The sequence below is a fragment of the Paenibacillus tabacirhizosphaerae genome (assembly GCF_040812395.1).
In the GTDB taxonomy this organism is placed as follows: domain Bacteria; phylum Bacillota; class Bacilli; order Paenibacillales; family NBRC-103111; genus Paenibacillus_E.
The window spans coordinates 1-115,343 of record NZ_JBFNXH010000004.1; the positions used below are offsets into that span (position 1 = coordinate 1).

At 48.4% G+C, this 115,343-nt stretch carries 103 protein-coding genes, 1 rRNA gene, 1 other RNA gene, 1 pseudogene and 3 riboswitches (1 of these 109 running past the window's edge); of the genes and pseudogenes, 29 read left to right on the top strand and 77 right to left on the bottom strand.

Annotated features, from left to right (window positions below; all coding sequences use genetic code 11):
- From ABRS97_RS08500 to rpoE, 17 genes are all read right to left on the bottom strand, one after another.
- Positions 1-179 (bottom strand): 16S ribosomal RNA (locus tag ABRS97_RS08500); the annotation flags it as partial.
- 296 nt (positions 180-475) lie between these two features.
- Positions 476-745: a pro-sigmaK processing inhibitor BofA family protein gene (locus ABRS97_RS08505; protein ID WP_367812899.1), complete on the bottom strand. Its 270-nt coding sequence runs from the start codon at positions 743-745 to the stop codon at positions 476-478.
- Between the two features lie 2 nt (positions 746-747).
- On the bottom strand, positions 748-1,038 hold the full coding sequence (locus tag ABRS97_RS08510; RefSeq protein ID WP_367812901.1) for a DUF2508 family protein: 291 nt from the start codon (positions 1,036-1,038) through the stop codon (positions 748-750).
- 139 nt (positions 1,039-1,177) lie between these two features.
- Positions 1,178-1,774 carry a recombination mediator RecR gene (recR, locus tag ABRS97_RS08515; RefSeq protein WP_367812902.1) on the bottom strand — a complete coding sequence of 199 codons (597 nt, stop codon included), beginning with the start codon at positions 1,772-1,774 and terminating at the stop codon, positions 1,178-1,180.
- Between the two features lie 42 nt (positions 1,775-1,816).
- Positions 1,817-2,128: a YbaB/EbfC family nucleoid-associated protein gene (locus ABRS97_RS08520; RefSeq protein ID WP_367812903.1), complete on the bottom strand. Its 312-nt coding sequence runs from the start codon at positions 2,126-2,128 to the stop codon at positions 1,817-1,819.
- Between the two features lie 20 nt (positions 2,129-2,148).
- The gene (dnaX, locus tag ABRS97_RS08525) at positions 2,149-3,894 is read right to left on the bottom strand and encodes a DNA polymerase III subunit gamma/tau (RefSeq protein WP_367812905.1); all 1,746 of its coding nucleotides are present in this window, start codon (positions 3,892-3,894) and stop codon (positions 2,149-2,151) included.
- 77 nt (positions 3,895-3,971) lie between these two features.
- Positions 3,972-5,408 (bottom strand): ATP-binding protein, encoded by a 1,437-nt coding sequence (locus ABRS97_RS08530; RefSeq protein ID WP_483312431.1) that lies wholly within the window; start codon positions 5,406-5,408, stop codon positions 3,972-3,974.
- 167 nt (positions 5,409-5,575) lie between these two features.
- Positions 5,576-5,839, bottom strand: an RNA gene (gene ffs / locus ABRS97_RS08540) — signal recognition particle sRNA large type.
- Positions 5,840-5,915: 76 nt separating this feature from the next.
- Positions 5,916-6,320: a hypothetical protein gene (locus ABRS97_RS08545; protein ID WP_367812907.1), complete on the bottom strand. Its 405-nt coding sequence runs from the start codon at positions 6,318-6,320 to the stop codon at positions 5,916-5,918.
- Positions 6,321-6,411: 91 nt separating this feature from the next.
- Positions 6,412-6,609 (bottom strand): 50S ribosomal protein L31, encoded by a 198-nt coding sequence (rpmE, locus tag ABRS97_RS08550; RefSeq protein WP_188175736.1) that lies wholly within the window; start codon positions 6,607-6,609, stop codon positions 6,412-6,414.
- Between the two features lie 120 nt (positions 6,610-6,729).
- Positions 6,730-8,004, bottom strand: a complete 1,275-nt coding sequence (locus ABRS97_RS08555) for a radical SAM family protein (protein ID WP_367812909.1) — start codon at positions 8,002-8,004, stop codon at positions 6,730-6,732.
- A 59-nt stretch (positions 8,005-8,063) separates the two neighbouring features.
- A complete protein-coding gene (gene rho, locus ABRS97_RS08560; protein WP_367812911.1) occupies positions 8,064-9,371 on the bottom strand; it encodes a transcription termination factor Rho in 1,308 nt (435 codons plus the stop codon).
- A 65-nt stretch (positions 9,372-9,436) separates the two neighbouring features.
- Positions 9,437-10,696, bottom strand: a complete 1,260-nt coding sequence (locus tag ABRS97_RS08565; protein WP_367813602.1) for a UDP-N-acetylglucosamine 1-carboxyvinyltransferase — start codon at positions 10,694-10,696, stop codon at positions 9,437-9,439.
- A gap of 170 nt (positions 10,697-10,866) precedes the next feature.
- Positions 10,867-11,721, bottom strand: coding sequence for a class II fructose-1,6-bisphosphate aldolase (fba, locus tag ABRS97_RS08570; protein ID WP_367812913.1), 855 nt, complete (start codon positions 11,719-11,721; stop codon positions 10,867-10,869).
- A 128-nt stretch (positions 11,722-11,849) separates the two neighbouring features.
- Positions 11,850-12,242 carry a response regulator gene (locus ABRS97_RS08575; protein ID WP_367812914.1) on the bottom strand — a complete coding sequence of 131 codons (393 nt, stop codon included), beginning with the start codon at positions 12,240-12,242 and terminating at the stop codon, positions 11,850-11,852.
- 164 nt (positions 12,243-12,406) lie between these two features.
- A complete protein-coding gene (locus ABRS97_RS08580; protein WP_367812916.1) occupies positions 12,407-14,002 on the bottom strand; it encodes a CTP synthase in 1,596 nt (531 codons plus the stop codon).
- 557 nt (positions 14,003-14,559) lie between these two features.
- The gene (gene rpoE / locus ABRS97_RS08585; protein ID WP_367812918.1) at positions 14,560-15,123 is read right to left on the bottom strand and encodes a DNA-directed RNA polymerase subunit delta; all 564 of its coding nucleotides are present in this window, start codon (positions 15,121-15,123) and stop codon (positions 14,560-14,562) included.
- 408 nt (positions 15,124-15,531) lie between these two features.
- Here rpoE and ABRS97_RS08590 point away from each other — a divergent pair, with 408 nt between their 5' ends.
- The gene (locus ABRS97_RS08590) at positions 15,532-16,689 is read left to right on the top strand and encodes a S8 family peptidase (protein WP_367812920.1); all 1,158 of its coding nucleotides are present in this window, start codon (positions 15,532-15,534) and stop codon (positions 16,687-16,689) included.
- A 930-nt stretch (positions 16,690-17,619) separates the two neighbouring features.
- Here the strand turns inward: ABRS97_RS08590 and argS are convergent.
- The 6 genes from argS to speE form a co-directional block, all read right to left on the bottom strand.
- Positions 17,620-19,293 carry an arginine--tRNA ligase gene (argS, locus tag ABRS97_RS08595; RefSeq protein ID WP_367812922.1) on the bottom strand — a complete coding sequence of 558 codons (1,674 nt, stop codon included), beginning with the start codon at positions 19,291-19,293 and terminating at the stop codon, positions 17,620-17,622.
- 5 nt (positions 19,294-19,298) lie between these two features.
- Positions 19,299-19,709 (bottom strand): YwiB family protein, encoded by a 411-nt coding sequence (locus ABRS97_RS08600; RefSeq protein ID WP_367812924.1) that lies wholly within the window; start codon positions 19,707-19,709, stop codon positions 19,299-19,301.
- A 142-nt stretch (positions 19,710-19,851) separates the two neighbouring features.
- Complete coding sequence (locus ABRS97_RS08605; RefSeq protein ID WP_367812925.1) at positions 19,852-20,457, bottom strand: hypothetical protein; 606 nt, start codon at positions 20,455-20,457, stop codon at positions 19,852-19,854.
- A gap of 30 nt (positions 20,458-20,487) precedes the next feature.
- Positions 20,488-21,438 (bottom strand): TIGR03943 family putative permease subunit, encoded by a 951-nt coding sequence (locus ABRS97_RS08610; RefSeq protein WP_367812927.1) that lies wholly within the window; start codon positions 21,436-21,438, stop codon positions 20,488-20,490.
- A gap of 28 nt (positions 21,439-21,466) precedes the next feature.
- Positions 21,467-22,516, bottom strand: a complete 1,050-nt coding sequence (locus ABRS97_RS08615; RefSeq protein ID WP_367812929.1) for a permease — start codon at positions 22,514-22,516, stop codon at positions 21,467-21,469.
- Positions 22,517-22,762: 246 nt separating this feature from the next.
- Entirely contained in the window at positions 22,763-23,590 is an 828-nt protein-coding gene (gene speE, locus ABRS97_RS08620; protein ID WP_367812931.1) for a polyamine aminopropyltransferase, read from the bottom strand.
- Between the two features lie 305 nt (positions 23,591-23,895).
- Here speE and ABRS97_RS08625 point away from each other — a divergent pair, with 305 nt between their 5' ends.
- Positions 23,896-25,983, top strand: a complete 2,088-nt coding sequence (locus tag ABRS97_RS08625; protein ID WP_367812933.1) for a transglycosylase domain-containing protein — start codon at positions 23,896-23,898, stop codon at positions 25,981-25,983.
- 174 nt (positions 25,984-26,157) lie between these two features.
- On the opposite strand, the gene ABRS97_RS08630 is transcribed toward ABRS97_RS08625, so the two are convergent.
- The 4 genes from ABRS97_RS08630 to ABRS97_RS08645 all read right to left on the bottom strand — a co-directional run bounded on the left by ABRS97_RS08630 (position 26,158) and on the right by ABRS97_RS08645 (position 28,011).
- Positions 26,158-26,649 (bottom strand): YwhD family protein, encoded by a 492-nt coding sequence (locus tag ABRS97_RS08630; protein WP_367812935.1) that lies wholly within the window; start codon positions 26,647-26,649, stop codon positions 26,158-26,160.
- Positions 26,650-26,732: 83 nt separating this feature from the next.
- On the bottom strand, positions 26,733-27,047 hold the full coding sequence (locus ABRS97_RS08635) for a DMT family transporter (protein ID WP_367812937.1): 315 nt from the start codon (positions 27,045-27,047) through the stop codon (positions 26,733-26,735).
- A gap of 28 nt (positions 27,048-27,075) precedes the next feature.
- On the bottom strand, positions 27,076-27,420 hold the full coding sequence (locus ABRS97_RS08640) for a DMT family transporter (RefSeq protein ID WP_367812939.1): 345 nt from the start codon (positions 27,418-27,420) through the stop codon (positions 27,076-27,078).
- Between the two features lie 15 nt (positions 27,421-27,435).
- Positions 27,436-28,011, bottom strand: a complete 576-nt coding sequence (locus ABRS97_RS08645; protein WP_367812941.1) for a TetR/AcrR family transcriptional regulator — start codon at positions 28,009-28,011, stop codon at positions 27,436-27,438.
- Positions 28,012-28,142: 131 nt separating this feature from the next.
- Here ABRS97_RS08645 and ABRS97_RS08650 point away from each other — a divergent pair, with 131 nt between their 5' ends.
- From ABRS97_RS08650 to ABRS97_RS08670, 5 genes are all read left to right on the top strand, one after another.
- Positions 28,143-30,140 (top strand): M1 family metallopeptidase, encoded by a 1,998-nt coding sequence (locus ABRS97_RS08650; RefSeq protein ID WP_367812942.1) that lies wholly within the window; start codon positions 28,143-28,145, stop codon positions 30,138-30,140.
- 71 nt (positions 30,141-30,211) lie between these two features.
- On the top strand, positions 30,212-31,030 hold the full coding sequence (locus tag ABRS97_RS08655; protein WP_367812944.1) for a hypothetical protein: 819 nt from the start codon (positions 30,212-30,214) through the stop codon (positions 31,028-31,030).
- 167 nt (positions 31,031-31,197) lie between these two features.
- Positions 31,198-31,336: riboswitch (cyclic di-AMP (ydaO/yuaA leader) on the top strand.
- Between the two features lie 3 nt (positions 31,337-31,339).
- Positions 31,340-31,816, top strand: a complete 477-nt coding sequence (locus ABRS97_RS08660; protein WP_367812946.1) for a C40 family peptidase — start codon at positions 31,340-31,342, stop codon at positions 31,814-31,816.
- A 183-nt stretch (positions 31,817-31,999) separates the two neighbouring features.
- On the top strand, positions 32,000-32,326 hold the full coding sequence (locus ABRS97_RS08665) for a DUF4190 domain-containing protein (RefSeq protein WP_367812948.1): 327 nt from the start codon (positions 32,000-32,002) through the stop codon (positions 32,324-32,326).
- A 26-nt stretch (positions 32,327-32,352) separates the two neighbouring features.
- Positions 32,353-32,459, top strand: a riboswitch (guanidine-I (ykkC/yxkD leader).
- A 146-nt stretch (positions 32,460-32,605) separates the two neighbouring features.
- Positions 32,606-32,743, top strand: a complete 138-nt coding sequence (locus ABRS97_RS08670; RefSeq protein WP_483312432.1) for an SMR family transporter — start codon at positions 32,606-32,608, stop codon at positions 32,741-32,743.
- Positions 32,744-33,241: 498 nt separating this feature from the next.
- Here the strand turns inward: ABRS97_RS08670 and ABRS97_RS08675 are convergent, their stop codons facing one another.
- The 6 genes from ABRS97_RS08675 to ABRS97_RS08700 form a co-directional block, all read right to left on the bottom strand.
- Complete coding sequence (locus ABRS97_RS08675) at positions 33,242-34,963, bottom strand: ABC transporter ATP-binding protein (RefSeq protein WP_367812950.1); 1,722 nt, start codon at positions 34,961-34,963, stop codon at positions 33,242-33,244.
- Positions 34,964-35,034: 71 nt separating this feature from the next.
- Positions 35,035-36,597, bottom strand: coding sequence for a response regulator transcription factor (locus ABRS97_RS08680; RefSeq protein ID WP_367812952.1), 1,563 nt, complete (start codon positions 36,595-36,597; stop codon positions 35,035-35,037).
- The gene (locus ABRS97_RS08685; RefSeq protein ID WP_367812954.1) at positions 36,575-38,488 is read right to left on the bottom strand and encodes a cache domain-containing sensor histidine kinase; all 1,914 of its coding nucleotides are present in this window, start codon (positions 38,486-38,488) and stop codon (positions 36,575-36,577) included. The genes ABRS97_RS08680 and ABRS97_RS08685 overlap by 23 nt, the downstream gene beginning before the upstream one ends.
- A gap of 124 nt (positions 38,489-38,612) precedes the next feature.
- Entirely contained in the window at positions 38,613-40,310 is a 1,698-nt protein-coding gene (locus tag ABRS97_RS08690; protein WP_367812956.1) for a type 2 periplasmic-binding domain-containing protein, read from the bottom strand.
- A gap of 89 nt (positions 40,311-40,399) precedes the next feature.
- A complete protein-coding gene (locus tag ABRS97_RS08695; protein WP_367812958.1) occupies positions 40,400-41,287 on the bottom strand; it encodes a carbohydrate ABC transporter permease in 888 nt (295 codons plus the stop codon).
- 37 nt (positions 41,288-41,324) lie between these two features.
- A complete protein-coding gene (locus tag ABRS97_RS08700; RefSeq protein ID WP_367813604.1) occupies positions 41,325-42,275 on the bottom strand; it encodes an ABC transporter permease in 951 nt (316 codons plus the stop codon).
- Between the two features lie 211 nt (positions 42,276-42,486).
- Here ABRS97_RS08700 and ABRS97_RS08705 point away from each other — a divergent pair, with 211 nt between their 5' ends.
- The gene (locus ABRS97_RS08705) at positions 42,487-43,263 is read left to right on the top strand and encodes a lipase family protein (protein ID WP_367812959.1); all 777 of its coding nucleotides are present in this window, start codon (positions 42,487-42,489) and stop codon (positions 43,261-43,263) included.
- 109 nt (positions 43,264-43,372) lie between these two features.
- On the opposite strand, the gene ABRS97_RS28185 is transcribed toward ABRS97_RS08705, so the two are convergent.
- Positions 43,373-43,837: a collagen-like protein gene (locus ABRS97_RS28185; RefSeq protein WP_483312440.1), complete on the bottom strand. Its 465-nt coding sequence runs from the start codon at positions 43,835-43,837 to the stop codon at positions 43,373-43,375.
- 529 nt (positions 43,838-44,366) lie between these two features.
- Here ABRS97_RS28185 and ABRS97_RS08715 point away from each other — a divergent pair.
- Complete coding sequence (locus tag ABRS97_RS08715; protein WP_367812963.1) at positions 44,367-45,899, top strand: MDR family MFS transporter; 1,533 nt, start codon at positions 44,367-44,369, stop codon at positions 45,897-45,899.
- Positions 45,900-45,963: 64 nt separating this feature from the next.
- On the opposite strand, the gene ABRS97_RS08720 is transcribed toward ABRS97_RS08715, so the two are convergent.
- The 4 genes from ABRS97_RS08720 to ABRS97_RS08735 form a co-directional block, all read right to left on the bottom strand.
- Positions 45,964-47,787 (bottom strand): right-handed parallel beta-helix repeat-containing protein, encoded by a 1,824-nt coding sequence (locus ABRS97_RS08720; RefSeq protein WP_367813606.1) that lies wholly within the window; start codon positions 47,785-47,787, stop codon positions 45,964-45,966.
- Between the two features lie 200 nt (positions 47,788-47,987).
- Positions 47,988-48,476 carry a DinB family protein gene (locus ABRS97_RS08725; protein ID WP_367812964.1) on the bottom strand — a complete coding sequence of 163 codons (489 nt, stop codon included), beginning with the start codon at positions 48,474-48,476 and terminating at the stop codon, positions 47,988-47,990.
- Positions 48,467-49,516: a hypothetical protein gene (locus ABRS97_RS08730; RefSeq protein ID WP_367812965.1), complete on the bottom strand. Its 1,050-nt coding sequence runs from the start codon at positions 49,514-49,516 to the stop codon at positions 48,467-48,469. The genes ABRS97_RS08725 and ABRS97_RS08730 overlap by 10 nt, the downstream gene beginning before the upstream one ends.
- Before the next feature lie 156 nt (positions 49,517-49,672).
- Entirely contained in the window at positions 49,673-50,122 is a 450-nt protein-coding gene (locus ABRS97_RS08735; protein ID WP_367812967.1) for an SRPBCC family protein, read from the bottom strand.
- Positions 50,123-50,261: 139 nt separating this feature from the next.
- Here ABRS97_RS08735 and ABRS97_RS08740 point away from each other — a divergent pair, with 139 nt between their 5' ends.
- From ABRS97_RS08740 to ABRS97_RS08750, 3 genes are all read left to right on the top strand, one after another.
- Complete coding sequence (locus ABRS97_RS08740; RefSeq protein ID WP_367812969.1) at positions 50,262-51,083, top strand: DUF6597 domain-containing transcriptional factor; 822 nt, start codon at positions 50,262-50,264, stop codon at positions 51,081-51,083.
- Positions 51,084-51,195: 112 nt separating this feature from the next.
- A complete protein-coding gene (locus tag ABRS97_RS08745) occupies positions 51,196-52,500 on the top strand; it encodes a beta propeller repeat protein (RefSeq protein WP_367812971.1) in 1,305 nt (434 codons plus the stop codon).
- Between the two features lie 120 nt (positions 52,501-52,620).
- Positions 52,621-52,752: a winged helix-turn-helix transcriptional regulator gene (locus ABRS97_RS08750; RefSeq protein ID WP_367812973.1), complete on the top strand. Its 132-nt coding sequence runs from the start codon at positions 52,621-52,623 to the stop codon at positions 52,750-52,752.
- Between the two features lie 1,016 nt (positions 52,753-53,768).
- Here ABRS97_RS08750 and ABRS97_RS08755 read toward each other — a convergent pair.
- Positions 53,769-54,692, bottom strand: coding sequence for a hypothetical protein (locus ABRS97_RS08755; RefSeq protein WP_367812975.1), 924 nt, complete (start codon positions 54,690-54,692; stop codon positions 53,769-53,771).
- A 581-nt stretch (positions 54,693-55,273) separates the two neighbouring features.
- Positions 55,274-55,726: a hypothetical protein gene (locus tag ABRS97_RS08760; protein WP_367812977.1), complete on the bottom strand. Its 453-nt coding sequence runs from the start codon at positions 55,724-55,726 to the stop codon at positions 55,274-55,276.
- Positions 55,727-56,115: 389 nt separating this feature from the next.
- On the opposite strand from ABRS97_RS08760, the gene ABRS97_RS08765 reads away from it, so the two are divergent.
- Together ABRS97_RS08765 and ABRS97_RS08770 are read left to right on the top strand one after the other, a co-directional pair.
- The gene (locus ABRS97_RS08765) at positions 56,116-57,081 is read left to right on the top strand and encodes an NAD(P)-dependent alcohol dehydrogenase (protein WP_367812979.1); all 966 of its coding nucleotides are present in this window, start codon (positions 56,116-56,118) and stop codon (positions 57,079-57,081) included.
- A 287-nt stretch (positions 57,082-57,368) separates the two neighbouring features.
- Positions 57,369-57,815, top strand: coding sequence for a nuclear transport factor 2 family protein (locus ABRS97_RS08770; protein ID WP_367812981.1), 447 nt, complete (start codon positions 57,369-57,371; stop codon positions 57,813-57,815).
- Between the two features lie 294 nt (positions 57,816-58,109).
- Here ABRS97_RS08770 and ABRS97_RS08775 read toward each other — a convergent pair whose 3' ends face one another.
- Complete coding sequence (locus ABRS97_RS08775) at positions 58,110-58,961, bottom strand: SDR family NAD(P)-dependent oxidoreductase (RefSeq protein ID WP_367812983.1); 852 nt, start codon at positions 58,959-58,961, stop codon at positions 58,110-58,112.
- A 132-nt stretch (positions 58,962-59,093) separates the two neighbouring features.
- Positions 59,094-59,675 (bottom strand): TetR/AcrR family transcriptional regulator, encoded by a 582-nt coding sequence (locus tag ABRS97_RS08780; RefSeq protein WP_367812985.1) that lies wholly within the window; start codon positions 59,673-59,675, stop codon positions 59,094-59,096.
- Between the two features lie 206 nt (positions 59,676-59,881).
- Here ABRS97_RS08780 and ABRS97_RS08785 point away from each other — a divergent pair, with 206 nt between their 5' ends.
- Together ABRS97_RS08785 and ABRS97_RS08790 are read left to right on the top strand one after the other, a co-directional pair.
- Entirely contained in the window at positions 59,882-60,847 is a 966-nt protein-coding gene (locus ABRS97_RS08785) for an SDR family oxidoreductase (protein ID WP_367812987.1), read from the top strand.
- A 1-nt stretch (position 60,848) separates the two neighbouring features.
- Complete coding sequence (locus ABRS97_RS08790; RefSeq protein WP_367812989.1) at positions 60,849-61,847, top strand: hypothetical protein; 999 nt, start codon at positions 60,849-60,851, stop codon at positions 61,845-61,847.
- Between the two features lie 34 nt (positions 61,848-61,881).
- Here ABRS97_RS08790 and ABRS97_RS08795 read toward each other — a convergent pair whose 3' ends face one another.
- On the bottom strand, positions 61,882-62,241 hold the full coding sequence (locus ABRS97_RS08795; protein ID WP_367812991.1) for a winged helix-turn-helix transcriptional regulator: 360 nt from the start codon (positions 62,239-62,241) through the stop codon (positions 61,882-61,884).
- A gap of 124 nt (positions 62,242-62,365) precedes the next feature.
- Here ABRS97_RS08795 and ABRS97_RS08800 point away from each other — a divergent pair, with 124 nt between their 5' ends.
- Both ABRS97_RS08800 and ABRS97_RS08805 read left to right on the top strand, forming a co-directional pair.
- Complete coding sequence (locus tag ABRS97_RS08800; RefSeq protein ID WP_367812993.1) at positions 62,366-63,004, top strand: NADPH-dependent F420 reductase; 639 nt, start codon at positions 62,366-62,368, stop codon at positions 63,002-63,004.
- A 27-nt stretch (positions 63,005-63,031) separates the two neighbouring features.
- A complete protein-coding gene (locus ABRS97_RS08805) occupies positions 63,032-63,304 on the top strand; it encodes a hypothetical protein (RefSeq protein WP_367812995.1) in 273 nt (90 codons plus the stop codon).
- 19 nt (positions 63,305-63,323) lie between these two features.
- Here ABRS97_RS08805 and ABRS97_RS08810 read toward each other — a convergent pair whose 3' ends face one another.
- The 3 genes from ABRS97_RS08810 to ABRS97_RS08820 form a co-directional block, all read right to left on the bottom strand.
- On the bottom strand, positions 63,324-64,022 hold the full coding sequence (locus ABRS97_RS08810) for a CTP synthase C-terminal region-related (seleno)protein (RefSeq protein ID WP_367812997.1): 699 nt from the start codon (positions 64,020-64,022) through the stop codon (positions 63,324-63,326).
- A gap of 373 nt (positions 64,023-64,395) precedes the next feature.
- A complete protein-coding gene (locus ABRS97_RS08815; protein WP_367813608.1) occupies positions 64,396-65,193 on the bottom strand; it encodes an SDR family NAD(P)-dependent oxidoreductase in 798 nt (265 codons plus the stop codon).
- Between the two features lie 57 nt (positions 65,194-65,250).
- Positions 65,251-66,039 (bottom strand): helix-turn-helix transcriptional regulator, encoded by a 789-nt coding sequence (locus ABRS97_RS08820; protein WP_367812999.1) that lies wholly within the window; start codon positions 66,037-66,039, stop codon positions 65,251-65,253.
- Positions 66,040-66,490: 451 nt separating this feature from the next.
- Here ABRS97_RS08820 and ABRS97_RS08825 point away from each other — a divergent pair, with 451 nt between their 5' ends.
- Positions 66,491-67,381 (top strand): AraC family transcriptional regulator, encoded by an 891-nt coding sequence (locus tag ABRS97_RS08825; protein WP_367813001.1) that lies wholly within the window; start codon positions 66,491-66,493, stop codon positions 67,379-67,381.
- Positions 67,382-68,046: 665 nt separating this feature from the next.
- Here ABRS97_RS08825 and lepB read toward each other — a convergent pair.
- From lepB to ABRS97_RS08855, 6 genes and pseudogenes are all read right to left on the bottom strand, one after another.
- The gene (gene lepB / locus ABRS97_RS08830) at positions 68,047-68,595 is read right to left on the bottom strand and encodes a signal peptidase I (protein WP_367813003.1); all 549 of its coding nucleotides are present in this window, start codon (positions 68,593-68,595) and stop codon (positions 68,047-68,049) included.
- A gap of 221 nt (positions 68,596-68,816) precedes the next feature.
- Positions 68,817-69,275, bottom strand: coding sequence for a hypothetical protein (locus tag ABRS97_RS08835; RefSeq protein ID WP_367813005.1), 459 nt, complete (start codon positions 69,273-69,275; stop codon positions 68,817-68,819).
- 23 nt (positions 69,276-69,298) lie between these two features.
- The gene (locus tag ABRS97_RS08840; protein ID WP_367813007.1) at positions 69,299-70,057 is read right to left on the bottom strand and encodes an SDR family NAD(P)-dependent oxidoreductase; all 759 of its coding nucleotides are present in this window, start codon (positions 70,055-70,057) and stop codon (positions 69,299-69,301) included.
- 133 nt (positions 70,058-70,190) lie between these two features.
- Complete coding sequence (locus tag ABRS97_RS08845) at positions 70,191-70,616, bottom strand: MarR family winged helix-turn-helix transcriptional regulator (protein ID WP_367813009.1); 426 nt, start codon at positions 70,614-70,616, stop codon at positions 70,191-70,193.
- An 836-nt stretch (positions 70,617-71,452) separates the two neighbouring features.
- Entirely contained in the window at positions 71,453-72,076 is a 624-nt protein-coding gene (locus tag ABRS97_RS08850; protein ID WP_367813011.1) for a YdeI/OmpD-associated family protein, read from the bottom strand.
- A 178-nt stretch (positions 72,077-72,254) separates the two neighbouring features.
- Positions 72,255-72,512: pseudogene (locus ABRS97_RS08855) on the bottom strand (hypothetical protein).
- A 151-nt stretch (positions 72,513-72,663) separates the two neighbouring features.
- On the opposite strand from ABRS97_RS08855, the gene ABRS97_RS08860 reads away from it, so the two are divergent.
- On the top strand, positions 72,664-72,840 hold the full coding sequence (locus tag ABRS97_RS08860; protein WP_367813013.1) for a hypothetical protein: 177 nt from the start codon (positions 72,664-72,666) through the stop codon (positions 72,838-72,840).
- A gap of 191 nt (positions 72,841-73,031) precedes the next feature.
- Here the strand turns inward: ABRS97_RS08860 and ABRS97_RS08865 are convergent, their stop codons facing one another.
- The 3 genes from ABRS97_RS08865 to ABRS97_RS08875 all read right to left on the bottom strand — a co-directional run bounded on the left by ABRS97_RS08865 (position 73,032) and on the right by ABRS97_RS08875 (position 75,140).
- Entirely contained in the window at positions 73,032-73,877 is an 846-nt protein-coding gene (locus ABRS97_RS08865; RefSeq protein WP_367813015.1) for a sulfurtransferase, read from the bottom strand.
- A 26-nt stretch (positions 73,878-73,903) separates the two neighbouring features.
- Positions 73,904-74,377 carry a GNAT family N-acetyltransferase gene (locus ABRS97_RS08870; RefSeq protein ID WP_367813017.1) on the bottom strand — a complete coding sequence of 158 codons (474 nt, stop codon included), beginning with the start codon at positions 74,375-74,377 and terminating at the stop codon, positions 73,904-73,906.
- 109 nt (positions 74,378-74,486) lie between these two features.
- Positions 74,487-75,140, bottom strand: a complete 654-nt coding sequence (locus ABRS97_RS08875) for a hypothetical protein (RefSeq protein WP_367813018.1) — start codon at positions 75,138-75,140, stop codon at positions 74,487-74,489.
- A gap of 39 nt (positions 75,141-75,179) precedes the next feature.
- Between ABRS97_RS08875 and ABRS97_RS08880 the strand changes: the two genes are divergently transcribed.
- Positions 75,180-75,668: a GNAT family N-acetyltransferase gene (locus ABRS97_RS08880; protein ID WP_367813019.1), complete on the top strand. Its 489-nt coding sequence runs from the start codon at positions 75,180-75,182 to the stop codon at positions 75,666-75,668.
- A 19-nt stretch (positions 75,669-75,687) separates the two neighbouring features.
- On the opposite strand, the gene ABRS97_RS08885 is transcribed toward ABRS97_RS08880, so the two are convergent.
- The 3 genes from ABRS97_RS08885 to ABRS97_RS08895 all read right to left on the bottom strand — a co-directional run bounded on the left by ABRS97_RS08885 (position 75,688) and on the right by ABRS97_RS08895 (position 78,420).
- A complete protein-coding gene (locus ABRS97_RS08885; RefSeq protein ID WP_483312433.1) occupies positions 75,688-75,993 on the bottom strand; it encodes a 4a-hydroxytetrahydrobiopterin dehydratase in 306 nt (101 codons plus the stop codon).
- Positions 75,994-76,013: 20 nt separating this feature from the next.
- On the bottom strand, positions 76,014-77,822 hold the full coding sequence (gene recQ / locus ABRS97_RS08890) for a DNA helicase RecQ (protein ID WP_367813021.1): 1,809 nt from the start codon (positions 77,820-77,822) through the stop codon (positions 76,014-76,016).
- 304 nt (positions 77,823-78,126) lie between these two features.
- Positions 78,127-78,420 (bottom strand): hypothetical protein, encoded by a 294-nt coding sequence (locus tag ABRS97_RS08895; protein ID WP_367813023.1) that lies wholly within the window; start codon positions 78,418-78,420, stop codon positions 78,127-78,129.
- A gap of 218 nt (positions 78,421-78,638) precedes the next feature.
- Between ABRS97_RS08895 and ABRS97_RS08900 the strand changes: the two genes are divergently transcribed.
- Both ABRS97_RS08900 and ABRS97_RS08905 read left to right on the top strand, forming a co-directional pair.
- Entirely contained in the window at positions 78,639-80,228 is a 1,590-nt protein-coding gene (locus ABRS97_RS08900; RefSeq protein WP_367813025.1) for an SWIM zinc finger family protein, read from the top strand.
- A complete protein-coding gene (locus ABRS97_RS08905) occupies positions 80,216-83,122 on the top strand; it encodes a DEAD/DEAH box helicase (RefSeq protein WP_367813027.1) in 2,907 nt (968 codons plus the stop codon). The genes ABRS97_RS08900 and ABRS97_RS08905 overlap by 13 nt, the downstream gene beginning before the upstream one ends.
- A gap of 887 nt (positions 83,123-84,009) precedes the next feature.
- Here ABRS97_RS08905 and ABRS97_RS08915 read toward each other — a convergent pair.
- Entirely contained in the window at positions 84,010-84,171 is a 162-nt protein-coding gene (locus ABRS97_RS08915; protein ID WP_367813028.1) for an RNA polymerase sigma factor, read from the bottom strand.
- A 476-nt stretch (positions 84,172-84,647) separates the two neighbouring features.
- Between ABRS97_RS08915 and ABRS97_RS08920 the strand changes: the two genes are divergently transcribed.
- Both ABRS97_RS08920 and pyrH read left to right on the top strand, forming a co-directional pair.
- Positions 84,648-85,964 (top strand): MFS transporter, encoded by a 1,317-nt coding sequence (locus ABRS97_RS08920; RefSeq protein ID WP_367813030.1) that lies wholly within the window; start codon positions 84,648-84,650, stop codon positions 85,962-85,964.
- A gap of 225 nt (positions 85,965-86,189) precedes the next feature.
- The gene (gene pyrH, locus ABRS97_RS08925; RefSeq protein ID WP_483312441.1) at positions 86,190-86,927 is read left to right on the top strand and encodes a UMP kinase; all 738 of its coding nucleotides are present in this window, start codon (positions 86,190-86,192) and stop codon (positions 86,925-86,927) included.
- 69 nt (positions 86,928-86,996) lie between these two features.
- On the opposite strand, the gene ABRS97_RS08930 is transcribed toward pyrH, so the two are convergent.
- From ABRS97_RS08930 to ABRS97_RS08965, 8 genes are all read right to left on the bottom strand, one after another.
- Positions 86,997-87,890, bottom strand: coding sequence for a GNAT family N-acetyltransferase (locus ABRS97_RS08930; RefSeq protein ID WP_367813033.1), 894 nt, complete (start codon positions 87,888-87,890; stop codon positions 86,997-86,999).
- A 135-nt stretch (positions 87,891-88,025) separates the two neighbouring features.
- The gene (locus tag ABRS97_RS08935) at positions 88,026-88,697 is read right to left on the bottom strand and encodes a GNAT family N-acetyltransferase (RefSeq protein WP_367813035.1); all 672 of its coding nucleotides are present in this window, start codon (positions 88,695-88,697) and stop codon (positions 88,026-88,028) included.
- 24 nt (positions 88,698-88,721) lie between these two features.
- Positions 88,722-89,402 carry a GNAT family N-acetyltransferase gene (locus tag ABRS97_RS08940; protein WP_367813037.1) on the bottom strand — a complete coding sequence of 227 codons (681 nt, stop codon included), beginning with the start codon at positions 89,400-89,402 and terminating at the stop codon, positions 88,722-88,724.
- Positions 89,403-89,432: 30 nt separating this feature from the next.
- The gene (locus tag ABRS97_RS08945; RefSeq protein WP_367813039.1) at positions 89,433-90,290 is read right to left on the bottom strand and encodes a carbon-nitrogen hydrolase family protein; all 858 of its coding nucleotides are present in this window, start codon (positions 90,288-90,290) and stop codon (positions 89,433-89,435) included.
- Positions 90,291-90,293: 3 nt separating this feature from the next.
- Positions 90,294-91,316, bottom strand: coding sequence for an acrylyl-CoA reductase family protein (locus tag ABRS97_RS08950; protein ID WP_367813041.1), 1,023 nt, complete (start codon positions 91,314-91,316; stop codon positions 90,294-90,296).
- A gap of 721 nt (positions 91,317-92,037) precedes the next feature.
- The gene (locus tag ABRS97_RS08955) at positions 92,038-93,615 is read right to left on the bottom strand and encodes a UDP-glucose--hexose-1-phosphate uridylyltransferase (RefSeq protein ID WP_367813043.1); all 1,578 of its coding nucleotides are present in this window, start codon (positions 93,613-93,615) and stop codon (positions 92,038-92,040) included.
- A gap of 36 nt (positions 93,616-93,651) precedes the next feature.
- A complete protein-coding gene (galE, locus tag ABRS97_RS08960) occupies positions 93,652-94,638 on the bottom strand; it encodes a UDP-glucose 4-epimerase GalE (RefSeq protein WP_367813045.1) in 987 nt (328 codons plus the stop codon).
- Between the two features lies 1 nt (position 94,639).
- Positions 94,640-95,821, bottom strand: a complete 1,182-nt coding sequence (locus tag ABRS97_RS08965; protein WP_367813047.1) for a galactokinase — start codon at positions 95,819-95,821, stop codon at positions 94,640-94,642.
- A gap of 194 nt (positions 95,822-96,015) precedes the next feature.
- Between ABRS97_RS08965 and ABRS97_RS08970 the strand changes: the two genes are divergently transcribed.
- Together ABRS97_RS08970 and ABRS97_RS08975 are read left to right on the top strand one after the other, a co-directional pair.
- A complete protein-coding gene (locus ABRS97_RS08970) occupies positions 96,016-96,870 on the top strand; it encodes an AraC family transcriptional regulator (RefSeq protein WP_367813049.1) in 855 nt (284 codons plus the stop codon).
- A gap of 169 nt (positions 96,871-97,039) precedes the next feature.
- Positions 97,040-98,185, top strand: coding sequence for a hypothetical protein (locus tag ABRS97_RS08975; protein WP_367813051.1), 1,146 nt, complete (start codon positions 97,040-97,042; stop codon positions 98,183-98,185).
- 64 nt (positions 98,186-98,249) lie between these two features.
- Here the strand turns inward: ABRS97_RS08975 and ABRS97_RS08980 are convergent, their stop codons facing one another.
- From ABRS97_RS08980 to rluF, 9 genes are all read right to left on the bottom strand, one after another.
- Positions 98,250-99,233: an ABC transporter permease gene (locus tag ABRS97_RS08980; RefSeq protein WP_367813053.1), complete on the bottom strand. Its 984-nt coding sequence runs from the start codon at positions 99,231-99,233 to the stop codon at positions 98,250-98,252.
- Position 99,234: 1 nt separating this feature from the next.
- A complete protein-coding gene (locus ABRS97_RS08985) occupies positions 99,235-100,314 on the bottom strand; it encodes an ABC transporter permease (protein WP_367813054.1) in 1,080 nt (359 codons plus the stop codon).
- Entirely contained in the window at positions 100,307-101,848 is a 1,542-nt protein-coding gene (locus tag ABRS97_RS08990; RefSeq protein ID WP_367813056.1) for an ABC transporter ATP-binding protein, read from the bottom strand. Before ABRS97_RS08990 ends, ABRS97_RS08985 begins: the two co-directional genes overlap by 8 nt.
- A gap of 155 nt (positions 101,849-102,003) precedes the next feature.
- Complete coding sequence (locus tag ABRS97_RS08995; RefSeq protein WP_367813058.1) at positions 102,004-103,077, bottom strand: BMP family lipoprotein; 1,074 nt, start codon at positions 103,075-103,077, stop codon at positions 102,004-102,006.
- A gap of 261 nt (positions 103,078-103,338) precedes the next feature.
- Positions 103,339-104,874, bottom strand: coding sequence for a putative bifunctional diguanylate cyclase/phosphodiesterase (locus ABRS97_RS09000; protein WP_367813060.1), 1,536 nt, complete (start codon positions 104,872-104,874; stop codon positions 103,339-103,341).
- An 87-nt stretch (positions 104,875-104,961) separates the two neighbouring features.
- Positions 104,962-105,049, bottom strand: a riboswitch (cyclic di-GMP riboswitch).
- Between the two features lie 70 nt (positions 105,050-105,119).
- Entirely contained in the window at positions 105,120-106,376 is a 1,257-nt protein-coding gene (ilvA, locus tag ABRS97_RS09005) for a threonine ammonia-lyase IlvA (RefSeq protein WP_367813061.1), read from the bottom strand.
- A 129-nt stretch (positions 106,377-106,505) separates the two neighbouring features.
- Positions 106,506-108,869: an S-layer homology domain-containing protein gene (locus tag ABRS97_RS09010; protein WP_367813612.1), complete on the bottom strand. Its 2,364-nt coding sequence runs from the start codon at positions 108,867-108,869 to the stop codon at positions 106,506-106,508.
- A 279-nt stretch (positions 108,870-109,148) separates the two neighbouring features.
- On the bottom strand, positions 109,149-110,543 hold the full coding sequence (locus ABRS97_RS09015; protein WP_367813063.1) for an MATE family efflux transporter: 1,395 nt from the start codon (positions 110,541-110,543) through the stop codon (positions 109,149-109,151).
- A 54-nt stretch (positions 110,544-110,597) separates the two neighbouring features.
- A complete protein-coding gene (gene rluF, locus ABRS97_RS09020) occupies positions 110,598-111,317 on the bottom strand; it encodes a 23S rRNA pseudouridine(2604) synthase RluF (RefSeq protein ID WP_367813065.1) in 720 nt (239 codons plus the stop codon).
- A gap of 202 nt (positions 111,318-111,519) precedes the next feature.
- On the opposite strand from rluF, the gene ABRS97_RS09025 reads away from it, so the two are divergent.
- Both ABRS97_RS09025 and ABRS97_RS09030 read left to right on the top strand, forming a co-directional pair.
- Complete coding sequence (locus ABRS97_RS09025) at positions 111,520-111,867, top strand: hypothetical protein (protein ID WP_367813067.1); 348 nt, start codon at positions 111,520-111,522, stop codon at positions 111,865-111,867.
- A gap of 111 nt (positions 111,868-111,978) precedes the next feature.
- On the top strand, positions 111,979-112,602 hold the full coding sequence (locus ABRS97_RS09030; protein ID WP_367813068.1) for an NAD(P)-dependent oxidoreductase: 624 nt from the start codon (positions 111,979-111,981) through the stop codon (positions 112,600-112,602).
- 67 nt (positions 112,603-112,669) lie between these two features.
- On the opposite strand, the gene ABRS97_RS09035 is transcribed toward ABRS97_RS09030, so the two are convergent.
- Positions 112,670-115,343 carry the 3' portion of an S-layer homology domain-containing protein gene (locus tag ABRS97_RS09035; protein WP_367813614.1) on the bottom strand. It continues 197 nt past the right edge of the window, so 2,674 of the gene's 2,871 nt are visible here — the last part of the coding sequence; the start codon falls outside the window, past its right edge — the gene reads right to left on this strand; it ends in the stop codon at positions 112,670-112,672.

Genomic DNA, 115,343 nt, shown 5'->3' on the forward strand with positions numbered 1-115,343 from the left:
AACCAGTTATCCGGTCTTAGCTATCGTTTCCGATAGTTATCCCGATCTTACAGGCAGGTTGCCTACGTGTTACTCACCCGTCCGCCGCTAACTTGTCCCGAAGGACAAATCCGCTCGACTTGCATGTATTAGGCACGCCGCCAGCGTTCGTCCTGAGCCAGGATCAAACTCTCCAAAAAGGTAAACCTTTATTGAAAGCTCAATAGCTCAATTGACTTGCTAGCGAGATTTGCATCTCATTTTTGAACGATTGCTCGTTCGTGCTTCTTCACTCGTTGTTCAGTTTTCAAAGAACAATTTCTACTGATGTTCCCGCCCTCTTTCGAAAGCCGGAAGACCAATATACCATGCTAACATTTCTTTTGCAACTTGTTTTTCTCAAGTTACTTTCGCCTGCTTCTCAGCGGCAACTTTTATAAGATACCACAGATAGCGTAGGCGAGTCAACCCAAAATCCGAATGTATTTTTCTCCCACTAGAGTACCGTTAATTTCAAACATATGAGCATGAGGACGCCAGGCACCCCCAGTACAGTTACTGTTGCTAATGTTGCAGTATTAATCGGCAATTCCACATTCGTGTAAGCACTAAGCAAGCTCATTACATATAGAATGAAAGCAGCAAAAGCAATATTCAGTCCAATTGCGGACAACCATCTGCCTGCACGGCGATTTCTAAACAAGATGATCACAAGCATTAAAGAGGAGAGCGCCAGCAATCCCCACATCACATATTTGAGATACACGGTCACACCTCCATTAACCGATCATTGTCTATCAAATTAATTTTCTGCTTTTTCGCCTGCTTAATTAACATTTCAAATCGTTTCTCCGCGGCCTCTAATGCATATATAGCATAATCCACTTGATCTTTATCCAAAGCAAATTCGAAATGCGCCTGTGCCGCTACCCAGCTCTGATGAGCAGTACGTATTTCTTGAATAAGCATCTGCTTGTCCTTCTTAATTGCTTCCTGTTCATGCTTTGTTGATGGATTCCTTTTCCATGGCTTCCCGGTTCCTTGCAGCATTGATTTCATGATCTCGTTCCTCCATTCTAGCATTCATAAGTTATTACTTAATAAATACTGAAGGCAGAACAAGATTAGAACTCTAGCTCCACTTTTCTAAACAGCAAAAAGAGAGCTTCTCAGCTCCCTGGTCATACAACGTGTTGATTTATAATTCCCTACGGCCTTCCATGGCTTTCGTCAGCGTAACTTCATCCGCGTATTCCAAATCGCCTCCGACTGGCAGCCCATGTGCGATGCGAGTGACACGAAGTCCAAAAGACTTTACTAATCTCGACAGATACATCGCTGTCGCTTCTCCCTCGATATTCGGGTTGGTGGCAAGAATTAATTCTTGCACGGTCTCATCGCCTAGTCGTTTGAGAAGCTCTGCGATATGAATCTGATCAGGCCCTATCCCTTCCATCGGGGAAATTGCGCCATGCAGCACGTGATAGTAGCCTTCAAATTCTTTGGTTCGCTCCAATGCTACCAAATCTTTGGGCTCTTGCACGACACAGATGACGGAACCATCCCTGCTTTTATCTTGACAGATGCGGCAGGGGTCGATGTCCGTAATGTTACAGCAAACTGAGCAATAGTGAAGGTTACGTTTCACGTTGACTAGCGCCTTGGCGAAGTCGGTCACATCCTCTTCCTTCATACGAAGGACGTGAAAGGCTAGACGACCCGCCGTTTTGGGACCAACCCCCGGCAAGCGTGAGAAGGCATCGATTAACTTGGCTATCGGTTCGGGGTAATACAACGGAAGTTCTCCTTCATCAAACAGAATCTTGCTCTGGCTGCCCTAGAATAATCCTGGGATGTTCATACCGCCAGTAAATTTGCCCATATCTTTGTTCGCTAGTTCTTCCGCTTTGGTCATCGCGTCATTAACAGCAGTAAGCACGAGGTCTTGCAGCATTTCCACGTCATCTGGATCTACAGCTTCCGGTTTAATCGTAATGCTTTGCACTTTCTTATGACCGTTCACGATGACAGTAACGACGCCACCGCCAGCTGTTCCTTCAATTGACTTCGTTCCTAGTTCTTCTTGCGCTTTCATCATTTGTTCTTGCATTTTTTTCACTTGTTTCATCATTTGGTTCATGTTATTCATTGTAGGTAGCTCCCTCGTTATTAATCTTCTTTTATGGTGACTAAATCTTCACCAAACAGCTGAATAGCTTCAGAAATCCATTCTTCTTTGGCGACGGTACCAGTACCGTCCTCTGCCTCAAGCTCCATAATCTCTGGAGGTGAGGCTGCAGCCTCATTCTGAGCATCATCCCATTCCTTGCGCATGATGGTGAGCAAGCGATACGGCTTCCCAAGCACGGAGGTCAAGACCTGCTCAATGAGTAGCTTGTTTTCAGGTTTTTCTGTGGTGTTACGGTGCATTTCATTTTTGAACGCGACTAGAACCGCATCCTCTAACGTAGAAACGAGATCGCCGTTAACAAACCATGCATGAACTGTAATTTTCTTTTCTTTGACCTGGCCAAGCACTTGGCTCCACTTCATCAGCGCTGCCTTCGTCTCAGGCGAATCAACTGCTTTTAGATAACCGTCCAGCTTGAGTCCGGATTTTTTCGTTGGAACAGGCGCCAGCGTAGGTCTCTGCGGTTGCGACGATTTGGCAAGTGCGTCTGGCGAAGCCGTTATCCCCGATTTTACCAGTCCTGCTATCTGTTCTTCAAGTTGTTGCAGCTTTTTGGTCATTTGTGCCAGGACATCACCCTGCGGCAATCCGCCTGTACTAGCGGCACTCACGGCATTCAGAGAGCCGCTTAAAGCTTCATTGTGGCCACCGGAAATTTTCATAATTGAAATCTCCAACAGCGTCTGGGGTTGTACCGAATACTTCATTTCACTTTGATAATGATTCAACGTTTCGATGTTGGCCATCATTTCAGCTGGAGTGAAGCGGTTCGCAACTTCTCGCAGTTCTCCCATATCAAAAACACGTTCTGTAATTACCGGTGAATTGGGCACCATACGAACCATGAGCAAATCCCGGAAATAATCGATAAGGTTCTCGATGCATTTATCCGCGCTTTTGCCCTCTTGCATAAACGTGTCAACCAGTTCTAGCGCAGCGCCAAGATCCTTATCTTTGATGGCAAGCACCAGCTTCTTAAATTGATCTGAGGCCACACCGCCAGTGATGGATAAAATGTCTGAGAGCTGCACTTCACCCGTAGCGAAAGATGCAGCCTGATCAAGCAAGCTAAGTGCATCCCGCATCCCTCCATCGGATAGCCGTGCTATATAATGGATCGCTTCTTCGCTAATAGCGATATGCTCCTGATCACATACGTATTGCAAGCGCTGAACCTGCTCATCCATAGAAACCCGCCTGAAATCAAAACGTTGACAGCGTGAAATAATGGTCGCCGGGATTTTATGCGGTTCCGTGGTCGCAAGTATAAACATGACATGAGCCGGAGGCTCCTCCAATGTTTTCAACAAGGCATTAAAAGCCTCGGTCGTGAGCATATGCACTTCATCGATGATGTATACCTTCTGACGCACTTCGGTCGGTGCATATTTGACTTTGTCGCGGATGTCACGAATCTCTTCAACGCCACGATTAGAGGCTGCATCGATTTCAACGACATCCATGACGGCTCCTTCCGTAATTCGCTGACAGGCAGAGCATTCGTTGCACGGTTCCTCAGCAGGCCCTTTTTCACAGTTGACTGCTTTAGCTAATATTTTGGCTGTACTCGTTTTACCGGTTCCACGTGGTCCATTGAACAAGTAAGCGTGTGTTAGGCGATTTTCTCTCAGGGAATTTTGCAGCGTCTGCGTAATATGCTTCTGTCCTACGACTTCACGAAACGTCTGGGATCTCCAAGTTCGGTATAGAGCAATATGTGCCATAAAGTTCCTCTCCAATAATCCTGCATAGAACTATTGAACTTATTATACTATAACCATTTCAGGGATGAAATAGAGGATCAGGCATACGGGATGCTGATCGTGAATGTTGTCCCGTAACCTTTGGATGAAACGCGAATGCTTCCGCCCATATCATGGATGATCCGTTGGCACACAGAGAGCCCCAATCCGGTCCCTGTATCTTTGGTCGTGAAAAACGGATCAAAAATTTTATCAATGACAAACATAGGAATCCCCGTACCCGTGTCATGAATGTCGATACAGACATTGCGTTCGGCCGTGTCTACTTTCTCTGTGATCGTCAATATCCCTCCATCCGACATGGCTTCGATGCCATTTTTGCACACATTCAAAAACACCTGCTTCAACAGTTCCTGGTCCGCAATAACTTCCGGAAGATGATAGGAGGCCTCATACTGCAAATGAACATCATAGAGAATGGCTTCGTTATTAATAATGGGTAAAATGCCGCGCAACACCTCAGCAACGTCAATGCGCTCATAGGAAACATGCTTCGGCTTGCTTAGCAGCAGAAACTCATTCACTAGCTCGTTAATCCGATCGATCTCAGACAGCATAACCTCGGTGTAGCTTTTCTCCTTGCTCATCCCCTGCACGTCGAGCGTGCGGCGAAGCACCTGAAGGAACCCTTTGATCGAAGTCAGCGGATTCCGGATCTCATGCGCGGTCCCCGCGGCTATTTGCCCGATCATCGCAAGACGATCGCTTCTTTGAACCATTTCCTCCAGGGAGCGCATATTGGTTACATCTTTGAAAATAATATATGCCCCCACCATATTCCCTTGATTATCTTTGAGCACACTAGAATCAAGCAGAAGCTCGTAGCGCTCATGATTATTCGTCCAAGAAACCGCGTGATTGCGAACTACCATGCCATTCAAAATCGTACGCTCCACCAAGCGATGCTCCGGAGGGACTGTGGCGAACACGTCATCCAAAGACATATTCAAAATGTTCTCGCGATCCATGCCAAGAATACGGCAAGCCATATCGCTGATATCAACTAGAGTGAAGTTCATGCTGATTAACAAGACGCCCAAATTAACATCCTTCAAAAAGGCATCGGAAAACCGCTGAAGTAAATTCAACTGAGCGCCCTCCGTCTGATTCCTCAAGAACATCACGAACATGAGCTTTTCGTTGTGCACAAGTTTAATTATCGAAAATTGATACCCGATTAACTCACCGTTCTTGTTTACAAGGTACCCGTGCGGCCATTCTGCCTGACCTGACTCATCACCGAAATAAACGTCGTACACCTCACGCAGAGGCGCCCTTATTTTAAACAACTGGCTTAAGGGCATGTTCGTAATTTCTTCTGCTGAAAATCCTGTGAATTTCAATAATTGGTATGTTGCCTGCACCACTTTTTCCTCTTCATCCACAATGAGCAAAGAGCTTTGAACACTGTGGTTCAGCAGTTTTCGAACTTTTTCCATGGATATCATGTAATGTTGAGCGTCATCCATTGACAATTCAGCAGCCCCCTTCTCTATCATCGATTATGCAAGCGTTTACAAAAAATTACAATGCTATATTCTTTCTCTTTTCATACAAATTTTTCCTTCACAACCAAAAAAGAAAACGCCAATTTCTTGGCGTCTTGTTGTTTTTCGTATGAGAATGCATCAAAAAAGTAAAACCGTGCACCTGTTATTGATAAAGGGATACGAGCGTACTCTTATCGTTAGCTCAAGTCAGGCAACCCTTCGGCACATGAAACATCTTGCTTACGGCTGCTTCCTTCCAGACCTGACCGGGTTCACAAGCATTCATTGCGAAGGACCTGACTCTCAACACCACGTGTAAAAGCCAGACCACACATCACAGTACCTCTAACAGGAATTCAACCCCGCTACAGCGGATTGCGAGTTACAGGGCACCGCTACCTCCCCGTCTAGCACGGTAAAATAAGTATAGCTGATTCGATAGTAAATAGCAACCGAAGGGAAAACCTACCGAAAAATATGGAATGCCTGCCCTTACCGAACGATTTTCACTTTCACATTATAGCGCGGCATGTTTGTATCTAAAGCCATTTGCGCCTGAGAGCGCAGCTCGTCTACTTGGGCTTCTGTCAAACCGTTCTTTGGTGTTATTTTCACACGAGCTACCGGTCCATTGAACGTTATGCTCGCCTTATCAATCCCCGGAAGCTGAGCGAGAACTGCCTTCATCAGGTTGGTGTCATCATCATAATGATGAAAGGTCGGATTTAAAGGGTCGTTAGGATTCACACTTGTAAGCCCCAAGTAACCGTCGTTCTTATATGACTGCGCCTTGTATGAACCATCTTGCCCAGCTCGGCTGCCGCTGTTTGCGCCACAACCGACAAGTCCCAGCATCAGCAAGGCCGATGCCGCCAGCTTTCCTATGCCAGTGAACACAAAAACACCTCCCTATGGACTCTAAGCCTAAGCTTAGGATGACCAAGGGAGGTTGTCTTATGCTGATTGACGATCAAGTAATTGATGCCAATTAGATGCCGTATTTCTTTTTGAATTTGTCGACACGACCGCCTGCATCGATAAACTTTTGTTTACCTGTGTAGAACGGATGGCAGTTCGAGCAAATCTCAACGCGAAGATTTTGCTTGATGGAGCCAGTCTCGAACACATTACCACATGCGCAAGTCACTGTGGTTACATGATAAGTAGGATGAATCGCTGCTTTCATGTTAGGTTCACCTCTTTCTGCCCTGAATCATTTGCTGAAACAGAGTTAATTAACATACAGTCAGCATTATATCATGCCGGTAAGTCCACATGCAATAACAATCCATAAGGAAAGCGGTGGTTACAGCTTGGCCAAAAGCGACCTTTCCCTCGTATAAAACTCAGGGGTATGGGTGTAAGAGCCTATAACCACATCGGGCAATTCTTCTTCGAAAATTTCCAGCATTGTCTTCATTCCGAGCAATTCACCCTGCGCCTTGGGAATAATGCCGAGATAACTCTCGGGATCAATGTTTAAGTTGCGCATTTGAATCAGTTTTAATCCCGTTCTGCGGACAAAATCAATCATCGCTTCAACTTCTTCTTCCCGGTCTGTGACACCTGGGAATACGAGATAATTGATAGAGGTGATAACTCCTTTGTCCGTTGCATATCGCAGGGACTTCTCCACGTTCTTGAGCGTGTAAGCTCTAGGCTTGTAATAGGCATTATAGTGGTCGTCCAACGCACTGATCGTGCTGACCCGCATCAGATCAAGCCCTGCATCGACGATGCCGCGGATGTGATCCGTAAGGCCGGCATTGGTGTTGATGTTGATGTAGCCCATCTTCGTTTGCTCGCGCACCAGCTTCATCGCTGGGATGATAATCGCAGCTTGTGTGCTTGGCTCGCCTTCGCAGCCTTGTCCGAAGGAGATGATGCTCTCGGGCGTTCGCAAATGCTCGAGCATGATCTGCACAATTTCCTCTACCTCCGGTTTGAAATTCATCCGTGTTTGGGGAGCTGGGAAGCCGCTGTCGTCCGGTTGTTCAGAAATGCAGCCGAAACAGCCTGCGTTGCAGGAATACGAGACGGGGACCGCACCTTCCCAGCGTTGCAGGAAGGTGTTCGAGGCCGTTAAGCACTCATACCCTAATGCGCAGTTGGAAAGATGCTTGTACAATCTGTTCTCCGGATACTTCGCAACTAGGCGATTGACTTCAACTTCCAGTTCGCCCTGATCACAGTGAACCGGATTCCAGTAGTACGGATTATCGCTCTGGCGAGCGGCTACATAAAAGCCGTCTTCTTTCCAGACAACCGCTGTATAGCCGAACAACGGAAGAACTTTGGTCTTGTCCGATTTGACGTAACCTGGAAGCAACAGTCGTGTGAAACCTTGAGGCAGGAGAGCGCCCACCGCGTGGTAATCTCCTTCAACTAGCTTCATATCCCCCGTCTCAGCATCTATGCCGACCGGGCGGGTAAATGGAAGACTCACCAGCGTTGCCCCTTCCGGGAGCGGAATGAGCTCTTCTTCCAAAATCTCCGTAATCATCTCTGCATTTCGACCGAGTGCCAAATAATCCGGATGGTCGAATACATTGCCTTGTGGATCTGAATAAACCAAATTCATAGCGGGTACTCCTTCGAGCTTTCGTAAGAGAGCTTTCTTCACAACGTATGCTTTTAAACTTATGATGCGGAGTTCTTGACTTTGCTTTCTTTAGCTTTGCTGCTTCCTGCGGATGAACCGGCGGAAGGTGAAGCCAATGAGTCCAAGAACTCTTGATTGGTTTTGGTATCACCCAATTTTTTGATGAAAGCCTCTGTGTATTCATGCGAGTCGTTCATACCTTTGCGCAGCGCCCATATCTTCTCAAGCTCATCCTTGCCAAGCAGCGCTTCTTCACGGCGCGTTCCAGATCTGCGAATATCGATAGCCGGGAAAATACGGCGTTCCGCCATTTTACGGTCGAGATGGATTTCATGATTTCCTGTACCTTTAAATTCTTCATAAATCACATCATCCATACGCGATCCTGTTTCTACCAATGCTGTAGCCAAAATGGTCAGACTGCCGCCTTCCTCAATGTTGCGGGCCGCTCCGAAAAACCGTTTCGGCCGATGGAAAGCACCAGGATCAATACCACCCGACAGCGTTCTGCCAGTTGGCGGCACAACGAGGTTATAGGCTCTAGCCAACCGCGTGATGCTATCGAGAAGGATGACGACATCTTTCTTATGTTCAACTAATCGCATAGCGCGTTCAAGCACAAGTTCCGCCACTTTGATGTGATTCTCAGGAAGCTCGTCAAACGTGGAGGCAACCACTTCCCCTTTGACAGAGCGCTGCATATCGGTAACTTCCTCCGGCCGCTCGTCAATTAGCAATACAAAAAGTTCAATTTCCGGGTAATTGGTGGAAATACTGTTGGCAATTTCTTTGAGAAGCAACGTTTTCCCTGCTTTTGGGGGGGCTACGATCAAACCGCGCTGGCCAAGGCCAACTGGTGCCAGTAAATCCATAATACGCGTGGAAAGCTTGTTAGGGGCCGTTTCGAGTGTCACTCGGATTTGCGGGTAAAGTGGTGTTAACGCTGGGAAATGGAGACGCTCCGCAGCCGTTTCCGGCTTTTCGCCGTTGACCGCTTCTACTTGTAGAAGGCCAAAGTACCGTTCATTTTCCTTTGGAGGCCGACATTTGCCTGACACGATGTCTCCGGACCTCAAATCGAATTTCCGGATCTGAGATGCCGAAATATATATGTCCTCTGAACTCGGAAGGTAGTTAATCGGTCGTAAGAAACCGAAGCCCTCCTGAAGAATTTCAAGGACACCTTGCATAAACATCAGACCGCTCTCAGCAGCTTGCGCTCGCAAAATAGCAAAAATAAGTTCTTTTTTCTTAAGCTGCCCATAATAAGGAATCTGGTGCTTTTTGGCCAGCTTATATAAATCGGTAAGCTTGAGGACTTCAAGCTCAGCAAGTTGCATGCTCATTCCTTTTCAACCACCAAACTATTAAATTTTCAATTGGATTCTAGCATTGCCTGACTCTTGGAACTTTATTCCTCGCTTTCACGCCAAACCTCTGCTCCCAGCGAAGACAGATTAAAGACTAAATTCTCGTAGCCTCGATCAATGAACTCCACACCGGAAACTTCGGTGATGCCGCCACTGCGAACACTGAGGCCCGCAATTACAAGCGCAGCGCCTGCGCGCAAGTCAGTTGCCCTTACTTTGGCCGAGCTAAGCTGAGAACCTTCGATGATCGCAGATCGACCCTCAACCTTCATCTTTGCTCCCATACGCACTAATTCAGGAATATGCTTGAATCGATTGCTGTAGACATGATCCGTTAATATGCTGACTCCGCGGGCCTGCGTAAGCAAAGTAGCCATTGGAGATTGTAAATCCGTTGCGAATCCAGGGTAAACGAGTGCTTTTACGTCCACACTCTCATATTCAGGCTGTCCTACGACACGAATAGATTCATCCATTTCATAAATGTGGACTCCCATTTCCTGCAATTTAGCGGTAAGAGCTTCCATATGCTTAGGGATGACGTTGTCCACCGTCACATCTCCGCGAGTAGCCGCCGCGGCTATCATATACGTTCCCGCTTGAATGCGATCAGGGATGATCGAATGGCGGCAACCATGCATTTCTGTAACGCCTTCGATGCGGATTGTTTCCGTCCCCGCACCCTTAATCTTGGCTCCCATTGAGTTTAACAAGGTAGCCACATCTATAATTTCAGGCTCTTTGGCCGCATTTTCAATTAAGGTAGAGCCTTTGGCACGAGATGCCGCAAGCATAATATTAATCGTGGCGCCTACACTCGCCATGTCCAGATATATCTTCGCCCCGCGCAATTCCTTGGCGCGAATTCGTAATGCGCCATTTTCATTGCTGACTTCGGCGCCTAAAGCCTCAAAGCCTTTAATATGCAGATCTATCGGACGAGGTTCAAAATTGCAACCGCCGGGCAGCCCAATTGTCGCCTCTCCGAATCTACCAAGCAGCGCCCCCATCAAATAATAGGATGCTCTCAGCTTCTTCACCTTGCCGTTAGGCATTGGCAGAGATTTCATTGCACTCGGATCAATCGTCATCCGATCCTCGTTCCAATCAATCATTGCGCCTAAATCCGTTAAAATTTCTGTATATGTAGCCACATCGCTAAGATGCGGCAGATTATCCAATGTCACCGACGTTTCCGCAAGAATCGCAGCCGGAATCAACGCGATCGCGCTGTTCTTAGCTCCGCTAATTTGAATCGTTCCCCGTAGTGGACGGCCTCCGACCACCATCAATTTCTCCAACATGATTCTCCCCCTACATCAGGTGCCTGCTGTCTGTGAAATAGGACAGAACTGTCCCTTGAAAAAAACAGAAGAGGGAAACGCAATAACATGACTCAAACGGACGACAATAGTCGTTCGTCGTCCGTTTGAGTATGCATGCATTTCCCACAATATCTATACAATTGGAATTAAGCTTGATTGCTGCTTCCGAACAATTGAATTTTGGATTTTACTACGTCTAACATGGCTTTGCGACCTGGGATAAGATACTTGCGAGGATCGTATACTTTCGCATCTTTGTTCAGCACTTCACGAATTGTTTCTGTGAGGGCTACTTGGTTCTCTGTGTTCACGTTGATTTTACCAACGCCAGCTGCGATGGATTTACGAATCATTTCGTCTGGCACGCCGGATCCGCCGTGCAATACAACAGGAACTGGAATCGCTTTGGAAACTGCTTCGATAATATCGAAATGAATGTTTGGCTCGCCAGCGTACATACCGTGTGCTGTACCTACAGCGATCGCCAAGCAGTCAACGCCTGTTTCTTCATAGAAACGGATTGCTTCTTCTGGTTTCGCAAGGTTTGCATGCTCTTCGTCAACGCTGATGTCATCCTCAACGCCGCCGATTGTTCCAAGCTCACCCTCAACGGATACGCCCATTGCACGAGCAGCTTTAACAACTTCTTTAGTCAAGCGAATGTTTTCTTCGAAAGAGTAGTGGGAACCATCAAACATTACGGAGCTGAATCCTGCACGGATACATTTCATAGCCACTTCAAAAGAACTGCCATGATCCAAGTGCAGAGCAATCGGCAAACCGGATTTTTTAGCTGCTGCCTCGGCAATAGCTACCGTATACTCAATACCCATATATTTCAGTGCGCCTTCGCTAACACCATAGATGAATGGGGATTGAAGTTCGATCGCTGCGTCAACAATCGCTTGAGCAAATTCGAGGTTGTTCATATTGAACTGGCCCACCGCAAATTTATTCGCTTTTGCTTTAGGTAAAAACTCATTCATTGAAACCAATGCCATGTTTCTCTTCCTCCTAGAACCTGTAGTAGATGCGTAAACCGCTCTTTGTCATACCTGAGTATTATAGCACATAAATTTTCAAATGATAACCAAGCCCATACGAAATACAAACAAAAAAGACCCTAAAATTAGGATCCCACTGCAAAACCACTGCTTGATTCATTATTCAATTGCTTGTTTACGGCCATACGCAGTTCATCGATATCAAAAGGCTTCGTGAAATGCATGATCGCTCCAAGGTCCGTCGCTTCTTTGATCATATCAAGCTCTCCGTAGGCCGTCATCATGATGACTTTGATGGATGGGTCAATTTGCTTAACATGTTTTAAAATATCCAGACCATCCATACCAGGAATCTTCATATCCAGTAAAACAATGTCGGGCGAGGAGTTCTTAACAATCTCTAAAGCCAGCTTACCGTTCGATGCTTGATAGGTATCGTATCCTTCGTTGCTGAACACTTCCATAAGCAATACGCGAATTCCGTTTTGATCATCGACAATCAGTACTTTCTTTTTCATAAGCTCGGTTCCCTCCCGAAAACGAATAACGACTCCCTACTTCTATGTGAATGTATGATATTCGCTATCCGTCTTCGTTTTCCTTCTCGGAAACCTATTTTATTGAAAACTTTTACAAATAAGATATTTTTCAGGAAACCTGATAAGCAGACGATTAATTAGCGCTAGAGCTGCATGGAAGCTTTCACAAACTCACGGAATAACGGCTGCGGTCGGTTAGGACGCGATGTAAATTCCGGATGGAATTGAACCGCCAGGAACCAAGGATGGTCTGGAACTTCGATCATTTCCACTAATCGGCCATCCGGCGATGTGCCGGAGATACGCAGGCCCGCCTTTTCAATCAACTCGCGGTATTCATTGTTAAACTCGTACCGGTGGCGATGTCTTTCATAGACAAGCTCGTCATTATAGGAAGCGGCAGCCAGCGAGCCGGGAACGAGCTTGCAAGGATATAGACCAAGGCGCATCGTGCCGCCCAAATTCTCGATATCCTTCTGCTCCGGCAACAAATCGATAACCGGATAAGCGGTCGTCGGGTTAATCTCGGAGCTATTCGCGCCCTCAAGCCCAACAACGGAACGCGCATACTCAATTACGGCAACCTGCATCCCAAGGCAAATGCCGAAGAAAGGAATCTTCTGCTCCCGCGCATAGCGAATGGCAGATACTTTACCTTCAATTCCACGGTCACCGAATCCGCCAGGCACAAGGATACCTTGCACACCGCCGAGAAGCTCATCCACGTTATGATCATACAGTTCCTCAGCATTCACCCAACGAATGTTAATCTCTGATTCATTGTCAATTCCCGCATGACCCAGCGCTTCCACAATACTGAGGTAAGCGTCATGAAGAGCGACATATTTGCCGACAATCGCGATCTCTGTTTTCTTAGTAAGGGATTTGACCTTGCGCACAAGACTTTCCCATTCGCTCATGTCAGGTTCGTTCGTTTTGAGTTTCAGATGATTGACGACATAATCGTCAAGCCCTTGCTCTCTTAGCATCATAGGCACTTCATATAAGGTCTCTGCATCCTTACATTCAATGACAGCTGCCGGGTCAATGTCGCAGAACAACGCCAGCTTGCGCTTCATTTCCTCTGTAAGGGAATGCTCGGTACGGCAAACGATGACATGAGGCTGGATGCCCAGTCCGCGCAGTTCTTTTACACTATGCTGTGTCGGCTTCGTCTTCACTTCGCCTGCAGCTTTAATATAGGGGATCAACGTAACATGAATGTACATCACATTCTCGCGTCCGATGTCATTTTTCATCTGGCGAATGGCTTCAAGGAACGGTAAACTTTCGATATCACCCACGGTACCGCCGATCTCCGTGATGACAACGTCGGATTGCGCTTCACGACCTGCGCGCAGGACGCGATCTTTAATCTCATTCGTAATATGCGGGATCACCTGAACGGTTCCACCCAAGTACTCGCCTCTGCGCTCCTTGGTAATAACCGAAGAGTATACTTTCCCGGATGTTACGTTGGAGCTTTTGGAGAGATTAATATCAATAAAACGTTCATAATGGCCTAAATCCAGATCCGTCTCTGCGCCGTCATCGGTTACGAATACTTCTCCGTGTTGATAAGGACTCATCGTCCCTGGGTCCACGTTAATGTATGGATCAAACTTTTGAATCGTAACTTTCAGACCTCTGTTCTTCAGCAGTCTGCCTAAGGAAGCTGCCGTAATTCCTTTGCCAAGGGAAGAAACTACGCCTCCCGTAACGAAAATATATTTTGTCACTATGTACGCCTCCTAAGATTTTAGTGTGTGCAAACACTTACTTTATTAAGTAGGAGTTTAAAAAGTTCGCTTTCAGAACCGAGAAGGTTGGACGATGTCCGGAGAAGAAGGAACGGAGCGTAGTGATTTGCTACGTGAGTACCGGACTTCCTGGATTCGTCCAAGATTCGATGCCGAGTTGCTTCCTGAATGACTTCGTTATGAGATAAACCTATATCGAAGTCACTCGAAGAGGAGCGACCGCGTTCAGATGTAGGTTTATTCGCCAATCAGAAGATCGTCTGATGTGGACAAAGTGAACTTTTTAAACAACCTCTGTAAGTATTTGCTAAGGTTAATGCCAGACATCTGGCTTTGTACGCAAAGTTATGACTGTTATTTAGTGTCTGCAAAAAAAAGGGTTTCATGTTAAAACCATCAAGAAACTCCTACAAAAAAACAAAAAAAGTGACACCCGTAGTGACGGGGCACTTTTCGAACGCTGTCGCGATTTGTTAAGATTCTTTTAAAGCCCATGCAATAGTTTACTCTGAACGGACATGGACTGTCAAGACAAGTTATTTGTCGTCTTCATCCTCATCGTCGAAGTCTTCTTCCTCTTCCTCTTCCTCTTCGAGTTCCTCATCGGTTTCTTCGATGCCGGAATCGCCGAGATCTTCTTCCTCGATCTCTTCGTCCTCGAAGAATTCAGAATCCTCTTCGGCTTCTTCTTCATTTTCGGTACCGAAAGCATCGTACTCTTCTTCTTCCGCGTAGGTATCTTCTTCTTCCTCCGCGTAGATGTCCTCATCCAAATCATCATCTTCGTCGTTAATGATTCTAGGACGCTTCGCGTTACCTACAGCATCGTCGGACTTCTCAACCGGGTACCAACGTTTAAGCCCCCACAGGTTAGAGCCTACGCAAGCGAACCGACCATCAATGTTGATTTCTGTATATAATTGGGCAATTACTTGCATGACGTGATCGTCAGAGAGCCCTTTAATTTTTGCAATTTCTGCCATCAGGTCACGGTAGTAAAATGGCGTATTCGCCGACTTCAGCAATTCAAAAGCCAAATCAACCATTGGCATTTCGCGCGCCTGTTCTGCGTTGATTTTAAGTGTATATTCGCTAGCCATCTAAGGCACATCCCTTCGAACGTCATCTTCAAGATTCTATCATATCCATTATCTTCATTAAGTAAAACCTATTTTTTCTAAAATTGCAACTATCCACTTGTAAGAAAGCCAAGCAGGAACCTCCATGAAGGATCCCCGATTATGCAGGCAAAATAAAACAAGCGAAGGTCCCCCTCCGCTTGCGACTGTATCCTCAGGAATCGGTGCGCCAGGGGGCGCATCCGTTTCCACCACCTGAGAAAGAGACACTCCTGCCGCGCCTCTCTATTCATCCTATGTAAAACCTACGCATCTGACACGGCTTCGAACCCATTTATTTCACAAAAAGGCGATGACACGGTCAGGCATAATGACCTGTACATAAGATAGGGGAGATTCGAATCTACGCTGTCACGGGGGGATGGCACTATGGATACAGCCACCTTTCTTCATATGCTTCATGAGGAAATCGGCCTCACCAAGCACTCTGGCAAAAAGCACATTATCCATTTCGTGGCGGCGAAGGATTACTACGCTTGCAGCTCACAACTGAAGCGAATGAAGTCCACCCTCGTCCACCTCTCCAAAGTCCGCGACCTCCGTATCATTCATGCTTTTTCTTGCACGCTGCGCACTGACACTAAACTGAAGTCTATCTCCGGCGCCCATATTATCGAAGAGGACACTAAGGTTACTGTTCATCAAATCATTAGCAAGAAATCGGCCGTAAAACGCGGAAACATCTATGCCGGTTCTCAAATCATCCCTTGGGGCGTCAATCAGGTCGGCGCGCCCGAAGCATGGAGCAAATCATCAGGCCAGCGCGTGCGAATTGGGGTGATTGATACGGGAATCGACTATAATCATCCTGATTTACGGAATTCCATTTCGCACGGCATCAATTTATTAAACCGCAACATGCTGCCCTTTGACGATAACGGGCACGGCACACATATTGCGGGGACAATCGCTGCCGCAAGCCGGAATTCGGGCATCGTCGGCGTCGCTCCGAAGTCAATCGTCCATCCGGTCAAAGCGTTTGACTACAACGGAAGCGCTTATGTGTCCGACATTATCGCAGGTATCGATTGGTGTGTTCAAAACGACCTCGATGTAATTAACATGAGTTTCGGCATGAAAACCTATAATCGTTCTTTGGAGCATGCCGTCATTAATGCTTTTTATCAGGGTAAAATCATTGTGGCCTCTTCGGGCAATGATGGGAAACGCAAAACGGTGGACTACCCTGCCCGGTTCCCACAGGTTGTTTCTGTAGGTGCGACGACCCGCCTTGGCAAAATCGCTCCCTTCAGCAATCGCGGAAAACAAATTGATGTGTACGCACCAGGGGAGCGCATCTATTCTTCCTGGCTCCATGGCAAATACCATGAACTCAGCGGCACCTCGATGGCCACCGCCCATGTCAGCGGCGTTATCGCCTTGATGTTATCCATCAAGCCTAGCCTTGGGCCGATGCAGATCAAAAGCATTGTGAGGCGCTGCGCGAACAGCCTGAGCAAGCGTGAAAGCACGCGCTGGCGGCCCGGGCAGATCAATGCCCGGCGCGCGCTCAGCGCGCTGAAATAGAGATGGCGAATGCCAAGCTCCGGTAGGGGGCGAGCGGAGTTCCAGCGAAGTTCCGGTGGAGCTTATGTAGCGCCCTTTTGGGGCGTTACAGCTGGCGAAATCTCGCGCAGGCCTGGAATTCAGCTGTGTAGCGCCCTTTTGGGGCGTTAGAGGAGTGCGAACATCCAGTGGAGCTTATGTAGCGCCCTTTTGGGGCGTTAGAGGAGTGCGAACATCCAGCGGAGCTTATGTAGCGCCCTTTTGGGGCGTTAGAGGAGTGCGAACATCCGAGTGTGCTTCTGTAGCGCCCTTTTGGGGCGTTAGAGGAGTGCGAACATCCGGCGGAGCTTATGTAGCGCCCTTTTGGGGCGTTACAGGAGTGCGAACATCCGGGTTTGCTTCTGTAGCGCCCTTTTGGGGCGTTACAGGAGTGCGAACATCCAGGTGAGCCCTCTGTAGCGCCTTTTTGGGGCCTTACAGGAGTGCGAATACCCGGTTGAGCTTCTGTAACGCCCTTTTGGGGCGTTACAGCTGAGCGAACATCCGAGTGTGCTTCTGTAGCGCCCTTTTGGGACGTTAGAGCTGAGCGAACATCCGGTGGAGCTTCTGTAGCGCCCTTTTGGGGCGTTAGAGCTGAGCGAACATCCGGTGGAGCTTCTGTAGCGCCCTTTTGGGGCGTTACCAGCTGGCGAATATCCGGTTGAGCTTCTGTAACGCCCTTTTGGGGCGTTACAGCTGGCGAAATCTCGCGCAGGCTTGGAATTCAGCTGTGTAGCGCCCTTTTAGGGCGTTACACGAGTGCGAACATCCGGTTGAGCTTCTGTAGCGCCCTTTTGAGGCGTTAGAGCTGGCGAAATCTCGCGCAGGCTTCGCCGCGCAAAAAAAGGATGAAAGAGAGCTCTCGCTCTCCTTCATCCTTTTTATTTTGCGAGCATAGGCTGGAAGCGGATGTTACATCCGCTCCGGCGCTGACACGCCAACCGCGCGAAGCGTGTTGGCAAGGGTCGTGCGCAGCGCGCCGAGCAGCGCGAGGCGCGCTTGCGTCAAGGCCGCGTCATCCGTGATGACGTAGTGGCCTCTATAGTAGCTATGGAACTGGCTCGCCAGTTCATAGACATAGCGGATAAGCCGGTGCGGCGCATACTGCTCAGCCGCAATGGCGACTTCCTCCGGAAGCTCGCCAATCTTGCGCAGCAAGTCGAACTCCGCTTCGGACGTAAGCGGAGACAGGTCCACCTGCTCCAGCGGAAGCACTTGGATGTTCTGCTCATCCGCTTGGCGGAAGATGCTGCAGATCCGAGCGTGCGCGTATTGCACGTAGAACACCGGGTTCTCGTTAGACTGAGAAACCGCGAGGTCCATATCAAAATCCAGATGCGAATCCATGCTGCGCATCGTGAAGAAATAGCGGATCGGGTCGACGCCGACCTCGTCCATGAGATCCTCCATCGTCACGGCTTTGCCGGTACGCTTGGACATTTTCACCTTTTCCCCAGCTTGGAAAAGGCTAACCATCTGCGCAATCAGCACAACGAGCCGATCGGATTCAAAGCCCAGCGCCGTCATGGCAGCCTTCATCCGCGGGATGTAACCATGGTGATCGGCGCCCCAAATATTGATCAAGCGCTCGTAGCCGCGCTGAAATTTGTTGCGATGGTAAGCGATATCCGGCGTCAAGTAGGTGAAGGAGCCATCGTTTTTGATGAGAACGCGGTTCTTATCGTCACCCAGCGGCGTCGTGTTCAGCCAAGTTGCGCCTTCTTCCTCATACACGTGCCCGTTGTCGCGCAGCTCCTGCAGCACGCCAGGAATGAGGTTATTTTCATAGATCGACGTTTCGGAGAACCAATTGTCGAATTGTACGCCGAAACGGCCAAGGTCGCGCTTGATTTTATCCAATTCCTTCGTGAGTCCGTAAGTGCGGAAATACGCACGGCGTTCCTCTTCGGGCAAGCCTAGCAGGCGATCGCCTTCTTGGGCAGCAAGTTCAGCGGCAAAGCCTTTGATATCTTCACCAAAGTAACCATCCTCCGGCATTTCGGCAGCTTGCCCTAGCGCTTGCAAGTAACGGGCTTCAATGGATTTGGCCAGATTCACAACCTGGTTTCCTGCATCATTGATATAGTACTCTCGGGACACGTCATATCCAGCGAGATCAAGCACATTACACAGCGCATCGCCTACCGCTGCTCCTCGGGCATGTCCTAAGTGAAGGGACCCTGTCGGGTTCGCGCTCACGAACTCAACTTGAACCTTAAGGCCCTGTCCGACATTGGTGGACCCGTAGCGTTCGCCTTGGCTCTGCACCTCTCCGATGACCGGATAAAGATAAACTTTGTTCATTTTAAAATTAATGAATCCTGGCCCTGCGATTTCCGCCTCTGAGATATTCGCTTTTTCTTTATTCAAATTGGCGATAATTTGCTCAGCAATTTGTCTGGGATTCTGCTTCGCGATGCGGGTAAGCTGCATGGCGACATTCGTCGCGAAGTCTCCGTGCGCCTTTTCCTTAGGCACCTCCAATATGATCTCAGGCATTTGCTCCGCCTGAACAATACCTGCGGCCAAGACAGCCTCAGTAATCGCTTGTTTGACGGTCGTTTTCACTTCGTTTAATACATTCATTCGTGTTACTCCTCCTGAATCAACAGCTTGATCCGATAATGTCCTGCATGCGTGCCTGATGCATATAAATCATAGCTCCACCTCGTAATGCCGATGCCCTGCACAGCCTCCGATGTCAGCTCGTGAGTCTCAATTTCAAGTTCCAATCTTCCTTGAGGCGTTTGATAAAAGCCGATCCGCTTCTCTCCTGGCACAAACGGTTGCTCCGCTTGCACATCGCCCTGCCGGATGATCCGTATTTGATTCTCTTCCAGTTTGATGAGCGTCACAGTTCGTCCAAGCTCATTCGGCTCTTCTTCGTAGCGGATGTAGATATGCTCGCCTTTGATATAGAGCTCGCCCTTCGCCTTCTGCACTGTTGTTTCGCTTCCGCTTCGACTCTCGATCCGGATCCGTACACGCTTCTTAGCCGTCATCGTCCGACATTCTCCTGTTCCTATGGACTTCCTAGCGCCTTATGTCAAGATAAGGCAAGTTAGGTATTAGTGTATAATATAAGGTCTGCGAATTCAATGTGTTCCTATGAATCGAACTGGCAAATCGAAGTAGAGGCTGAATTTAACGAGTTCCGTTAAAAGAAGCCGTAAAAATCGTACCGACCACATCATTTTCGATCACCGAATAGGCAACTCCATTTTGCTCCAAATCCGTTTGTAATTCATTTGATGAAGCATTGGCTGAAATATGTAATTGCTGGATTACCTTGGTCCGTTCTTCTGATGAGAGGCTCGGGTCGATTGCTTCTATGACCGGATCGAGCATGGTCTGTGAAGTTGTATCTACCGCGTCCGCAATTCGCCCGATCACACTGATTGTTTGGATCCTGGACTCTTTCTTGCCAATCACAGCCACCATGGTTGTATTGGCGTCCAACGCATATTCAAAAGCTTTATGGTCCCCTAAATCTTCAATATTGGCGCCTTGAATGGTCCACGCTATGCCTCTCTCCTTGGTCGCTTCATTAAATTTGGCAATGAATTGATCCGTAGTGGGAGAATTGCTGGTTGCCTGATCATTTTTCTCCACCTTACTGTTGTCGATAACGGGGGGGACGAGGGTGGGCGCTACTCTAAGCCCCAGTTTGTTGGGCGCTTCAAACATTCTCACACAGATGATAATAACAATGATCCCAATAATGGCAAACACAACCTGTTTAGCTTTCACCCTATCTTCCTCCTAAAAGTCAATAACTCATCACTGATTGATATAAAATCCGCTATCCCGATACACGTAGAAGCCTTTCGTTGGCATAGATATACGCGTAATGTTCGTGGTTTTGATCATGAGAACGTTTTGGTTTTTATACGTTGTTTTCGAGATAGTCCCCTTAATTGTAAGCCATTCATCATTAGCATACTCATTGGCATTCGCATCTTCGACCACGACTCCGACTGGATTCGCATCTGCCGCGCAGCAACTTACGCCCAGCCTTCCAAGCACGAACTTATTCTTGTCCAGCGTTCCCAAACGAAATACAGAACCGGATATTTGTATCTCTTTGCCAACGTAATTATCCAAGTATAAATTAAGTGTTGCCAGTGTCTCCATGTACCGCCCGTCCCTTACTTCAATGACCGGTTGCTGGTAGAGCATGATACCGAACTTGGAGAACACTTCCATTAACCGAATTGGAAACATTCGCTGCAAGTCTTTTTCCTCAATTATCGTTTCGCCGCTCTCTTTTTCAGAGATGGAAGCGTCTATTGGCGTCTTCGCCGACGTTTCACCGTAGGAGACCCCCAACAAAACGTTATCACCAGCAAGGCTTATGCCTTTTTGAGCAACAATCGCGCTTCCGAGCTCCGTGTCCGGCATGAGAAATCCTGCAGCTAACGGGAGCAAAAACACTGCAAAAACCAGGACCTGTTTAAGCGAAAACGAAGTTTCAGAGTGATCGTGGTCATGTCCGCATTCACAAGAAGCAGGCTTGGATTCACCGAAAAACAAAGACAGTGTAGCATACAATTGAACTAGCGCGACGATGAAAAGTACGATGACGGCCCATTTTTCATAACGAACCATGCTTGGTGCCAAATAATATTCGATATGGGTCGTTCTTACAAGGTCTGAAATATAATAGGCGAACAAAAATAAAATCAGTGTTCGAATGCAAGCATACAATTTTGCTGCGCGATGGGTTTGCATTTTGCGTCTCCCTTTCCAAAAATAAAATTTATACGATTAGACCTAAATAATGCACGGCCAGTGTCCCTGCATAAACTAGCCCGGCAACTAACGCGATCAGCAGCAGGACAAAACGTGTTTTGAACATAGAATGGAGCATCAATGTTACTTTCAAATCAATCATAGGTCCGAAAAGAAGGAAGGCAAGCAGCGAAGATTTGCTGAACGTCGTTGCAAAAGAGGAAGCGACAAAGGCGTCTGACGTGGAGCATAACGACAATATATACGCGTAGCCCATCATAAAGAAGGAGCTAACGAAAGATTGAGAACCGATTCCGATGAGATCGTCTCTGGACAAGGAAGTCTGAACCAAAGCGGTGAGGATCGAGCCAATGATCAAATAAGTGCCCATCTGAAATAATTCCACAGAAGCGTGTTTGAATATCGCAATCAGCTTAGCTCCAAGCTGCTCGTAACTACGAAGCGGATGAGCAAGCTTGTGATGGCCGTCTTGTTGGTGACTGCTGTGTGCTGTATGGTTCACAGAGAGGCTAAGACGCAGAGGATTTTTTTTGACTAGAAAATGAATGAGGAGTCCCAGTACAATCGCCACCGCGAAAGCGAGTCCCATCCTGGCGTAAGCCATGGCAGGGTATGTCTGAAAGGCCATACGTGTAGAAATGTAAACAACAGGGTTCAGGACGGGGCCAACAAGGATGAAGACAACGCCAACTGTTATCGGCATCCCTTTATGTATCAGCCGCTTAACAACAGGAATCATGCCGCATTCACAGAGTGGAAAGCATATGCCCAACAAGCAGGCAAATAAGATACCTAAAAATGGATTCTTCGGCGTCCAGCGCCTCACGGTTTCTTCTGTAACGAAAATTTGCAGCACAGAAGATACAAATACACCTAATAGAACAAAGGGTAATGCTTCTAAAATGATGCTCATAAAGATTATCTTGATATTTTGCAGTTGGCTTAAGGAAAGCGTTATATAACCCTGCTTTATGCTTATAAATCCGGCAGATGCAAGAAATAAAGCCATGAATGCTGCCACGACCCCGGATGTTCTTTGCTTCAAGATAATTCGCATATCTCATACCTCCAACAGATTCAAGTTTAGGCAAACGTTTGCAAATTGATGCCCACGAGTCCGATATGAAGGTTACAACGCAAAGAGATTGGTAATCCTTCCATGTTTTTCTATTATATCATTTGAAATAAGAGTTTTGATAGAGTGAACTTGTTGTACAAAATGAACAGATAAAACGGAAATAAGCGCGTCCTCTTTACATTCCATAAAGAGGACGCGCTTTATTTTACATTGAATGGTTTGGAATTATTTCACAAGATCTTCTACGAATTTCGGCAGCACGAATGCCGCTTTGTGCAAACGCGGTGTATAGTATTTCGTTGGGAACTCAGGAATCGAAGCTTCCTCTACTTGTAGCGGATCATGCTTTTTGCTGCCCAGTGTGAATGTCCACAAACCGCTTGGGTAGGTAGGAATGTTCGCGCCGTATACGCGCACGATCGGGAAAATTTCTTTCACGTCACGGTTCACGGTTTGGATCAAATCCGCTTTAAACCAAGGGTTGTCGGTTTGTGCAACGAAGATGCCGTCTTCTTTCAAAGCGTCGAAAATCCCTTGATAGAAGCCTTTGGAGAACAGCTCTACAGCAGGACCAACCGGTTCTGTGGAGTCGACCATAATGACGTCATAGGTGTTTTTGTGATCATGAATGTGCATGTAGCCATCGTTTACGATCACTTCAACGCGCGGATTATCAAGCTCGGCCGCTATCGTCGGCAGGTACTTTTTGGAGTATTCGATGACTTTGCCATCGATATCAACCAGAACCGCTTTTTTCACTTTCGGGTGCTTCATAATTTCACGGATAACGCCGCCGTCGCCGCCGCCTACAACAAGCACGTACTCTGGATTCGGATGTGTAACGAGCGCAGGATGCGCCACCATTTCATGGTAAACGAACTCGTCTCTTACAGTTGTCATGACCATGCCGTCGAGTGTCAGCATCGTGCCCCATTCTTCCGTTTCGATCATCGCCAGATCTTGAAAATCCGTTTGTTCTCTGACGTAGGATTCTTTGACTTTCGCTGTAATGCCGAAGCTATCCGTTTGTTTCTCTGTGTACCACAAGTCCATGTTTATGCCTTCTTTCGCTTCTATATTGGATGAATAAATCCTGAAATTCCATCTCTTACAGTGTTCCACCGAGTGGACATGTCATGCAAAAAGATACGCCGCATTTCGTCCAGCCGCCTCCGTGCAAGGAGCAGACTTTTGAGCCACTCATTATTATAGTTCATCCCCCTCAAAATGCAATATTTTACTAGGCCTTTTACATATTTCACAAAAATATTTTTACAATTCCTTGAATATCGTTTGCCATGCTTTTCCATACTGAGTAGTAATGACTTATGAAGGATTCATGAAAGGAGGAGGCATATATGTCCGATAACAAACGCCCCTCGCCTGCCAAATCGCCCGAAACGGCGAAGGAGCTGCCTTCCCGACGCTGGATGCGCCGTATAAAAAAAACATTCTCGTTCTTGTTCTCCTCTTTCATAATTCTGCTCATCGCCACGGCTGTTTTCCTTGTGTATTTACGCTCTCAAACATTGCCGGCTACGAAAATGCTCCAGACTTCCCAAATGTACGACGCACACGGCGAACTCATCGATACTTTCTATTCAGGCCAAAATCGCCAAGTCGTAGCGCTTAAGGATATTTCACCCTACCTTATTCATGCAACGCTTGCTGTAGAGGATCAGCATTTCTATGATCACTTTGGGGTAGATGTGAAAGCCGTGGCCCGGGCGGCCGTGGTGAATATCCAGGCGATGGCCAAAGTACAAGGCGCAGGCACGATTACGCAGCAGTTAGCCAGGAATTTATATTTAAATCATGACCGGACGTGGTCGCGCAAAATTAAAGAAACGGTTTATGCCATTCAAATGGAAATGCAGCTTAGCAAAGATGAAATTCTCGCGGATTATTTGAATCAGATCTACTACGGCCATTCGACCTATGGTATAGAAACTGCCTCTGAACTGTTCTTCGGCAAGCATGCGAGCGAGCTATCGCTGGCGGAAAGCGCTATGATCGCCGGCGTTCCTAAGGGGCCTCGCTATTACTCGCCTTACTATGATCTCAACAACGCGATGGACCGGCAAAAAATTGTGCTGCAAACCATGGTGCGAAGTGGCTTCATTACACAGGCCGCAGCAGACGCGGCAGCCAAGGAGAAGCTGACGATTCAACCCTTAATGAAGAAAAAGCCGGCTTCCGCCCCCTACTTCCGGGATTACATTCGCATGCTCGCGACGGATAAGCTTGGCATCCCTGAAGATCAGTTGGATGAAGGCGGCATCAAAATATTCACAACGCTGGATATGAATGCGCAAAAAGTTGCTGAAGATGTGATTACCAAGCAATTAGTAGACAAGCCAGATATTCAAGCCGCACTCGTCGCTATCGACCCTAGAACGGGAGCCATTAAAGCGATGGTCGGCGGACGTGATTATGCGGACAATCAGTTTAATCGCGCGCTCTCCAATACAAGACAGCCCGGATCTTCGTTTAAACCGCTCGTCTATATGGTCGCTTTGCAGAATGGCTATACCCCTGCGACTTTAGTCAAGAGCGAGCCTACGGTTTTCACCTATGATCAAGGCCGCCAGACGTATACACCGCGCAACTTTAATGATCAATATGTGAACGCCAATATCGATATGCGTCAGGCCATTTCAAAATCGGATAATATCTATGCTGTCCATACGATTCTCGATGTGGGGCCCGAGAAGGTCATCGACTTGGCGCGCAAGCTAGGAATCGCATCGCCCATGAAGCCACTTCCGTCGCTGGCGCTTGGTTCTTTTCCCGTGAGTCCGCTCGAAATGGCCTCGGCCTTCGGCACGATTGCCAATCAAGGCGTGCACAATGAGACGACTGCGATAGAACGAATCGAGGACGCGAACGGCAAGATTTTATATGAAGCGAAAGTGAACGCCGAGAAAGTTATCACTCCGGCTGTCGCCTACGTCATGACGAATTTAATGGAAAGCGTGTTCGAAGAGGGCGGAACCGGCAACCGCGTTGCAAGCACAATCAAACGGCCGATTGCCGGGAAAACGGGAACCACCGACACCGATGCTTGGCTTGTCGGCTTTACGCCGGAGCTGGCCACCGCAGTGTGGGTTGGCTATGACAAAGACCGCGATATCAGCAACGTGGAGTCGCACTTGGCTTCGCCGATCTTTGCAGAATTTACCGAGACGACCCTGGATGCGATTCCGCCCAAGCTGTTCCCCATTCCAGAGGGCGTAGCCAGCGTGTACATCGATCCGATCAGCGGGAAGCTTTCGAATGAAGATTGCCCCAGCTCTCGCATGGAGACTTTCCTGGCAGGTACAGAACCGACGACGTATTGCACGAGCAAACCTGCCAAGGAACCGCCGAATGGCGACAAAAAAGGAACGCCGAAAGGGCAAAACGGCTCTTGGTGGAACGATCTGAAACGCTGGTGGAACGAGTAGCAAACAGGGTTTCCGGACAACACAAAAAGGCAGAACTAAGCGCGTCTTAGTCTGCCTTTTTGCTGTCCTAGTATATGAGGTAACATACACTAGGGTCTAGTATACTCGGTTACCCCTACCGTCACAATGGATGACACATAATGTTCATATTTTCTGAATAGGCAGGATAAATGCTTATGAAAGCGCATCCTTGAGGCTTTGATCCGAGCGGTTCCACCATTCTTCGTTGTGCGCAACCAGCTGGTTTTTGAGCGCCGCGCGCTCCTTCCCATCCAAGCCGTCAAGGATGAATTTGCGTTTCATCGCCGCATCCATTTTGTTAACGTGATCGGCAAGGATTTTCCAGCCTTTGCGCGCTTCGGTATCCACGAGCATCTCGCAAGCGCTAAGTCCAGCGTAGTAGGCGCCTTCTTCCGTACGATCAACCGCAACCCAAACGATCCAAGCTTTACGGCCGTTCGGCACATCTTCTTTGTTCATCGAGAATTTGATGCCCTTCTCGATTTTACTTTTAGCATGAAGCGCTCCCTCATCCAGATAAGCCTCTTCGCCATCGATAATGATGCTGGATACACTACTCAAGTCGATCGCACCTGCGCCGAAGCCCTTGTGATTCACTTTGGAGCTTACTATATTTAAAGCCAGCTTCTTTTTATCCGCTTCCATCCGAAACACCGTCCTGCTCTTCATTATAAAATGCACTATCATTTTATTGTAGCCAAAGTAACTCCGGAGAACAAGAGCAACGACTACGACACCAGCTTTAACCCAATCGTTGAAGCCATGATGATACCGATATACAGCAGCCTTCGCACGTCCCGGGATTCTCCGTACAAGAGCATGCCTGTCAAGGTAACACCGATCGTCCCGATTCCTGTCCATATGCCATATGCGGTTCCCATCGGAATGGTCTGCAAAGCGATGGACAATAAATAGAAGCTAAGCGATAAGCCCCCTATCATGAACAAGAGCCCCTTGAGGCTAAACCCTTTGCTCAGCTTATTTAAGCCGTAAACACTAAAAATCTCTCCAAATCCAGACACGACTAACCATACCCACGCCATGCTGCCCGACACCTCTATTCCCTGATGATTATCCTGATGCTTCTGTGTGTTGTTTCGATTCAGCGGTAACTCTTTTAAGTCCGATAATGCCTACCAATAAAAGAAGAATCATCGCAATTTTCGCCAAATGGAATGGCTCCTTGAACACGATCATTTCCGTGAGCACGGTTCCGATTGTTCCAATTCCGGCAAATACAGCGTAAACGGTCCCTGTTGGCAGCGCGGCGCAAGCCTTCAGCAGCAAAACAAAGCTTAACGATATCGAGGCTATGACAACAAGCCATCCCCAGTAAGATGCTGCATATTTTAAGCCAGCCACCCAGAACATCTCCGTGATTCCCGAAAGGATGACATACATCCAGTATTTATTCATCTTCTTCACTCCCTGCTACTTCCGCAAGCCCGCCATAAAAAAATCCCAAACCTGCGCTTTTCTTACTTGAAATTCGGCTTCTTCATACAATTGGTATTCCATAAAAAGGCCATCCACCGCGCAATAAAACGCAGCTACGAACGAAGCCGCCTCCATCTGGCGGAATTGGCCCGCTTCAGCGCCAGCCTCATATATCCGGGTCAAACTGACCGTCATTTCTTCCTCCCCTTGCAAAAAGGACGCAAGGAGCTTCTCTTTCAACGCCTCCGGCGGGAAAAAGATAAATCGCTTATAGAACAAGTGATAATAATCCTGTTTAAACGTACCTGTCACTTGGTGAAAATACAACGCGATCTGCTTCTCTGGATCTGCACTCCTTTCCTTCCCATACTGATCCCGCATAATATACACGGCCTTGGTGATAACCTCGTCGGTCGCCGCTAAAAATAAATCCTCTTTAGACGCATAATGCGCATAAATAGAAGGCGTCTTAATTCCTACTTGGCGCGCGATATCGCCGAGCGTTGTTTTCTCATAGCCCATCTTGGCAAAAAGCTCAATTGCCGCTTCACGTATCCGATTGGCACTCATCCCACCACAACCTAACTAATATTAGTTAGGTAAATTATACGCGATCTGCAGCAATTAATCAAATTGCAGAAATATTCCCCAGGTTGTCTACATATATATGGCTGTAGATGCTTGTCAACGGGGTGAAAATCATGAGTGTTTTGTTCAAAAGCCGCAAGGTGCAATGGTTTGTCGTCATGCTCCTTGCAGCAGGCGCTGTCCTGCTGTCTGAATCTTTGCTCCCATCTTCTTTCCATCCCACTATAGCCGTCTCCCGGGAAGAACCGTCTGCGCCCGCGCCGGACATGCAGCAGCCTGACTCTGCCAAACCGCTTGATACCGGGGCCGCGAAGCCGCTCAGCTATCGGATTACCGAGTATCATATGAATGTTGCCTATTTGGCAGATACCAAGCAATTAAAGGGACAACAAACGTTAACGTGGGAAAATCCAGGGTCAGCTCCTGTACAAGAACTGTACATGCATCTGTACCCGAATGCTTTTGCATCCAAGAAGACCACCTTCATGCGCGAGTCGGGAGGCAAGCTCAGGCAGGATGAAGCCAAAGCAGGAAGTGTCGGCAACATCGATCTGCAGTCGGTGAAGGCGGATGATGGCACTGATCTCACGAAACGCATGGAATTTGTTCAGCCCGATGACGGCAACAAGGATGATCATACCCTATTAAAAATCCCTCTCCCCAAAGCAGTCGGGGCCGGAGAGCGTGTGACCCTCACAACGGAATTCCTAGTCAAGCTACCCGTCGCTTTCGCAAGAATGGGCTATGTCGACGACTTCGTCATGGCAGGCCAGTGGTTCCCTAAAGTCGCCGCTTATGAAACCGTGGGCAGCCGCGGCCGCACGACCGAAGGATGGAATCTGCACCAATATCATGGGAATTCCGAGTTTTATTCGGATTTCGGCATGTATGATGTGAAAATTCAAGTTCCTTCGAACTATACCGTCGCCGCCACCGGCTTCCCGGTCAAGCCAGCCGTAACCGAGAATGACAAAAAAACCTATCAATTTTATGCCGAGGATGTCCATGATTTTGCTTGGTCCGCTTCGCCCAATTTCGTCTATGCGGAAGAGCCGTTCTCCTCGCCCCAAGTTCCCGGCGTCAAAATTAAGCTGTATCTCGATCCGAATCATAAAGACTTGAAAGACCGCTATATGTTTGCCGCAAAAAAAGCGCTGGCCCGCTACAGCCAGTGGTACGGTACGTACCCGTACTCCACGCTTTCCATCGTCGTCCCGCCTCCAGAAGGCAACGGCGCGGGCGGCATGGAGTATCCGACACTGGTCACCGCTTGGGGAGCGAGCGACAAAAATCCCGATCTCGAGCTGGAACGCGTCGTCGTCCACGAAATCGGACATCAATTCTTCTATGGACTCGTTGCCACGAACGAATTCGAAGAGGCATGGCTGGACGAAGGCTTTACCTCCTACGCAGAAGACAAAGTCATGGAAACCGAATATGGCGTTTCCGCCAATTTGCCTGTAGAGGCCAGCTATATCACGTCGCCTAATGCGCTCCAATTGAATGCATGGGAATACAAAGGCCACGATGAATATGCCGACAACGTCTACACACGGGCCAAGCTGGTTTTGAGGGAGATTGAAAAGCAGGTCGGCACCAAAACCATGGACCGCATTATGACCACCTACTTTCAGCGGTGGGAGTTTAAACATCCTTCCACGAGAGACTTCCAGAAGGTTGTTGAGGATGTGACCAAAACGAAATGGGATGACTTCTTCGACCAATACGTATACGGCAGCATGATGATGGATTATGCGGTCGAAAGCATTCGCGTCAAGCCTATCGCAGCGAAAGGCACGGAATCCTACGAAAGTACGATTCTTATTGTCAAGCGCGGCGGCGACTCCCCAGCGGTGCCCATCCAGTTCCATTTCACCGACGGGACCTCGCTGGATAAAACATGGGATGGCGCCGATGGCCGTATCGAATATACCTTAACCCACGGCAGCCCCATCGATTGGGTGCGCATCGATCCTAACTATTCATTGGTGCTTGAAAACAAACACATCAACAATTTCATGCAAACGAATGTCGATGCCAAATGGAAAATCCGCTGGAATCTTGGCATTATCCAACTCTTACAAACCGTATTCAGTTGGGTCGCTTGGTGAAATTAAAGGAAAGCTCAGATCATGCTTTCGATGCCAGTTTTCCTAAAGGAAAACTCTTAGGAGGGGTCCCCGTGAAAAGTTATATGAAGATCGGCTTTCTGACGGCGCTCAAGCAGCCCTTTGCTGTCATTGTGCTATTCCTTTACCAAATGAGCTGGGGGGTGCTGCTGTATAAGCTGATCCAGTCCGTACTTGTTCCGCTTATGCATCGCTTCCCCGGCGGCCAGCAGCCTAAGCAGGCACTGCAGCTGTTTCTGGCCGAGGGCCAGTTCCAGCTGCTCAAAACCGATCTCAGCCACTCTTATTTCTGGTGGCTGGCCTTGCTGCTGAGCGCTCGCATGCTGCTTACGCCAATGCTCAACGCCGGCGTCTACTATTCGCTCGCACATCGTCACCAGAATGCCGGCTACCGCTTTTTCAAAGGCATAAAGGAGCTGACCCTCCCTTTCCTGCTCAGCTATTTCATCCGCATAGCGCTGTCCTCGCTGCCACTCATCTGGCTCATCTCAAAAGTGCAGCACATCTTTACGCACACAACCTCCTATGAGGATGTCGTCCTCGGGCTGCTCCCTTGGCTGCTGGGCTTGCTTGGTTACGGTTTTCTCTTGCATCTAGTATTTATGCACATTCAATTCGCAATAGCTACAAGAATCGGCATCCTTGCCACATTAATCACTTTTATTCGCCATTCGCTTCCGATCATAGGGCTGGCACTTCTTCTCCTGCTCCTATCAGGACTATTGGCGGGGGTAACCGCGGCAACGACCTATATCTGGGCAGGTCTGGCAGCACTGCTCATCTATCAGCTGTTTCCGCTATTCAACATGTTTTTGCACATGTGGGCGATTACCTCGCAATATCAGCTCTGGTCTGCCAAAATTAACAACTAAAATAGGCGAATGTTGCCCAAATTTCATGTAATCTGCGCTTCCCCTTGAAAAAGGGGCTTTTTTTTGTCTATTTCCAGAACTATTTCACATATTTTTATAGAATAGCGCATAGAGAAGGAGGAATTTCGATGTTTATGGCGAATTATTCAGATTAGAACACAAAAACCAAATATTTCATGCCGAATTCCCAATTTTTGTGGGAAACGGGGGAACCACTCCGGGTGAATTGATCTTGCTAGACAGGGATCATAGGGAACCTTCAACCGAACCCTCCAGCTAACCTCGTAGGCACCGGAAGGAGACAAGCAGTTGAAAAAGGTTGTTGCTCTCGTTTTCAGTCTTGTTTTGTTTTTGAGCATTGGTGCAGGAAGCGTTTTCGCAGCACAGTCACAGTTGGATGAAACGGTAGATAGCTTAGTTGGAACCCCGTATCAATACGCAGGAACCACAACCAAAGGCTTTGATTGCTCCGGCTTCACCTCGTATGTGTTCGATCAATTCGGTATCGATCTTCCCCACAGCTCCAAATCACAAGACCAAGAAGGCTACTGGGTTGACAAATCCGACCTTCGAAAAGGCGATCTCGTTTTTTTCAACACCGATGGTAAAGGCATTTCTCACGTAGGCATCTACCTGGGAGACGGTGAATTCATTCACTCCGCTACCAACAATGGCGTTGTAAAAAACAAGCTGAGCGAATCTTATTACGCGAAGCGGTATGTATCGGCCAGACGTGTGCTCTGGGATGATATTTACAATCAATTGACTGCTGTCCAATCCAAGTAATTTTATCGTAATACCTATGAATAAAGCCTTGAAAGTGCCGCTTGGAAGAGCCGCTTTCAGGGCTTTTATTCATTCCCGCCGCAGCAGCCCCTGCCGCAATACGTAAAAGAAGTTATTTTCCTCTAGAATGATAGGCAAGATATGGTTATAATGGGTCATATATCATCTTGAGGAGGTTCCTACATGGATCCACATCTGAATCAAACACCTAATTATCAACCTTCAACGTTTACACCACCCACAAATGGCAAATCAATCGCCGCGATGGTGCTCGGCATTTTGTCGATCATTATTCCGTACATTGGTTTTATTCTGGGAATCATTGCAATCGTTTTCTCACGAATCGCGGCAAAAGAGATCAAGCAGCGCGGTGAGCAAGGCAAGGGTTATGCTACCACAGGCCTGGTCTGCGGCATCGTCGGAACGGCTTTATACGCAATCATCATTGTCGTTCTCGTCATTATCTTTGCATTCGCCGTAAATAGTCCTGATTTCCCTACTACGTTCTAACCATACAACGCAATTTATAATAACCATATATTGTTTTCTAGGTTTCCGTGGGTGGCGTTACGCGCCAGACGGGTCCGCGAGAAAACGCACCGTGCATACACTGTGGGCACGGAGGGGAAAAAGCCCGGGAGTCCTATCGCTAAGCGATACGGCTTCCAGGCTTTTTCTTTTTTGTTGTGACAAGCATGACGATAGGAACCGAGTGAAGTGATGTGCTGCGTGAGTACGGACTTCCTGGTAAACCTAGTCCACGTCATTCGAGAAGGGCGACAGAAGAAGATGAGCAGGTTGGCTTGGTTGTATTTGGTCATTGCGGGTGTTTTTGAAGTGGTGTGGGCGGTTTTGTTGAAATTTTCGAACGGAGCAACCTATCTTCATCCAGTCAAGTTTTTGTGGCAAGGGGATGGCGCTTGGTGATCAGGGGACGTAGTCACGGGGAATTGGCGCGCGGTGATCAGGGGACGAAGCCACGGGGCGGTGGCGCGCGGTGATGCGAGACGAAGACACGGGGCGACGAAGCCACGGGGAATTGGCGCACGGTGATCAGGGGGACGTAGTCACGGGGGGGGGGGGGGGAGGTTGGCGCGAGGAAGGGTCGAAGGATCGCGGCATCCATCTAAACGGAACGTCATTCCCTTATTTTTCTCATTTGCCACCTATTCTAAGGTGTAAGGGATCGTGGTTCCTCTATTTCGGTTTTTCTCAGCGGAAAATCAAGCAAAACGCAGAAATAAGATACTCCTGTTCCGCGAAACCAAATTGTAAACGCTAACAATTTAAAATAGAGGATCTGTGTTCCACAAACGATTCGTTCCATACCCCTGCTGCAACATCAACCCAGGACACTCCCTCCTGCCATCTCTATGCAAAAAAGAATACTGCCAGTCAGCCTAAGCTAACTGGCAGTATTCTATGTTAAGCGCGATACTGTGCTTGATGCAGCCGGCTGTAAATGCCTCCGACCGCAAGGAGCTCATCGTGCCCGCCCTGCTCTGTGATGCCTTGCTCCGTCACGACGACGATGCGGTCGGCATTCTTGATCGTCGCGAGCCGATGCGCGATAACCAGCGTCGTGCGGCCCTGAGACAGCTCGGCCAGCGATTGCTGGATCGCAGCCTCCGTCTCGGTGTCGAGCGCCGATGTCGCCTCATCGAGGATGAGGATCTGCGGATTTTTCAGGAACATGCGCGCAATCGCGAGGCGCTGCTTCTGGCCGCCGGAGAGCTTCACGCCACGCTCGCCGATAACCGTCTCCAGTCCCAGCGGCTGGGACTGGATGAAATCCTCCAGCCGCGCCCGGCGGGCGGCTTGCCAGATCTCCTCTTCCGTCGCGCCCAGCTTGCCGTAAGCGATGTTCTCGCGCATCGTGCCGGCGAAGAGAAACACGTCCTGCTGGACGATGCCGATTTGGCGGCGCAGCGATTCCAGCCGGATGCTGCGAATGTCCATGCCGTCGATGGAGATGCTGCCTTCACTTACATCGTAGAATCGGGGCAGCAGGCTGCATATCGTCGTCTTCCCAGCGCCGGATGGACCAACGAAGGCTACGGTCTCTCCGGCGCGGATCATTAAATCGATGTTATTCAGCACCTTCGCTCCCCCGACATCACCATAGCCGAAGGACACATCTTTGAAAGCAATATCCCCAACGAAATGGCTCACAGACTTCGCGTCAGGGCGATCCGCCACCTCGGGCTCAGTATCCATCACTTCCACATACCGCTTAAAACCGGCGATCCCTTTGGGATAACTTTCAATCACATTATTAATTTTCTGAATAGGCCCGAGAAACACGTTCGTTAACAGCACGAAAGCAATAAACTCCCCATAGGTAATCTGTTTGTCAATCACAAACCAGGTTCCGCAGATCAGGACAAAGACCGTCACGAGACGCATCAGAATATAGCTGAGCGATACATTCCAGGCCATAATCTTGTAGGAAAGCAGCTTGGTCAACCGGAAGCGTCCATTGTTGGTCTCGAACAGCTTCTTCTCGTAGGACTCATTGGCGAACGCCTGCACCACGCGAATCCCACCGATGTTATCCTCTACTCTAGCGTTAATATCGGCCAAATCCCCCATCATACGGCGGAATGTCTTCGTCATCTTTTGATTAAAGTAAACCGCGATCCACAGCAGAAACGGCACGATGATGAACGTCAGCAAAGCCAACTTCACGTTAATCATTAACATCAGTGCAAGTGCGCCAAACAAGGTCATGACCGCGATGAATAAGTCCTCCGGGCCGTGATGCGCGACCTCTCCGATCTCCAGCAGGTCGTTGGACATACGCGACATCAATTGCCCCGTCTTGTTGTTGTCGTAGAAACGGAACGAGAGCTTCTGCAAGTGGTCGAACATTTTTTTGCGCATATCCGTTTCGATATTAATGCCTAGCATGTGACCCCAGTAGGTGACAACGAAGTTAAGCAGCGTATTCAACCCGTACACAGCCAGCAACCCGACACATGCCCAGACAATCCATGCCCAATTCCCCGCTGGCAGCAGTTTATCCACCACTTGATTAACAGCAAGTGGAAATCCAAGTTCCAATAACCCCGCTACGACTGCGCAGGTAAAATCCAAAATAAATAAATGCTTATAAGGTCGATAATACGAAAAAAACCGTCGCAACATAAATATGCCCCACCTTCCTCCGCCCATTATAACCGATAGTAAGAACTGTGGGGAGCCTCCCTATTATTCGCTTATCGCATAACCTCTTGCTGGTCGCGATATTCCTGCGGACTTACGCCCTCCATCTCTTTGAACACACGGCTGAAATGCTTCGTATTCTCAAAGCCCGCCTGCTCGCTGATTTCGTATACCTTGTAATCCGTCGTTGCGAGCAGCTCGCGCGCCCGGCTAATACGCAGTCTTTTCAAATAATTCACGAAACTTTCCCCGGTGTATTCTTTAAAAGCTTGACTGAAATAGGAATAGTTCAAAGACACATGATTCGAAACGATTGCCATGTTCAAATCCTTTTGATAGTTCGCCTGCATATATTGCACGGCTTTCTTCATTTCCTTGTGATCGATATGCAGCGTCTTCATCGTTCTGACATAGTCGTTCAGCCGACTCAGCAAACTTTCGACCGTATGGAAATAATCGTGGAAGTAATGAAAATTCGAAATATCTCCGACCATTTTGAAATGCCGCAGAATTTCCACCGATTCGCCTCCGTACACATGAAAAACTTTATCGAACACAAGCTCGTTCAAAGCTTTGTTGACCGCATTCAGATAAGAGATATCGTAATAGGCAACGGTTTTCATATCCAGCACTTCCAGCAGCAAGGCCATCATTTCCTTGTCACGGCCCGAGCCGAGCATGTTGGTTATCTTTTTGATTGTTTCTACAGGCACAATGAAATCCGTGTTTTTGTGACGAATGCTATCATAGTGAACAGTGCCTGGCATAGACTGCAGAAACGTATATTGCAATGCCTTCTGGGCACTTAAATAAGCACTCTGCAATTGCAATCCGCTGCGCGTGCAGTCACTCAATCCCATGCTGTACGTGAAATAACCCGCTCCGGCGATTCGCTCCGCCAAATAGTGAAACAGTTCCCCGTGCTCCGCAATCAGCACCAATTGATTCTCCTTATCCCAAACATGCGCACGCCGCTTGCGGTAATGCTCCGGCGCATTGCTTATCTCCGCTTGGATTCGCGTCACAAACTCAGCATGCTTCATTCCTCCAACCGCGCCTCTATACTGCAAGATGCCTAATTGGAAGCCTTCTTCGATCCACTCCATGCCAATCTGCTTCAGCATACTGCTCAGCGCTTCCCCATCCATATGAGGGTGCCTGAGCATGTAGCTTAGTTGGCTTTCCTGAAAGGCTTCCCGCTGCTGCAGCGAGTGGGTCAACTGCTCCGTTATTTGCATTTTCAGGCTGATTTCTTTCTCGATGCGAGTCAACGTGCGGGATAGTTCGTCACGGACAATTGGCTTCAGAAGGTATTCCTTCACTTCACAGCGAATCGCTTCCTTCGCATATTGGAAATCATCATGCCCGCTCAAAATCACGATAGCAGGCTTCGAATTCATTTCCTGAATCCGGTTAATGAGCGTTATGCCATCCATGACGGGCATGCGTATGTCCGTAATAACAATGTCGATGGGCAAGCTCTCCAAGAGCCGCAAAGCTTCCGCCCCATCCTCAGCGAAGTCGAATTCATAGGCGTCTGGAAACTCACGCACAATCATTGCCTTCAAACCGAGCCGGATATTTTTCTCATCGTCAACGATAAGCATTTTTCTCATCAGCAGACATTCCTCCGGTTAAAATTAAATAAGGCAGCCGCATCAGCACCTTGGTCAGCACTCCCTCTATACTCACCACATGAATCCCGTACTCGTACCCGTAATACATCCTGATCCGCTGTGTCACATTGCGCAGACCGATGCCGCTGCCATCCTGTTCTCCCTTAAAATGATAACCGTATTTGTGGCGGAACTGATCGTCCTCCATGTTGATTTTGGCGTGCAGCTCTTCAAGCCTATTAGCCGTCATTCCTGCTCCATTATCCGCGATCTCGAGCAGCATGCCTTCCTCCGTCTGGCTTGCCCGAATGGAGATGGCTATCCCGTCTTTCCTCGCTTTCTCGCTATTCATACCATGCTTAACAGCATTCTCGACAAGCGGCTGCAGAGACATCTTCAGCACATCCTGATCCAGGTAAGCTTCCGGGATCCCAAGCTTCAGCTCCAGCTTATTGTCATATCGAATGTTCATAATGGCGATGTAATTCTGTATATGCTGAATTTCGTCCCGCAGCCGGACATGTTCGCCCGACCATTTCAAGCTGTAGCGCATCATCGCGCCAAGAGACGTTAGTGAGTCGGAGATGACGTACTGGGCTTCCACTTCCGCCATCATTTTCAAGTTTTCTAATGTATTGTAGAGGAAATGGGCATCAATTTGATTCTTAAGCGCATTCAGTTCTGCTTCCTTCGTGGCTGCTTGCTTGTTCACGGCTTCAACGATCAGCTCATTCACCTTCTTGAGTATTTGCCGGAAATGGTGCGCCAGCTCGCCAACTTCTCCGCCGGCATCCATATCAATATGCACATTAAAGTCGCCTCTGCGCACCTTTTTCATCGAATCTCGCAAAATGTGCAGCTTTTTCAATATCAAAGCCTGCAGGAAATACGTAATAACAGACAACACCGCAATCAGTACGACAGCCGCAGCGATAAATAAGTTTCGGGTGCGCTGAATTTGCGTTAACGGTTCTTTTAGGGACACCACATTCAGTAAGAATGCTCCTAGATTATCAATGGGCGCGGTTAAGATTAGATAAGGCGTATCCTTGACGTTAAAAATGAAATTCGATCCATCGAGGTGCGGATAGGCCTCCCACGCTTCACGAAGCTGCCCCAAATCCACTCCCTTGAAAAAAGCATCGCCGCTTCCGGTAAACATCCCGCCCGACCGGTCAACGACCAGCATATGCGATTGCCCGTCCTGTATGGGACTGAACGTCTTTTGGAAAAACTTATCGATCAGCATATCGACTTCAAGAATAGCGACATGCGTATCTGTCGGATATTTAATTTCCTTGAGCAGTGATACATACGTCGAGCTGGTATCATTGTCTGTGTTGGAACGATTCATAATATCTTTCTCGTTCTCCAGGATCCTCCACTGGGTCTCGCCTTTGCCCCCTAGCACATCCTTGTACCAAGCTCTATTCGCAATACGGCTCTCATTAAAAATAACCGGCCAAATCTCCTTCGTGTTCGGATTGTCGGTAAACAGGCGGACATTGGCAATATTCGGGTTGTTAAACAGGAGCCGTTGAAAGTTTGTATTCGTATTCATATTAAAATCAACTAAATCGGCCACTTCCGGTTCGCTGGCATTATACAAATAATTAAAGACTTCTCGATCAGAAAGTGAAAGCTGTGCCGCACGCCCCATCATTTCAATGTTGCCAAGAATACTGACCTTCTCGTTCTCTAACGCATATTGATTCTTCTTCACCGTATCTTGAATCGTATTCTGATAAAATCCGTTAAATAAATACCAGGAGACCAAAATAATTGGAATTAAAATAATAACAATATAAGCGCCGATTAGTTTCGTCTGAATCGAAATGCGGTTCGTTATCTGTACGAAACGCATTCTCCATCTTCGGAGTAAAGATCTCATGGCCCCACACCCCGTCTGTCTATTCCTAGCCTTAGTTTAATATAAAATGCGCCGGATGCGGGAACGAATTGCAGCGAAAAACCCGAAAACCCGCATACATCGGGTTCCCGGGCTTTCCTATGGATTACTTCGTAAACTGAGCAATCTTCTTGTTGTTCGCTTCGAATTGTTTCTGTTCGTAGGCTTGAACTTTATCCAGTCCCGCCGCTTTCCGGTCTTTCTGATACTTGTCGAACAACTGATCAAACTCCGCGTCGGATTTGGCTAGCAGCAGTTTCGGCAACGTTTTGCCCCAATTTTGCGCAATTTTCGTATTGGCGATACCTTCTTCCGATGTCCCCGTAGGCACGATGCTTTCATACTGCGAGAAGCTCCTTGACTTGCCTTTCGTCCATTCCTCCGGCTGTTTGATCGGTTCCACGCTTGGCGGAGCCCATTGCAGGTTCATGTTCGTATCCATCAGCATCCAGAAGGTGTAGGAGGAACCGTACTTTTTATCAAACGTTGCGCGGTCTTTGTTCATGAGCTCTAACACCTCCGGCTTAAACTGGTCCTTGCCGTCGATGACATCGTAGCTGACGCCTTTCTCGCCCAAGTACATGTCTTTGTTGCCTTCTTCGCTAATGAGGTAGCTCAGGAATTTAATAGCTCTTGCTTTATCTTTCACGTCTTTGGAAATCAGCGTAACCGTCCAGCCTGAAATCCCAGGGCCTGGCAATATGGGCGCGTCTTTTTGCGCGTTGGCTGGGCCATCCACCGCAATATAGGCTTTGTTCGGATCTTTTTGGTACAGAGAAATATTTTGCTGCGTCAAATCAGTGCGTTGATACATCATGGCAAAGTAACGGCCTTGTGCAATTTTTTCCTCCATTTGCGGGCGTTTATCGATAAAGATATCCTTCGCGAGTAAACCCATCTCGTTGGCTTTACGGAACGTTTTGAGCCAGCCTACAAATTCCGGATCGGTTGAGCGGTCATAGAGCTTGCCGTCTTTTTCATAAGGAATCGCCAGGAAGTTTTGCAGCGTGGAGCCATTCTTGCCGACATCCAGCAGCGAAGGATTTCCTAATTCGTGAAATTCATGCAAACCGAGCGGGATCAGCGGTTGGCCGTTCACCTCAGGGAACTTCTCTTTTGCTGCCTTCAGCGCGTTCAGGAACCCTTCCTGCGTTCTCATATCGGGCTTGCCGATCGCTTCATAGATATCCTTACGAACCATGAACGTTTCGTTGGAGACGAATTTCTGCCCGTACTTCTTGTAGTCCTCTGGTGAGGAAGACGCGTTCGGATAGCCGTAGAAATTGCCGTCTTTCTGTGTGTACCATGCGGTTTTGGCCGGATCGGCCACCTTGAAGAAATAAGGATCGTATTGCTTGGCAAGCTCACCCAGCGGAAGCACCATATTGCCTTCAATGATCTTCTTCACGGCATCATCGTACCAACCGAGCGTAATGAAATCAGGCAGCCTACCTGATGCGATCATCGTGTTCAGCTTCTCGTTTTCGTTGCCTGCAGGCACGATGAAATTGATGTTCACGCCGGTCTTTTTCGTAATGTACTGAGAGGTTGGGTCAACGCCCCATTTGTTCGGGAACCAGGAAAAGTTCAGGTACCAATCGAATGTAATCGGCTTCGTATCGGATTTCCAACCGGGCTCATTGCTAGTTGCCGCCGGAGCTGCGGATTGGGCCGCTGCCTCGCCTGGTTTAGTCGGCTGCGCACTGCTCGTGCTGCTTGTCCCTTTGTCCGTGGAGCAGGCCGTGATCGACACGGCTGTAAACAAAGCAAGCAAGGTGGCTACTGTTTTGCGTGGTTTATTCATCTGCGTTTCCCCTTTTCTGCATCATAATGGTATGTACAATCTCTGTCAAAAGACAGAGCTGGTCACCTATAAATGGGTCTACATCCAGGTTAGCCTTTTACCGAACCGATCATGAAACCCTTTACAAAATACTTCTGTAAGAACGGATACACAATCACAATCGGCAGGGTCGTCACCACCATCGTCGCCAGCTTGATCGACTGGGAGGACACGGTTTTGGCCACACTCCCTGTCGTCGCAGCCGCCATTTGGTTCGAGCTGGATTGGGCGACAACGCGGTACAAATACGTCTGAATCGGCTGGAGGTCGCTTTTGTTCATGTAAATCATTCCCGTAAAGTAATCGTTCCATTGATACACGCCATGGAAGAGGGCGATCGTCGCAACCACGGGCATGGAAACCGGGAGAATAATCTGGTAAAAGATTTTGAAATCATTGGCGCCGTCAATCTTCGCCGCTTCCTCCAGCGCATCGGGAATTTCCCGGAAGAAGGACAGGAAAATGATGAGGTCGAAAAAGCTGAACATCGCAGGGATAATGTATACCCAGAAGCTGTCGAGCATGCCCAGGTCGCGAATCAGCAGGTAGTACGGAATCAACCCCCCGCTGAAAAACATCGTAATGGTGCCGATAAGCATGTAGACAGGGCGGCCGATGAGCTCTCTGCGAGAGAAGGAGTAGGCTACCATGGCTGTAAAAAGCACATGAATCACTGTGCCTGCCAGCGTTTTCGCGACAGTAATCCCCATGGCCAGCATGATGCCGTCATTGGCAAAGACAGCCTTGTAGCTATCCAGGCTGAAGATGCGCGGCCACCAATAGATGCCGCCTCGCATGGCGTCCGTTCCTTCATTGAAGGAATTAACGAGCACATACCAGATCGGGTATAGGGTGATGAAGCATATGCCTAGCATCAATAGAACGTTCGCGTAATCGAATACAAACTCTTTGGACGTTCTGCGGTTCAGGGAGAGCATGGTTATTGTCGCCTCCTGGCATTTCGGATTTCAAGCATCAGAATAAAGAGGTGTTGTTGAGGCGTTTCGTAATAAAGTTCGCCGATAGCAGCAGCGCAAGTGAAATGAGCGACTTGATCAGCCCTACCGCTGTCGCGTAAGAAAACCGGCTTTGATTGATGCCTACTTGGTACACATAGACATCGATCACGTTGCTGGCGCTCTCATTCAGCTGGTTTTTGAGTACGAGAATTTGATCGAAGTTGGCGTTCAGAATACCACTCACGGCAAGAATGAACAGAATCGTGATGGTCCCTTTAATCGATGGCAGCGTCACGAAAAACATTTTCTGAAAGCGGCCTGCGCCATCAATCGTCGCCGCTTCATACATCTCAGGCGATACGGCGGACATCGCAGCCAGATAGATGATCGCGGACCACCCGAGCTCCTTCCAAATATCCGAGGTGATCACAATGCTCCAGAAATAAGAGGGCTCCGCCAAATAGCTGATTCGCTCATGGACGATATTCAGCGCCATCAGAATGTTGTTAATGATTCCCACGTCAGCCAGCCATGTTGCCAAGATGCCGCCAAGGATGACCCAAGACAGGAAGTGAGGCAGATACGAGATCGTCTGCACCAGCATTTTGAAGCGCGCAGCGCGGAGCTCGTTCAGGAACAGAGCAAACAGAATGGGCAGCGGAAAGCCGATCAACAGCTTGAGTGCGCTCATCCCCAGCGTATTCTTAACGACACCGCCCAAATTTTCATCATCCATAAATGCCCTGAAGTGCTCAAGGCCCGCCCATGGCGCTTCCGATATCGGTTTGATAATATTGAAATCCTTAAAGGCAATCAGAATTCCGTACATCGGCACATAGTTGAAAACGATCATCCATATGACGCCGAGCAGCGCCATCACTTGCAAATAACGCTGCGCGTATAATTTGCCGAGCAGCCGTGAGGCTGATCTTTTGGCAATGGCTGACTTTTGACTCGGAATGGGCATATCCGCCTCTGTGTTCATGCCGGCCGCACCTCCGTAGCTTTCGCTTTGTTGTAAGCTTTTTCATATTACTCATTGTATGTCTTTCCGCAGGGCGTTGTAAGGCTCCAAATTTCAGCTATGGTTGCCATTTTTCAGGTGAAATGCCCTAAAGCAATTCCTAGCCTCTCTCCATATATATAGGTAGTAAGAGCATGTTGAAATGGGGTGCGATATGAGTGCATATGCCTTTGACAACCGGACGGCCATCTTTTTGGCAGCGATATGTGCTCAGACTTACAGTCAATTTGAAAATGGTGCGTTCATCGTTCCCAGATCGTATACCATCGTGACGACGTTTAAAGCGGCTTCTTACAAAGGGCAGGAGGAGGATTTCGGTTTCATTCTGGAATCCAGCGATACGATTGTCCTCGCCTTTCGGGGGACGAACACGAGATCAGATTGGATCTCCGATGCCATTGCAAGTCAAGATAAATATCCCTATTTACGAAACAGCGGTATGGTTCATCGTGGCTTCCTGCACATTTATGAGTCCCCGCGAAAGAAGATCCTCACGGCATTAAATAAACTTTCGTCAAAAAAAGAGCTTTGGATCACCGGGCATAGCCTCGGCGGAGGATTGTCTACGCTGAGCGCGGTCGACGTCGCCGCCAATACCAAGTTCAAATGCCCATCGGTCTACACCTATGCATCACCGCGCGTTGGCAATTTGGCCTTTAGCAAAACATTCAACAGCCTCATTGCAGGCCATCACCGCATCTATAACGCTCACGATTTCGTCCCCTTGCTGCCGCCGCTCATTTACAGATCTCCCAAGACCGATCAAACCTATCACTACATCCATGTAAAAAAGGGATACGAACTGGATTTCCAAAAGGGGTCCATTGCCGCTAATCACGCCATTGGCAATTATTTCTCTGATCTCTCGAGGCTGAATCCGTCCTTTACACAGGAACTATGTATGCACAATCCCGGATTTTGCCCTCTATAAGAAAGCTTTGATTTGCATGAAAAAAGAGGCTGCAGCCGTTCAGCCCGATGCTGATCTGCTGCAACCTCTGTGGTTTCGCTCGCGTTACTCGACTAACGCCAGCTTGGCATTAACAAGTAAATGATTCAATCGAACGCAAATCGATGCCAAAGTATCTCCAAGTAAATCCTTCCCATCTAAAGCCCGCCACCGAGGTTGGCCCGACGAAAATCGGGAAGAACCAGAACTGTCTGCCATTATGCAGCCAGACGTAGGTGAATCTGAACAGACAGCGCGAGATCGCACCTGGATCTACGAATGTAACAGCGCCCGTTGCCGAAAAAGGTTTGGCCGGTGTATAAGAAGGCGGTGGCGATGAGGGTGGCTGCGCTCCCCCCGCCGACGGCCCTGGTGGAGGCATGGTAGGCGAACCGCCGCCAGGGAATCCACCACCTGGGAAGCCTGGCGCACCTGGGAATCCGGGTGTTCCCGGGAACCCGCCGCCCGGCATACCAGGAAATCCTGACGGACCCTGCTGACCGCCTGGGAAGCCCGGACCGAATGGATTTCCTCCGAATGCGCGCGGCGGAATCATATAAGGTGCGATGATCGTTGCTTTTTGATAATGCTTGGCATTGATTTCTTGCTGTTTCTGCGCTGCTTCCGCCCATTTTTCGTTCGCTGTGTCCAGATTCGAGCTGTTCCTGTACACATTGCCCTCGTGGTTTAATTCAGCCGCCTGACCTTCCAGGACCGTAATTTCTTGTTCGAGATCTTTTACTTGATTGTAAATCTCGGCCGGCAAAACGAGAGGCCTCGGCGCCGTATAGTTTGAGAATTGGCCTTGCGAATCATCTTCTGATGGAAACGGTACTAATCCTGCGTTCAGGTTTAGGTCTATATTTGAACTCAATTTTGTTTCCTCCTCGCGTGAAATCTGGATATTTACCTAGCGTCTAGATTAAAGTATGCAGCGCATAGACGAATGTCACAGATAAATGAGCCCATTTGAGTAGGACGAACTTTCTACATAAAAAAATAATGCCCTCACAACCCTGACATAATGCTGTCAGGGTTGTTCGTTTATAATTCAATTAGAAACACAAAAGGAAAGGATATGAAGAATGAAAACGTCTCAAAACAAACCCGGAATTGTTATTGCTGGACTGCTGCTCGCTATCTTGATGGCTTCCATGGACAATACCATTGTCGCAACGGCTATGGGAACAATCGTTGGGCAGCTCGGCGGACTGGATAAGTTCGTCTGGGTGACATCCGCTTATATGGTCGCGGAGATGGCAGGCATGCCGATCTTCGGCAAATTGTCCGATATGTATGGACGCAAACGCTTTTTCGTATTTGGCATCCTGGTGTTCATGCTTGGTTCCGTGCTTTGCGGGACCGCGGAATCCATCGTGCAATTGAGCATTTATCGTGCGATTCAAGGCATTGGCGGAGGCGCGTTGATTCCTATCACGTTCACCATTATGTTCGACGCCGTTTCGCCTGAGAACCGCGGGAAGCTCAGCGGACTGTTCGGAGCCGTATTCGGTATGTCGAGTATTTTCGGTCCATTGCTTGGCGCGTATCTCACCGATTATGTGAAGTGGGAATGGATTTTCTACATCAACCTGCCCATCGGGCTTATCGCCTTCTTCCTGATTGCGTTCTATTACAAGGAGTCCCACTCGCACTCGAAGCAACCTATCGATTGGGGCGGCGCCGCCACGCTGGTTGGCGCAATTGTCTGCCTCATGTTCGCCATGGAACTCGGCGGCAAACAGTATGCATGGGGATCTGCACAAATATTGGGCTTATTCACCGGATTTGTCGTGTTATCCCTGCTGTTTCTGTATATTGAAACACGAGTCGTTGAGCCTATTATTTCGTTTCGGATGTTCCGGAACCGCCTGTATGCATCAAGCAATGCCATCGGCATGCTGGGAGGCGCAGCTTTCATCACTGCATCTATGTACATTCCGATATTTATTCAAGGCGTCCTGGGAGGAAGCGCCACGAATTCCGGACTGGTGTTGCTGCCCATGATGCTGGGATCCGTTGTTACGGCAACCGCAGGTGGAATTCTCCTTAACAAATGGTCCTTTAGGGCGATTATGATGCCGACGCTTCTCATCCTTGTCGTGGGTATCGCTCTTCTTACCACCATTACGCAGGATTCGTCGCGTCTGACCATTACGATCTATATGATTCTGATCGGACTCGGTATCGGGGCTTCCTTCTCTGTATTAAGCAATGCCGCCATTCACTCCTTCTCCATCCGGCAACGCGGGGCAGCGAGTTCTACGCTTAATTTCCTTCGTTCGCTCGGCATGACATTGGGGATTACGATCTTCGGCATCATTCAAAGCCATTCGATGACGCGGAATTTGACAAATGCCTTCGGTGGAGAGAACACAGCGCCGCAGGGCCTTTCCTTCAGCGATCCGCATGCGCTGCTTGATCCCGCTACACGCGCACAATTCCCTGAGCAGGTATTGGGCATGATCACCGGAGGGCTCTCCTCCTCCATTGCCATCACCTTCGCTTGGGGTCTCATCCCTGCCATATTGGCCTTCGTAGCCTCTCTTCTCATGGGCAAAGAGAAGATGAATCCTACCGCGGAGGCGGAAGCCGAAGGCTTCGCTGCCTCGCATTGACGACAAAGCCCCTTTGTATCCAGCCAATTGGATACAAGGGGGCTTTGCCCAATGTTCACTTCACTTAAAGCTCGGCAATTTGATTGTTTTTCATAATACCTTCAATGCTTGATGGACTCTTCAAGTTATATCCCGTGTTGTCTGAAACTTTATTTCCCGTCATTTTGACCTCACACCCCGCAGATATGGAGACCCCGCCCTGCATGTTTCCCGTCGCCTCATTTTCAGTAAGTGTGACCTCAGCCTCTTCCTGTATTTGAATGCCTATACCTTGATTCTTAACTACTTCATTGTTATCAAATGTACCGCTGCCACCGTTAAGAATAATACCTTGTCTAGCATTATTTGAAACTCTGTTGTGTCGGAATAGTGGAGCAGTTGCACCTTTCAGACTAATGCCACTGTACCCGTTATGGTGAATGTAATTGTTTACATATGTGCCAGCACCATCAGTATTCATATAGATCCCACTTTGTTTATTGTCGTGAATCTCGTTATCCTTACATGTGGTTTGCGTGGAATTCTTCACTTCAATGCCGGACAAGCCATTATGACTTATCGTGTTCCCCTCAAGCAATCCAGCACCTTCATCGAACACATATACACCTGCCTGATCATTCTGTTGAAATTTATTGCGTAGAACGATTGGATTCGCTTTCTTCTTCACTGTAAGTCCAATTCGGTTATTGCTGACTTCGTTTTCCTCGCATCGCCCTTTGCAACCATTATAAACAGATATTCCAACATCATTTCCCCAAATTTTATTCCGTCTTATGACAGGGTTGGCCCCTCCGCTGACAGCCACTCCAGACAACGTATTCCCGCTCAGCTCGTTATCCTCCAGCGTTCCCGTGGAGTCTCCATAAAAATACACACCGCTCTCCTTGGAGCTATGAATTCGATTGTTGCGTATGCGGGGATCCGCGTCGTTATAAACACCAATTGCGGACAACACTTGACTGCTGATATCAGAATCTTCCAACATAAGCCGCCCCTGGCGTATTGTGACACAAAACACCTTGTCTCCCGATTTCTGCCGGAGCACCAGATTCGAAACTCGACCGAAATTGCTGTCAAAAGTTAATACACTCTCACCCGAAGATTGAACAACAATTTCATCCCGCGGTCCTCTCCCAATGATTTCAAGGGGCTTATCTAATTTAATCGATTCGTTGTAAAAACCTGGCATCACATGAATAATATCTCCTGGCCTGGCTGCAGCAACGGCATCTCCGATTTTAGAGAAATTCCCGCGATGAAGAGGATCCACAATATGGATCGTTACGTCTTTTCTTTCTAACGTTTGTTCCGTTGATTCCAGTGAGCCTTTCCCTTCTTCCGCGGCTTTAAGGTGGACTTTGGTCCCCTTCGTCTGTGAATGGGCATTTCCGCCAGAGGATACCGTAGCTTTTATCCGTTTTTTAGCCTCACAAATCTGACTGGCAAGCTCGAAAATTTTCTTACGCACCAGATTGCTGTCCAACGCTTCAAAACGCAAGTCTCTCCAGTTGAAATACTGCCTCTTCGCGATTTCCTGGGCTAAGGGGTCCTCGCTGCGTAATTGTTCAGATTCGAGAATATCACATTGAATATAATAAATAGGAAGGACCAAATCATGGCGTCCCAACGCTTTTTCACGTTCTAGAAACAGCTCAAATTCCTCACGGCAGACGTCCCTTTTGAAATACAACGGCGTAATTAACGGAATCAAAAAGTAGCTTTCGTCCAAAGATTGCGTAATTCGCTCGTGCCACGGCTCTCCCCATTTAATATCTTGCTTGTCCAGGAAAATCGTGAAATCTTCGCCCGTCTGTACCCTTACTTCCCGGCTTAGGGCCTCACATAGTTTCGTCATATAGCCATTGTCATGATTATCGTCGAATTTCACGTAACTCAAGAAAGCAATATCACCTTTAGTCATGTCTGTCATGCCTTTCAATTTATTATTTATATGTAATTATTTTTCTCTTTCTGTTTTAATTTTCCTGCTTGATGTCGCGACAAAATTTGACAATATCTGATTATTTCCATGTAAAAAAAGAGCTGCGACATTCCAGCCTACGCGGATTTGCCACACCCCTGAACACTCTATACTTCCGATAAAGCCTGTTCGATTTGACCTTTATGATAATTATCGTGATCCGTGAATTCTTGAATGATAGATAACAAGGTATAGGGAGCCCCTGTATGCGGACATAATTTCACCCCATTTGCAGTTACATGTCTTTTAAGAACCTCGTCACCTAGTTCCAATAGAAGCTTGCAGAGCGCCTTACGGGTTGCACAGAATTCATTCAGCAGCTCATTTTGCGTTACACCCGACCTTGCATATGCGTATGCCGCCGCATTAAACGGATCAAAGTCCGGGAATTCAACGCCGTTTCCGCTTCGAACAGAAGGAATTACGTTAGTAATGAGATACTGATCCCAATTCTTGAGATGGGAAATGATGTCCGCGGTGGAGGCTTTCCCTTCAGCGATAGGTTTAAACCAGGTGGAATCCTGTAGCTCCGCCAATCTAATGGCCCAAATGGTAATCGCTCCGTAATTCTCAACTATACTCTTGCTTACGGACATAGGTGCTGCTCCTTTAATTTCACACTCAGGCCCCAGCCAAAAAACTCGGTATTCGTTATCTCAGCACGAATCGTATTGGAGCCGGCTCTCCAGCGAATAGGAACACTCGCAAAGCTGGTTCGAATGCGCCCGTCGCTTACCGGTGGGTTCCAATTCCAATTTCCAGCAAAGACCTCTTCCTCATTGACCCATAAGCGAAGACCGTCGCTGAAACCGAAAGCGAGTAGGGCTTCTTTCTCCTCAGGGAAATCAAAGACGCTCTTTACTTGAACCGCAATACCCTGCTCCGCTGGATAGATTCTATTTATATTAAGGGTCCCATTTTCTTCTACACATACTTTGGCCCAATTGTGCTCCATAGTTGGTTGTTCACCCTGCAAATAGGGCCTTGAAATCAACCATTCCGTTACAAATGCCTCTGAGGCTAGTTGATTCAAATCGGTACCTCTTCTAATAATTGGAGCCGGTTCAATTTCCTCCACAGAGAGATTGCGAATATAACTGGGTAAATAGCTCCAAAACCCTATTTTACTGCCATTTCCCCTATGCTGGAGGTTTGAAATAATGAGTTGAGGCTCCGTATTATCGTCTAAATATACCACAGCACCGTCTGGTTGAACCTCTAAGATGAGTTTCCTCCATTCGCCAGTCGTAGTGGTCAGCGGCTTTTGGTAAGACGATCCATTATAAATTTGCCATGTCATTGAGCCATTCATCACGGGATCGTATTGAATTTCCTCTGGAGCAAGATAAACCAATTCATAGTTAGAAGCATCACGGGCTCCGAAGACAAGTCCTACAAAACCTACTTGTTCGGGAATCGCAACCTCGGCCTGAAGGCGGAATGACTTGAATTTCACCTCATCGCGAAGCAAAATAACAGCGTTCATCTGATCCATATAAAGCGCCTCACGGCCACGCCAAACTTTTGGATAAGCTCCTGTTTCACCTAGTTCAAAATGGTCTAAATCGTCACATAAGGTCCAAGACAGCTTGTCTGCTTCAATCTCGAATTCTCGTTTAAATGGATTTGTCGCCATAGCTTTTTCTCCCAGCATTTAGTATACTTATAATCTACACAATACAGAACACACGTTCCTTTGTCAATATATACCAAAAAGAGGGCTGCGACGGGCTACTCAACGTAACCTGCCACACCCCTCCATCTTACGTGAAAAGCTTATGCAAACCGTTATTTACCAGCCGAAATCCAATGTTTTACCTGTTTCCGCGTAGGTCTTAATATTACTCAGGATCATCGACCAGCTCGCTTTGGTACTTTCGTAAGAAGGATGATTCTCCGGCCACAAATCGTTAACCAGCGTGAGTTTCGTACAATTGCCCACCGTCTCCAGGCTAAGTGTAACCCTCGTTTCCAGTTCAGCGTGATTCTCACGATAGGACGGTCCCGGATGCTCTGTGTAGCTCATGAGCTTATTCGGTTCGAATGCCAGCACCGTACCATAAACATGAACAGTCTCCTCACCATCGTTGCCTGGGCCTACATACTCGTATGGCGCGCCGATTTCGAAGGTCGAATTCAGTATGCTTCCAAAAAATATCGCTTTCGTCCCTTCGGGTGAAACGAATATTTGCCAAATATCTTCCGGCTTTGCTCCAATATAAAGCTCGTACTTGAGATCCATGAATTATCCTCCGCTCATTCCTGTAATATAAATTGCGCAAACAGCTTCAAACTGCTAGTCTCAAATATAAGCTAGCGGAAACGGAAAGTATTGTAAAAACGCGACAATCTTACGTTCGCAACTATCGGGAGGAATGTTTATGGAATCGAATGCACGAGAGTCCGATAAGGGTATCCTGAAAGCGGCTGCAGGCAGGCAGAAGTTTTCGCTCATGCGCTTTCAGCCTGCTCAAGATCTGGCTTTTTTTATCGAACAATACTGGGTGGTTCGGTGGGATCTTAGAGAGCATGCTCCTTATCGCCAAGTCATTTTGTCCTACCCCAACGTCAATTTGGCGTTCGAGCAAGACCATAACGGCATCTTCAGCGGCGTTTACGGCGTACCGAAAAACACCTATTCCCGCCATTTGCAAGATGAAGGCTTAGCACTGGGCGTTAAATTCCGGCCCGGCGGTTTCTATCCGTTTTGGAAACATCCCCTATCTCTCCTCACCGGCCGAATACTTAGCATCCAAGATGTTTTTGGGGCAGGCGGAAAGGATATCGAAGCGCAAATTTTTGCTCAAGAGGATGGAGAGAAAATGGTCCTTCTGGCCGAACAATTCCTTCGGGAACAGCTTCCGGAACAGGACGAGAACGTCGAACTGCTCGATCGGATCGTGCAATCCGTCATTGAAAATCGAGACATCACGAAGGTTGAGGACATGGTTCATGAATTTGGCATCAACAAAAGGACCTTGCAACGTCTGTTCAGCCGTTACGTCGGAGTTAGTCCGAAATGGGTTATTCAGCGCTTCCGTCTCCAAGAGGCTGCTGAGCTGCTGGAGAAAGGCGGCATTCCGGACTGGGCGAAATTGTCGCAGGAACTGGGGTATTATGATCAGTCCCATTTCATTAGAAACTTCAAAGCGATGATTGGTAAATCGCCGGAAGAATATATCAAGGAACTCGGGCTTTCATAGTTCGAGATCCTGCTCCTCTCCCATTAATATAGTTTTTATGAAGAGAGCCGTAACCCTTCCCCCTTTAACCACGTCTAAATAACAGGAAATAAATGGTTTGAAAGGGGATTGTATGCATTTAAAGCCGTTGTTTTTATTAGCTGTTTTTGTTCTATGTCTGGTTACTGGCTGCTCAGAGGAACCTGAAAAAGAGCCGACTGCCACCATCACACCTAGCGCGACACCAACAATGACTCTCACTCCTAAACAAACAAATACGGATGTTGTTACAGCTACGCCCGTACCACAAATTGAAACTACACCTTCAGACTCTCCGACTCCGAAAGCAACACATACAGCCGCCCCAACCGCTGCACCAATTCCTGTGAAGAGCACTCCGGCAGTTAACCAAGTGCATAAACAGCGTCTAGATTCAATTCTGTATTATAATAACGGCGAATCGTTCTGGGCTTTCGGCCAAGGAGCCGTATTCTTCTCTGATAATAATGGCAAACAGTGGAGAGATATGACACCTTCAGGCGTCCGGCTAACCGCTGCCGGTTATGGGGGTAACGTATTTGCATTCCGCCAAACCTCTTCGCAAATCGACGTTTACGAGCATTCTGTCGACCCGGAGGGCGAGTGGAAGCAATCGGTGCTTCCAACCCAAGAAAAATGGGAGCTGACTGGCGACCTCCTTTTCGCAACTCATATGGTGAGTGAGGACCGGTGGCTCCTGATCACATCCGCTTCTAAAAAGTCCTTGTATCGGATTTCAAGCAATGCCCATCAATGGACGAGAGTCGGAGAGATTACCGACCAAGTGATATGCGAACCGAGTGGCGCTGCAATCGTTACGAACAAAAAAGGTTGGATTACTTGTAGCGAGGGAACAGACGATATTCTTCTCTATCGTACGACAGATGGAGGCGTTCATTGGACGAAAGAAAAGCTCGCCACGCCATCTGATGTCTCCCAAGGGGCTTATACGGCGAATGTATATTCGCCAGTATTTGATGAGGAGAATGATTCTACATGGACGCTGCCTGTCGAGATCATCCAGGGTTCTGAGCAAGAGATGGTGTATTACACCACTTTTGACGCAGGTACAACTTGGGCTTTATCTCAGAACAGCCACAGAAATGTCAAGCATGCATCAGCCTATTACCTTGACCCCACATTTCGCAGAGGGACAGCGATCTCAGTAAAAGGAGATAAGCTATACCGATTCACAATGGAAGCATACTCCAAGACGTTTGGCGGTCCTGTCCCTCCACCTGCTGAAATAAAATTGACTTCCAATCTAAGCAAAGCAACGGCTCGTTTCTTTCGCACGTCTTGGGGGGATGACGGTAAGGAGCAGTATCGGGGATGGGCGCTTCTTGATGGGGAATTGGTCATCGCGCAAGCTAATGGAACCGTATGGCAGAAGCCGTAACTTCATTTTCGTCGAAGCCGTATATCAAGAAGCGCGACTGATCCCCAAACGAACATTAACTATTGTTCAGATAACAAATAAAGAGAATCAAGATCGAACCATAGACTCCAATCATGTAGCTTGAACGCCGAATATGAGCTCACCGAGCGAGGACGGCGTCTCCAACCTTTTTTTGCTGCGATGAGCGCGTGGGTTCAGTCGGAACATGCATGCCAAAAAAAAGAATTAGAAGCTATACACGAAATGAGGTAACATCAGTAGTGAGGAGAAGATAGCGGAGCAATTGATCCAAAACAGATACTATTTAATGGCTTTAGGAACGCCTGTCATTCTCCGTCTATGTAGTACAAACCCTTTTTAAATTTCATATCAGTACAATGCCGGAGCAGTCCTTCCATCATGGCTGAAACCTCGGATGACCCTTTCACAGTATCGTTTGTGTACATAGTGTCGCTTAATAATAGAGTTGTTTAATTTAGAACAAAGTCGTCTACTTTCATAGACCAACAGAGCTTTGTACCCTTGTCCTTGCGAACAAAGACGAGCTTCTTGCCCTCTTTCACCACGTCACATTCATAATTCCATTGTCGTATCAGGCATTACCCACGCCTGTGCTTCCTTCGCTTTCTCCGTCTTCCCAATGGACTACTATTGTTTGCCCTTCAACAATCTCAATCCCTTTAATGTCCTTCATACCCCCCTTTGAAACAAAAAGTCGGCAGCCTGTATACAGGACAGCCGTCTTCATAGATTTCTACGCTATTATCGTAACACGTTTTTTCCTCATGTATTCTTCAAAAGCCCCTCACATTACCCTCATTTTTGAATTGTCCTTGATTACAAATGTGGTAAATAAATAAAAAGCCAATCCTATTGCTCCATAAAAAAAAGTTAAAATTAACTTAATTATTAATGAGAAGTTACCTATTGTCGAATAGATGAATATAGGGAAAGAGCATAAAATTAAAATGAATATGCACATTCGAATCATTTTATCTTTGGTTTTAATATGGACAAAATGAAGGAGTATACCGTAACCAAGTATGAAGGCAGAAGGTAAAAAAAATAATAAAGTGGCTATGTCATTGAATAAAGGAAATTCATCATCAACATGATTTGGCCAAAATCTAACAACCCCAAAAATAGATAATAACAACGTGCATGTGATCCAAATTCTATAAAACATAATCCAGCCCCCCCTTTTTACTTATTATTATAACAAATAAAAAGAAAGCCTCAGAACAAAGTCCAAGGTTTCTTTTTATTTCTTAATAAGTATACCACTGGTTCTGCCAGACTATATTGTATTGGTAGTCATAGACCGATGATTCACTCAAAATCAAATTGTTTTTATCTAAAGCAAAAGCTTGTTTTGGAGTTGAGTTACTATGATCGGTAGGGCCAGATCTCCCCCAACAATTATTTGTTAAATCCATAATATTTGATACTTGGAAGAAGCCTTTAAACTTACTATAGTTGGACTTAAATATACTAATCAACTGCATCTTAAGTTCCGGCATCCATAAGGTAACATCAGAAAATGCCTGATTTGCAGCTACATAATCGGATTTTCCGCTATTAATATATGAATTATATTGTTGATCATAATAATTTAAAGCGAAGTTCAATAAAAGAACTCCCCATTCATGATTAATAGTTGCAGTTCTAGTTTTAGTTTTCCCTACAGCACTATCTTTAGTTGCTCTAAAGTTCCATGTATAGTGTCTGTAAGCATCTCTTGTCATGACATCATTGGGATATTCTGATAAGGCTTCATCTCTAGCTGCATTCGCATGAAGGACACCTACTAGGAAAATCTGATAACCTGTCATTCCTTCATTTGTATCAAGAACGGATTCGATGTAATTTGCTTGTCTTAATTTCGCTTTATTTTCATCATAACCTGTTGCAGCAGCTATACTATTGGGATTGATATCTTCGATTGACCTTTGTACCTCTTCCGCTCTCTTATAGTTTTTAGCTTTCTTATTAAAATCCTCTTGAAGTTTTTTGACTATGCTTTCAATTTCTTCTTTGGAAGCCGCTGGGTCTTTTTGAATCTTCATATTTCCGGGTTTGATTATAAATTCGTTCGGTTCATCCGATTTTGCACCAAATGCAATAGATGACATAATTGAGCTGCAAAGTAAAACAACGGACAGAGATAGCAAACCTTTTTTCTTAAATGACAATTTCGATCACTCTCCCATAATTTGGTTTAATACCTCTATTATTATATTATATCACCAAATATTTCATCAACATTTTTTTACATTTTTTATCAATATTACAATATAGATACTAGCGCAACCCCATTATCAAATAATCTTTCACAATTTCAACGTATTGGCTACTGAAATAATACCACTTTTCAATCTTCTATCCACAGTGGCGCTTTTGACTCCAAGTCTCATGAATAATAGTGTTTCCTTATAACTGTTCACTGTACAAGCCCTTGATAATCAAGGGGGTCCTAAAAACGAAACATAGCAATCGTCTACAGGCTATTAATGGATGGTTTGCGAGTGAGTGAGCTTGCGGATCCCATAATCAGATAAGATTTTAAGCGCTTGGTGGTCGTTGACCGTAAAGGTAGGAAGAAAAGGACTTTTCAAATCAATGAGTATCTCTACAAGGGGCTAATCCGGACGAAATAGTTTTCTTATCATAGAAAAAAAGGCGTAAAATAAATTGGATATATGGGATTTCGTTGTAATTTTCTGTTCCGTTGCTACACGAACCCCTATTTCAAAGTGTCTTAGCGTACGCATTTTCATGCAATGCTGACTTTATTTTTCCTTAGCGTACGTTCTCCGCAATTTGTTGCCGGTCCGATCAGTAGATCGGCAACTTCGTGAGTCCACAGATGTTGGTCGCAGCGGCTCCTCAAAGTCAGGTTGCCAAGAGCAGCCTCGCCATAAAGCTTAAGCGCCCATTCTTGGGAGTCGAACTCGCGCGCCCAATTCGTTAAGGCTTCGCCTATGTTTTGCGCTTGAGCGGCGATCTCCGTTCTTGCTGGATCTCCAAGAGCCAAAGAGCCAAGCGGCAGGACTGATTCTCTCCCCACAATTGCAAGGTTGGCTTGGGGATTATCTAAGAGCGCCGCCGAATCGGCAGCCTCGCCAAGTTGCACACTGATCGCTGCAAGCAGCGTGTCTAATTCACGTACGATATCCTTCGCACGATAGATGCCATCCGGAAGACCCCGCTCCCCTTTTTCCAGCAATCACTCAGACGCGTAGACGGCTTTTTCACCGATTAGCTCATCGATATCGATACGCGTTCCCCATACAATGCTCCGGCTTCCCAGAGCTATCCAATATTCTGACATGGCACACCTCAGCTCCTTTGTGTTCAGGGTAACCTCTCTATTTTCACTTGAACAGAACGCACTTTTTTGTATCATCGTGCCTTTTTCGTAAGGTAGGATCATTTTTGAAACTGTCAAAAAGGGCATTTTTTAATGTAAAGTATTATTGACATTATGTATAATTTTAATTACATTATGTATATATAAGTTTACTCCAATCTTACCGTTGGAAGAAGTGTTTTTTAGAAGATGCAAAGTAAACCGCACAGCCCTTCCATTCAAGATGACGTCTAGGAGGAATAAGGATGAGAGCGATTGTATTTACAAAATACGGAACACCGGATGTTCTTCAGCTCAAAGAGGTAGAACAACCTACCCCCAAGGACAATGAAATACGGGTAAAAATACATGCGGCAATTGTAACACCATCAGACTGCGCCTTCCGGAAGGCCGACCCCTTTATTATCAGACTTCTTTATGGCCTCCTAAGACCCAAAAAAAATATATTAGGGGTGGAATTGGCCGGGGAAGTCGAAACAGTAGGCAAAGATGTGAAATCATTCAAACAAGGTGACCAAGTTTTTGGCATAAGTCCAACTAGCTTTGGTACCTATGCCGAGTACAAATGCCTGTCTGAGAACGACACGTTGGCCATAAAACCAGCCAATATGAGCTATGAAGAAGCCGTCGGCATCTGCGACGGGGCATTGACTGCATTGATTTTCCTCAGAGATGCGGCAAATATTCAACGGGGACAAAGAGTCCTTATCAATGGCGCTTCCGGATCGGTAGGCGCGTATTCGGTTCAGCTTGCCAAATACTTTGGGGCAGAAGTTACCGGGGTTTGCAGTACTGCTAATTTAGAATTAGTAAAATCGCTGGGAGCCGATCAGGTAATTGATTATGCCAAAGAGGATTTTACCAAAAGCGGTCAGACCTATGACATTATTCTCGATGCCGTAGGCAAGAGTTCATTTTCACGTTGTAAAGGCTCGCTAAAGCAAAAAGGTCTCTATCTTTCAACGGTCCCTGCGCTGTCCATTATTTTTCAAATGTTAAGGACTTCAAAGAGTGGCGGCAAAAAGGCCATGTTTGTGGCCGCGGGCCTAAAGCAGAATAAAGACAATCTAATCTTCATCAAAGAGCTTGTTGAGGCTGAGCAGATCAAACCGGTCATAGACAGGTTCTATCCACTGGAGCAGATTGTCGAAGCTCATAGGTATGTTGAAAAAGGACACAAAAAGGGGAATGTCATTATAACTTTGAATTAGATGTACACCTAACAGGCTGGCAGCTGCTCGAAAGAGCGGATCTACCAGCCTTCTTTGCATACACGCATAGATCGTACAGTGTTAGCATACTCAAAAACTCGCTTGCCACTATGCTGATCTAATACCTCTTTTCCTCACCCTTGGCAACCGCATTGTTGAGGGTTTAAGAACGGAATGTTTTCAACTCATCCTAACTATAGACACTGAGAAATGTTAAATTTATACTAAAATAACAACATGAAATACCCAGGCAAAGACTTTATAAACTATGGAGAGGATGCGTAAAAATGGCTGAGGAAGGAAACAAGAATTTAGAATTGGTTCAACGATTTTTCCAGTGTTATGGGAGTGGTGACTTAGAAACAATGAAACGTGAAATATTGGCTGAAGATGTTACTTGGATCATTCCAGGCCACCATCCGTTGGCAGGTATTAAGAAAGGCGCAGATGAAATTATTAATTACTTTGCGACCATTGCCAAAGCTAACTTCAAAGCCGAGGTTATTTCACTTTCCGCCAGTGAGAATCATGTGGTTGATGTACACCGTGGCTGGGGAGAGTACGGAGAGCATAAAGTGGATATGAACTGGGTTCTTGTTTACCAGATTGAGAACGGCCGAATTAAATCAGCCCAAAACTTTGCTGCAGACCAGCATGTAGCCGATCAATTCTTCTGGAATGTATGGGGAGATCAGTTAAAACCAGTCCCCGATCGACTGAAAAGCAGTCATTAAAGATGAACCAGTCGATCGCAATTTTTGGCGGAACAGGGCGGACCGGAAAACTTATCGTTTCTTTATTAACGGAAAAAGAAGAGTCTGTGCTCGTAGTTAAATTGGTCCGAAATGTTTTTACAGTTAACATCCGATTGTTGAATTAGTTTATAGACAAGCCGCATGGTTGTATGTGGGCTTGTCTATTTTCATGAGAACGGACGGAAGCACAACGTGCGATTCCATTCAGCCCCAAATGCCGGACTGTAGCTGGCTTCAGGGTTCCTACAGCTGCTTACTTACTCTCCCCTCCGTCTAGATCGCGGTTGTCTCATGGAGCAGTGCGAGAATCCCTTCCTGCATCTCCTTTTTGAGGACAGGCACTGGCGGACGAGTAACTTTGCCCCGTTCGATATAAATACCGCTCTGTTCGCCGAATTTGTGATCCATGGCCGCGTCATAGATACGTCTGGCTCCTATTTTAGGCAGAGCAAAGAACCGCCGAAACATTTTAAACCACCCAGGTACCCCTTGATTCGTTGACATTGCAGTTTGATTGGGCCCTGGATCAACGATACGAAGCAGTATCCCCTCCTTTGCAAACGATGCAGCCATAGCAAAAAAGACAGTCGCAGTAGCGAGCTTCGATTGCGCGTAAGGTGCAAACTTTTTGAATTTCCCGGGATTGCGAAGTCTGCCCAGTTCAAGCTTTCGCGCCATCTTCATCGCGCTTGATCCAACAACAATAACAATTGCACGCTTAGCGGCAACCAATTGGGGGCGCAATAACTTCGTTAGAAGATAGGGAGCTACCGTGTTAACCTCATAATGAACATCATTTCCTTGAGGAGAAATCTGCAAACGATCGAGCACAACACCTGCATTATTCACAAGCAGATCAACTCGTGAATACTGCTCGGATAACTTCTTTGCGGCATCTTGTATCGCTGCCTGATTCGATAAATCAGCGGTTATCGAGCTGATTGTTATCCATGGCGCAATCGCGTTCAACTCCTGAATCTGAACCAATGTCCTTGCAGAATCCCTATTTATTAGGACCAAATTGAAGCCGTCTGCGGCAAGCAACTTACATAACTCAGTACCAAGTCCGGAATACGACGCCGTTACAACGGCTATTTTTCTTTCCGCTTTGTCTATGACTGGCATGTCTACACATCCTTCTCCGTTATTTGAACATACAGCAAGCTACTAAATGAAGACTGATCACCCCCTTTTTATTTGAACGATCGTTCCAATATCGACGAAAAAATAGCCCATCCCTTTTAGTAAGACAGGCTGCTATTCGAACATTCTTAACGAGACTTGAATCGCGGTTCTTATAAAATCCGGCGGAAGATTCGTCTTGGCAAGGGTCGCTATCCCCACAAAAGAACTTGTTAGATATTGAGCTGTTTGACGACAATCAAGCTCTGCAGGCACTTCATTTTTTTTCTTTCCTTGTTCCAGAAATAGCGCAAATGCCTGCTCCAACGACAGAAAATTTTTCGTAACAGCTTCCGCGACTACGGCATCGTGGAGACTCAGCTCGCTAGCTGTATTAACCATCAAGCAGCCCCAACTTCTCTGATCTTCATGAAGGCGGTCAACCACATTGTGAAACAAATGCATCAAAGTAGAATAGACGGGAGTATTTTGCGATAACGCCCAAAGACCTTGGGACATATACACTTCGCTGTATCTGGATAAGCAGGCCATGAATAACGCATGCTTATCGCCAAAGGTATCATACATGCTTCCACGATTGATTCCCATTTCCTTCAAAAGGTCATTTACCGATGTTTTCTCATAACCGTTTTTCCAAAAAACCTTCATCGCCTTCTCAAGCGCGTCTACAGGTTCAAATTCTTTGGTACGAACCACGTTTCATCCACCTCTTGAGCTTACTATATCCTAATTGGAACGATCGGTCAATTTAATTATATCTTCCATGTTAAGGCCGGGGGACACCAGTGCAGCTAACTCCCCCTTTGTTAAAAAATATGTAATCGCTGCAATAGACGCTTGACTCTCTTGTTACGTTAGACATTATCCTGTGGATAGTTGATCTTGAAGGGAGATAGAAGATAATGAATAACACGTCGAAGGCTCATGTAATTTTTGGTACGGGACCACTGGGAATGGCTGTAATGCGTGAATTAAAAATGCGCGGGGTGCAAGACATTCGCATTGTGAATCGTAGCGGCAAATTGTCTGGCGATAACAAAGGGGTTTATGTGATCCAAGGCGATGCGTCGCAGGAGTCCATATCGAAAGACATCTGTAAAGATGCATCTGTCGTTTACCACTGCGCACAGCCAGGTTACCTGAATTGGCCAACACAATTCCCAGCTTTAACAAGAGGAATATTGGAGGGTGCGGCCGCTGCTGGCGCCAAGCTCATCTACGCTGACAATTTATATATGTATGGTCAAGTGCATACACCTTTGAATGAAAATCTTCCACACAAAGCTCAGGGAAAGAAGGGAATAACTCGGGCCAAAATGGCGGAAGAAGTTATGAAGGCACATCAAACCGGGAAGGTACGCGCAGCCATCGGGAGAGCATCCGATTATTACGGTCCCGGGGTATTGCAGTCTTTTATGGGAGAGCGAGTTTTTGGATTCGCCTTAAAAGGAAAGCCAGTTGATGTGCTTGGTAATTTGGATATGCCGCATACGTATACCTATATCGACGATTTTGCCAGGGGATTGGCTACGCTGGGACTAGAGGATCGCGCAGTAGGGGAAGTTTGGCACATGCCGAGCGCAGAGACGATTACAACAAGGCAGCTGCTGCAGCTCCTATTCCATGAATTGGGTAAAGATTGCAAAGTTACGGCTTCTTCGCGAGGCATCGTTTCGATATTATCCTTATTTCATCCGATGATGAGGGAGATTAAAGAAATTTTGTATGAGTTTGAACAACCTTTTATTGTCGATCACAGCAAATTCGTTCGGGAGTTTGGGAATTTTGCGACTACTTCACACAAAGAAGCGATTAAGAATACGGTCAACTGGTATAGAAATATGGTAAAAAAGGAGGCAGAGAGATAAGATGGCTTTTCTAAAAAATAGGAAAACAGTTGTATTATTTTTAATATTCTTGATTTTAAGTACCGTGGGCGTGCTTGTATTTAGCAATCAAGAGATGATTGATAAGAGGCCCATGTTTCAAGGGGCAACTGCGATTGGCGTATTAATCGGGCAGTATGTCCAATTAAGTTGGATTTTTGTCTTGATAGGCGTAACATTCCTTTTTACCCGCAAGAAAACAGCGCCTGATCTTATAAGCCGTTCTCCTGAAAAGTCCGTTTCGCAAAAAGAAGCCTTCCTGATCCTTGTGTACAGTTTTGCAGTGCTATTGATCGGACATTACCTAGGCAAGTTGATGGGCTATCATGGTTTTGGTATGCATATGCATGGCAGTTTTTATGGCTTGACCGATCATGACCAAGTTTCACCGAATGAAATGATCGGGTGGACGTCATATAATTTCGTTTTCCTGTTCGTTATTCCGTATTTGTACACTAGGTTTCGTGGATATTCCCATGAATCCTTAAATCTAAAATCAATGAATCGCGGGCGTGACTTTTTCCTTATTTTAGTTATTCTAATTCTTGAGTCTTTATGGGAAATTTCAGTAAATGCGCAATTTTTTAAGCTTTCACCCCATCAAATGGTCGTTGGTGGCATGCTTGCATTTATATTGAACTTTTTAGGTACTGTTTTGCCGGCAATGTTCATCATTTATTGCTTTTTATTGCCAAGGTTTTATAGATTGACAGGCTCAGCGCTTGCTACAACCCTATTGGGAGGATTCACATATGCCGGATTTCATCTCTTCGAATACTGGACGGCTTACGATTCCTTAACAAACGCTATAATCTCGATTAGCCTGGTGTTTTTGCAATTCGTAGGACCTGGAATCATTAAGTCCTATCTTACACTAAGATCAGGTAACGCTTGGGTTCACGTCTGGTCCTACCATGCGATCGCTCCCCATGTCATTGCGGATACGCCTGAAATTGTCGATATATTTGAAATTCAGAAATAAAATAAACGATCAACTGGTATGGGTAGATGGCGAACTAAACATGAATGGAAGATTGCGGGTTCTTCCCCTTACGATCCGGCAGGATGTACTTTTCTCCCCACTCGCTCATACTGTCAAGAAATTCAATCATTGCTCGTCCAGAGGGAGTCAACCTATATTCCACTCTTGGGCGAGGCTCCGGGTATGAATGCCTTTCAAGTATCCCGTCACGCTCAAGCTCACGGAGTTGCTCTGTTAGTATTTTTTTCGATATAGATGGCAGATGCCGTAGCAGTGCGCTATAACGTATCGGTTCGTTATTTTTATATAAGTATCGATATATTGGAATTTTCCATCTGCCGCTTAACATAGAAAATACAACTTCAACCGGACAATCATTTAACTGAACGGGCATTTTCCCCACCCCCCTTTTCAACAATTATACATTATCATAATTACAAGTTTGGATACTAAAAAGTGCCTAATTGTACTCCATATTTTAAGTTTATATAATCACTCGTAGAGAGGAGTGGAAATGTATGAAAATTGGAATATTAGGTGCGGGAAATGCAGGTAAAATTTTAGGGAAAGGATTGATTATGGCAGGTTATCGCGTACTCATCAGCAGCCGAGAACCCCATAATCCGAAACATTCTCCTTGGAAGCAAGAAGTTGGTGAGTCGGGGGACATAGCATCTTTCGAGGATGCCGCCCAGTTTGGCGAACTTATTATTGTAGCACTTCCCTGGTCCTGTTTAAAAAATGTGCTTGCAACCATTGATCCTGTCTCTCTGAAAAATAAAACGGTCATTGATGTCAGCAATGCCGTATATTTTGACAATGGACCACGCTTACTGCTGGAAGATACATCAGCCGGTGCCATCGTCCAAGAGTTGTTGCCAGAAAGTCATGTTGTTAAGACACTCAATACAATAAGCGACAAGATCATGATTCATCCAAATTTTAAAGAAGGTTCGCCGATCATGTTTGTATCCGGGAACGATAAACCATCCAAAGATCAGGTTAGAACTCTGCTTAAAGATCTTGGTTGGACAATCATTGTTGATTTGGGTGACATTCGTCAAAGCCGCCTGCAAGAATCAATCATGCTTGCATGTGTAATTAGCGAAATTCAGTTACAATCGTCAGGATCTGCATTTGCGCTGCTGAGACATTGAATTATTCATGATGAAAAGACGATAGAGATGTGCGATGATCAGCGGGATCGAATCGGACACCTGCTGCCGTCGGAATGCAAACTGCATAGCAGACGTCCGGCCACCGGCAATCAAAAAATGCTCAATGCCATGCGTTGGGTGACCGATCAGGGGCGCTGCGGGAATGTCTCGGAGGATATGCCAAGGGGCAGAATCCACCTGTGGCTGGGTCAAGCCGAACGGAACGCAACAAAAGGCCAAGTGAAGCAAGGTAGCACCCGGAAGGATCGAATTGCAACCGTGTTGTTTGCACAGTGTTGAACCCTTGTTTGCGACGCAGTTATCTAGTGTTAATTACATGCTGAATAAATGATGAGACTAATGGATGTGGGCTCTCTTGAGTAGATCGGGATTGAGGCACGAACAAGGTGCTTATGAAAAAGGGGTGATCTTTCAACTCAACAATTCGCGACTCACCGTTCTCATCCACTCCTACAGTCTTTAATCCATTCTCATCTAATAACTTCTGATAATCTGGGTTTAATCCAAAGTTACAGTAATAATTCTCGGCTATTCGATCCTTCCGAAAAATTTTATAAACGATGGATTGCTTATCATTCAGAAGAATGTCTAATCTTTGCCCTACTAACGAGCAGGCAAGCTTGCTAATCACTAATTTAGATGCGTAAGGATCGTATTCAGCATGGTCTGCATCATCGATTTGTAATACATTTCGAGCAAACTCTATAACAACATGCTGATATCCCCCACATGTCCCCAGCAGAGGACGGCCGTTTTTTCTTGCATATTCAATGACATTCAGTGCCCCCCTCATACTTCTATATGGACTTCCGGGAGCAATCCAGAACCCATTACAACGGGAGATAATGCTATCAAAATCATGCTCTGCGTTCTCGGTTGATATCCATTCTGTTTCTATGGAAACATCTAGCTGCGTACATGAATGCACAATCGCTTGGTTGGTTGCTGTGTGCGGTATAAAAGTCGGATTAAATTCACCTATAATGCCTATTTTCACAAAAACCCTCCCTTTATTACTTTATTTCTCTACCACGGTAAAGCAATGAGTCGATACTAACCGACGTTGATGATATTGTCAATAATTCCCCCTTTAGTGCCATCACGTTTCTTATTCAACAACAACCTATCTCAACTGCCGGACTGTGCCTGGCTCGGGGTTCCTGCAACTGCTTTCTTCGAGTTCTTGTTTGCCAGCTGTTGAACGAAAAGCCCAAAGAGGACCGCAACAGGTCACTTGCTCATAACCTGCCACAGCCCTCCAACCCGCGTCCAACGCGGCCTTACAGCTTCAAGAACCCTTACTCTATACGTCTCTTTCAAAATTCGTCTGATCGCACCACCAAGTCTGGCAGTCTTATTCTCTTCGCTGATTAATCCAATAAAAAACCGCTGGTCAGGTTAGCCACTGTACCTGTCATCGCACCGGCATGCTCCGAAGCCATGAACACCGCAGTGTTGGCAACTTCGGCTAGCGTGGGAAGCCGTTTCAACAGCGTTCCTGCCGCTGCGCCGGCCATCATCTGCTCGATGCTGATGCCGCCAAGCTCGGCGACCGGGCCGAAAATGTCCCGCGTGTGGGAGCCTAACGCCTCCGCTTCGGGGATCATGTGAGATCGGAGACAGATGACGCGGATACCGCTTGGCGCAAGCTCTCCTGCCAAATGGCGGGAGAATGCTTCGACTCCCGCGCATGCGACGCTGTGTCCCATGTATCCTGGTCCCGGCATGAGCGAGACTGGCGTCGATAGCGTAAGAATGACGCCAGCTCCATTCCTTGCCATATGCTTCGCTGCGGCTTTCGCTGTAATGAAATTAGTTTGGGTGTAAGCCGTGATGGGGAGCACGTAGTCTTCCAGAGAAAGTTCCGCGATTGGCGTCCCCTGAACATGATAAATGCCTACAGCATTCAAAACAATGTCAATGCCACCCGCTTTTGCAGCCACAGCATCTGCATGCTGCTCGACTGATCGCTCATTAAGCGCATCGACTTCAGCAATTTCGGCTACGCCTCCCGCAGCCGTAATTTCACTTGCGACAGCCTGAAGCTTGGCAAGCGTACGACCTGCAAGGAACACTCTTGCCCCCTCTCGCGCGAAAGCACGGGCAACGGCACCGCCGATCGCCCCTCCTCCTCCATAAATCACAGCATTCTTGTTCTCAAGCAGCATTTTCAATGTAATTCCTCCTTTCCTGTTAGCATAGCTTGTTCCGACCGACGCGATTTCTTATCGATTGCTATTTTGCCGAGTTCGCTGTAGAAAATTGCTCATTAATACATGCAGGGAGATCAAGATAGGGGGATCGTCCAATCGGGGAGCGCTAAGCAGAATCTCTTGATGAGGTACTGGCGTAAAAGGATATACGAAAATCGGCTCCCTCTTTCTCCCCCGTAAAGTCGTGTGCGGAAGAAGAAAATCCGCAGCCCTCATCCCCCACGTTACTGATGTAGCCATAAGGTAATAGGTGCCGGGATTAACGTCTGCAATGGAGAACTCACCCGAATCGAATACCAGCGTTCCGTGCAAAGGAAGCCCTTCGGGGATTGGTTTCGCAAACAATCCAATGAAAATGACGCCCTCAAAAGGAATCTCCGTTCGGATCGTCCCTTTTATCGATGCGATGTCATTAACGACAGGCCATGGCGCGTGCAATTCATCTAGCTTTTTTAAGGACCCCAGTTGGTTGTCGGCTTGCAGCGCCTGACTCCGGAAGCTGAACGGCGTTACGCCTACCCGTTCGGTAAATCGGGTGGTGAACGTCCCCAAACTTTGCTGTCCTATCTCCAATGAGATGTCACGTACATTCAAATTCGTTCGTAGCAGCAAATCTTTGGCTTTTTGCAATCGGAGGGATGAGATGTAGTGTTGCGGCGTTAGTCCCGTTTCTTCTTTAAAAATGCGTGTAAAATGGAAAGGGCTGTAGGATACATAACGGGCTAATCGCGAAAGCGGTTCATCGATATGCCTGTGGATAAATTTGATAACCTCATAAATCTCTGCATACCGGAGTGACACCTTGATTACACCTACATTCTGCCTATAGTTATTAATACGTTTGAACAGTCTGCAAGCAGTGTTCACGGGTTCACTTGATCGTAAATTAAGGTTGGCCTACATTCGTTAGCGGGTATTCAACGGTTGGTGGAACGGATTGTATACATGTGGCGCATCACTATATATACCTTATTTTTCCATAAATTTATTGAAATTAAAAGCATAATTTGTTGTGTTTTTTTCCATAAATTTCTAGAATAAAAAGGAATTATAGTCACCAAACGAGAATGCTTACTAGATTAATCTTTGTATAAAGGAGTTCGGCAACAAGGAGAACGCTTCGCGGCCACAACCATGGCTCTCTCTGAAGCAAAGTCCGCCCAAGACCAGCCCTGCATAATGGTGCAACGAAAGTCGGATACATCTTCGTGCTTCCTGTTATTCTGTTCACGAGAGGAGGTCTGAAGCAAATATGGATTCGCTGAAGCACATGAACGCCGCGCTGGCGTACATTGAAGCGCGGCTCACAGACGACATCGATATGGCCGAGGCGGCGCGGATCGCGCTTTGCTCGGAGTATCACTTCACCCGGATGTTCTCGTTCCTGGCGGGCATTCCGCTGTCCGAGTACGTCCGGCGCAGAAGGCTGACGCGCGCCGCGGCAGAGCTGCGGCAAAGCGACACGAAGGTGATCGACATGGCCCTGAAGTACGGCTATTCGTCGCCGGACGCGTTTGCGCGGGCGTTCCAGCAGTTGCATGGTTCGACGCCTTCTGAAGCCAGGAGGCCGGGCGCGATGCTGAAAGCTTATCCGCCGATGACCTTCCGATTAACGATACAGGGAGGAAACGAGATGAACTATCGGATCGTAGACAAAGCAGCGTTCCGCATCGTCGGCTACAGCAAACGGGTGCCAATTGTATTCCATGGCGTGAACCCGGACATAGCAGCGATGTGGAATTCGCTGGACGAAGAGGAATTCGCACGCTTGGAACGGTTGTCGGACGTCGAGCCGGCGGGACTCGTCAGCGCATCGGCGAACTTCTCCGAGGGACTCATGGAGGAGCAAGGCGAGTTCGACTATTATATCGGCGCCGCGACGACGAATGCCTGCCCGGAGCGGTTCGTGGCGCTGGAGGTGGCGGCGACGACATGGGCGTTGTTCGAGGCGGTCGGTCCGTTCCCGACGGCGCTGCAATCGGTGTGGGGGCGCATCTATTCCGAGTGGTTCCCGACGTCCGGCTACGAGCTGGCGGCGGGGCCGGAGATGCTGCGGAACGTGAGCAAGGACACGAGCTCGCCAGCGTTTCGGAGCGAGATCTGGATCCCGGTAAAAAAGCGAGCGAGCGGATCGGAAGCATAATAGGCAGGGCAGTGGAGGGCTGTTTCGCGACAAGAAAGCTAGGTTTTGCAATACCGCTATGGTGGAGCGTCACGGCCCTTTGTCTGTATATACGCGTACGTTCGTGCGAAACAGTCACTCTGTCAGTACTTACAGAGTGACTGCCAGACCGGAGCCGTTGACCTCGTGTTGACTTCGAACATATACAAAAAGCCGCCTTGGCCCTCGGGCTACATGGCGGCATATTTGTCATTCGGATACTGCTATGTTTTCAGGATTCTTCATCTCCAACCGCCACCGAATTCCCCGCATAGCTAATCCAGTCGCTCCAGCTTCGTATTCCCCCACGAACCCCTATTCGAAAATAGTTCCAAAACTAAAAAATGGGGGTTCCGATCCACGCAGAGGGAATGCATCCGAGCATATGCCAAAGTCTATGTGAAGCTATCTCCCTTGGCTACGCTTGGGAAGACTTAGGGAGATAGAAGCCCATAGAAAACGCGGCTCGGAACAATATGCCTATCGAGCCAAAGCCAATCCTAACCGGAGGGCAACGAAATGCAACAAGCACCCTAGAGAAAACTGTGAACGCCAACAACATCAAACGATAGGTGAGATGAACCGATGGAAGTTGTTTGCAACTTGCTTGCACTACAACATCAAGTATTCTCTTATTTTGAGTAATATTACGGAAATTTTTTGCCCATAACATGATCAAGTGGAATAAAGCCAATCGTTCTACTATCTTTGCTATAGTTCCGATTATCACCCATGACAAATATATGGTTTTCTGGCACGACCCATTTTTTATTCGAGAAATCATTCATTGTCTCTTTTATATAGGGTTCATTTAATGGCTCTCCATTCCGATAAACCTTTTGATCCTTAAACTCTAGAACATCTCCCGGTTTGCCGATAACTCTTTTCACGAAGAATACTTCATCCGTATTATTCATTACTAATTGAAACAAGGGATATTCCACAACATCGTCCATAAAGGTTCGCTTTCTGTCAATACGGCTATCAATGATAACGATATCCCCATAATTAGGTAAGTATGAAAAAGTGTGAGGAAGTTTAGAAACATACACTCGTTCCTTATCGTATAGGGTCGGGTCCATAGAATGTCCCTCAACTTTGAATGGTTGAACGATAAATATACCAGCAAATAAAGTGATAATAAAAGCAATTCCTATCGAACTTATCCAGCTCCAAACTTTTTTTAATAAGCTCATAAGTAACTCCCTTTCATTTTTTCCATATTCTATCATAATCATGACATAAATTCATCTACTGCGATTGCCTGATTTTGATCACTTCCGGATATTCCGCAACGTTTTCAACATATTCTTGTTTGCAAGCTTGTTTGCAAAAGACCAAAAGAGGGCTGTGACAGGTTACTTGCACATAACCTGTTACAGCCCTCCAACTCGCGTCCGACGCGGCTTCTCAGCTCTTACTCTTCGCCCGTCGCAATCGGGTTCTCTTCCCAACTAATCCAGTCGCTCCAACTCAATTCCATGCCAGCCACCCCGTCTATACGGTCGTCCTCACGGGCGAGATGCTGGAATGAGGAAGTCAGACTGTCTACGAATTTTAATTGAATCGACCCATGCCGCTGAACTTGTCTAACTGCCGCAGTCTCTTTAACGGCTTCAGGCAGCACAACAACAATCCATCGCAAGTGCATATGTTCGAGGATCGGCAGAGCTTTCAACATCGAATCCAGATTGACGACCGTCTTTTCGACGATAAACCGATTATCGATCAGAAGGTGAAAGGGCTGCGTCGCCTCTTGCAATGCCAGGTGCGCATCCATAGCAATATCCCGGAAATCCTCCATTGTTACCACCGGTTCAAAATGCGTTAACGCCAAAATATGATTTGGCACCAGCCAACCTGCTTTATAGCGCATGCTTAACCCCCTTTGTTATGTGGTCAGATATATTGTCGACTATATGCCCATAGCGCCTCGGCTTCTTGGCCTTCGGGTAAAGGAACGCGGAAACGCATGGGGCGATCCTGCTTCCAATGCACCCCCGAATGTTTCTCCAAGATCAGTCGGCCTAGATAAGCGCTACCTTTGGCTATCGGCTGGCCGAATATTCGAGACAACAAACGGAACAGCAATGGCGCCTCTTGGAACAGATTCGTTCGAACCATTCCCGGATAGCAAGTATGCACGCGCAACCACGGATGTCGCTTGGCGAGCTCGGAAGCATAGAGATCGACCGCAAACGCTGCCTTCATCGCGGCCTGTAAACCGGCTTGAGGCTCAGCCCAAACGGTTGAAGCATTCTTGTGGACGCCATTGCCACCTACCATAACGATGCATCCGTCGGGTACGATTTTGTTCTGCTGAAGAAGCATCTCCGATAACGCGAATTTACTCAAATAGTTTGTTGCAAATGTCGTCTCCAACCCTTCATTAGTCAGCCGGACCTCCTTGTTGGTAGATATTCCTCCCGCACACAGCGCTAACGCATTAATTGGTCCTTCTATCTGTTCCACTAATCGACGTATATCCGACATCTTAGACAGATCTGCATGGAGGTAGTCCACCCCCAGCTCGGCGGTAATCTTTGCGCCTTGGGTTCGATTTCGACCGACAATCGTCACCTTCCAACCGCGTTCCGCGGCCAAGCGTGCCGTCCCGTAACCGATTCCGCTTGTTCCTCCCGTAACTACGATTCGCATAATCCCTCCACATTAGTTAGTATCCTAGCTATAAAACAAACGTTATTCATCTTCGTCCTTATACACGCACCATTACACTCACCTTCTCTCCGATTGTTAGGATGCTAGCTATAATTGAAGGCTAAAGCCCCTGTTAATAATATTCCTTATCCCCTAGATTCTTGGCCACTCGTTGCAGCCACTGTCCCAGCAAATCTCTCTCGGCTTGCGTGAACCCTTTAAGCATCTCGTTCTCGAATTCCAGAATAAGATCTACCAACTTACCGAACACCTCGTTGCCCTGCTGCGTGAGCGTCACAACGTTAGCCCTTCCGTCCGTATGGCTAGGCTTACGGGAGATGTATGACCGAGCCTCCAGCTTATCTAATATGCCGGTCAACGTCGCGGATGTAATCCCGCTATGATGCTGGAGCTTCTGCTGCTCCAACCCTCTGGATTGGGCCAAATAGCCCAGGATCTCGAATTGCGAAGTCGTCAGATTGAATGTGCTTAACCGCACGTCAAGCTCTTTGCGCATAATAATATAAGTTCTTTTCAAGTAAAGGATGGATTGAGACATGCGGTATGGCTCCATTCTGAGATCGTGTTAATATAATTAGCATCCTAATTATAAATCAGAAATTTCCAGAATGTCAACCGACTTCGCTTCATAAGTCAGCATAGCGGCAATCGAACCGATGGATTAATGTGATTGCGAATTGATGAAGACATAAATAATACATCGCCAGAGCGCATGGGCGACCTAGCGATGTATTCATTGAGAAAGTTCTGCTATACGTCTTTCTGTTCTTCTTCACCCTTCGCAATCGGGTTCTCCGACCACGAAATCCAATCGCTCCAGCTGCTTATCCCCCCACGAACCCCTATGCTCAGATGGTTCCGAAACAAAAAGGTGGGGGTTCCTATCCACCCGGCGGGAATGTTTCGGAGGACATGCCAGCGCTCATGTGCAACGGCCTCCCTTAGCTACGCTTGGGAGCACTTTGGGAGCAAGAAGCCTGTAGGCGACGGGGCTGTCGGAACAATTTGGTTTGAGCCAAGGCGAGCCATCCACCTGTGGCTGGGTTAAGCCGAACGCAACGCCAAGGAAAGGCCCAAGTAAAGCAAGGTAGCACCCGAAGGGGAGAGGGGCTGGGTTGTGGGCGGACTAGGTTTGTGGATGAATAATCTCTGTCGAATCTCGCCTAGAACGTCGATCATATCTACCTTGACAAGCCGACCAAGCCACTCGTATGATGCCTTATAAAATTCAAGGGCATGGTTCACCTGGGTTTTACCTTCTTTTCCGGGTTTGTCCCGCCGGAGGCTGTCTGTACTCTTAGTTGAGTTTACGGATCATCGTAGCCTGGCTAGGGATGAGGATTCGAAACCCCGATCGCGAGGTTAGGCGCTCTTTTACTTTGCGTATTTCCAGAATCGACCTTTGCCTTCGGCGATCCATTCCAGGGCTTCATCTATTCGCTGTTGTCGTGTGGCATCGGTCTTTGCGCTTTCAAGCCATACGATGTAGTTCTTGCGGAATGACGGTGATTGGTTCTCAAAAACTTGTTGAGCAGTAGGATTTTTCGATAGTGCTTCTAGGAAATATGTCGGAGTTTCCACTGGGTTGCTGCCCGGCGCTGCTTTGGCTGTCTTGTCAAGTTTCACCCCTCGGTCATTTAAATCCATCGCTTCTTTGATAAAGCCTGCGAGTTCTTCATCTGATGGCAGCTCAGACATACTCGTGATTCTGCTCATAAATCGCTGGCCTGGCTTTACCTTCTTGCCACCAGCAAATCGGGGATCGCTCATGAACTCAGATTTTATGAATGTGAGCGAACAGTGGTTTTTAGATGAAGCTAAAACGCACATGAAATCGTTTTTGTAATCAAAATGTGGGATGGCGTACTTAATTGATTCCACTACATTAGGGCAGTTTTTGTGTATCTGCTCTCTAAGATGATTGAGGATTGGTCTGGCAGAATCCTCAGAGTTTTCGATGTACTGTGTAACTTTTGGGTCAGTGCTCTCTAGTGCCATTTTATATATTCTCCTTCCGGTACATTGTTAAACGTAGCGCAAATGGGCTTTGTAAACCCGATCGCGAGTAACTTCTTTATGGGGCTAGACTGGCATGTAATTGATACCAATTTTGTGACCGTTGCTGGAGAGGGGCCTGTTTGCAAGGTGTTGAATGGTTGTTTGCAAACCATCATAATCAAACTATCGTTCTAACTGAATATTGAGAGGGTATCTCACCATCAGAATAGTAGCGAATTCCTTTCCCCTGCTTTTGGGCATACTCAATTTCTTTACTTGTGCTGTTACCTATATAACCATCTACATCGATAACGAATATTTCGTCGGAAATATCAATTTTTCTAAAATGTATGATCCCTTGAAGTGTTAGAAATGAATTTGCTTATTCGAACTCATCCTTGAATTTTGTTGAACCGCATAACCTTATTACCTTCATGATTACATCCTTTCTCAGTTAAATCTCACCGTTAGTGTGGCTCTATACCTTGTCCGCTTGGATTCCCAGATTTTATTATTATATATGAACCAGATCATTGCCGCCATCCTTTGGTGGCTTTTTTGCACCCATTTTGAGAGGAGTGATTCATATGACACACTCGACAGCAACACGCGAACGTTTAACTTCCGCTGCGGTCATCTTGCATCATCCGCTTGATTATTCTTCAACATCTTTCTCCGAGCCAAGGAAAGCGAAGCTAATTGCTCCCAAGGTGATCGTCCACTTGCTCCGCACGAAAGGCTGCACCGCGCCTGTTTGTGGATGACCGGAAGCACAACCGACAAGTGTCCAACAACTACCCGACCCGACTAATCGACTATGGCTCGTTCTAGGGTTCTTGGAACTGCTTTCTTCCAGTTCTTGTTTGCAAGCTGTTTGCAGAACAACCCAAAAAGGGCCGCAACAGGTCACTTACTCACAACCTGTCACAGCCCTCAACCCGCGTTCGATGCGGTCTTACGCCTTTTCTTCTTCGCCCGTCGCAATCGGATTCTCGCTGTAAGAAATCCAATCGCTCCAGCTTCCGCTGTACAGCTTCACGTTCGCAAAGCCCGCTTCCGTCAGCCCGAGTACGTTCGGGCAAGCCGTCACGCCGGAGCCGCAGTACACGATGATTTCTTCCGCATCGCGAAGCGCTGCGAAATGCTGCTCCTGCTCCTCGGCTGTGCGCCATGCGCCAGTCTCATCCAGTACGCCCTTCCAGAAGAAGTTGCGCGCTCCCGGAATGTGTCCAGCAACCGCATCAATTGGCTCTTCGAGGCCAAGGTAGCGGCGCTCTTCGCGCGAGTCGACGAGTACCGTCCCTTCGCGGCCGAGCTTGTCCTTCACTTCATCCATGCTCGCGAGCATGGAGCGTTTCACTTTCGGCGAGAAGGTGCGCGGGAATGCCGCCGGCACTTCATCAGTGACTGGGTAGCCGGCCGTTTTCCATGCGGTATACCCTTGATCGAGCACGTATACCTCGGAATGGCCAAGGAATTTGAGCATCCACCATAGACGCGAAGCCATCGCTCCACCTTGATCATCGTAGGCGACGACCGTTTTCGTCCCATCGATGCCGAGATTGCCGACAAAGATTGAGAACGCGCCTAGATCCGGCAGCGGATGACGGCCGCCGTGCGCCATTTTGGAACCGGAGAGATCCTTCTCCAAATCCACATATACAGCTCCGGTTATATGATCCTTCGAATAGTGTTCTCTGCCTGATTCCGGTTGTCCTAGCGCAAAACGGCAATCCGCGATCACGATATTCGCGTCGCCCAGTTGGCCGAGCAGCCAAGAATGACTTACGATATTTTCCACAGGATGAAGGCCACCTTCCTACATAATTAGTCGCCGATGCCAATAGTCGGATTAATTGAATAACTTAACCATTCGCCCAGCTCTCCACCCATTTTATCGTAAAATTTATGCGCGCGGAAATTTTCTTTATGCGTGGTCCAGGATAAATTCGCATAGCCGTTTCTCGCCGCGTAACCTTTGCATGCTGCGAAAAGCTTCGCTGCGGCACCTTGCCCCCGCTCCGCCGCAGCCACATACAGATCATTCATGATCGCAATTTTCGAGGCGCGAAGCGTGCTGTACGTGAAATACAAGGTGGCGAAGCCAACAAGTGTGCCTTCTTCCGTTTCAGCTACGAACTGAAGGCCTTCTTTCTGCTCCAGCAGGGTATGGATCAAGCTGTTCAGCTTCTCGTCCTCAGGCTGTCTATATTCATAAAAGTCGACAATATAAGCGAGCATCAGCGTTTTTAACGGTGTGACATCTTGCATCGTTGCTTCTCGAATTGTTACTTGGGTCATCGCTATGACCTCCTATTCCAATCTAGGATATAGTTCTATTGTACGCTATTTCAACCCACTTTGAATGGAGGAATCGTCAGAAAATTTGCACTCGTCCACATGCTCACTTTTACCTTTCTTCCATTTCTTTTTTATAGAGCAGATAGATCAGCCCAATAAGCAGCATACAAAAACATCCGGCAAAATAAAACAGAGCAGCCATGTGTAGCGTGACCGCGTAATAGGTGAAGGAAAAGAGCACAAAACTAATAAAAAATACAATCATTAACGCATTCGTCCGAAGACTCCGCGAGCTGTGAAAGGGCTCCATTCGAACCGTAAACCCTAATCTCTTCTTAACGAGCAGGTAACTGGTCAGGCAGGCGAGCGTTCCGGCTATTAGTTTGAGCAATAGATGAGACAATAGATTCACGCCATAAAAATAATCATGCAAAGGTACAGGTGTCAGCCGAATTGCCATAAATAGAGCGATGGCTAAATAAATCGTATAGCCAAGCGCGCCCAGAAACGCTACCATAAGCGAGTGGAGCTTCCGTACACGGAACATCACATGCACAATAACAGCTTGCAGCAGGATAAACACAAACGGATTAAACGCTTCGGCATGCAAGACGGTAAATAAAGGACTCAGGCAAGATAATCCAAAGATAGCCAGTAACAGAAACGGCCATTTCGATTTCAATGGGATGCGAAAGAGACTAAGTCCAAGCAGGAGCATGGAGAACTTCGTAAACGTGCTGATCAGTATATCAAGCAAAACCATATAAACCTCCATCTGACAAAGAAGGGTGACCGGATAACCATGAATCACTCTATGAAATGGCGCTTGGTTCCACTCACAGAGTCCTTGGGACAAGAACTGTGTAGATGGAACTATCCGCAGCCTTATGATATTTATAATTGGCCCGCTTGGGAAACCATGCTGCGCGATGACTTTGAATTCGCCAATCTGTCCATTCGTGCTCAGCAATATGCGGCTGCCCTCGACGAGCGGGAGCAGTTGTGCGGATACGCTCAATTTTTCCCGATTGTCGGCGTCACACGCTTAGGCCTTGGACTGCGCCCCAACTTATGCGGCAAAGGAAAAGGACTTGGCGTTTATTTGACGGAGCTGCTCGTTCAAGAGGCTCTGCGCAGAGCGCCGCAGAACGAAATTGATCTGGAGGTACTCGTCTGGAACGACCGGGCCATCCGAACTTACGAGAAGGCCGGTTTCGCCATCACGGATACGTATGAGAGGAACACCCCAACGGGAATCGCGGAATTTCACTGCATGGTATACAGCGGATAAACTGCAAGGAATGACTCATCTAGTCGGGCGCATCGGCGCGTAGGTAGGCCTCCTCGAACTGGGCCGCTGTGCTGAAATCCAGCTCGGTCAAGCCTCCTGCGTGCCAGGAGGTTAAGCGCAGCGTAACCATTTTGTAATCGATGGCGATCATCGGGTGATGGTTATTCTCCTCGGCGATGCGGGCAACCTCGTTCACGAAGCTGATTCCTTGCAGAAACTCAGCAAAGCGATATTTGCGGACGATCCATTTATGATCGTCAGTCTTCCACCCGGACATCGTCTCTATCCCAAGCCTCTCATCGATCTCGGAAGATGTCAGTTTCACGCGCTTCCCCTCCCTTTAAACTACTCGAATTCATAAGCGGCAACGCCAACTTCACTTTCACCGGCATACGTACGCAGCAGTTCGAGGAAAGACAGGCCATAGTTGCGGAACTTCACTTCACCGACACCCTTGATCTTCAGCATGCTAGCTGCTGTGGTCGGACAAACTTCGCTCATCTCCCGCAGCGTGCTGTCAGAGAAAATGAGATACGGCGGCACCTTCTCGCGCTGCGCGATTTCCCGGCGAAGCAGTCTTAGCTGCTCGAACAAGGTATTGTCGATAGCGGCTGCCCGCTGCTGCTGCTTGCGCACCTTCTGGTACACCTGAAGCTTGCCTTGCAGCACCTCCGCAGCAGGCTGCATCAGCTTTACAACCGGATATTGGCCATCAGACAAAGCAAGATAACCTTCAGAAATCAGCACATTGATCAGGTCGGAGATTTCCTTCTCCGGCAAATCCCGCATAATGCCGTGCGTCGGCAGACGATCGAACCGATAGTCGACGATTTTCTTCGCCTTGGATCCTTTGAGAACTGAAGCCACCATCGAAATGCCGAAACGTTCTTGCATGCGGCGGATGCAGGAGAAGATTTTTTGCGCTTCCACGGTAATATCCACGCTGTCCCGATCGTCTTTGCAGGAGCTGCAATTGCCGCACGTATCTTTCACGTTCTTCTCATCGAAATAGTGCAGAATCACGTTGCGCAAGCAGCGAGGAGAATAGCAGTAGTCGATCATCGTCTGCAGCTTCTTGTACTCGTTCGCCTTGCGCTCCGGCGCGAGCTGATTTTGCTCGATCAGGAACTTCTGCGTCATAATGTCCTGTGCGCTGAACAGCAGAATGCACTCCGAAGGCTCGCCGTCACGCCCGGCGCGACCGGCTTCCTGATAGTACGCCTCCATGTTCTTCGGCATATTATAGTGAATGACATAGCGCACATTGGACTTGTCGATGCCCATCCCGAACGCGTTCGTCGCGATCATCACGCGAATGTCGTCATATAGGAAAGCCTCCTGCATGTAGGAGCGCTCCTCATCGGATAAGCCCGCATGATACTTGCCTGCGGCGTATCCTTTTTTGCGCAGGAGCTCATAGAGATCTTCCACATCTTTGCGCGTCGCGGCATAAATAATGCCCGGCTGATGCGTATGTTCTTTCACATAACTCTGAACATAGTCGCGCTTGTTCTCGCCTCGCAGGATCGTCAGCTCCAGATTATCCCGGCTGAAGCCGTTAATATAAATGCCGGCTTCATCCAGCTCCAGCAATCTGGCGATATCCTGTGTCACCTCAGCCGTGGCCGTGGCCGTAAACGCCGCGACAATCGGCCGGTTCGGCAGCTCGCGAATGAATGGGGCGATGGACACATAGCTCGGCCGGAAATCGTGTCCCCACTGGGACACGCAGTGCGCCTCGTCAATCGCCACAAAAGGAAGATTGAGCGCAGCCATCCGCGCGCGGAATCTCTCCGATTCGAGCCGCTCCGGCGCAATGTAGAGCAGCTTATACTTCCCTTGCATAGCGCCCTGCATGCGCTGTTCAACCTCTCGCGCTTCCAAGGTGCTGTTAATGAATGTTGCCGGCACCCCAAGTACGCCCAGGGCATCCACCTGATCCTTCATCAACGAAATGAGCGGTGAAATCACGAGCGTCACGCCCTCCATCAGCAGGGCAGGCACCTGATAACAGATCGATTTGCCTCCGCCCGTCGGCATAATGCCAAGCGTATCTCGACCTTCCAGCAGGCTGGTGATAATATTTTTCTGGCCCTCCCGGAACTCCGGATAGCCGTAAACCTGCTGTAGAACTTTTCTTGCTTCAGAGAGCATAGCTTTGTACACCTTTCTATAGCCAACTATGTTAAACGAAAACCATGTTCGTCGCCTTGAATTTACTGTTTTATTACTTGGTTACAGGCACTTGGAGGAACTTGAGTGCGTTATTTGCCCCAAAACCATCAGAATGCAAGGTCACGCGGAACAAGGATTCGTTATTTCGTATATCCCAGCATCCAAGAGCCCTATTTCCCCCAAAATGACGCACTCCTGTTCCGCAAATGCTGGACGCAGGGCGCTTTTCCCCGCAATAGCGAACTGTAGTTCCCCAATAACGAATAAAGCCGCTCCTAAACGCCTAAACCAAATAAATGACCGAAACGACCTTCTCGCCATCGTGCACTTTGAGCACGTGATTGTTCGGGTCATGGCGAACCGAGCCAATCCCTACCTCCATCACAGGCGCGGAGCCTAGTCCATAAAATATATCGTCAGCGAGCGTGCGCAGGCATTCTTCCTGCTCTTCCGTCGAGAGCTCCTGCCACTCTTCCTCGGTCATCTCAAATAAATCATAAAAGCCGTCCACCAGCGCAATCCCGCGCATGAAATCAGCAACGATATCCTTATATTCCCTGCCAAATTTAATACCCATTCGCAGTTCTCCTTTCGAGACGCCCTATGTTCACCATAATTCCAACTGATAACATAACTTTATCACATTACAGGCAGAAAAGCAGGAGGATCTCCCTTCATGCCAACCGCACTGGATAAAAAATTTGCCATTAGCCTACACTATGGGAATGGGCAATTTCGGAAAAAATCTGTTACTATGGAAGAAGGAATGCACCGCTCGGAGGTAGGATAGCAATCATGCTGAAACTGCAGATTCCCAAAAATCGAATGAACTACCTAATGAAGCAAATCCAGCAGCATTACGACGCTGTCGTATTGGAAAGAGGCTGGGAATATTATCATAAAGGCCGAGTGGCCAATATCGATCTCGCCGGCACTAGCATTCACGCGAAGGTTCGTGGCGACAAAATATACGAAGCCGCACTGAACTTGGAAGACTTCGCTCACAGCGAATGCAGCTGCTCCTATGATGGTTTTTGCAAACACATAGCCGCGGCTTTTTTCAGCTTGTATGCGCCTTACGGCCGACCAGAGCTGCTGCTGCAGCAATTGAAGCAAGCTATCCATACACGCAAGAAACCCGCTCGGGGGGCCGCTCCAGCGCCGGATCGCAAGGCTGCTAACGCCACTACTCCGCTTGAACAGGCTATGCCGGTAGAGTGGCATCGTTTCTTTGAAGGCAAATTTCATGGATTCTCGATCTCCCATCAGCATTCGATTGAAACTTTTTACGAGTCGGCGTTAGAAACGCTGCCGGGTTACGCCGCAAGCTGGCGGGCCTCGATCAGAGAGCTGTATATGTTCCACATCGCGCTCTTCATGATGCGGAAGATCGAGCAATTTTATCAAGATACAAAAAGCTCCTACTTGTCTTTTTATCATGAGAACGGCTGCAAAGTCGCTGCCAAAAATTGCGAGGATAAGCTGGTCGAATTCGTAGAGCAGATGGATGTGAACCTATCTTTCGCCGCTGAACCCAGCCACTGGCAAGCAACGATGAAAATGCTCGGCGAATTCGCGCTGCAAGGCAAAGAAAGCCCAACGGACTGGTTATTTGTATACCGCTTTATCTGGTGGAAAATAACGGAGCACCCGAAGGCGCAGCAAGATGAAATGCAGCGTCTGGAGCTGCTGCTGGCCAAGAAGGAAACAGCCCCCCGCAAAAAGGATACGCTGATTGTGGCAAGAGCCCATTTCGACATTATGCAGGGCGACACCGATGCCGCTTTCAATCGCCTTAAACAGCTCACGCAGCCGAACGCCAAGGATTTCTTCCTTTATTTGAACTATTATTATAACAAGCAGCAGTGGGGACAAACGCTGGTTTGGCTGCGTTGGCTGCTAAGCGCCGTCGCAGGTGCCCATCACGATGATTTTCGGACATTTTGCCAGTATTGGCTGGATACGACCAAGCATTTGGAATCGGACAGCGAATGGGTCCAGGTCATGGAATCTCTTTTGCCCCGCTCCTACTATTATTACACGGCCTATTTGCTGCAGACGAAACGCTACCGGCAATGGGTCGACTTGCAGCTGGCGAACCGGATTTCGCCGCTAAGCTTGTATGCGATGGAGCTGCGTGCCATTGAAGATCACGACGCAGGACTGCTGTTGCCGCTGTATCACCATGCCGCCGAACGAGCGGTGCTCGAGAAAAATCGCGCTTCTTACAAGACAGCCGTAAGATTATTAAAGAAGCTGCATGCGATCTACAAACAGCTTGGGCAGGACGATCGCTGGGAGCACTACATTTATCGCTTGGCGGATAAGTTCTCACGCTTGCGCGCTTTCCAAGAGGAGCTGAAGAAAGGAAAATGGATTCGATGATCGAAACCAGCGCACTGACGGTTCACGTTAGCTCTATACCAAGTGGTTCTTTGTTTCTGTGGGGCACCCGTGAGAACGGCGGCATTTGGGACGCTCTTGATCTGAAAAATATGCTATTCGCCTGGCACAGGCCTTCGTTCTACGGCACCTTCATGGAGCCCAGCGAGTGGCAAAATCGCGAAGGCATCGAGCTGCTTCCGCTGGAAGCCCTCGACTATTTCAGCGATCCTCAGCCTGTCCAGCATCTCCAGCTGAGCTGGGATACCGAATGCGCCGGGCTGCTGCGCCTTGCTCCGGCCGTCAAAGAAGCGCTGGCAGCAGGCCGGTTCATGCCCGACTATGAGAAATGGAAAGCAGGCGAAATCGGTTGGAAGCTACAACTTCCCGAGGAACTGCAAACTTTGGAAACGCCAAGCGTCTCCCGCTGGATTCACGCGCTCATCCCCGAGTGGGTCGATGCGGACGGCGTCATGAAAGACAATCTGCGCCAGCTTGAGGCGGCATATCCGCTGATGCGCCGCGGCGAGCTCGGCGCCGACATCTGGCTCGACGAGGAGGACTGGCTCGTCGCCATCGGCTGGCGTCAAGACCGGACGCCGATGCGCACGTGCCTGCAGCTCGTCGAGCCCGACCTGGCCCAAAGCCAGGGCTGGCAGCTCCGCATCGTGCTGCAGGATCGGCTCTCGCCGGACGTGCTGTGCACCGTCACGGCGGACGGCACGCCCGTGCCGGGCGAGCTGCCCCTGCCGGAGGCGTGGCAGCCGGAGCTGGGCCGCGTCCAGCGCGACGCGGCCAAATGGCTGCGCATCCTGCCATGGCTGGATGCGTCGGCCGTTGGCGCGGCAGCTGCGGACAGCGCCGCGAGCGAGCCATCCCTCCGTCTCTCGTTGACGGAGGAAGAGGCCTGGCGCTTCCTCGCAGAGGGAAGCGTCCGGCTTGTTGAGGCCGGAACGAGTGTGTTCCTCCCGGCCTGGTGGGATCGCATCCGCAAGCTGCGGCCGAAGCTGCGCGCAAAGATCAAGTCTTCCGCCCTCTCGGGACGGGAGACGATGTTCGGGCTCAGCCAGCTGATGCAGTTCGACTGGAAGCTGGCTGTGGGGGATCTGGAACTGACGGAAGAGGAGTTCCGTCAGTTGCTTGAGGAGAAGCGCAAGCTGATCCAGATACGCGGCAATTGGATTCAGCTCGACCCGCAATTCATGGCGCAGGTTGAGCAAATTATGAAGCAGGTACAGAAGAAGCAGGGCCTCTCCTTCCGCGATGTGCTTGAGCTGCACTTTGCCGGCGATGCCGGGAGTCTGCTGCCAGCGGAGGATGACCCTGATGAGCTGCGCTACATCGAGATGGAGGTCGAGCTGAACGAGCAGCTGCGCCACATGGTCGAGCAGCTGACACAAACGGAATCCATTCCGAAAGTCCAGCCGCCGCCCAGCTTCCAAGGCTCCCTGCGCCATTATCAGGTGGACGGCATCTCTTGGCTGCTGTTCCTGCGCCGTTTCGGTCTCGGCGGCTGCCTGGCCGATGACATGGGTCTTGGTAAAACGATCCAATGGATTACCTACTTGCTCACCGTGAAAGAACAGGAGCAGCCTGGCACACCTTCGCTCTTGATCTGCCCGACGTCCGTACTCGGCAACTGGCAGATGGAACTGAAGCGCTTTGCCCCGTCGCTCAGGGTGCATCTGCACTACGGGCCGCAGCGTTTCAAGGGGCCATCTTTTACAGAAGCGATCGGCAAAGTGGACTTGGTCTTAACCTCATATACACTTTCTCATCTTGATGAAGATGAGCTCGCCTCCGTGGCTTGGAACTCGATTTGTCTCGATGAAGCGCAAAATATTAAAAATGCTTATACAAAGCAAGCCTCCGCCATTCGCAGGCTCGATGGCTATCACCGCATCGCACTGACAGGAACCCCCATCGAAAATCGGCTTACCGAGTTGTGGTCGATTTTTGACTTCGCGAACCCCGGCTATCTGGGTTCGATCCGCCAGTTCGCGCATCGCTATGTGAACGCGATTGAGAAGACGCGCGATCACGAGACCATCGGCAAGGTGCAAAAGCTGATCCGCCCTTTCCTGCTGCGCCGGGAGAAGAAAGATCCCGCGATCCTGCTCGATCTGCCGGAAAAGAACGAGTCGAAGACGTTCATTTCGCTCACAGCAGAGCAAGGCTCGCTGTACGAGAACTACATCCAAGACATGTTCGACCGGCTGGATAAACTCTCCGCTATGGAACGGCGCGGTCTCATTCTTGCCGCTCTGACGAAGCTTAAGCAGGTGTGCAACCACCCTGCTCTGCTGCTCAAAGAGGGCCCGAAAGCCCCGTGGAGCGGACGTTCGAACAAGCTGGAGCGGCTGCTCGAAATGGTGCAGGAGCTCCGTCAGGAAGGCGACAAATGCTTGATTTTCACGCAATTTGTGGAGACGGGCACGCTGCTGCAGCATGTGCTGCAAGGCGAGCTCGGCGAGCCCGTGCTGTTCCTGCACGGGGGCACGTCCAAGCAAGCGCGCGATGAAATGATCGCTACGTTCCAAGACGCCAGTCAGCCGGCGGAGAATCAGCGGAATGTATTCATTCTTTCGCTGAAGGCCGGCGGCATCGGGCTGAACCTGACGGCAGCGAACCATGTGTTCCACTATGATCGTTGGTGGAACCCCGCCGTCGAGAATCAGGCCACGGACCGTGCTTTCCGCATCGGGCAAACGCGCCACGTGCAGGTGCACAAGTTCGTCACGCTCGGCACGCTGGAGGAGCGCATCGACGAGATGATCGAGCGCAAGCTCGGCCTCAGCCAGCAAATCGTCGGCTCCGGCGAGAACTGGATCACGGAGCTGTCGACCGACGATCTTCGCGACTTGTTCTCGCTGCGGCGCGAGTGGGTGGAGGAGTAGACGGTTATCAAGAAGAACCTGAGGCTGTGTCTCAGGTTCTTCTCTACACCCACATTTCCAGGCATGGATAGGGAGCTGGATATGGGCTTCCAACCAGTATTATCCGGTATTCCTCCCCATGAACACCCTGTAAGGTTCTAGGTACATTTCGCCTCCACAAGCTTCGCAAGAACACGGAAGAGGTGCTGCCGGACCGCCAATTCCCCATGCACAACGATATCCACGGAACTACGATACCTTATTCCACGGTAACGTCCCTTTTCTCCCCCTGAAGCGGAACTGGGGTGCGTTAAATGAGCGAAAGTGGCGCCTAAACCCAGCATTTCCTGCTCATAACGCACGGTAGTTCCGCGAAATGTCCCTTCAACCGAAAATACCGCCTCTTAACGCACTGTAGTTCCGCTCACCCGTGCAAAACAGACGATTTACCGCAGATCGAGGCGGTATTTCAATACTCCAAACCGCTGTGGCACTTCCGGATCTCCTGCGTCCATCCTGTAAAATTCTGGTACCACACGTGCGTGCGGAATCTCTCCGCTCTGTGAGCTCGTCACACACATATACCTGACGACAAACATTCTTATTTGTCAAAAAAGAGGCTGACCCCAATTCCCTGAACTATAACCCAAAAAACGGGCACCTTTTTCTAAAGTGTCTATCTTTCGGGTTACAGTTCATTCCACCTTGGGCAGCCTCTTTTTACTAAGGTTATATCAGCCGAATTGGCGGTACAGCTCAACAATTGGGGTAAGTTCCTGAAGCTTCCCAGTGAACTTTTCCTTGCAGTCCCATCGGCCTACGATGCCGCCAAATGGGCAGGGGCAGCTTACATGCTCTGGCACGCATGGCTTTTGATCGCAGGTAGCCGCCCCTACTTTACCTCTACCTTAAAAGACTGCCGCAAAGGCACAGGATAATCTTGCATCTTGTTCGTTGCGAAAATGAGCAAATGCAATTCGGTATAACTTGCCTTGGTGCTCCTCGATCAGCCCGGTGAATGCAGATGCATCGCCTTTCTGAGCTGCCTTCACGAGCAAATTCGTTTTCAAGCTAGCCTCTCCTCCTGCTGATTCTCTACTGATACATTAGACTGCACGGAGGCTCAAACGGTTTTGGTCTACATCCATCATTTTTCCCCGTCAGTGGTTGAGATTATTTTTCTTGTCAAACTAGAGGGATTTCCCCGCTCCGCAGCCAATATACTAGTAAAGTAATTCTGGACTCCAGTAACAGGCCTCACCATTTTATACATGGAAATTCTCCTGCTAATCTGCATTCTTGACCTTGCCAGTCCATATGTAAATGGAAAATCTCCCGTTAAAACAACCGATTTTGAAGAATCCATCGGGGACAGCCGAAATTAGATGGAGGAATTCCAGTTCATTTAAACACAAGGGTATTTTCGTACCCATTACATGCAGGTTTTCCCGCTAACCACCACTCCTAAGGAAGTATAAGGGAACCAATTGTTCCAGAAATCCGAACACCTTGTATACACAAACAATCCAGGAAAGGTGTGAACTGAATGGCACAGTTTGAAACCGCTTCCAATCAAATGCACGCGCGAAAAGCATGGACGCTGTTCTTTTCCCTGCCCATCTTCGCATGGGCAATGTTCGACTTCGCGAATACCATTTTCTCGTCCAATATCGTCACTGTCTTCTATCCGTTTTATTTGAGCGAAACGCTAGGCAAGAACGAACAGATGAATCAGATTGCAAGTACGTTCATCACGTACTCCAACGCTATATCCAGCTTCTTTCTCGCACTGCTTTCCCCCTTGTTCGGGGTATGGATTGACCGTACCGGGAAGAAGAAAGCTTACCTGATCCTCTTCACGCTCATCTGTATCGTCGCCACACTCCTTATGGGCGTTTCGGCAATTTGGGATACCGACTGGAAATGGATGGGACTGAGCACTTCGGTCCTCGGCGTTATTTTCTTCTTTATGATTGCCAAATTCTTTTACAACTCCAGCCTGATCTTCTACGATTCCATGATCTCCGATTTGGGCAACGCACGCGAGCTGCCGATTATTTCGGGTATTGGCGTCGCAGTAGGCTACATCGGCACGTTAGCCGGATTTGTGGTTTTCCCTCTGATCGACGGCAAGCATTACGAAAACACCTTCATCCCGAGCGCGCTTCTTTTCCTGATCTTTTCCCTGCCTATTATGTTTCTGTATAAAGAAAAACCCGTGAAAACAGTCACCGCGAAAAAGTCGCTAATCAGCGGCTACCGCGAGATTTGGGCAACCTTCAAGGAAGCCAGAAACTATCAGGCGGCTTTCCAGTTCATGATTGCCTACTTTTTCTTCAACGATGCCATTGCGACGGCTATTGCCGTCATGGCGGTTTATGCCAATACGGTCATAGGCTTCACAACCGGACAATTCATATTGCTGTATCTGGTTTCCACAATTTCCAGCATCATCGGCTCTTTCCTCTTCGGCTACGTGACGCGGGCCATAGGCCCGAAAAGGGCTGTCACAGCCGTTGCGTTCATCCTCATCATCGCCATTGCCATCGCGTCCCTAGCCACCGGTAAAAGCTTATTCTGGGTCGCAGGCAGCTTGTATGGCGTTTCGATGGGCGCGATGTGGGTGACATCCCGTACGCTCATTGTCGAATTGACGCCGGAAGAGAAGCGCGGCCAGTTCTTCGGATTGTTCGCATTCTCCGGCAAAGTATCCTCCATCGTCGGGCCTGCCCTATACGGCTCCATCACGTGGGCGCTTGCCGCTTCAGGCAATCTGGCCAGCCGTCTTGCGCTCGCCTCGCTGCTTGTACTGGTCATTATCGGGCTATTCGTGCATATGAGCAAGCCGAAAAAACCGCAATAATTGCAATCTCTCCCCAAATTAGGTAAAATACTACTAATCCAAATTGGAAGGTGTGAGGGATATGAAGGTGTCTGTGAAGAAGCGTGTGACCATTCCGACTCGGCTCTTTCCTATTTCCTTTTCATTGAAACACTAAAGCATTCAGTTGCTTTAGTGTTTTTTTTCGCTTAGGGGCGCATCATGGAACAACACGATATTAAATTTTTATCAGGGAGAGGAGCGGTCATTATGCGTTACAAAAGAGTGCTCATTAAATTGAGCGGCGGAGCCGTAGCAGGCCAAAGTGAGTTTGGTTTCGATCCAGCCCAGTTGGATCACATCGCCAATGAAATTATGACCGTTGTCAATCTTGGTGTTGAAGTTTGTCTTGTCATTGGCGGAGGCAACATTTTCCGCGGGAATATGGGAGAAAGTTGGGGAATCGAGAAAGCAGAAGCCGATAACATCGGTACGCTGGCTACCGTCATCAACAGCTTGATGCTGCGAGGCGTGCTCAAAGCGAAGACAGAAGCCGAGGTTCGCGTCATGACGGCCATTCCGATCGCCTCTGTGGCTGAGCCCTTCATAAGACTAAGAGCCATTCACCATCTTGAAAAAGGGTACATCGTCATATTCGCCGGCGGGAATGGACAACCTTTTGTTACGACGGATTATCCATCCGTCCAGAGAGCTATTGAAGTAAATTGCGAAGCCATCCTCGTTGCGAAGCAAGGCGTGGACGGCGTCTTCGATAACGATCCGAAGCATTATAAGGAAGCACAGCAGTACAGATCTCTTCACTACAACGATGTTATCCGGAACAATCTCAAAGTGATGGATCAATCGGCCTTCATTCTTGCGCGGGATTATCACATCCCGATTCATGTCTTCAACTTTGACAAGCCAGGCTCGATGAAGGAGATTTGCGAAGGCAAGAACACAGGCACCATCATCAGCGGTTCATCCGAGCTGATTTTCCACTAACAAATAGGGCTAGAGAAGATGATCTTTCACTGTCTCCTCTAGCCCTATCTTTTTTTGCCCGGCTTATCCTTATAAGATCAGAAACTCATAGTAATCATTTGTATTTTGCGTCTGAAAACCGCACGATTGGTATAAGCTCAGTGCCTTCTCGTTTTCTACGGATACTTCCAGTTTGATGGGTTTCGCCTGGAATTGCTGTTTCAATTCCTCAATGGTTTGACGCAGCACCCGGCGTCCAATCCCTTTCCCCCGATAGGCTGGGTCCACACAGAAGCCATAAATAAAGCTGTTATTCCCTGTTGCCACTGCCTCCACTAACGCCCCTATCTTCCCTACTGGCCTATGTTCCTCGCCGACCTCAGCGATCCATGTCAGTTCCCTCTCAGCTCCCAGCGTCTGCAGCACATATTCCCGAGCATTCTCTTCCGTTATCGCAAACCCGGATACGTTCAACGCAACCAACAGCTCCCCATCCTCGCGATGAGCCGGGCGAATGCGCACGATTTCTCCGGATATCGGAAAAGGATCGACCTCCCCCTCCTGAAACTCCATTACATACTCTGAGAAGCTATACCGCGCCCCTAGTCTTTTCAAAAACGATTTGCCGCTCGCAGAGCCGCGCTCATTAATAAAGATCAGCTTCGGAATCGTTCTGCGCATGCATTCCGCTCTCGCCGTTTCTACCAATTGACTGAAAATCCCCTGGCGGCGAGCTTCGGGATGAACCATTCCGCTAATTTCCACTTCTGTCGACAGAAAGCTGTATATGGCTAAAAACCCGACTAAACGGCCCTTTTCATAAAATAAAAAGTCATTCGTTATTCCCTTGGAGCGGTTCGTTAACGTGCTCCAGTTGAGTTTGATTTGAATTTGCTCATGGTCATTGCAAATGTTCCACAGCGCCCTGACCTCCTCCAGCTCTTGGGGAGATAACCCGGCTCTTGCATATACGCCTTGTTTCAAGCCAATTCCTCCCGTTTCCTCATGGACTTGCCTGCTTTCATTATACATGTCCGGGAATCTGCTTGATAAGCTATTAAATGTGTATATTCATCTTTTCGCCAAATAAAGCTGCCGGCATGCCCGGCAGCTCACTCACTAGATCGGCAGCAGCGCTACGCTTTCACGCTGCTTCAGCTCTTCCACCATCGCGTCCCACTTGGCTGGCTTATTCGCCAGAACCGCGTAGTAACGCGTCAAGAACGCTGCGACGAGCTGTGCGGGAATCTGTGCACGCGCCTCGTCCGTTGGCAGGAAGCAGAGATCGAGCTCGTCGACCGCTTCCCCGTTATTTTCCCAGGACGGGTGGACATAAGGGAAGTCCAACCGTTTATAGCCCAAATGCGACAGCACCTCGCGACGGACGAACGGATCCATAGGTTTTACACCGCCAAAGGCGTGATCCTGGATCCGATACGGATCGTAAATTTCAGCGAACATGCCCAGCATCTCCTTACCCGATGCAGCAGCCAGCGCCTCCAGATCTTCCCAGCGCTTGCGGGCCAGGAATCGTCCGATGCCGAGACCGGCTTGCCCAATAATTGTGAAATCAGTCATCGCCACTTGGAAATCATCATAGTAGCGATACTCCGTCGTTCCAACAACTTTGCCTTCATGCACAGCAACGAACACTCTTATGCCCGGGTCCTCCAGCGGTTCTTTCCAAAGAGAGAACTCCAGCACTTCCTCTGGCGGAAACACCTCTTTCATCAAATCATGCATCGCACGGAACAGCGGATGCTCAATATTTGTTATACGGATATAGTCCATAGCTCCTCTATCGCCCCTTTCGTTTTAACGGCATACAAACGGATTGCGCCACTCCATCAGTAAAGCGTAGTTGCGGGATTCCTCATCCTCCAAATAATTCGGAACAACCTGCACAGGTGTCCGCCCGCAGCGCAGCAGAAATGTGATGACAGGATCTTTCAAACTGCCATCCATAACAGCCTTCGCGTAAGCCTCGATGCTCATTGAGGCGGCAACCCTGTGATAGCCGGGCATGCGCCCGCCGCCCAGCAGTCTAATCAACCCCAACTGAACGACAACCTCGTACATCGATTGCATCAGCCATTTCCCAAGGCCAAGTTTCCGGTAAACGGGACGAATACAAATATCTACGATGTAGAGCGTGTCCCCATCCGGCTGATGGGTTCGAATATATCCATCGTCCGTCAGTGTCGACCAGCTGTGATCGGACGCATGCAGCGGATCATACTGCACGCGAAGTCCAGTGATAGACCCAGCAATTTCGCCGTCGATTTCGACGCACAGCGCCCCCTCGGGAAAGCGAGTGACGTGCTCGCGAAGCTGTTCCTCGTTCCACCAAAGCTCGGATGGAAAAGGAGGGGGAAAGCTTTCCTGCTGCACACGGATAAGCCCTTCAAAGTCTGAGCTTGTATAGTTACGAACAATAGCCGCAACCGGTTTGTCTCCATCAAAGACATACAGTTGCTTGAAATAAAGCGAATTCATGAGCCTTTCCCTTCCCTTTCCCTCAACCTGTTAGGACCAGTCGGTATACAAATCCGTTCTGCGGTCACGCCACGTGGTGACGGAACCCTTTTCACGAACCAATGCAAGCAGTTCCAAGTCCAGATCGGCCGTCACGACCATATCGCCGTTGATTTCACCTTCCACCAAAATCCCTTTTGGAGGAAAAGGCACGTCATTGGGCGTGATCACCGCCGCCTGCCCGAAGTTCCCTCGCATGAAATCAACCGTCGGCAGCGCACCGACCGTACCGGTCGTCACGACGTAGATTTGATTTTCGATTGTTCTCGCATGGCAGGTATAGCGAACACGATGGAAACCGTGCCGGTCATCCGTGCAGGAAGGAGCGAACAAGACATCGGCTCCGCGTGCTCTGGCCATCCGCACGATTTCCGGAAATTCCACATCGTAGCACACCAGAATGGCGATGCGCCCTTTATCCGTATCGAACACCTGCAAGCTGTCGCCAGCGCCCATATTCCATTCCTTCACTTCCGTAGGCGTGATATGCAGCTTCTTTTGCTCCGCAATGCGTCCATCCGGGTAAAATAAATGCGCGGTGTTATACAATTTGCCGCCTTCCGATGTAATATGCGTGCCGCCAATCAAATGCATGCCCGTTTGCGCCGCCAAGCCTTGGAACAACGCACGGTACCGCTCTGTGAATGCGGGCAATGCTTCGATCGATAGCGCCTTGCCGGTCCCATCGCCAATCGACATCAGCTGTGTCGTAAACAACTCCGGAAACAGCACAAAATCCGACTCAAATTCCTGCGCTGTCTTCACATAATGCTCCACCTGCGCGGCAAATTCCTCAAAGCTATGTATCGTATGCAGGTGATATTGCACCGCGGAAACTCTCATTTTCATCGTCTATTTCCCCTTTACCTCATCGTTCACCAAGTCGTTCAGGCGCACTAATATTCGGCCTCTAACCTGCCCGCGCAGCACTTCCCCAACTGCGTCAGCCACGCTGTCCAGCCTTATTTCTTTGAATACCGTCTTCTCTAGGTCAGCCGGTTTGAGATCAGATGCCAAGCGCTCCCATAACCGCTTTCGGTCAGCCATCGGATAGTACACGGAGTCGATACCCAGTACATTCACGCCGCGAAGGATGAAAGGAAACACGGAAGCCGTGAATCCCGCGCCTCCTGTGAGGCCGCTTAGGGCCACAGAGCCCCCGTATTTTAATTTACTCAATACATAGGAAAGGGAACTGCCACCCACGGGATCGATGGCGCCAGACCAGTATTCTTTGTCAATCGGCTTGCTGCTTTCAGGAGACAACTCCTCCCTCGTCAACACGCGCGCTGCGCCAAGTTCCGTTAAATAAGCGTGGTCGGCCGCCTTCCCCGTACTCGCCTCGACTTCATAGCCAAGACCCGCAAGCATAGACACACTGCTGCTTCCCACGCCTCCAGTTGCGCCACGAACAAGGACGGGGCCCTGATCGCGGTGAAGCCCGTTTTCCTCCAGCCGATGAATAGAAAGAGCCGCCGTGAATCCGGCTGTACCCAGAATCATCGCCTCGCGATGCGTCAATCCTTGCGGCAGCGGAACGACCCAATCGCCCGGAACGCGCGCGTAGTCGCTAAACCCGCCATAGCGCCCCGTGCCCAGCTCATAGCTGGTGACGAGCACCTCGTCTCCTTCACGATAGCGGGTATCTGTCGAAGCAACCACCGTTCCTGCCAAATCGATGCCGGGTACCATGGGAAACGTCCGTACGACCTGTCCATTTGGGCTGCAAGCCAAAGCGTCTTTATAATTAATGCCGGAGTACGCCACCCGGACCATCACTTCACCTGCCGACAAATCATCGACCCTCAGTTCCTTCACTTCTACGGCAAAAGATTCCTTTGTCCGATTCACAATTACCGCGCTAAAGCTGTCCATTCTGCGCCTCCTTAACGATTCGTCCTCCAAAAATCAAAAATATCTCCTTACCTGATTCCGCTCACTCAACCAGTTTACTAAATTTACGCTCTGGCGTCATTTTCGACCAACTCACGCAAGTCCTAACCGTGCGTTGTGATGCTGCATGACGACTTCATCTGCTGCTTGATAATGCTTACATCGATTGAGTCAAATACATGCATCGGCCGAACATTTCCAGAACAATGGAGATATGGGGGCGGATGCAACATGAGAGTGCGTACGAGAATGCGTACGAGAGATCAGAACGAGAGGTCTGAACAGAAGGCTTGAACAGAGAGTACGAACGTGAGCGTGCCATCGAGAGAATGCGAACAAGAGACTACGAACGTGAGCGTGCCATCGAGAGAAGGTGACAAGAGAGTACGAATGAGAGAGTGCCATCGAGAGAAGGTGAACGAGAATCCCCTACGCTACGCGGAACGTCGTTCCCTTATTTTGATTAGTTATCCCCTTTTTGCTAGAGTTGAGGATCGTAGATCCCTTATTTCGTTTCTTTTACCCGCAAAACAAGCATTGTTAAAGGAATAGAGGACTCCAGTTCCGCGAACACGAAATGTAAGCGGAATCATCCAACCATAAGGCATCTGTGTTCCCCAAGCTGCTGCTCCGACCTAGGTAGAACATCGAAAAGAACCAACTCCGCGCCCAGAGGACGCCATGAGTTGGTTCTTTTTCATACCTATTGCCGCGTAAATCCAGATGCGGCAAGAAAACGCTGGAACGCCGCTTGCCCGGCTTCGCTGCGCTTGAACACACCGGCGTCGAGCAGCACGTCCAGGAACGTGCCGCCGACTTCCGCTTGCAGCGCGGCGTCCGCCTCGGCCGGCGTTAGCGCCGTGCCGAACTTCGCGAGCAGCGCCTCGATCCACGCGGCGTGCTTGTGCAGCGGATGATTCGCGTCCTCGCGAATCGTCTCGCTGCGCGCGGCTTCGCCGGTCAGGAGCACCGCGATATCCGCCAGCTCCGCCTGAAGCCGGCCCGGCAGCACCGCGAGCCCCATAACCTCAATCAAGCCGATGTTCTCCTTCTTGATGTGGTGCAAGTGCTGATGCGGATGGAAGATCCCATCCGGATGCTCTGCGCTGGTGCGGTTGTTGCGCAGCACCAGATCAAGCTCGTACTCGCCCCGTGCATTGTTACGGGCGATCGGCGTAATCGTGTTATGTGGGATTCGCTGTCCGTCCTTCTCGCTATAAGCGAGAACGTCTGCTTCCGCATCACTGTAAGCTCTCCAGTCGTCAAGCAGCTTGCTGGCGAGCTTGAAGAGCGTTTGTTTGTTGTGACCGCTCAGACGAAGCACCGACATCGGCCATTTGACGATTGCAGCCTTCACACCCGCAAATTCAGGATGCGAGAAGGCCGTTTCGCTCGGCGCTTTCTCCATCGGAAACTTGTGGCGCCCGCCCTGGAAATGATCGTGGTTCAGAATCGAACCGCCCACGATCGGCAAATCCGCATTCGACCCGATGAAATAATGCGGGAATTGATCAATGAAATCAAGCAGCCTATAGAACGTATTCGCTGTTATTTTCATCGGAATATGCTGTTCATGGAAGATGATGCTGTGCTCGTTGTAATACACATATGGCGAGTATTGGAAGTACCATCTCTCGTTGTCCAGCTCCAGAGGAATCAAGCGCAAGTTCTGTCTCGCCGGATGATCGACGCGGCCTGCATAGCCCAGATTGTCTGCGCACAACAGACACTTCGGATAGCTGCTTTGCGGCAGCGTCTTGAGCAGCGCAATCTCTTTCGGATCCTTTTCCGGCTTGGAGAGGTTGATCGTAATCTCCAGATCGCCATAGCCTGTCTCCGCCAGCCAGTACGCATTCTTGCGGATGCGATCCATGCGTATATAGTTGGAATCTATCGATTGTTTATAAAAATAGTCCGTAGCCGCCTCGACATTCACTGTCTTGGCCATATTCCAGAAATGACGCACCACTTCCGAAGGACGCGGCATTAAAAGCCCCATAATCTTCGCATCCAACAGATCCCGATACGTGGTCGTGTTGTCCTGAAGCAAACCCGCCTCGTACGCGTTGTCTAGCAGCTGTTCAAGCAGATCTGCCGGGCTGTCCAGTTTTTCTGCCGGCACCTCGCCTGGATAAGGCTCCGCGATCCCGAATAAATCCAGCAAGCTGTTCCGAGAAGTATACACATCGAGGTGTTCAATCAGTCCATTTTGCTTGGCAAACTGCAGTAATCTCTCGATGGTTAACGCCGCATGTTGCGGCGCTGTCAATGTCCGTTCCATTTGCCCAGATCCTTTCTGCTCTAGCCTTCGATGAATTTATTTCTCATAACCGCCGGGATGATTCTGATGCCAGTTCCACGCGCTCTCAATAATTGCTTCCAGCGAATCGTGCGCCGGTTTCCAGCCAAGCTCCGCTCTTGCGCGCTCGGAGGAAGCAATCAGAACCGCCGGGTCGCCCGCTCTGCGCGGCTCCACAACAGCTGGAATGGCATGCCCGGTTACGGCGCGGGCGATGTCGATAACAGCTTTAACCGAGAACCCCTTGCCATTCCCAAGGTTATAGATGTTGCTCTCGCCGCCTTGGCGAAGCTTCTCTACGGCAAGTATGTGCGCACTGGCAAGATCGCTGACATGGATGTAGTCGCGAACACAAGTGCCGTCCTCGGTTGCATAATCCTCGCCGAAGATGGAGATATGCGCTCTTTGACCTAGCGCAACTTGCAGGATGATCGGAATCAGATGGGTTTCCGGACTGTGGTCTTCGCCGATTTTACCGCTGGCATGCGCGCCGGCCGCATTGAAATAACGAAGGGACACGTATTTGATGCCATGCGCGGTATCGAACCATTTCATCATTTTTTCCATGGCAAGCTTCGTTTCGCCGTAAGTGTTCGTAGGCAGCGTGCGGTCGCTTTCCAGGATGGGAATATTTTCAGGCTCGCCATAAGTTGCCGCGGTAGAAGAGAAGACAATCTTTTTCACGCCGTATTGCGTCATTTTCTCCAGTAAACAAAGTGTCCCATATACGTTATTATGATAGTACTTCGCAGGATTGGTCATGCTCTCGCCGACCAAAGAATTCGCCGCAAAGTGAATGATAGCGTCAATATTGTTTTCTTTGAAGACTGTATCCAGAAATTCACCGTCACGCAGGTCGCCGACATACAGCCTGCCACCTAATACGGCATCGCGATGTCCTTGCTGCAAGTTATCCACAACGACTACATCTTCGCCCTTTGCGAGCAGCTCGGCTACCGCATGCGACCCAATATATCCTGCCCCGCCTGTTACTAAAATCGCCATTTTACAACGCCTCCCCGATTTGTTCAACACCATTTCCGATATCACATACGTAGAAACTTGGTATCAGTCCCGTTTTCTCTGTATACTCTTTGCCTACTTGCTCTATGAATGTCTGCACGCTGTCCTCATGCACCAGGGAGACCGTACAGCCTCCGAAGCCTGCACCTGTCATTCGAGCACCCAACACGCCCTGTACTTTGAGCGCTGCTTCTACCATCGCATCCAGCTCTGCGCCCGTAACTTCATAAAGATCGCGAAGCGAGTTATGGGAGCCGATCATAAGCTTGCCGAAGGATTCCAGATCATTCGCTTTCAGCACCTCAATCGACTTCAGCACGCGGTCGATTTCCTCGATAACATGCTGTGCTCTGCAGCGCACAGTTTCGTCAGGAATCAGGTGCTTATATTCGTTAAACTGCGCTAGACTAACTTGCCCTAGCAGCGTAATGCCCGGGAATTGCTGCTGGAGGTACGTGACCGCCTGCTCGCATTGGCTTCTGCGCTCATTGTAAGCCGAGTCCACGAGCCCTCTGCGCTTATTCGTGTTGCCAATAACCAATTTGTAGCTGCCGCTCTTGAAAGGTACATGGCTGTACTCCAAGGTGTCGCACATAAGCAGAATCGCATGATCCTTCTTCCCGTTCGCTACTGCAAATTGGTCCATAATGCCGCAGTTGACGCCGACGAACTGGTTTTCTGTTTGCTGGGCGAGCAGCGCGATTTGAACTGTATCCGTAGGATGGCCTTCCAGCGTCAGCAAGCCGTAAGCCGTTACGACTTCAATGGAAGCAGAGGAAGAGAGTCCGGATCCGTTCGGAATTTCGCCGTGGAACAACAGGTCGTAGCCTTTCGTAACAGGAAAGCCCGCTTTGCCTAAGTGAACGACGATCCCTTTCGGATAGTTGATCCAATCGTCAGCTTCTTCATAGGACAAACTATCTATGGAAATTTGTTTGCGCAGCGGCAAATTTGTAGAAGCGAACCCCATCGATTGATCTTGTCTCGGACGAATCAACAGTGTGGTTCCAAAAGTGAGCGCAGCCGGGAAAACGTAACCGCCGTTATAGTCGGTATGCTCGCCGATCAGATTCACCCGTCCTGGCGCATGGAAAGCCGAAATCGTTGCTGCTGAATCCCCGTAAATTTCAATAAATGTGTCTTTTAACGCTTGCAAATCTGCCATGCTGGCACCGCCTTTTGTGTATTTGAGATTGTGTTTAAAAGGTTGTTTATATGCTTAGTATAAGAGAAGCACGTCATGTTGGCTATGGAGGGATGTTATCATTACATGGATAAATGTGATTTGGTAATTTCACTTTTGAGGGTTGTATGCTAAAGTGATGTTAGACCATGTGATGAGATTGCGAGGAAACCAAGGTGAAACCGGAAAGCTATTTCGTTGTTTCTAATCCGCTGCCTGTCCAGAACCGCGAATTGATTGTACTCTTCGCCGGGGAAAGCCAGACAAAACCAGAACATAGGCTGGGGCCTAAAGTGTACGATTATCACTTAATTCACTATATCATTTCCGGCAAAGGCGTCTTTTCCTGTCATGGACAAGAACATGAGCTTGGCGCTGGAGACAGCTTCGTAATTGAGCCTGAGCAGCTCATTAGCTACGTCTCGGACGCAGCCGATCCTTGGCATTATTGCTGGATTGCTTTCACCGGTTCCGGAGCTGTGCCGCTTGTTGCTTCCACCGGGTTCAATCCGCTCCTGCCCATCATTCCGATGAAGCGCAATCGCCATATTCCCGTGTTGTACCACCATATCCAACAGGCCCTGAGGACGAAGAAAGCCAATGCTCAACTGAAAGCCTGCGGTTATCTGCAGCTTCTGCTCGGCGAATACTGCGAAGTCCTGTCGGCTCCAACACAACCCGGCATCATTGCGGATGGCGAAAGCGACCGGATTGTCCAGCAAGCGATCCATTACCTGTCTACGCAATACGCAGAGCCGATCACGATTGAACTCATGGCCGAAAGCTTGGGCTATAACCGCGCCTATCTGTCCCGGATATTCAAGCGCCATACAAAAGTGACCCCTGTTACTTTTCTGCTGAAGCTGCGTATAGACAAAGCGAGACTGCTGCTGCGGGAAAGGCTGGAGCTTACCATTGAGCAAATCGCAGCCTCTGTAGGTTTTTATGATCCGCTTTATTTCTCCAAACAATTCCGCCGCTGGTACGGCGTATCGCCAAGCGAATACCGAAACCAGATCAAATCCTTGTAACTGATTTTACCATAAGCTTCCACGCGCCAAAAACTCTCTCTGTACGAGCTTAAGCGGGAATTGTCCACGGAACATTTTTGGAAGCGCTTTATTTATCATGGAACTTTTTTACTTTTTCTTCGTCTAACTTTATAAGGCACTGGACTTTTTATGAGGAGGCGACGTTTCTTTGATGCATAAATTCATTCAACAAACAGCTTTAACTGCGCTTCTGCTGGCGGCTGTGATCCCGGCGGCAGTTCATGCCAATGAAGCGAATATGGACTGGATCAATAACGAGTTAGCGCCATTCAAACAATCGATTGTTCCTGCAAAGAGGTTGATTACAAACGGCCAGCCGCCTATCTCCAAGGAAGAATGGGACACCTTTAGCAAGGATGTACTGAACACCCTCAAGCTGAAAGAACCGATTTCAATCCCGAATTGGGCGACACTTTTAAAATTATCTGTACGCCTTCCAGAGGAGGCAGACCAGCTTCAATCATTGCTTCAAGCCTATGTCTATGACTTCAATACTGAAAATCAAATTCGCAAGGAAGACGCTGTCGGAGGGATGATCAAATTATTGTCGATGCACACATTGAACGCTTCATGGGATGCGAATGATCCGGACCCACGCCAAACGATAACGGACGTTTCGCAAATCAGCGATAAACAGATGGGCTTGTTTTATATTGCATTCCGAGAAGGCATTCTAGACAGCTCTGTGAAGGATCAATTCCATCCGAAAGCGCCCCTAACGAATCAAGAAGCAATTTCAATGGCGCATCGCATCATTCAAAAGTATGGCCCGCCCGTAGGTTATGATGCGCTTTGGCCTGACCATCACTGGTCATCCGATGAGGTCAAAAGCGCACTGCGCAGCTATCCCAAACGCCAAACGTTCCAGCAAATTGCATCCACCCTGGTGAACGATGCACCGACCATTTCACGCTTAGATCAGCCTATGGACTCGGACGGGTGGCGAAAAGTTCTTCTAGCCGCTGGCGCTCCTCGTCCCTTCGTCCCCCAGACCGCTTCCCAAGATTCCATCGAACGCTGGGTGGCGATTGATGAACTCGTCAAGCTTTACGGTCCTTCACGCGAGGTAACTGGCGAGGAAATCGACCAGCTTCATCTCCATTTCACCGATACAGCCGATACGGCAGATGCAGACGGTATCCATTCGCTTGCCCTTGCAACTAGCTTAGGTTGGGTGAAAGGGGATGCGGAGGGGCTCCTTCATCCGAAACGATTGCTTACCCGTGCGGAAGCTTATATTCTCGCAGCCCGGGTGTCAGATTACTTGATGAAAACCGAAGTTCCAACTAAGTAAAAAACCATGCACGTCTGAGGGATACATGATACTATCCCCCCAGCATGTGCATGGTTTAATTATTTTAGCGTTTACCCGGATCGTAGGGCTCCCCGAGCGCCGTTGGCGCTTTGGCTCGTCCTACTGCGCCTGCGAGTACTAGAATCGTCAGTACATATGGCAGCATGTAGAGGAATTCCTGCGGAATATTTTTCGAGAAATCGAACAACCGCATGAAGTTGTTGAGCGCCTGCGCCATCCCGAAAAATACAGCTGCGCCCAGCGCGCCAACCGGATGCCATTTACCAAAAATCATGGCCGCCATGGCGATAAAACCCTGACCGGAGATCGTGTTATGCGAGAACGTACTGGTCGTCGTCAGGGTGATCGTCGCCCCGCCCAGCCCGCCAAATGCCCCGCTGATCAATACCGCGATATAGCGGACTCGCTTTACTTTAATCCCTACCGTGTCGGCCGCGCTTGGATGTTCCCCAACAGAACGAAGGCGTAGGCCGAATGGCGTTTTGAATAACACATACCACGTGACAGCAACCAGAATCAGAGCCAAATACGTTGTTGGATACGCCGTGAAGATCGCATACCCCAGATAGGGGATCTTGGACAATAGCGGAATCTCGAATTTGGAGAATACATCATTCAAAGTCTCGGTTTGGCCAGCGCCATCGAACAAAACTTTTACCAAATATACGGTAACGCCAGCAGCCAAGAAATTGACGACTACGCCGCTGATCACTTGATTTGCTTTGAATGAAATGGTCGCGACAGCATGAATCAGCGCGAAAATCAGTGCAAACAGAATCGCTGTCAGCAGCCCAATCCACGGGGACCAAGCTCCCATATTCGCTTCTTCCGCATAGTAGGCCCCCACCGCTGAAGCGAAAGCTCCGGAAACCATGAGACCCTCGATCCCGATGTTGACAACTCCGGAGCGTTCCGAGAATATCCCGCCCAAGGCGCCAAAGATCAGCGCAGTGGAGTAAACAAGCGTTGTATTGATAAGTTCGCTAAATTTGGTTAGGAACGAGTTAATGATTGTGAGCAGGTCCATGTTACGACGCCCCCTCTTTCTTGCGTTTGCCGTAGAACGGTATAAGTACCCATTTGACAATACCTTGGGTTGCCACGAAGAATATCACCGAACCGATCACGATTCGAACGATTTCCGGCGGAACATCTGCGCCGAAGCTCATGCCTGCGGAACCGTAACTTAGCCCGCCAAACAACGCCGCGCCGAGCACAATTCCAATGGGATTGTTAGCACCCAGCAAGGACACCGCGATACCATCAAAGCCATAGCCCGGCGATGCTGCCGCCACCACTTGATAGTGAAACACCCCGAGGACTTCGAAGACCCCAGCCAGCCCGGCGAAAACCCCACTAATAAACATGGCTTTAACAATGTTGCGATTCACGTTCATTCCTGCATATTTCGCAGCATCTATATTATGACCAACTGCGCGCAGTTCATAGCCCATCTTCGTTTTCCACAGGATCACATAGAAGGCAGTAGCTGCGAGCAGCGCAATGAGCGTACCCCAATGTACTCTGGCATGATTAAGGAGCTCTGATAGCCAAGTGATGCTAAGCGAAGCTGAATCTTGAATCATATAAGAACGCTGCTGTTTCGACTCCAGAAGAAATTGATTCACGATGTAGTTGGAGAGGAACAATGCGATCCAGTTCAACATAATCGTGGTGATGACCTCGTTCACACCGCGTTTCGCTTTCAAATAACCGGCGATGGCTCCCCAAAGACCTCCTACAAGCGCTCCAACGATCACAGCAAGCGGAGCATGGATCATCCAAGGAAGTCCCGTAACCTTCACGCCAATGAATGTGGCTCCGGTCATCCCCATCACAACTTGCCCCTCGGCTCCAATGTTGAACAAGCCTGTCCGAAAAGCAAATGCAACGGATAAACCCGTTAAAATAAGCGGCGTAATCGCACGTACAGCCTCGCCCATATCATACGAATTGCCGAAAATCCGGGAAAATAGCGCACCATAAGCAGCGATTGGATTATAACCTCCGGCCAGCATAACGAGCCCTCCGAATATGAGACCAAGCACAATCGCCACGAGTGGGTTCACTGCCGATTCACTTGTAAAAATGCGCGCTACTTTATTCATGAGGAGCTCCCTTCTCCGTACGCTTACTACCAGCCATGAGCAAACCGATCTCTTGATCGTTCGTCTCTTGAGGCAGCACTTCTCCCACAATCTGACCTTCATAGATAACCGCAATCCGGTCGGAGACATTCATAATTTCATCCAGTTCAAAAGAAATCAACAGCACCGCTTTGCCTTTGTTGCGCTGCTCGATCAATTGGCGATGCACGAATTCAATCGCTCCAACGTCCAAACCGCGCGTAGGTTGCGCTGCAATCAGCAGGTTCGGGTTCTTGTTTATTTCCCTGGCAATAATCGCTTTCTGCTGATTGCCTCCCGACAAGGAACGCGCCTTGTTATAAATGGTTGGCGTCCTCACATCGAATTGCTTGATCAACGCTTCCGCATGGCGATCGATTGCTTCATAATTCAAAAATCCGCCTCGGTTATATGCAGGGTGAAAATAAGTTTCCAGCACCATGTTTTCGCTCATTGAAAAATCCAAAACTAATCCGTGTTTATGCCGATCCTCCGGAATATGGGACAAGCCTGCTTCCGAAATCTCCCTCGGTGATTCATTCGTAATTTCTTTGCCCATCAATAATACACGTCCGCTATCTATGGAACGTAAACCTGTTAATGCTTCAATCAGTTCACTCTGTCCATTCCCGTCAACACCGGCAATCCCCAGAATTTCCCCTGCTTTCACCTCGAAATTAATGCCTTTCAATGCAGCCAGACCCTGTTGATTGCGCGCTGTTAGATCCTGCACCTGAAGCACAGGTTCGCCAAGCTCCACGTCCTTCTTTTCAACCTTAAATGATACATCCCGCCCGACCATCTTCTCCGCCAAAATTTGCGGATTCGCCTTTGCGCACTCCAGCGAATCAATCACTTTGCCACGGCGAATGATCGTCACGCTATCCGCAATTTCCATAATCTCCTTGAGCTTATGCGTAATCAGGATAATCGATTTGCCTTCTTTGACCAGATTGCGCATGATCTCCATCAGTTCGCTAATTTCTTGCGGTGTCAGAACCGCCGTCGGTTCATCAAAAATAAGAATATCCGCGCCCCGATACAGCGTTTTCAAAATTTCTACACGCTGCTGCATGCCGACGGAAATATCCTCGATCTTCGCCTTAGGATCTACACGCAATCCATATTGTTCAGAAAGCTTGCGCACTTTTTCCTGAGCAGTCCGGTAATCTACGTTCATCCCTTTTTTAGGCTCCATGCCTAAAATAATATTTTCGGTTACTGTAAAAGGCTGAACCAGCTTGAAATGCTGATGGACCATGCCGATCCCGAGCTCAATGGCGCGATTCGGACTGTCAATGCTGACTTCTTTGCCTTGCACTTTAATATAGCCTTCATCCGGCTGGTACAAGCCGAACAAAATGTTCATCAATGTTGATTTGCCTGCGCCATTCTCACCCAGCAAGGCATGAATTTCACCATGATACAGCTTTAAGCTAATAGAATCATTGGCGACGATACCTGGAAACCGTTTTGTGATTTGGTTAAGCTCAACAACAGGGGTTAATTCACTCATCGGATCACCCTACTGATCAATTTTTTTAGAGGCAATCTTAAAATGCCCACTTTGTTAAAAAAACCTCTTATAACTAAAGAACAAGGCTAGTCAATGTAACTAGCCTTGTCAACAAAAGCAAACTTCATGTTCCAACGATTAAAGCGCTATTCGCATTAAGGTTTTTCTGGAACTTTGATTTCACCGCTGATGATTTTCGTTTTGTACTCATCCACTTTTTTCAAGATATCCGCCGAAACGTTTTTCTTGGAAGTTTCAGGAAGTCCTACACCATCATCTTTCAGTCCAAGCACAACCACTTTACCGCCTTGGAATTTGTTGTCGATGACGTCTTTGGATACACGCACAACCGCTTGGTCAACACGCTTCAGCATGGAAGTCAGGGTTACATCATCACCGAACTCTAAGGATTGATCTTTATCTACGCCAATAACCCATACTTTTTTGCCGGATTTAAGACGATCCTTCGCTTCGTTGAACACACCGTTGCCTGTGGAACCGGATGCGTGGAAAATGATATCCGCGCCATCGTTAAAGATGGTAGCTGCAGCCGCTTTACCAAGGTCAGGCTTGTCGAAAGCGCCGGTGTAGTTGATTTGGACTTTCGCATCTGGATTTACTGCTTTTACCCCTGCAACGAAACCAGCTTCGAAACGTTTGATGACCGGGATGTCGACGCCGCCTACGAAACCGATTTTGTTCGTTTTTGTCGTTAGACCCGCTACTACACCCACGAGGTAGGAACCTTCTTGCTCAGAGAATGTTACGGATTCTACGTTAGGGGCTTCAACAACGTTATCGATAATCGCAAGTTTAGCATTCGGATTTTGTGAAGCTACCGTTTTCAGAGCGTCGCCCATCAAGAAACCGATGCCCCAAGTCAAGCTATAGTTATCTTTCACGAATTGATTCAAGTTAGGCGTGTAATCCGCATCGCTTTTACTTTCAATGTTCTTCACGTTAACTCCTGTTTGTTTCTTGAGCAACGTTAAACCTTCCCATGCGCTTTGGTTAAAGGATTTATCGTTCACGCCACCGATATCGGTAACCATGCCGATTTTGAAATCCTTGCCACTGTTATTGCTAGGCGCTGCGGAAGCTGTTGCCGCTGCAGTAGCAGCTGGCGTCGCAGATGCGCTAGGTTTCGTTTCTTCTTTCTTCGCGCAGCCAGTGAGCGCCATTGCCGTAACCGTTACAGCCATAAGAGCTGTAGAAAGCACTTTCTTCATTTGTATTACCCCCCGATTTATTAAAATTTGACCTTTACCATGGAATCCACCTCGTAGTATGACCACGATAAACGAAATTATGTAAGACCTTGCATGTACAATTGTATCATTTTAATTCATGGGAGAAAAGTAGGTTCCTCCGGAATTCGCATAATTGTTATGTCATACAAGCTAACATAAAGTCATTGTCATTATCAACAATGTGAGTTCCACACGCAATTATTCATTATACTACCAGTGGTCAATAATTCCAAGCCTCGCCTAACCCATTTCCGCCTTCAAAAGTTCCATGAATTCTTTAGGGTGCAGAGGAGGACTGAGGAAGTCTCCCTGTACTTCCGTGCACTGCAAATGCTGCAAATGCTCCAATTGCTCTCGCGTTTCGACGCCTTTTGCAATGAGGCTCAGCTTCAATCGGCGGGCAATTCGAATAACAGCCTCAGCCAACACTTGATTCTCTTCATCTCCGGGGAGATCTTTAATCAACGCTCTATCCAACTTGACGCGATCAATCGGCATTTCGTCTGAGCCCCGTCGCGTAAATAAGCCTATGCATAGGTCATCCATAACGATGCGAACGCCAAGTTCTTTCAATTCAAAAAGCTTCTCGCCTAACTCCTGGACGTTGCGCGAATTCATACTTTCGGTCAAATCGAGCTCCAAGCAGCTCGGATCCAGACCTGTTTCCTTCAATATACTTGTAATTTTATCCATAAAATCATTATCTATAAACGGAATCGACTTCATGCCGACGGTCAAGCGAAGCGAAGGAAAACCCGCATCGTGCCAGCTTCTTAGCTGTCTGCACGCCACGCGCAGCGTCCATAACCCCAGCGGTACAATGAGACCTGTATCTTCCGCTGCTTTTCTCCAGTCCAAATTCGGTATTTTCGTATGCTCGCCCGTATACCATCGAAGAATGACTTCCATCCCGGTTAACTTACGAGTAGACAGCTCGTAGTAAGGCTGATAGTTTAATTCGAAAAGTTCATTTTGCAAGGCAATGCGCAATTCCTTTTCCAAATAAGCCTTGCCGGCAACCATCTCTTCGATTTCGGCAGCATAAAATTGAAACCGATTCTGCCCCCGCTCCTTAGCCGCATACATGGCTTCATCAGCTCGCCGCATGAGCTGGTCAGGCAATTCACCATCTAGCGGATACAGGGCAATACCCATGCTCGCTGTTACTCTAACTTGCGTGTCCTGCAGCAGAAAAGGCTCCTCTAATGCGGCTTGAATGCGCGTCGCAACCACACCCACATCTTCAGGCTTCGCAATCGATTCCAGTAAAATCGTGAATTCGTCGCCGCCTTGGCGGTATACCGTGTCCACTCCCCGCAAGCAATTCAATAACCGCTGGCCGGTATCATGAATGAGGCGGTCGCCACAGGCATGGCCAAGTGTATCGTTAACGTTCTTGAAGCGATCCAGATCTAGGAATATCACGGCTGCGATCTGTCCGCTCCGCTGCGCGTGAAGCAGCGCTTGGTTCAACCGATCCTCGAACAGCCGGCGGTTCGGGAGACCTGTCAGGGCATCATGATAAGCCATATAGGTCATTTCATTGCTTTGCTCCTGGTACTGACGCTTCATCACCAATACATACCGTAATCGGAAGGCAAAAACGAGACATAAGAGAATTTGGACGATTATGCAGGCCAGTACAAGCGGCGTATACGAAAAGGAAGCAGCCACAAGCAGATTCACTGTCAACACACAGATGCCAATCAAACTTATATACACCCAAGCATACATTTTCATATGCTGTACCCATTTGGACGACTGCGTGCTGCTCATGCTTGCTACCCCCAAAAATTCATAATAAAAAGCTATTCCATAATTGGAATAGCCGTAGGTATACCTGTGCAGGAAAATGTGCAACCTCTCGGCAGCTCAGCCGCCTTAGCCGCATAACAGCGTTAGACCTGTAGCTTTGCGTCCTTACCTTTCGATAAGTTTGCCTTTTTACGGAATATGGAAATTAAAGGAACCAGTCTACTATAGCATATTCGCGGTTCGTTTGCTAATAGATTCTTCTCTTTTTAAATGAGTAGATTAAATAGCTTCGGATCTTTATTAATTTCTATGTAGCCGTAATCTTTCTGAGAGAGTCGCTCTATCAAACCGTCGTAGTCATCCTTGTTTTTCAGCTCTATGCCGACTAAGGCAGGAGCATCGTCCCGATTATTTTTCTTCGTATATTCGAATCGCGTAATGTCGTCTGTCGGCCCCAGCACTTCCTCCAGAAATTCACGGAGTGCTCCCGCACGCTGAGGGAAGTTGAGAATGAAATAATGCTTGAGCCCCTCATAGACTAGCGATCTCTCCTTGATCTCCTGCATGCGATCGATATCATTATTGCCGCCGCTGATGATGCAAACCACATGTTTACCGCGAATTTGTTCCCGATATGCATCAAGGGCCGCAACGGGAAGCGCGCCTGCCGGTTCGATAACGATCGCATTGTTGTTATACAGCTCCAATATGGTCGTACACTCTTTGCCGGAAGGAATGACCACGATATCCTCCAGCTTTTCTTTGCAAATGTCAAAGGTAAGCTGCCCCACCTGTTTAACGGCTGCTCCATCGACAAACTTATCAATGGTCGAAAGCTTCATGACTTGTCCCATTCGCAGAGATTCCTGCATGCTGGCCGCGCCCTCAGGCTCAACGCCAATGATTCGCGTTTGCGGCGAAACGCTATCCAGGTAAGTGGCCACCCCTGCGACCAGTCCGCCGCCGCCGATTGTAGCAAAAATGAAATCCGGCGATTCCGGGATTTGATTCATAATCTCAAGGCCGACTGTGCCTTGTCCAGCAATGGTGCGAACATCGTCAAAGGGATGGATGAACGCCATGTTCTCCTTCTCGCAAAAGGCTCTGGCTTGCGCCGAGGAGTCGTCGAAGGTGTCGCCGGTCAATATCACTTCCACAAACGAGCCTCCGAAGAGTTTCACTTGGGCAATTTTTTGTCTGGGCGTCGTGGTTGGCATGAAAATCTTGCCCTGAATGCCGAGTTGCTTGCAGGAGTAGGCGACTCCTTGCGCATGGTTGCCTGCGCTTGCGCAAACAACACCCGCAGCGCGTTCCTCCGGGGATAAGCTTTGAATGACGTTATACGCTCCGCGAATTTTGAAAGAGCGTACGATTTGCATATCTTCACGTTTGAGATAAACGTTGCATTCGTACAAATTGGAAAGCTGCTCATTGCGCTGCAAAGGCGACGGCTCGATCACTCGGCTGAGCACGTGGTTCGCCTTAATGATATCTTCCAAACCTACTTGATTCGGATAACCCATACTCTTGTACACCCTTTCCCTTGTGCATCGGCACTCAAGTTTTAAAGAATATTGTAGCATATTCGGGACATAGAATCGCTAATGGAAAAAAATAAAAACATGCTGCCGAAGCAGCATGCTAATCGTACCTTAGTAGTAGTACCGCGGCTGGTCTTGCAGCTCAGCCCGCTTCTGCAGGAAGCGGAAGAATGCGCTGGCCGCCTGGGCTTTGGACACTTCTTGCTTCGGCTCGAATTTGTCGCCATTCAACGACATGATGTCGAGACCCAAGACGATGGCAGCGACACCGACATTGTTCACATCCGCTTTGTCAGCGAAGTTGCTGTTAAAGATGCCATCAAACTTCGTTAAGTTTTTATAACCAAGCGCCTTCACGATGAGCTGGGCTACATCCTCGCGATCCATTTTGGCATCAGGATTAAAGTCGGCTCCTGGATCGAGAAGTCCGCGATCCACGGCATTTTCCACATAAGCGAAGAATGGCGAGCTGGCCTTCACGTCTTTGAAGGAAGCTGCGCGATCCGCACTGTAATAAATGCCGCCATTGCCGCCATTCATGGCGATCACGAGCATTTTAATTAATTCTCCACGCGTAATCGTCTGATCCGGATTCACCTTGCCATCCTTCACATCGAGCGCCTGATAGTCGAGCATTAATTGAAGCTCGTTACGCGCCCAGTGATTGTCGATATCATCCACTTTCACTTTATCCAGGGAGATGACTTCGCCCGTGTCCGCATTTTTCCATTGGCCGGTTTGCGCATCCAGCAAGAAGGATTGGCGTGTATATTTCGATACGAGCGAGTAGACAAGCTTAGCTTCGAGTTTCTGGTTGTTGGCTTCTGCAAGCTCGCCTCTTGGGATGTCCCCGGCAGCTATCATGACCTTGTATTTCTCCATCGGTATGCCAACGATCGTTTCATTGCCTGCAAGCACATAATTGAGCTTGATGTCATACTGCGTAAACAAAATATCCTTGGCTTTATCGATTTCGAGCACCTCTGGTTTTTGCTTCGGATAAGGCAAGTCGCTCAGTGAGAAATAATAATTGACAATCTTCCCAGTCGTCCGGTCAATATTGACGCTCACATTCTCGTAGCCCGCTTTCACGCCGTCAATCACGCGCTGGAATCGGATATCCCAGTTACGCAACCGCTTCAGCTGCTCATCCGAGTAATCCTTGGCCGCCGGCATATCCAGCACCAATTGATCCGTGTAAGCAGGCAGGTGCTTTTTCACAAAAGTAATTGCCGCCAACTTCGCATCGTCCATGGAAACCTTGGCCTCTACATCCTTATCCGTGTCCGAATTGTAAGGAATGAAGCTGTTGAAGTTTATAATTTCACCTGTTTTACTGTTTACGTTAGCCCAGGTGCTGCCGCTGGCTATTTTCCCTTTCGGATCTTTCTCCGAAGGCTCGGTCCAGTTGAGACTCCAGTTGGACTCGACCTTCCCAGTTTCTATATTGGTCGACTCATTGTAGGTAGCTTCCTGCAGCTTCAAATCGGAGGATAGATGAAAGGCGTCAACTACCTTCTGAGCCGCTTGTTCCTTCGTCAAATTCAAGTTATCCGCCGGTTTGTCCGATAACGGTTTATCCGTCAAAGGCTTCTCCCCCCCTGCTGATGGGGCTGAGCCTTTACCCGGGTTCCAAAGCTCGCCGCTCACCGCATTTAAAGAAAACGCATTAAAATTATAAGAAATAATCGGCGTCTTCTTGACTTTCGATGCCTGCGGGATTTGGTAAAGTAACGATAGGTCGGCCTTCTCACGGAACAAATCCGCAGCCTTTTCCTTGGATATCGGCGATACGCCCTGTTCGAAAGTTACATCGCTGTCCCAATTGTAGCTGTACCCGGTCACTTGCCCCTCACCATTCACGCTTACATTCATCCCATTTTGGAAAAAAGGGATGCCGTCGACCGCCCGGTCGAAGCGAATGTTGTATTGGTAATTACCGTCCAGCGGGGTACGGAATGAGTTTTCATCGGAATCGTTATAAAGCAATTCCTTCTGCTTCTCGGGATTGACTTTGGCGATCCAGGCAGAAGCCAGTTCTTTCGCGCCTTTGTAGTCTACTTTCGGCGGATAGCTTGGCTTGTGATCCGGATCGTTGCCGTTCAAGGAATAGGAGGTTAACGAACCGTCTGTCCCATTAATGGAGATATTCAGATATCCATAGTTCTGATCCTTCACTTTTTTAATGTAATTCAGGTTCCACGTCGGATAATTGCGGCCATAGCTTGCATACTGCGAGTTGAGACTGACTGATTGCAAGCTATAGTCTGCCGGTATGGTCACATAAGATTTCGCTAACTCCATAGCGCGTTCTTTCGTAATGTTTGTTTCCAGCTGTTTACCATCCCCTTGGGCAGGGTCAACCGGCAGCTTAACAGCTTTACTTGATAGGACGGCTTCCTCCGCCCACGCTTGAGGAACAACGCCGAGGAGCAGCGCTGAGGCTACTGCCAGCGTCCCTACTTGTTTAAGCATTTTCAATACCATCTTCCTCCTTGGCGTTATATGCATTTGCTTTGCTACGCTCTAAACGTCAGAGGTTGGAAAAAAGTTGCTCCCCTCTAGAAATTTTCTACACTTCCTTGACTCTAAAATAGCTCCAGCCGATCTGCGTCACCCTAAAAGCAAGGCACATCCATCAATTTTCAATCTCTTGGATAGCTCTGCACAAAAAATAAAAGGCAACCTAAACCTCCATTTCAGTTTAGACCGCCTTTTATTTTGTTCATAGAGCTTGGCTCCTTCTTCACTTATCTAGGAGGCACTTGCGCTTTCCATGCTGACAGCGGGCTTCACAAGCGCTTTACGTTCCCACGCGCGGCTCCTCCATCGGAGAAGCATCAGCAAGCCTCTGAGCCATTCGTCAACCGCGAAGGCTACCCATACGCCAAACAGCCCCAGTTCCAACCGTAGTCCGAGATAGTAGGCTAGCGGCACCGCAACCCCCCACATGGAGAGCACGCCCATGATGACAGGGAATCTCGCATCTCCCGCAGCGCGAAGTGAATTAATGACGACCAGATTGAAGGTTCGACCAGGCTCAAGTACTAACGAAAGCAGCAGGATGCCTGAGCCGATTGCAATCACTTCCGGGTTACTCGTGAATAGCCCTAACAAGTTATTACGGAAAATGGAAGCGACGCCTACGACCGCGAAGGTCACAAGAAAACTAATCCGAAGACTTCGAATTAACTGATGGTACGCTTTTTTCATTTCGCCGGCACCCACCATGTGGCCAATCATAATTTCCGTTCCCATTCCGATTGCCATAGCCAGCGCCATGAAATAATTCGAGACATTCATCACATACACATGCGTGCTCAATGCCGTCTGGCCAATGATATTAATGAAACTGACGATCATCATATGCTGCGACTGCCAGGACAGATGTTCCCCCGCAGCGGGCAGTCCGATGCTCAGTATTTGCTTCAAATTGCGGCTATCGAATCGCACATAGTCTTTGAGGCGAATCGGTACTGGAATACGGCGATACAAGATGATGATTAAAACAATTAGTCCAAGCAGACGGCTTACAACCGTGGACACCGCAGCGCCTGTTACCCCCCACTCCGGAAAGCCGAAGTGCCCGAAAATCAGCAGGTAATTGCCTACTACATGAACCAGATTCACGCCCAGTGTAACAAACATAACATCCCTGGTTTGACCGTTTGAACGAAGAACGGATGAGACCGCATACGATAACGCCTCGATCCAAATAAACGAGCCAATGATGCTCAGATACTTTTTGGCAATCTGGACCTGATCCGGCGCCAAATTCATAAGACGCATTAAGGACTCTCCGAAGACGACCAATACAATGCTGATGATAATGCCGAACAATAAATTAATTGTAATCGCAAGCGCCGAGATGCGACTGGCTTCTCCGGCCTTCCCAGCGCCAAGATTTTGAGCCACAGCAACGCTCGTGCCAATGCCTACGAAACCAAACATCAGGATACAGAACACGATGATTTCATTCGCTAAACCGACAGCACCTGTCGTTTGATCCGAGATGCGGCTGAGCATAAAAACATCGGCCGACCCTAACATCATTCTTAGAACGGAATCGACGAAAATCGGCCAAGTGACCGCGAACAGACTAAGCTTTTTCCATGTTGGTACTGATTCTAATGCCTCAACAGCTTTCAATGGTTCTGCTCCTCGTATTCAAATGCTACTAGTTTAGGTTTCCATATATTCGGATTACGGACTTGTCCGGGAACGTTCTTTGTCTTTGCTTAAGGTATGCATCAAGTCCTGCATTTCCCCTTGCGTCAAGTCCCGCCACTTGCCAAGCTTCAAATTTCCCAGATGAATGTGCATGATCCGTACGCGCTGCAAGCGAACAACCCGATAACCGAATGCCTCGCACATCCGGCGAATTTGACGATTGAGCCCTTGTGTGAGGATAATGCGGAACACGCGATCTCCCACTTGGTTCACTTCGCACGGCTTGGTCGTCGTGCCCAATATTTTGACCCCGCTCGCCATGCCTTGCAAAAACATCGGAGTCACAGGGCGATTCACCGTAACGATGTATTCTTTATCGTGGTTATTTTCCGCACGCAGAATTTGATTGACAATATCGCCGTTATTGGTCAGAAGAATGAGTCCCTCTGAATCTTTATCAAGCCGCCCGATTGGGAAAATCCGCTCCGCATGCCCGATAAAATCCACAATATTTCCCTTAACATATGTTTCGGTCGTACTTGTAATGCCCACCGGCTTATTAAGCGCAATATAGACATGCTCTTTCTTCGCGCCAATCGGTCTGCCGTCGATACGCACTTCATCGCCAGGATCCACAACACTGCCCAGTCCCGCGACTTCGCCATTAATGGTAACCCGCTTCGCCTCGACCCACTTGTCCGCTTCCCGTCTGGAGCACACGCCGGTCTCGCTAATAAACTTATTAATTCTCATGACTGGGAAATTCCCTTCTATGCCGAAATGATGCCGCTGCTTATTTATAGCACTATTATGCTGGATTCGCACGTCCGGTTCAAGTCGTATAGGGAAACTAATGCGGTTTTCAGAAAAATTTGAGACAGCTTCATCAGACTGTTCATCCAATCTCTTTCTCTAAATCTAGCATTTACTGTTAGTAGAAAAGGAGGGATTAAGAATGATTCGTAAACCACTTCGAATTAAAAAAGTTCGGCCTAAAGCAAAACCCACTTACAAAAGAGCGAAAGCAGGTCCGAAAGGCGCGAGCGCCACACAAAACCTGGGCGGAGGTTTTACTCGCTTCGTCTTCTTCAGAACCATTACACCCAACACCTTCTTCACATTCACTTTCAATGGCGGCGCATTGAAGCCTATAAGCGGAGGCTGGTTCATTTCCAGCCAAAATTCCTTACCTGCTTATGCAACGAGCAACTACTCCCAAAACGATACGACTTGGATCACTACTGTGTTTAATCCTACTGCCGTTACTAGACAAATTGCCTTTACGTACATCGCAAAAACCTAGTTATCGAGAGTACCCAAACAGCCTCATCGCCTATAGCGAGGGGCTGTTTTATTTCGGGGAGCACTCTCAGGTATAATGAAGCCATACTATAGCTCCAACAGGAGGACAAACATGCGCATTCTTTTACTAGGAGCCACCGGTAGAGTGGGCCGGACTCTCCTTAATCAAACACTGCTGGAAGGACATGAAGTCCGGGCGCTCCTTCGCCATCCAGATAAGCTTGCCGGCGTAAGCGCAGAAGGGTTAACTCTTTGCCATGGAGATGCTTGCCGCGAAGAAGATATCCAGCATGCTATCCGCGATGCGCAGCTGGTCATTAGCTGTCTCGGCACAGACGGGGGCACCGTCTTGACGGAAAGCCTCCCGCTTGTCATCAAGGCTATGGCGGCGCGAGGGATCAAGCGTATCGTGACCGTCGGAACCGCCGGCATTTTAGAAAGCCGCGAGCACCCGGGGCTGCTTCGCTACGAAGCCCCTAACACCAGGCGTTCCTCGACGCGCGCAGCGGAAGAACACCGGAAGGCGTGGGAGCTCCTCGCCGCCTCGAGCCTCGATTGGACAGTCATCTGTCCAACCTATCTGCCTGACGGCCCTCCGCTAGGCACCTACCGCGCTGAGCGGGATTGCTTGCCAGAGGGCGGCACGTCCATCTCTGTAGGCGACACTGCTGCGTTTACTTACAACGAGGCGCTAAGCAGCGCATACATCAGATGCCGTGTGGGAATTGCCTACTAACGCAAAAACACCTCATTAATCGCAGCATTTACGATTAATGGGGTGTTTTACCTGTATGGCTACATTTCTATTGTATGGCTATTTCGATTTGATTCGAATGATAACTTGTCACACCTTGAAAGGATTGTGTTATATAATAGCTGCCCACTGCAAGAGATTGTATCGCTATGCTTACAGTGCCCTCTTGCCCTGCTGTAGTAGTAGCAGCGTCTACAAGATCATTCGTTACAGCATCATACAGTTTCACTTCAGCGCCAGGAATAAGTCCTGCAGCTGACAGATTTCCATTGGTTAAGGTTAAAACGGGTGTAAATATAACGGTGACCGGAATGCCTTTGGTCAGTCCGCCGTACACAGCATTGATCACGGTCGAACCCGAAGCAAGGGCTGTTATTACGCCGTCTTGACCTACCGTAGCAATACTAACATGATCTGACGAGTAGCTTGTACCTGTGTCATAGGTTACATCGGTTACGGCTCCAGTAAGAGCCGTTGCAATAATCCGCACGCCTATCGGTGTTGTATCATAGAAAACAATTGGACCAGCAGGCGTGTAAGTAAGAGATGCCGCCGTAGGCACAGTTCTTATAGCAACTGTATACGTTTTTTTCCAAAGGCCATCCAAGCTGGATACAATGACTTTATCCCCATTCATCACAAAACCGCTACGAACCGTTATGCCATTTGATTCATAAACCTCTAGTGTCGCGCCTCGAGATGGCGTTAGTCCTGCCTTGAAGCTCACAACTGGCGTATTTGCTTCTACCCAGTTAATTTCATTCACATTTTGATCGACGCCATAAACACTGGACGTTACCGATACGTTAGAAATCGTACTTGCAAGACTTCCCTGCGCATCGCTTGCACTCGTATAGAACTGATTAACATCGATGAATTGGCTAATAGCTCCATTCAAAACATTCATTTCAAATACTGTCCAGTAAAGCTCTGCGCCTGTACCCGTAGAAGGAATATCGTAGGCTTTTGCAGGTATTGTCGTAGAACCGACGTATACCTCAATATGGGCTCCTGAAGTTCTCATGTTAGGATTGCCGGAGTAATTATGCACATAGAAGCGGTACGTGCCATCGACGGTCTTACGAATCGTCGTCGTTTCAGGACCGTAAGAAGTAACGTCATCATGATCTAAATCATCGTAAACGACATTTGTCACTTCGTATTTACGGTTTGAATACCAAGTATGGAAGACGCCGCCATCCGGTGTCGGACCTACCAGATGCGAGTCCAGATCAAATGGCCGTTCGCCCCAGGTCAGGACAACACGTATTTCATTGGCAGCCGCTACGCGAATAGCCGTTTCATTTTCATTGGTGTTATGGACATTATCTGCGGAAACACCCACTAGATAAGTAGTGATGAACCCAACCTTCTTAAGTTCGCCATAATAAATTCCGGGTGCTACGATGACCGAATACCGACCATCGGCATTGGTTACAGCTGTCGCAACCACTTCTCCATCTGTATTGCCCAGACCCCTGCGGAAAAGTATCGTCATCTCACTAACCGGTTGGTTATTGACATCAACAATTCTTCCTTCAAAGCCGTAAACGCGTCCTGGAACCGTGGAGCCACCTCCACTAGAAGAGCCCCCGCCTGAAGAGCCGCCGGATGAGCTGCCTACCGATACGCCATCTCCAGTCGTGATGTGCGTAGGGGAATGTTCAAAAGTGGAACCATTCGTATTCACCGTAGCACGTTCAACCGTTCCGCTGCCGGTAATCGTTGTTGCTGCATCCAAAATCAATTGTGCAATGGAAGCTCCCGCCCCAACCTGGATAGTCGAGTTAGCTGCACCTTGCGCAACCGTCAGCTGTTGGATCGCACCTTCATTTAAGTTAACTCGAATGCTTGTAGCTTGTACGCTTAACGTATTGAATTGTCCCGCCAAAGAGATTTCAGCATTCGTTGGAAGCAGGCTGGACAACACAACATCCGCAATCGTTCCAGTTCCCCTCGCTTCCAACAAAGCACTGGATTGCACGGTGATTTGCTTCACACTCGTAGACCCTTCGGCTACGATACGAATGCTGCCGTCGGCTTTATTCACAATAACTGTAAGCAACACAGAATCTTCGAAATGAACCGAGTGAGAACCGCCGCCATTCACAGTCGTGGATCCTTTTACAGTTACATTTTTCAAAGTGACATCCCCTTCGCCAATCGACTCAGCTAAAAGAAGATCCCCTTCTACGACTGTATTCCTCAAGGTTACTCCTTGAGCGCTGATGACTACATTGCCTTGGATCGTAGTTGTACCTGTTTCAGGACCGTAAGTCCCCTTCTGATCAAAGGTTGTAGTAGCTGCCTTACTGGAAATAGCTTTATCCAGCATGACAATGATCTCTGCGCGAGTCATTGCGTTATTGGACTTGAATGTCCCATCTTCATATCCGGACAGGAACCCTTTTGCGGCTAGCGCGCCGATGGAGCCTATACTCCAGTTTGCGAATTGCGCCGCATCTTTAAAGGAGCTTGCGTGCGCAGTATCCTCTTGCAGCTTCAACACGCTGCGCAGTACAACGGCTGCTTCCTCGCGAGTGATTTGCTGATCAGGGTGAATCGTTCCGTCCGGGTAGCCGGACGCATAACCTGCCGCTTTCGCACGGGCAACTTCTGAAGATGCCCAGTGGGAAGCACTAAGGTCGGTGAACGAGACGGAAGCTGCTTGGGTAAAGTTGAAAGAGCGATTAACTAATGTAAAAAATTCCGCTCTGCTAATG

What these genes read in the sequence shown, in the direction of transcription:
- ABRS97_RS08510 (WP_367812901.1), bottom strand. Translation starts at nt 1,038, where the DNA reads ATGAAATCAATGCTGCAAGGAACCGGGAAGCCATGGAAAAGGAATCCA.
- ABRS97_RS08520 (WP_367812903.1), bottom strand. Translation starts at nt 2,128, where the DNA reads ATGAATAACATGAACCAAATGATGAAACAAGTGAAAAAAATGCAAGAA.
- dnaX (WP_367812905.1), bottom strand. Translation starts at nt 3,894, where the DNA reads ATGGCACATATTGCTCTATACCGAACTTGGAGATCCCAGACGTTTCGT.
- rpmE (WP_188175736.1), bottom strand. Translation starts at nt 6,609, where the DNA reads ATGAAAGCAGCGATTCATCCTACTTATCATGTAACCACAGTGACTTGC.
- ABRS97_RS08555 (WP_367812909.1), bottom strand. Translation starts at nt 8,004, where the DNA reads ATGAATTTGGTTTATTCAGATCCACAAGGCAATGTATTCGACCATCCG.
- rho (WP_367812911.1), bottom strand. Translation starts at nt 9,371, where the DNA reads ATGAGCATGCAACTTGCTGAGCTTGAAGTCCTCAAGCTTACCGATTTA.
- fba (WP_367812913.1), bottom strand. Translation starts at nt 11,721, where the DNA reads ATGGCATTGGTTTCAATGAATGAGTTTTTACCTAAAGCAAAAGCGAAT.
- ABRS97_RS08575 (WP_367812914.1), bottom strand. Translation starts at nt 12,242, where the DNA reads ATGAAAAAGAAAGTACTGATTGTCGATGATCAAAACGGAATTCGCGTA.
- rpoE (WP_367812918.1), bottom strand. Translation starts at nt 15,123, where the DNA reads ATGGCTAGCGAATATACACTTAAAATCAACGCAGAACAGGCGCGCGAA.
- ABRS97_RS08590 (WP_367812920.1), top strand. Translation starts at nt 15,532, where the DNA reads ATGGATACAGCCACCTTTCTTCATATGCTTCATGAGGAAATCGGCCTC.
- argS (WP_367812922.1), bottom strand. Translation starts at nt 19,293, where the DNA reads ATGAATGTATTAAACGAAGTGAAAACGACCGTCAAACAAGCGATTACT.
- ABRS97_RS08600 (WP_367812924.1), bottom strand. Translation starts at nt 19,709, where the DNA reads ATGACGGCTAAGAAGCGTGTACGGATCCGGATCGAGAGTCGAAGCGGA.
- ABRS97_RS08610 (WP_367812927.1), bottom strand. Translation starts at nt 21,438, where the DNA reads ATGCAAACCCATCGCGCAGCAAAATTGTATGCTTGCATTCGAACACTG.
- ABRS97_RS08615 (WP_367812929.1), bottom strand. Translation starts at nt 22,516, where the DNA reads ATGCGAATTATCTTGAAGCAAAGAACATCCGGGGTCGTGGCAGCATTC.
- speE (WP_367812931.1), bottom strand. Translation starts at nt 23,590, where the DNA reads ATGGACTTGTGGTACACAGAGAAACAAACGGATAGCTTCGGCATTACA.
- ABRS97_RS08625 (WP_367812933.1), top strand. Translation starts at nt 23,896, where the DNA reads ATGTCCGATAACAAACGCCCCTCGCCTGCCAAATCGCCCGAAACGGCG.
- ABRS97_RS08630 (WP_367812935.1), bottom strand. Translation starts at nt 26,649, where the DNA reads ATGGAAGCGGATAAAAAGAAGCTGGCTTTAAATATAGTAAGCTCCAAA.
- ABRS97_RS08635 (WP_367812937.1), bottom strand. Translation starts at nt 27,047, where the DNA reads ATGGCGTGGGTATGGTTAGTCGTGTCTGGATTTGGAGAGATTTTTAGT.
- ABRS97_RS08640 (WP_367812939.1), bottom strand. Translation starts at nt 27,420, where the DNA reads ATGAATAAATACTGGATGTATGTCATCCTTTCGGGAATCACGGAGATG.
- ABRS97_RS08645 (WP_367812941.1), bottom strand. Translation starts at nt 28,011, where the DNA reads ATGAGTGCCAATCGGATACGTGAAGCGGCAATTGAGCTTTTTGCCAAG.
- ABRS97_RS08650 (WP_367812942.1), top strand. Translation starts at nt 28,143, where the DNA reads ATGAGTGTTTTGTTCAAAAGCCGCAAGGTGCAATGGTTTGTCGTCATG.
- ABRS97_RS08665 (WP_367812948.1), top strand. Translation starts at nt 32,000, where the DNA reads ATGGATCCACATCTGAATCAAACACCTAATTATCAACCTTCAACGTTT.
- ABRS97_RS08670 (WP_483312432.1), top strand. Translation starts at nt 32,606, where the DNA reads ATGAGCAGGTTGGCTTGGTTGTATTTGGTCATTGCGGGTGTTTTTGAA.
- ABRS97_RS08675 (WP_367812950.1), bottom strand. Translation starts at nt 34,963, where the DNA reads ATGTTGCGACGGTTTTTTTCGTATTATCGACCTTATAAGCATTTATTT.
- ABRS97_RS08680 (WP_367812952.1), bottom strand. Translation starts at nt 36,597, where the DNA reads ATGAGAAAAATGCTTATCGTTGACGATGAGAAAAATATCCGGCTCGGT.
- ABRS97_RS08685 (WP_367812954.1), bottom strand. Translation starts at nt 38,488, where the DNA reads ATGAGATCTTTACTCCGAAGATGGAGAATGCGTTTCGTACAGATAACG.
- ABRS97_RS08690 (WP_367812956.1), bottom strand. Translation starts at nt 40,310, where the DNA reads ATGAATAAACCACGCAAAACAGTAGCCACCTTGCTTGCTTTGTTTACA.
- ABRS97_RS08695 (WP_367812958.1), bottom strand. Translation starts at nt 41,287, where the DNA reads ATGCTCTCCCTGAACCGCAGAACGTCCAAAGAGTTTGTATTCGATTAC.
- ABRS97_RS08700 (WP_367813604.1), bottom strand. Translation starts at nt 42,275, where the DNA reads ATGCCCATTCCGAGTCAAAAGTCAGCCATTGCCAAAAGATCAGCCTCA.
- ABRS97_RS08705 (WP_367812959.1), top strand. Translation starts at nt 42,487, where the DNA reads ATGAGTGCATATGCCTTTGACAACCGGACGGCCATCTTTTTGGCAGCG.
- ABRS97_RS28185 (WP_483312440.1), bottom strand. Translation starts at nt 43,837, where the DNA reads ATGATTCCGCCGCGCGCATTCGGAGGAAATCCATTCGGTCCGGGCTTC.
- ABRS97_RS08715 (WP_367812963.1), top strand. Translation starts at nt 44,367, where the DNA reads ATGAAAACGTCTCAAAACAAACCCGGAATTGTTATTGCTGGACTGCTG.
- ABRS97_RS08725 (WP_367812964.1), bottom strand. Translation starts at nt 48,476, where the DNA reads ATGTCCGTAAGCAAGAGTATAGTTGAGAATTACGGAGCGATTACCATT.
- ABRS97_RS08730 (WP_367812965.1), bottom strand. Translation starts at nt 49,516, where the DNA reads ATGGCGACAAATCCATTTAAACGAGAATTCGAGATTGAAGCAGACAAG.
- ABRS97_RS08735 (WP_367812967.1), bottom strand. Translation starts at nt 50,122, where the DNA reads ATGGATCTCAAGTACGAGCTTTATATTGGAGCAAAGCCGGAAGATATT.
- ABRS97_RS08740 (WP_367812969.1), top strand. Translation starts at nt 50,262, where the DNA reads ATGGAATCGAATGCACGAGAGTCCGATAAGGGTATCCTGAAAGCGGCT.
- ABRS97_RS08745 (WP_367812971.1), top strand. Translation starts at nt 51,196, where the DNA reads ATGCATTTAAAGCCGTTGTTTTTATTAGCTGTTTTTGTTCTATGTCTG.
- ABRS97_RS08765 (WP_367812979.1), top strand. Translation starts at nt 56,116, where the DNA reads ATGAGAGCGATTGTATTTACAAAATACGGAACACCGGATGTTCTTCAG.
- ABRS97_RS08770 (WP_367812981.1), top strand. Translation starts at nt 57,369, where the DNA reads ATGGCTGAGGAAGGAAACAAGAATTTAGAATTGGTTCAACGATTTTTC.
- ABRS97_RS08775 (WP_367812983.1), bottom strand. Translation starts at nt 58,961, where the DNA reads ATGCCAGTCATAGACAAAGCGGAAAGAAAAATAGCCGTTGTAACGGCG.
- ABRS97_RS08785 (WP_367812987.1), top strand. Translation starts at nt 59,882, where the DNA reads ATGAATAACACGTCGAAGGCTCATGTAATTTTTGGTACGGGACCACTG.
- ABRS97_RS08790 (WP_367812989.1), top strand. Translation starts at nt 60,849, where the DNA reads ATGGCTTTTCTAAAAAATAGGAAAACAGTTGTATTATTTTTAATATTC.
- ABRS97_RS08795 (WP_367812991.1), bottom strand. Translation starts at nt 62,241, where the DNA reads ATGCCCGTTCAGTTAAATGATTGTCCGGTTGAAGTTGTATTTTCTATG.
- ABRS97_RS08800 (WP_367812993.1), top strand. Translation starts at nt 62,366, where the DNA reads ATGAAAATTGGAATATTAGGTGCGGGAAATGCAGGTAAAATTTTAGGG.
- ABRS97_RS08805 (WP_367812995.1), top strand. Translation starts at nt 63,032, where the DNA reads ATGTGCGATGATCAGCGGGATCGAATCGGACACCTGCTGCCGTCGGAA.
- ABRS97_RS08815 (WP_367813608.1), bottom strand. Translation starts at nt 65,193, where the DNA reads ATGCTGCTTGAGAACAAGAATGCTGTGATTTATGGAGGAGGAGGGGCG.
- ABRS97_RS08825 (WP_367813001.1), top strand. Translation starts at nt 66,491, where the DNA reads ATGGATTCGCTGAAGCACATGAACGCCGCGCTGGCGTACATTGAAGCG.
- lepB (WP_367813003.1), bottom strand. Translation starts at nt 68,595, where the DNA reads ATGAGCTTATTAAAAAAAGTTTGGAGCTGGATAAGTTCGATAGGAATT.
- ABRS97_RS08835 (WP_367813005.1), bottom strand. Translation starts at nt 69,275, where the DNA reads ATGCGCTATAAAGCAGGTTGGCTGGTGCCAAATCATATTTTGGCGTTA.
- ABRS97_RS08840 (WP_367813007.1), bottom strand. Translation starts at nt 70,057, where the DNA reads ATGCGAATCGTAGTTACGGGAGGAACAAGCGGAATCGGTTACGGGACG.
- ABRS97_RS08845 (WP_367813009.1), bottom strand. Translation starts at nt 70,616, where the DNA reads ATGTCTCAATCCATCCTTTACTTGAAAAGAACTTATATTATTATGCGC.
- ABRS97_RS08850 (WP_367813011.1), bottom strand. Translation starts at nt 72,076, where the DNA reads ATGGCACTAGAGAGCACTGACCCAAAAGTTACACAGTACATCGAAAAC.
- ABRS97_RS08860 (WP_367813013.1), top strand. Translation starts at nt 72,664, where the DNA reads ATGACACACTCGACAGCAACACGCGAACGTTTAACTTCCGCTGCGGTC.
- ABRS97_RS08870 (WP_367813017.1), bottom strand. Translation starts at nt 74,377, where the DNA reads ATGACCCAAGTAACAATTCGAGAAGCAACGATGCAAGATGTCACACCG.
- ABRS97_RS08875 (WP_367813018.1), bottom strand. Translation starts at nt 75,140, where the DNA reads ATGGTTTTGCTTGATATACTGATCAGCACGTTTACGAAGTTCTCCATG.
- ABRS97_RS08880 (WP_367813019.1), top strand. Translation starts at nt 75,180, where the DNA reads ATGAATCACTCTATGAAATGGCGCTTGGTTCCACTCACAGAGTCCTTG.
- recQ (WP_367813021.1), bottom strand. Translation starts at nt 77,822, where the DNA reads ATGCTCTCTGAAGCAAGAAAAGTTCTACAGCAGGTTTACGGCTATCCG.
- ABRS97_RS08895 (WP_367813023.1), bottom strand. Translation starts at nt 78,420, where the DNA reads ATGGGTATTAAATTTGGCAGGGAATATAAGGATATCGTTGCTGATTTC.
- ABRS97_RS08900 (WP_367813025.1), top strand. Translation starts at nt 78,639, where the DNA reads ATGCTGAAACTGCAGATTCCCAAAAATCGAATGAACTACCTAATGAAG.
- ABRS97_RS08905 (WP_367813027.1), top strand. Translation starts at nt 80,216, where the DNA reads ATGGATTCGATGATCGAAACCAGCGCACTGACGGTTCACGTTAGCTCT.
- ABRS97_RS08920 (WP_367813030.1), top strand. Translation starts at nt 84,648, where the DNA reads ATGGCACAGTTTGAAACCGCTTCCAATCAAATGCACGCGCGAAAAGCA.
- ABRS97_RS08935 (WP_367813035.1), bottom strand. Translation starts at nt 88,697, where the DNA reads ATGGACTATATCCGTATAACAAATATTGAGCATCCGCTGTTCCGTGCG.
- ABRS97_RS08940 (WP_367813037.1), bottom strand. Translation starts at nt 89,402, where the DNA reads ATGAATTCGCTTTATTTCAAGCAACTGTATGTCTTTGATGGAGACAAA.
- ABRS97_RS08945 (WP_367813039.1), bottom strand. Translation starts at nt 90,290, where the DNA reads ATGAAAATGAGAGTTTCCGCGGTGCAATATCACCTGCATACGATACAT.
- ABRS97_RS08950 (WP_367813041.1), bottom strand. Translation starts at nt 91,316, where the DNA reads ATGGACAGCTTTAGCGCGGTAATTGTGAATCGGACAAAGGAATCTTTT.
- ABRS97_RS08955 (WP_367813043.1), bottom strand. Translation starts at nt 93,615, where the DNA reads ATGGAACGGACATTGACAGCGCCGCAACATGCGGCGTTAACCATCGAG.
- galE (WP_367813045.1), bottom strand. Translation starts at nt 94,638, where the DNA reads ATGGCGATTTTAGTAACAGGCGGGGCAGGATATATTGGGTCGCATGCG.
- ABRS97_RS08965 (WP_367813047.1), bottom strand. Translation starts at nt 95,821, where the DNA reads ATGGCAGATTTGCAAGCGTTAAAAGACACATTTATTGAAATTTACGGG.
- ABRS97_RS08980 (WP_367813053.1), bottom strand. Translation starts at nt 99,233, where the DNA reads ATGGACCTGCTCACAATCATTAACTCGTTCCTAACCAAATTTAGCGAA.
- ABRS97_RS08985 (WP_367813054.1), bottom strand. Translation starts at nt 100,314, where the DNA reads ATGAATAAAGTAGCGCGCATTTTTACAAGTGAATCGGCAGTGAACCCA.
- ABRS97_RS08990 (WP_367813056.1), bottom strand. Translation starts at nt 101,848, where the DNA reads ATGAGTGAATTAACCCCTGTTGTTGAGCTTAACCAAATCACAAAACGG.
- ABRS97_RS08995 (WP_367813058.1), bottom strand. Translation starts at nt 103,077, where the DNA reads ATGAAGAAAGTGCTTTCTACAGCTCTTATGGCTGTAACGGTTACGGCA.
- ABRS97_RS09000 (WP_367813060.1), bottom strand. Translation starts at nt 104,874, where the DNA reads ATGAGCAGCACGCAGTCGTCCAAATGGGTACAGCATATGAAAATGTAT.
- ilvA (WP_367813061.1), bottom strand. Translation starts at nt 106,376, where the DNA reads ATGGGTTATCCGAATCAAGTAGGTTTGGAAGATATCATTAAGGCGAAC.
- ABRS97_RS09010 (WP_367813612.1), bottom strand. Translation starts at nt 108,869, where the DNA reads ATGCTTAAACAAGTAGGGACGCTGGCAGTAGCCTCAGCGCTGCTCCTC.
- rluF (WP_367813065.1), bottom strand. Translation starts at nt 111,317, where the DNA reads ATGAGAATTAATAAGTTTATTAGCGAGACCGGCGTGTGCTCCAGACGG.
- ABRS97_RS09025 (WP_367813067.1), top strand. Translation starts at nt 111,520, where the DNA reads ATGATTCGTAAACCACTTCGAATTAAAAAAGTTCGGCCTAAAGCAAAA.
- ABRS97_RS09030 (WP_367813068.1), top strand. Translation starts at nt 111,979, where the DNA reads ATGCGCATTCTTTTACTAGGAGCCACCGGTAGAGTGGGCCGGACTCTC.